The sequence below is a fragment of the Vagococcus intermedius genome (assembly GCF_029144185.1).
In the GTDB taxonomy this organism is placed as follows: Bacteria; Bacillota; Bacilli; order Lactobacillales; family Vagococcaceae; genus Vagococcus_D; species Vagococcus_D intermedius.
On the sequence record NZ_CP110232.1, the window covers coordinates 1,268,771 to 1,384,113 of the forward strand.

Here is a 115,343-nt window from a genome sequence, read left to right on the forward strand (position 1 = left end):
TCAAAAGTCCCGTAAGTATCGACACGATCAGAATATTTTTTGACACGTTGGCCATCAAATAAACTTGTTGTGCCTTTATCTCCGGTTTTTGTATAAATCGCCATAATATCACGTCCTTATTTGTTAAAACGATCGATAATGCCGACGATGGAACAATCAACCACATCACGTTCGCTAGGGTTATCTCGGTTTGTTTTTCTTGCGCCGGCACCTTTAACTAGTAGAACAAATTCACCAATGCCCGCACCAACGGTATCAGCTGCAACTTCTTCATAACGAATTGGGTCACATTCACTGTTAACTTGTTGTACAATCATTAGCTTTCGTCCAACTAACGAGGAATCTTTTTGACTCGCTTCGATACTTCCGACTACTCGCCCCATATACATGTCTCATCGATCCTTTCTACAATCCCTATCCCTCTTTTTTGTACTTGAAAACTTGCTTCATCTGTTAGCTTTTGTTTGCTAGTCTTAACTAAAATACTTGATTCAAAAAGTGTTAAGATTTCTTCTCTTTTTATAATGGCAGTTGTTAAGGCTATTACTTTTCGATTGTCAATTTCTAGCATAATCGGCCACGCTGTTAGCATCTTCCAAGGAACAAATAATAAAGTTTGATGATTGATTTTAAAAGAAAATGTCACCTGATAGGATAGTCCTGTTAGAATCCAAGCTACCCAAGGATTATCTTTCTTAAAATAAAATAAGTCATGAATCAATGATACTGGGACTTGTTCTAAAACTACCTGCTGATTATCAAAAAATAGCGTTGTTTCAGGTGCTTTTTTCTCAGTAAAATTCTCTTGGCAAGAAAGTGTTACTTGACTCGTTTGCCTTTGAGCTAACTTTTGGGTAATTAGTTTGATTAGTTCTGTTTCATTCATCTAACTCCCCCTGATCATACATGGCAATTCCTAAAGGCGTTACAAATTGTGGAAAGTGAGGACCAACTACTGGGCGTTTCATGACTTTAGTAAATGTAGGGATAAAATCAGTGAAATTGGTTGCCCCACCTACCAAAAGAACTGGGTCCTCCTCTTTAGCTACCACGTATTGTTTAGAAATACTTGCCATTTTTTCAGCAACTGGACGAATCACACCGAAGATTTCTTTTTCATTCGGTGCTTCCCGCTTAAGAAGTTCCGCCTCATCTACCGTGATACCTTTAGCACCAGCTAGGACAAGTGACATATGAAAGCCGCCAGTTGGTTCATCAAAAACTGATAATTGTTGGCCATCTTGGAAGTTACTAATCCCAGTTGTACCACCCCCAACATCGATGACACTGCCGTCATCTAGATGTAAAAATTTAGCTGCTGCCGTTGGTTCATCCACAATTGCTTGCGGAATAAAACCGGCATCACCGATAACGTTGGCGACTATTTTTTGACTATTTTCACCTGTTCCAGGTGGAATCGCTCCGCTTGCGCTTAGCAACTCTACTCCTAAAACTTCTTCAGCTTGCGCTTTTAGTTTCTTTAAAATTTGAACAGATTCAATGTAATTCACCACAATACCATCACGAACGACATCAGCATATTGGAAATTACCATAGATAGGATTATCTTCATGATCTAAAACAGCCAAAACGATGGAGGATGTTCCTAAATCGACTCCGACTTTTAGTTTTTCACCTTCAGACACTTTCCGCGCCGCTTGATTTTTTTTGACGAGCTGTGCAAATTCATCTAATAGTTGATTACTTACATTTAGATCCATGATGACACTCCCTATTCTTTAATTAACCGACCGACTGTTCCTTTACCGACATTGGCCGCATTAGCTTCATCCGTATCGATATGCATTTCTAAAACAAATTTTGGATCAGGACGAACAATGACATCGTCAAAAATTGTTTTACGTTCTTCAGAAGCTATTTCAACTTTTACAACATCACCTTTTTTGACACCAAAGTTTTCTGCATCGCGATCACTCATGTGGATATGACGTTTAGCTGCAATAGCTCCTTGAATTTGAACTTCACCATCTTTTGTTTTAACTGTAACAGTTGGCGTACCAGCTAAATCACCTGACATTCTAATTGGGACATTAACACCAATTTGACGGGCTTCAGTTTTAGCTAACTCTACTTGTGAATGAGCACGACATGGACCTAAAATCCGAACTCGCTCAATATCACCTTTAGGGCCTTGGATCGTTACAGTTTGATTTGAAGCAAATTCACCGGGTTGTTTAAGCGGTACTTTTACTGTCATTTCTTGACCTGGGAATAAAACATCAAAATCTGCTTGACTCAAATGTATATGGTGGTTAGATACACCAATTGGGATCTTTGGTTGACTTTCTTCGGCAATGATTTTACGAATCAGTTGTCTTAGTTCTTCTTCATTCATATTATTCATCCTAACGAATTCACTTATTTTTTAATACTTATTTTGTTGTTGGTAAAATTGTTTCAACATCTGTATGAGGGCGAGGGATGACGTAAGCAGCATACACTTCGCCAACGCTTTCAGCTGCACTAGTGCCAGCATCAACAGCCGCTTTAACGGCACCAACATCACCACGTACCATAACAGTTACTAAACCTGAACCAATTTTTTCTGTGCCAACAAGTGTCACGTTAGCCGCTTTAACCATTGCGTCCGCAGCTTCAATTGCGCCAACTAATCCTTTAGTTTCGATCATTCCTAATGCGTTATTCATAATAAATTCCTCCAATAAGATAGTTTTTTAAGTAAACGTATCGTTTTATTTGTACACAGTTCGTTTGATAACTTTGTTGCTATACCCCGCTATTTAACTAAAAGAGTTTAACTTTAACGCAGACGAGCTGTTTAAAAATAACCTTTACGATTTCTTAGGTTTTTTCTTTGTATTTGGTGCTTTTACCGCTTTTTTAACGGGTTCTGGTTTAGAAGTAGTCACTTTTTTAGTTATTCCAGGATCTACTTCTTTCTTAATACTTTCAGTTGCGACAACTTTATTAGTATCTGATTTTACTGTTTCAACTTTTTTAGGTGGAACAGCTTCTTTAGGTGCTACCGATTTTGCTGTCTCTGTTTTTTTTTCAACAGTTGGTTGGACTGTGACAGATTCTTTTTGTTCAACTAAAATGGCTTCTAACCCCTCTGCCACTCTTGGGATAACTAATGAAGCAACATATTTATCACTCATTTTTGCTGAGGCTACCCCTGATTCAACCGCTGCATTAACTGCCCCGACATCACCAATTACCTTCACAGCTAACCAACCTGACCCTTTGGCTTTTTCAATATCAAGAATTTCAACATTAGCTGTTTTAGCCATAACATCAGAAATATTAACCGCGCAGCCAAAACCGATTACTTCAATAATTCCTAAGGCTTTATTCATATTAATCACACTTCCTTCAACGTCTTAAAAGGAATTCCTTTTACAAGACGAGCGGCATTTGCCCCTAATTTCATTAATTCTTCTGGTTCAGTGCCGATTTGAAATAACGGCTCATCCTCAGGTAAGTTTTTATAATGTAACATTGCTTGATGGTCATCTAACACGATACCAACAGATAAAGGCGAACGAACAGCTAAGTCATAAGCCGCTGTTACCATGGTTGATTTGTTACAAGTCACAATTTCAAACGGCACTTCTTCCTCTTCAATTCCATATAAAATAGCATTGATAGGCGCTGTATCACTTAATTTTGCAAGATAAATCGTCGGATTCACACTCATCTTCTTACGCCCCTTTCACTTCTTTGGCATAAGACAATATTAATCCTGTTGCGACCGCATTTCTTGGTCCTTCTACGCCACGAATATTACCGCGACCAGCGACTAAATTGTAATGCGATAAGGCATCGGTCACTAGTTGTGGCACTTCAAAATCAAGTGCTGACCCTCCAACAATCACGACAAAAGGAATGTCTCGAATACTTCCGGTCGGACTGACATGAGCTAGTGCACGTAACGCATTCGTCACAAATACCCGTTTTTTGGCTGTTTGTCTAATCAATTTAATTTGCTCGATACTCAAATCACCCGGTACCGGCACATAGCCAGTTGGCGTAATCACAACTACCTTGGCAAAAATAGTTGCTGGTAAGGCTTTGTCAAAGAATTCAACAGTGCCATCTTCATGCCGAATATAGAAAAGACTATCGACCTTAGCAAGTGGATATTTTTTGATATCTTCAGCTAAATAATGGTCATTTAACCCTAATTCTGAATCGATAATCATCGTGACCATATCACCAGCACCTGCTAAGTGAATGGCTGTAATTTTATCATGTTTATCAATAATTGAGGCATCCGTTGAGCCTGCCCCCAAATCGAGAATCGCTAGTGGTTGACTAGTCCCAGCTGTTGTTAATGCGCCTAATACTGCAGCTTCAGCTTCAGCACCACCAATTTCAACAGTGATTCCAAATTTGCTATAAATTTCGTCGGCAATCATCGACATCTGCAGATGGTCTGACTTCACCATTGAAGCGATTCCTACTGCCTGTTCTAATGAAAATTCACCAGCGAGGCCACCTTTAACATCTAATGGAACAAACGTATCGATTGCTAACAAATCTTGAATAAAAATTTCGCTGAGTTGTTTTTCAGTTAAACCGGCCATTGTTTGGCGAACACGCTCTAACATGCCACCGATATTAGTCCCAGGCTCACCTGAAACATTAGCGATTGCTTTGAAACTTGACACAACTTTCATGATTTTTTCAGCACCTTGTGAAATTCCTACTTTTTCAGTTCGTCCGTCACCATTGACTAATAAACTTCCTGCAGGGATCACACGTGCTTTCACATCACCTTGTGGTGTTTTGATAACAACTGCTGAACGGTTACCAATTAAAGCTCTTGAAACTGGTACAATATTTTTCGTTTCATCAGGATTTAAACCAAAGACTGTCGCAACACCATATGGATTGGACAATTCTGAAATAACCTGACCTTTACCAGCGACTTCCACCGCTGCTAACATGTTTTGTGGCACTTTATCAATAAAAGCAACCTCATCAACGATTGGAATTTTTTTCTCCAAGCGATTATGAATCAAGACACCATCGTCTCGTTGCAAGATCGCTGCTGTTATCTTAAATCCTGTTTGCATGTACAAATTGATTAATTTAGCGGCATCATCAAAATCGATTTCTTTTGGAATAATGACAATATAAGGCGTTTCCTTATCTGTCTTACTATACAAATCTGTTAAAAGAACGGTTTTCCCAATTCCTAAGCCCTCGCCACCTGGTGTTTTTGGATCATGCCCAATCATCGTTGATTCGGTAATGATCGTTTCTGTAATTGTTTCCATGGCCACATCGCCGATTACAGGTGTCGCTTCATTGATTCTAATCAGGTGAATGTCAGATGGACTAAGATTAGTCTTGTTTAATAGGGTTGTAATGGCTTGTTCAATCCCAATTAAATTGCGTTTTGTTCCTTTAATACCAGTGGTCGCAGCGATGGCAGAATCAATAAATTCTACCTCACCTTGATCACTTACATTTGCTAAGGCTACTTCAGTTGAGGAATTACCAATGTCAACACCAATCACTTTTTTCATAGTGATCCTCCTCTACTTAGTTATCACCTTTTAGTTTTTTACGTTGTTCATAAAATTCGGCCGCTTCTCTTACAAATTCCGCAGTGATAGTTGCGTTGTATTGTGTTTCTAATTCTTTGGCTAACTCTTCCAAATCTTGTTTACTTGAACGATAGGGTCTTAATTGACCATACATCTCTAATAAACGTTCATCGGGGATCGCTGTTAATTCTGCAGCACGTTGGAAATTTTGTTGAATCGCGCCTCGACCTGAATCTTCCGCAATTTGACCTTGATATTTCAAAGTTTCACGAGTAATACGCAAATCTTGACTGCTAACATTGCCTGATAACACCTCAGATAATGTGATTTCTTCCAATGATTTACCACTTGGTGATTTGATTGTATCGTTATGTTTTTCATATAGTGGATAATCTTCACGTGACATCACTTTGGTATCAGTTGTTTGGGTAACTGAACCAATTGAAGTTGACGTTGCTGAAGTTTCTCCCATTTTAGTCATAATATTTTTAATTAAATCATCTAATTCTGCCATTTTTGCCACCCCTTAATCTTTCGTAAAATCGACTTGAATTTCTTCAGCCTGTTTACCAATGACCACGTATTTTGTTTCTTTGATATGCATTAATGCTGATTTTGCTTGATATGCAACACGTGACATTTGATCACTCACAGTTGGAACAGGATCTGGGGATTCACCTTTTGCATATTTTGCAGCATTTTTACCAATTGCTCGATAAGTGTCAAGCGTTAGCGTTGGTGCTTGAGGGAATAATTCTAAATTTGACAACGGTTCTAAATCTCTTTGGTGGATAATACTTGTACCTTTAGATTGGATCGCAATTGCGACACCAGATCCTGATAAATGATCGCCTTCAACCCCAGCAAATGACACATCGGCTGTACGATACACTTTGATGATACGAGCTTTCAATCCTTCTTCTTCGATCCCAGCCACTGTTTGGCGTAAAATTTCTTTGTGAGGGATATTTAATAAGTTACTAGTCATTGCTTCGGCAAAACCTGGCGCAACTGCAATAATAACTTCATCTTTTGATGTACCTGCTTGAGCGGGACCAACATGTTTGAACCAAGCCACGTCTTTAATTGGCGTTGGCACATTTTTTGCAGCGGGGATTGTATCAGCAGAAATGATCGTCGTTGATTCATTTCTCATTGTTTCTTGGAACGTTACTGGTTGATCATCCATTGGCATTTCTTTTAAGACATCTTGAATAATGGCACGTAGTAACTGTTCATTAATAGTAGTTTCAGACATTTTTATTTCCTCCCTTTAACTAAATTGAACGAGGGTCCATGGCCATTGGGATATCTTTAATACGTTCCCATTGTTCGCCTTCGACGCGATAGCCTGTTCCAGGTCCCATATAATCATTGCAGTCATTGACAGCTGAAATAACGTGCCAATTTTCATCAAACATTGCTGAGGTTTGTAAGAAATCACCAGCAATACGTTGTTTTAATAAATTCAAGACTTCTTGTGCGACATCTTGGAAGCCGCCTTCAGCAAGTGCTTTAACAACATCAACCCCTGTTAATTTACGATCAAGAATTTCTTGTGCCGCTTTCATATCTTCAACTAAATTACGATCCGGCATATCTTTAGAACCATGAGCATAAGTTGCTGCTTCAACTTCTTCATCTGTAATTTTTGGTAGACCCAACCCTTCAAATACTGCTTGAATAGCACGAGCTGCTTTATTCCGAATTTTGATTGTCTCTTCTTCAGTAACTGGGTAAACACCACCATCTACTTTCAAATCACGTTGGAAAACATTATAGTCATCAAAATCTTCAGCATCTGTATTTGAACCAGCAAACATATTGTCATAGTTTGGTACTGATGAATAGCCTGATGAAATGTAGTCTGTTCCTGGTAAGAATTGCATCATTAGACGTTCTGTACGACGCATATCTGAGTGTGAGAATGCTTGGTCGTTAGCAGAAGCTACTTCTAGGTCCATCATTGTACAAATTAAGTTTTCAGCTAACACACCACGTATACCAGAAGGGACACTACCTGGTATACCAATACAGCTAACACCTCCATTTTGTAACCCCTGTACCCCACTTGCTTTAGTAATGAAAATACAACGAGCTTCTAAATAAAGCATTGATTTACCTTCGGCATAACCCATCATAACTTCTGAACCTGAACCTGAAGTAAAGCGCATTTTCAATCCGCGTGAGGCATAACATGACGCTAAGAACCCTTTAGACCACGGTGTATCATCACCATCAGTAAATACAGGATCAGTCCCATAAACTGAAATTGTTTCCGCATAAGCAGTAAAACCGCGCATTCCTAAATCAAGTTCTAAAGCTTCTTCAACTGAACATTGCGTTAAAACACCCGGACGTCCAACTTGTGATCCAACCATAATCGAAATGGCATTTAGAGGGGCATAACGTGCCACCGCAACCGTTGTTTCTTGTTCTGCAAAGCCACGCAACGCTCCTTCTGCTGCATCTGCTGCAATTTGAACTGGATTATCACGTAAATTAGTAACATGTGATTGAGTTGCTGGACGACGACGTGGACGCATTTTTTGCATTGCCATCATCATTTCAACAACGTTCATTTGACTCACTACTTCAACTGTTTTAGCTGGCGTCATTGAAGTTGTCAAATCAATGATTTCTTCACGTGAGACATTGGGATCACATAACATTCTTGCTAGTAAGACCGAATCCATAGCTAACACTTTTTCAGCGTTATCTTTATCAATCCCATGAGAGGCAATATAGTTATCAATCAAGTCAAAATCTTCACGTTTTTTACCATCTAATTCAGTAATGATGCCGTTTTCAATTTTAATACTAGGTTTAGGATCATTTGGACTTTCCATTGCGATAAATCCTTCATCGATCCACTCTTTAACAAATCCATCTTCGTGGATTGGGCGTTTTTCTAATGCTTCAAAACGTTTTGAACGTTTCATAAGTTATTCCTCCTGACTATTGTATGTATGAAGGGAAAGCACTTGTTGGTTCACTACCTAAAGTGTGTAATAAGTCTTTACCCGCTTCTCTTGCTGCGATAACAGCTTGTTTAACAGCTCCTGAATCACCTTTAATATGAATGGTTACTTCATTTGAATATTTTTGTCCATTATTTGGAGAAGCATATGAAATAACTTCAACGTTAGCTGCTTTGACTGCTTTATCTGCCATCACAACACCTAAAGCAGCTGGAGCACCAGCAATTAAACCGTATGATTTGCCAACTTCTGCACCAAACGCTTCTTCTAAGGCATAACTTGCTCTTGCTGAATATTGTAATTCGATATGACCTGCTTCATTGTCGTAAACATCGCCAAATGTGCGCTCAGTTTCTTTTAAGGTCACTTCTACAGCACGGCGAACATCTGAAACATCTTCACCACCAAAAATAATTAAGACACCATGTCCTGCGCCACCTTTAGTATCACGTGGTAATTCCACACTTACGATTTCTGTATTAGTCGCTTTAACAGCATCATCGGCTGCCGTGATTTGAGGACCAGCCCCAGTTCTTGCACCAACAATGCCGATTGAACGGTAATTTTTCTTTAGTTTCATTGCTTCACTTAAACGTGTATCAACATTAGCAATAACCAGTCCGATTGTATCGCCAATTTCTGTTGTTCCTACAAACTCTGTTAGTGAACTCATTTTTTTATCCATCGATGTTTCCTCCTTTGTATCAGCTATTACGTCATTAGGTACTGAAGGTGATGATGTTGCCATCAGACGTTCCATAATTTTTTTTACTACTTCTTCATCTGCTGCCATTATTATTTACCACTTTGACTTGGTAAAATTTTTTCAACATCTGTATGAGGTCTCGGAATAACATAATGAGAAAGAACTTCACCGATTGATTCTGCTGCGGCTACACCCGCATCAACTGCTGCCTTAACAGCACCAACGTCACCACGTACCATAACAGTGATAAGTCCTTGGCCGATTTTTTCTTGACCTACTAATGTAACGTTCGCTGCTTTTACCATTGCATCAGCTGCATCAATTGATGCAATTAAACCACGAGTTTCAATTAAGCCTAAAGCTTCTTGTTGCATAGCAATTCCTCCTGAATAAGTAAGTTATGTATTTCTCTTGCATCCCTAGAATACAAAAAAAAACTATGACATTTTAGCCATAGCTTTTTTGTCATAGTTTTTTTTATCCCTGTTTTCAGACTATTTTGTTATCGTTTTCTTTAACTGTTTGTTTTTTAAACACAAATAAACCTATTTTATAGGCAGTTTGCACATCTTTTATTTTTTTAGTATACTTATTGAAATAAGGTAGATATTTGTTATCGCTAAACAAATTTTTTAATAAGGAATGTGACTATATGGAAGATCATTTAGAATTTATTGAGCCTAACCAAAAGATTTTAGACAAATTATTAAGCGAATTTACTGAAGCAACTGGATTGGCAACGATTTTAGTCGATACCCAAGGGATTGAGCTGACACCTGGCTATGGTTTCTCACCCTTTTGCCAACTAATGAGAAATAATGAGGATACACGAAAATTATGTCAACATTGCGATATGTTCGGTGGTCGCAGTTCTATAAAAAATAAACAAACAACCCCTTACGTTTGCCATGCAGGATTAGTAGATTTTTCTTACCCTGTCACAATTGACAACCAATTAATTGGGTTTATTCTTTGCGGACAAACGCGTATTGAAGTAGCGCATCCTTTCCAAGAGATTATCAACGAAAAAACAGATTGGAAAAACGATCCTTTATTTGTCGAAGTCTATGAATCTATGCCTCTCACCACTCCTGAAAAAATCAAAGCCGGCAGTGAATTACTAACGATTATTATCAATTACTATCTGGCTGATATTATGAACACCTCACTTAAGGCTAATGTTGAATCTGCCACAAATTTACCAAATTTCACTCAAACAGAACCTTCTATCAAAAAAGTTAAGCCGACTCAACCGAAAACGTCTTTAGAAATTGTTCGGAATATCGAACGCTTTGAACAGCGTTTACCACAAATTGAACGACCGGAGATTAGCACAGCTATTAAGTATATCAACGACCATCTTAACGAGGTCATTACTCTCGATGAAGTTGCTGATTACGTCCACCTTTCTGGCTATTATTTTAGTAAATTATTTAAAAAAGAAGTTGGCATCACATTTATTGACTATATTAATGAGAAAAAAATTAGCCGTGCGATGATTCTATTGCAAGATTCAACTTGGTCTATTGACAGTATTGCCCATAGTCTTGGTTACTCTCAATCAAGTTATTTTAGTAAGTTATTTAAAAAAACCACTAAAATGTCGCCACGTGACTATCGCCAAATCATTCAAAAAGAAAAAGAAGCGTTCCGAGTATAATCGGAACGCTTCTTTTTTAGTCTTTTAAATAGACACTAAAAAAACGCCCGACTTTTTTACTCCCGAAAAAGTCCTGGCTGAAGTATCCTGACTTTGCTTCATCCGCCACAAATCCTTCCAACTTACGCCGTGGTTATTTGCTTTGTCCACAATACAGTTGCGGGTACAGTATCAGATTTTCACTGATTTCCTTCAAACATATTATTCAATTAATAAGATTCTCTAAAATAAAGTAACCTTAAATTTTCTGCTAATTGTTGACTAAATAGCTGAGGGTCTTCTTCAAGTAAATCAGCTAGTAAAAGATGTACTTCATTGGGTAAACGATCAGCTAGACTACTAATCCGACTAATGACAATCACTGGTAACTCGTAAGTGGCAAGTAGCTGCCTTAAATGTGTGTTACGATCTAAAATAATAAAATAATTAATAGCGCCTAGGTGCTCACTGATATCTAAATAGTCTATCAAAGCCTCCAACTCATCTTCCACTCTCACTTGTTTGAAAAAGTTAAAGCAAGCAAAAGCCAAGCCATTTCCAGCACTCAGATGTTCGGGTTCTGGTGACACCTTTTTAAGAAGCTTATCTATTTCATTGACACAACTTGCTGTTTGTTTATCAAGTAGTTTAGCTATAGCAAAACTTGCGCCTGTCAATTCTTGATTTCTAATAGCCAAACCATGTTCACCGAAAAGTGGCCCAAAAGTTTTTGTGTCACTCCATATTTCATAATCACACTGTAACCATTTAGAGTCTAATTTTTCATAAGAAAAACTTGCTATTTGTCCTATTTTACCACCTGTTATGTTGATTTGTCTACCATTATCTGCATAAAATATCACACCCAGAGACTCTAACATGCCTAAACCTAAGTCAGTTGCAATATTTTCGACATTTAAAAAGACAATATGTTCCGTGTTATTTTTAACTACCTTTTTTAGTAGCTCACCTAATCCGTGACTCGTACTCATAAGTGGTGCTCGTGCTAACGGTGGCACAGTCTTAGCACCTAAAACTGAGCCAACATCAATAAAAACTGTTTTTTTATCAGTATCGTAGCCGTACAAGGCATCAACTGAAAATTTTAATGGGCCTTCTACCCTGGTAGAACGAAGTGACTGATTATGATAGTCCATCAACACTTGTAAATGACGTTCAAAATCTACCTCTGGTAACTGAAGGACTTCAGTATCTTTTGAAACGGCTTTCAAATCTAGTCGCATTTGTTCGATTAATTGATTATTGTCTCCTTGGTCTTCAACTAACGGGCTAACAGAATATACTTCTCGCATCTTTTTTTCCCCCTAACTATGTCCTCCCCCTTATTTTAACAAATTTATCACAGGCTGATATGCACTTTTTTGTTTACTTTCATAACTATTTTGTTATATCTTTCACATAACTATTTTAACGACTTACGTCCGTGTGACAACAGCTGAAACAGAGAAGCCTAAAATTTTATTTAAACCGTCCAATACTGTATCTAAAGCTGACTCGATCGAACTCATATCTCCCATCAAAACAACGGAACCAGAAAAACGATCTACAAATCCTATGTCAACGTTACTACTTTTAGTTGCCAAATCGACAGCTATAATTGACGCTTCGCTAGGAGTGATTGTTAAAATACCTAAAGAACTATGTTGATTAGCTGGTAGCCCTAATTTTTCAAAAATTTCTGGTGTTGGACTAGCAATAATATGTGCTAATGTGACTTGTTTTCCGGGAACATACTCTTGAATCATGCGTTGTGTTTCTTCCATTATTTTCACCTATCTCTGAAATTAATTTTTAATTTAGTTGATAAGTTAAGGCTACGCTTTCAGATAACCTATGTCAATCGATAACAAAATTGTCATGATTAGCATAAAATAAAAAAAGCGACTCAGTAAAAAATACTAAGTCAATTTTTTATCAAAACCCTATTAAACTTACTTTTTTCTATCATCTATCACATACTTCATAAGATGAAAATAGCTTTATTATCATTTAATTCAACAAAATTATCACATTATTTATTAAGGAGGGTCATCACTTTTGTAGTTAATAACCTACGACTTAGTCCAACAGTCATTACAAATATCGCGATTGCTCCACCAACGATAGTAGCTAATGTTTGAGTTAACTCAAATGTAATTATAACTGGCGTAAAAGAACTGATAACTTGAACTACTAAAACTACCAGAAAAGAATAAATAGCAACTAGGATTGCTAAAAATAAATAATGGCTCTTACCATTTTTTTATTAAAATCCAGTGCTTGCAATATGCCGCTAAAACGATAACGTGCTGACTTGTTCCTTAATTACTAAAACAACCACTGTAAAAACACAAATAAATAAGATTAATAAACTAATTAATTGAAATAGCTTAGTTATTTTATTAAAAGAGGAAGTCAATCGCGCCACTTCTTTATCAGCCATTTCACTAATTATTCCTTTATATCTCCTTTACTAGTCATTACTAGTCATCAGACTGTTACTTGCTTTTATCACCTTAGCCTATTATCTTTTAAGTTATTTGACAAGTCTTAAAAATTGAAAGTTATGTGAAAAAATAAATTGAAATTTCTTTGTTAATCTAGTCTCTACATTGGTAATGGCAACTTTCTAAAAATCAGACCTTAAATAAGTTTCAGTAAATTTCCAAGTTAAAAACATTGATTTAACCCCATTTTATGGTAGTATGGTTAAAAATAGATTAGAAAGAAGTGTCTGTCCTATGAGTAAAACTCAAATCCCCCCTCATTATCACTCAAGTTTAAGTATTTATGAAACCCAAACCGCCATTGGTTTTATCAAACGATGTTTTGAAGAAGCCATGATTGGTAGTTTAAAATTAAAACGAGTTTCAGCTCCTCTTTTTGTTAATTCCCAATCAGGATTGAATGATAACCTAAGTGGGGTTGAACGACCAGTCCAATTTGATGTCCCTTCCCTAAACACTGATGGTGAAGTTGTTCACTCACTGGCTAAATGGAAGCGAGTAGCTTTAAAACAATATGATTTTCATCCTGGAAATGGACTCTATGCCGATATGAACGCGATTCGTCGTGACGAAACCTTGGATAACTTACATTCGATTTACGTCGATCAATGGGATTGGGAACGTGTTATCACTAAAGAGCAACGAACTCTCGATTATCTTAAAGAAGTCGTTCAAAGTTTGGTGAATGCAATGGCCGAAACGGCTAGTCGCTTACACACCAAATATCCTAGTATTACAACTAAAATTGAGACAGATATTGCGTTTATTACCAGTCAGGAATTAGAAAATCGTTATCCTGATTTAAACAGCAAAGAACGTGAACATGCCTTTGTTAAAGAACATCCAACAACCTTTATTTTGCAAATTGGCGATAAATTAACAAGTGGCTCTCCTCATGATCACCGTGCCCCTGACTATGATGATTGGGCTTTAAATGGGGATTTGTTATTTTGGCATGAGCCACTAAACTGTGCCATGGAACTATCAAGTATGGGGATTCGTGTGGACGAGCACTCGCTCTTAAAACAGTTAGAAAAAGCCAATGCAATGGAACGGCTGGATTTTAAATTTCATCAACAAGTTGCTAAGAATAAACTCCCTTTAACGATCGGTGGAGGAATCGGTCAAAGTCGTATGTGCATGCTTTTATTAGAAAAAGCACATATCGGTGAAGTTCAAGTCTCTCTTTGGGACGAGGAAACAATTGAGGCTTGTAAGAATAATATTTTCTTATTATAAAATAATAAAAAGACACTGCGCCTTTATTAGTAGCAGTGTCTTTTTATTACAAGCCTAATAATCATCCATCTCATCAAAATCTTCTTGATATTGACCTTCATCATAACGATCTTCATCAAAATTGTGATCGTACTCTTCTTCATCAAGACCAAGCAACTCTAAGTCAGATTCTTCTTCATCATGCTCTTCCTCATTCTCTTCATCTAACTCTGTGTTAGCTTTTTCGAAAGGTTGGATATATTTTAAATATTCAGATTGGATTTCACCTGACGTCTTCATATTTTGTGGCGTACTTTTAAGCGCCTCTTCTTCTGACATCCCTTCTACTTGTATTTTATAAAGAGTCGGCGTCATACCATAAGTATTTAAAAAGTCAGTCAAAGTAGAGGGATCCCTATTAATACTATCTTGAGAAGAATTACTCTCTTCTGATGATTCCAACTGTTGAGCATGAAATTTATCTTGCGCTTCTTGCTCTCTCTTAGCACCCTCAGCTAATTCTTCAGGAGTCGCTTGATAATAGATGGATTGTGGGTCAAGTGTTCTGGGATCAGCGGATACTGACTCTTGAGAGTCAGTCCCCTCTTCTGTTTCCCTTGCAGTTTCCTGAATAACTGTTTCTTTTTGAGGTTCTTCTTTCTCATTATCATTCGTTTTAATACCTTTTGATTTTGACTTAACCTCTGAATCCATTCTCACGTCACTACTATCTTTAGTATTTTTATTTTCTTTCATTTTATCATCAGTTGTTTTTTTCTTAACTCCTGAAGACTCTGAACTGATCGTCTTTTCCACTACCGAATCAAGGGACTGACGACAGCCACCTAAAGCTAGTGTTGTCATTAACAAACTAATAACTGCTAACTTTTTCATTGTCAACACTCCTTTTTATAAAACATTTATACCCTCATTGTATCGTAACCATTAAAAAAAGACTACTTAATTGTAGTCTTTAACCATCACCTCTTACAGAACTTATTGATGATTCAATTTCTTATTGGTAAAAAACAGAATAAGCTAATGAGACTCAAATTGTTTTATGTACCAGTCATTATATATTTTTAGAATAATTGGCAAGACAATATAGCCTGTTAACATGGAACCTATCGCATAAAAATTGAGATGGCTGTTACCTGTATCTGAAATAAGAGAGAACTGTCCCTGCCAATCAAATTTTAGTAATAAAAACAACGATGTTATAAAAGCTAACACAGGAATAACCACATCCGTCAGATAATTTTTACTGACGTTTTGGAGAATAGCTTGTTTACTTTTCCCATGATAAAAACTCACAACTGCCATTGGTACTACTAAAAACTGAATAAAGCGAGACACCGAACTAATAACCATAATACCTTTCATGTCATATTGGAAACTCATTGGGATTAAAATAGCTAAAATAGCGGTAATGATAAAAGCAAAGAGTGGCACACCTTTAGCATTTTTAGCTGCAAACTTACGCGGTAACTGTCCTTCTGAGGCAATTGCTTCGAAAACACGGGGCGTCCCAAAAGAAGCCGCAATATTAATTCCAAACATGGAGACCAAGGCACCGTACGTTATAATATTTTTAATCAAAGGATTGTCAAAAACGGCTGCTAAAACTACCACTTCTTTTGAGACTACAATCGCACTTGGATTTATCATTAAGCCAATACCAATAATTCCAATATAAATAATTGCAATTATAATAATAGCTAAGGGGATTGCTCGTGGTAAATTTTTTTCAGGATTTTCCATCTCTGAGGCTGCACTCGCTAAACTTTCAAACCCTGTAAAAGCATAAAATGCTGCCATGATAGCACCCGTCATCGTGGTTAAATTCATCTTGATAGCTACCATAGTGTCAACTTCTGCTAAATGATTTTGACCTGTTTTCATAAAAATAACAAACCCTGCTAGAATCGCTACAACTAATGCTAAGACTTTCCCAATAGTAGAAATATTACTGAATAGTTTCAAAACATACGTCCCGGCTAAATTAATTCCTAATAATATTGCCATTAAAATAATAAAACCAAGCGTGACCTGTGAGGTACTGATATCGGTTGGACCATTAAGGATATTAACACTTGTTTTAACCACTGCTGTAGCCATGACACCCCAAGCAATCGAAGCAGCTACAAAACGAGTAATCCCTACATAAAAACCAACATTGTCACCAAAAGCTGCCTTGCTATATGCATAAGCTGCCCCATTTGTATTAACATATTTAGAAGCTGAGGCAAAGGTCACTGCTAAAATAATCGCAAAGAAAGCTGCAATCATATAAACCAGTGGTGTATAACTACCTGCTTTTAAAACAACTTCTTGCGGTGTTAAAAAGATCCCCGTCCCAATAATCGAATTTATGCCTAATAGAACAATGGACCAAAAACCAAACTTAACTGTCTTAGCCATCTAGCCAACCTCCTGTTGTTTCTTTTCCCTAACCGACTGAATAAATGACTTAAACAACGTTCGCATGTTAGGGGAAGTCGCTTGCATCATTTCAGGATGCCACTGGACTCCTACTTCCCAAAAATAGGTACTATTTTCAATACACTCAATCACACCATCAGCCGTTTTAGCCGTTACTTGAAAAGGCGTTCCAACATTTTTAATAACCTGATGATGAAATGAATTAATTTTAATTTGTGGTTGTTTTAAACTATTAAATAATTTGCTTTCTGGTAAAATTTCTAGCGTCTGAGTTGCTAAATCTGACCGATGACCTTGATTATGTTTTAAAATAGTTGTACTGCTGGGTATATTAGATAAATCTTGATATAAGTCGCCACCATGATAGACATTTAATAACTGACAGCCTCGACAAATACCTAAAATACCTAGCTCGTTTTTTTCCGCTTCTGCTATCAATAATAACTCAAACTGATCACGTTCTGGAAAGATATCTCCTGTGTCTTGTGATACTTCTTCACCATAATTCAAAGGTGACACATCATGCCCACCGGATAATATTAACCCATCTAACATCGCAACTTGTGCTTTAGTGACAGCTACATCCTCATTAAAAGGAAGCATTAAAGGGACGCCTCCAGCCGAAATAACAGAAGCTATGTAGTCATTGTTAACATATGAGCGTTTATAACCAGGAAACATTCCACCTTCATCAATAATTAAACTACCAGATATACCAATAATCGGTTTTATTTCCAACATAATGACCCCCTATTAAATATTAATCAATAGAAGCAAACAATAACAATACTTGTTTGCCTAGGATAAACAAAAAGAGGGAGAGGACAATAATGTCCCCTCCCTCTGACATAGCTACTCTAAATCATCGCCAAATAAACCGCTAAACAAAGAAAACGTTTACAATTTATCTGATTAGTGTTAGCATTAACTATGGCACTGCTTAGTCATTGGGGACTAATCTTAACTCTCTAGTTGTTGTCGCATCTAGAGAGTGTCATATTTTGTGTTTGCTTCTATCTGACGCCATTATAGGGATAATAAAGGCGAACAGTCAAGGATTATTTTCTTTTAAAAAGTTATAAATAACGCTATTAATCCTATTTTTTTGTGTAGTGACTATCACTACACTTTGTTTAATAACTAAAAAAAATTATTTTCTTAATAATTAATTATTAAGAATAAAAACGTTCTAAAAAGAAAGGAATCCCCCTCTTTTTAGAACGTTTTCTTTATACTAGACTAACCCATTATTTTTAATAACATTTTGATACCAAGTGAATGATTTTTTCTTGGTACGAGCCATCGTTCCTTCACCTAGATCATCTAAATCACCATAAATAAATCCATAACGTTTACTCATTTCACCAGTTGAAGCACTTACTAGATCAATACAACCCCAGGGTGTATAGGCAAACAAGTCTACTCCATCTTCATTAATTGCTTTTGACATTTCGACTAGGTGTTTTTCTAAATAAGCAATGCGATAATCATCATTAATAGTTCCATCTTTTTCTACTTTATCAATCGCTCCTAAGCCATTTTCAGAAATATATAACGGTACCTCATAACGTTGATATAAGTCATTTAAGGCAATTCGTAAGCCAACTGGATCAATCTCCCATCCCCATTCACTTGCTTCTAAGAAAGGATTTTTCGCCCCGCCAAAAAAATTACCTGCAGTTTTTTCTTTTTCTTCGGTACTTACCGTAGCTGACATATAATAACTAAATGATAAATAATCAACCGGATGATTTTTTAATAGCTCTAACTCTCCTTTGGCGATATGTAACTGAATACCATTTTGCTCAAAATACTTGGTAGCATAAGTTGGGTACTCACCACGAACTTGAACATCATTACAAAAATAATTAAACATTCTATTTTGTAAATCTTTGGTCATAACAGTTTTCGGATTACAATCGTAAGCATACATTGTTGCATAAATACTCATACAACCGATCTTAAGTTCTGAATCTAGTTCATGAGCAATCTTTGTGGCTAAGGAACTTGCCACAAATTGATTGTGTAGCGCTTGAAAATTATTTTCAGCCGATTCATTACGCATTGCTACACTGAAGAACGAACCAAAAACGCCTGTATTAATTTCATTAAAAGTCATCCAATATTTTACTTTTTTATGAAAACGAGTCAGAATAGTGCGAGCATAACGCTCAAATAGACCAATTAATTCACGATTTTTCCATCCACCATAGTTTTTGACAAGGTTTAAAGGCGTTTCATAATGAGACATGGTAATAGTTGGTTCTATCCCATGTTTCAATAATTCATCGATTACCTCTTCATAAAATTTTAATCCAGCTTCATTTGGTTGTATCTCATCACCGTTAGGGAAAATACGTGCCCACGAAATTGACATTCTAAACGTTTTAAATCCCATCTCAGCAAATAAAGCGATGTCTTCTTTATAACGATGATAAAAATCAATCCCAACATGATTAGGGTATGTATAGGTATCATAATCAATTGTCAGTGCTGATTCACCCGTCATAAGTAACTTCATACGTTGCTTTCCGCCAGGAGAAACGTCTGCAATGGTCAAACCTTTTCCATCTTCATCATGTGCTCCTTCAAGTTGATTGGCAGCTGTTGCTCCCCCCCATAAAAATTCTTTTGGAAATACTGCTTGTTTTGTCATCCTGTACACTCCTTATATTTTTGATATAGTTTTAGTTGATATAGCTAAACTAGTTGCTCTTTTTCTAAGAAATTAGCCAAAGCACCTAATAAGTTTGCTTGGTTTCCTAGTTTTGACTGTCTAATTTGAGGCTTAATAAGTGGTATTGGAAACTTACTAACTTCTTCTACCAGTTTTGCTTCAAGTGCGTCAATCAAGATAGTTTGCTGACTAACACCTCCACCAATAACGATTACCTCTGGATCTAACATCGTTTGAATATTAAAAAGTTGCTGACTAATTTTTTTAGTATAGTCATCGAATAATTTAAGAGCTAACTCATTGCCTTCTTTGATTTTTTCAAAAAACTGTTCACCTGTAATGGGCTGATCACAACCACTTAGTTCTTGATAGTTTTTTATAAGCACTCTCACACTGCCTTGCATAGCAAAAAAATCATGGTAAGCACTTGTCATTGGATTCGTCCTAATAAAAGAAAATTCACCGGCTGATAAATTAGCACCTTTAACTAATTGGTTATTGATGATAATTCCACCACCAACACCTGTTCCAAATACTAAGACTACACCATTTTCAATCCCTTGTAATTCACCAAACTGCTTTTCACCAATTGCTGAACACTTGCCATCATTTTCAATATGGAGAGGAATACCTGGTAAGCGATCACGAAATAATTGGCGGATATTAATATCCTCTAAATAAGTCAAGGCCCCACCGTGGACGATATGCCCTGTTTCAGAATCTAATAAACCTGGCATACTAATGGCCACACCGCTAATATTAGTGGCTCGCTCACTTGCTAACGTTTGAACTTTACTCAACAAACCTGATAAGCTATCTGGTGTTGGACAAGAGGCAACTTTTTCTAACTTGCCTTTTTCATCACTTTGAGCATATTTGATAGCTGTCCCACCAATATCAATACATAAATAATTTGCCATTCTACTTCTCCTTTACTTGCTAATTACAATCCTTTAATATACTAATTAAAGGAGTTGATTGTTATTTTTACCATTGATGAACTTATTAAACTTAGTGAGCTTGATGCTGAAATTGCCCAATATGTTATAAAAAATACCGAACAAGTTGCTTATATGCGCATTCGTGAATTAGCAAAAGCGACGCACGTCTCTCCTTCAAGCATCGTTCGTTTTGTGAAACATATCGGCTTTGAAAGCTATCCGGAGTTTCGTCTACATGTTAGAAATCATTTAGAAGAAACCAAAACGATTATTGACACCACTACTTATACGCAAACATTTGTTACAAATAATAGTTTAACACCCAATTTTGAACAAGCCTTATCGAATTTAACCACAAAGATTCGTCAAGCTGATTTGATTCATTGTATAGGAATGGGCGCTTCTGGAGCAGTTGCAGAATACGCTTCCAAACATCTTGCAACTTTAGGATATCATAGTTTTGTTACCAAAGGTACCTATTTTCCTTACGCCATGCTAGACCAACACCCAGTTAATAATATAACGGAATTATGCTTATTTTTTTCTGTCTCTGGACATACCATTGAACTAATTCAAATGGCTGAAAAACTCAAAAACCAATCTAATATTACAACTGCCTGTATTACATCTAAACAAACCAGCAACTTAGCAAAACAGTGTGATTTAACTGTCCCATATGATACGTCATACGATCGAATTCATTATCATGCTGACCTATCATCCCAGTTACCCGTTATCTTTATTATTGAAACTATCATAAAAAATTTAATTAGCACTCAAGCTAAAGATAACTAATAACGAACATAAGATAATTTAAAAATTAAACAATTTTAGCTTCTTGTTCTTCTTTAACAGCTTGTTTATCCGCCACTCTAAAGAAGGGTAACCATAAAACAAAATTAATAACTAAGGAAACAGCAAAAATCACTAAATATTTCCAGCCCCCTTGTAAGCCCATTAAGATAGGTGCTGGTGTCGTCCAAGGGAGGGAAATCAAAGGATTCAACTCAGTAAAATTCAGAATATTGACTAATAGCCAAGTAGCTCCGCCCATTAGTATCGGCGATAGAATCATTGGTAAGAAAAAGACTGGATTTAACATTAAGGGCGTCCCAAAAACTAACGGTTCATTAACATTAAAAATACTTGGTGGCCCTGCTAATTTTAAGAGCTGTCTGTACCTTTCGCTCTTGGCCGTAAACATTGATAGTACTAAACCATACGTACTTCCCTGACCACCAAAACCATTCCCACAAACAAAGGCCACGACCATTGCTGTCAAGTAAGGGAGTGGTAAGCCATCACGATAGGCATTCATATTAGCTAAACTATTCGCCATCAAAACAGGCATCACGACACCGTAGATCATGTTAGGATGAATACCGAAGAACCATAATAAATTCGCAATTGTAAAAATTGCAATGATCGCAATCGGAGATGCTGTTATGCTTTGAAGCGGCGCTTGAATTAAAGCAAAAACAAAAGTGAAGATACTTTCAAATGGCGTATAGCTAAAAGCTACTCGAATAACAAAAAAGACGGTAAAGATAATACCAGATAAAATCGCTGGACTTAAAGATTTTGACACATTTGTCGGAACAGAGTCTGGCATTTTAATTGTGATATTCTTTTCATTCAAATAACAATACATTTTAGCTGTTAAAAAACCTACCAGAATGGCAACTAAAAGTCCCGTCCCCCCTGTATATAAAGATTGGTATGCTTCAACACTTTGCATCTCTGTTATCGTTGCCGAACCTGGAAATTCTGTCACAGCCTTTTCTAAGGCAGGCACTTCCAAACGTTGAGGCATGACAATAAAGAAACTAGCTATCGCTAAAAGTCCAGCAGACAGTGGGTTATATTTTTCATTCTTAGCATAAATATAGGCAAAATTAAATGCCACAAAAATTGAAATCAAATTAATCGTCCCGCCTAAAACTGCATCGAAATGTGGTTTTAGACCACTATTTTCTAAAAAGTTAATCCAAGCTGGAATTGGGAAATTACCCAAAATCATTAAAAAGGCTGCACCTAACGTGACAGGTGTCACTCGCATAAAAGCTTCTGATAAAGCGCTGAAAAATTTATTTTGATTCATCCAGTTGGCGATTGGTCCGATGTATTTTCCTAAAAAATCTTCTAATTTTTTCATGAAATAAAAACTCCTCTTTACTTATGATTATGTAGTGTCTGACCATTTGAGTTGATAACGTTTTGATACCAATAAAAACTTGCTTTTTTATAACGAGTTAACTCTTTTTCCTCAACTTCATTGCGATCAATATAAACAAAACCATAGCGCTTTTGATAGCCATTTAACCAGCTAAGCAAGTCAGTAAAACTCCAAGTGCAATATCCTAGCACTTCGACGCCATCACTGATTGCCTCTTGGACTGCTAAACAATGATTGTTCAAATAAGCAATTCGATTCTCATCGTGCACTTCATTGTTCTCTTCTAACGTATCAAAATCACCTAAGCCATTTTCGGTAATAATAATCGGTAAATCGTAACGACTAGATATACGGCGGAGACATACTCTTAAACCAGTTGGATCAATTGTCCAATCCCAGTTAGTTGTCTCTAAGTGAGGATTAGCCACCATTTTATACATACCTGGCATCCCCTGTTCTTTCGTTTTTCCTTTTTCACCACTATAATTTGCCTCACCTGACATGCTAACACCATCTAAAGGATTAGCGGCGACGGTCATTGATTGATAATAATTAACTCCCATAAAATCTGGCGTACTATGAGCTAATAGTGCCATATCTCCCTCTTCAATTATCGGGGCAATCCCTGCTTTTTCTAAGGCTCTAAACGCCACTTTTGGATAACGACCATATCGGTAAATATCCATCCAAAAATAGGCAAAAGAATCATTAACATTTTCTGTTGCAATCACGTTCTCAGGTAAACAATCAAGAGCATAGGCTGGTGCATAAGCAAAACTTGGTCCAATCATTCCTTGATAATTGCCCTCTTTAAATAACTTAGTAACCGAAGCATTTGCTAAATTAACAATATGATTCGCTGCATACATTCTCTTAGGATCATTCACTGCTGGTGGATGTGACGCTAACATATAACCATGCATGATAAAAACATTTTGTTCATTAATAGACACCCAGTACTTCATTCTGTCTGAAAAATTATCAAATAAAATTTTGGCATAATCTGTAAAATCTTTGATAATCTCACGGGATTCCCATCCGCCATACAAGTCTTGCAAATTTTGTGGTAAGTCCCAATGATAAATAGTAACCATTGGTTCAATCCCGTACCTCAGTAACTCATCAATCAAGTTACTATAGAAATCCAAGCCTTTTTGATTGATCTCACCACGACCTTCAGGTAAAATTCGTGACCAAGCAATTGAAAAACGATAGGTTTTTAAGCCCTGTTCTGCCATCAACGCGACATCTTCTTTATAACGATGATAATGGTCAACTGCTACTTCACCATTGCTCCCTTTAAATGTTTTTCCTGGTAGTTTAACAAAATCATCCCAAACTGATTTCCCTTTTCCATCTTGTTGATAAGCACCTTCAACTTGATAAGCTGCTGAAGCTGATCCCCATAAGAAGTCTTTGGGAAAATCAGTTAATTCTTTATGATACATAGCTAATTCCTCCTATAATTTTTATTGTTAATAACTATCATAAACTAGAACGTTATTTTTTGTAAGCGTTTCAAGAATGTAGAAAAAAAAACCTACTTGGTACAAAGTGTACCAAATAAGCTTTTTCTTCGAACTTATTATTTTCCCTCAATGACACTATTTTTTAACGGTCTATTATTTTTAAAATTCAATAAATTAGTTCGAGCCAATTCAACATAAAAATCAATCGTAGCTGGTAATTCAAATCCACCAGCAACATGAGGCGTAATCAAAATATTCGATAAGTCCCAAGCACGATGTCCATCAGGAAGCGGCTCAGGTTCTGTGACATCTAGTATTGCACTAAAGCTTGGTGTAGCTTCTAAGTGGTTACAAAGGGCTTCTAGATCAACGACTGTTCCACGGGCCATATTTACTAAAATGGCATCTGACTTCATTTTTTTTAATAAATTTTCATCAATTAGATGATAATTGCTTGTCATAGCTGGGACACATAAAATTAAGACATCAATATCAGCTAACTTATCTGAAAAATTATCAATTGAACGAACTTCTGACACAAAAGGAAAGTCCTTCGTATCATTTTTATAAAAGCCAACAATCTCACTACCTAGTGCTGAAAAACGTTCGGCAATATTTTGTCCCAAATCACCTAGGCCTAAAATCCCCACTTTAGAACCATAGATTGATTTTATTTTTCCTTCTTTTTTCCACGTTCCTGCTAATTGGTTTTGATAATATAAATTTAGCTTACGCATCATCATCATAGTCGTTTCCAGAGTATGTTCAGCTACTGTCAAGCCATAAGTCCCACGTGCATTGGTTAAACTTGTTTTTTCTGGTAGAACCCCTAGCGGACTATAAAGTTCATAACCAGCACTACAAAGTTGAACCCATTTTAAATTTTTTAGTTTATCCCCGAGTTTTTCAGGAGGTAAATTCCCCCAAATAACGGTTGCTTGTTCAATATCAGCTGGTGTGACAGTTTTTTGAGTCCGAAATAAAAAATTATCTTTTGGAAACTGCTGAGTTAAGCTTTCCTCTCTTGCTAGTGTTAAGTCATCTAAAACTAAAATTGTTTCACTCATTTTCTACACTCCTATTCTAATAAACAACTACATTACTTATTCTATAATCTCACGATATTAGGACATAAGCAACTGAATAAACTTTTGTTTTGGGAACAGATTACGCTATTAAGAAATAAAACCTGCCACAAAACAAAAAAATAGGACATTATCTGATAATCTGTTATATAATAATGATAATAACATTAAAGGAGATGATTTTTTGACATACGATGCTGAAGAAACGCTATATGGATTAAATCAAGCAGGTCAAAGTAGGGACACTTTCGCTAGTTTTTTACAACAGTTTATAACTGATAATACTATTAATCCTGGAGATAGTTTAGTAGAAATCTTTGAAGAATACATTACTGAAAGGGATGTTTACGATTATACTGATGAAGAGTTAGCTGAGATGTATGACAACTTTGACTCTTCCACAGATAATGTTGCAAGCAGTGGCTTAACACTGACATTAGCAGAAGACAATGGCCTACATTTAAATCATTACTCAAGTGAACTCTGAAAGAAACAGGAGGACAAAGAGACAACAACTTTTGCTGCCTTTGATGAGTTTTATCACTTTTTAAAAGCTAAAAATTTATTTCAACCTAATGCTCCCTCAGCTGAAATAAATTTCCGAGATTTATTCTAAGTCAGAAGTATATTTGTCTTTTTTTCACAATATTCAAAAAAACTATGTGATTATAAGTCAATACTTTATTAGGTTCGCTATGAAATTAAAATAAAAATTGACAAACGTCGTTAGATAACATAGGATGATTGTCAGTTTTTATTACTATATAATAATCATTGACAGCTCCATTTTATTTTTTGATTAATTTTTAGAAACTGACCTATTCCAATTAGATTATCTGATACATTACTATCACATGTTTTATTTGTGAACAAAAAGATATAACGAAAAGCGCTTGTCTTTTGAAATAATATCGTCTATCATGAAGGCACATTCAAATAGTTTAATTATTTGCAGGGGGACGTTAGTCGTTGAGAAGGTAAAACCTGACCCTTAGAACCTGTTGGTTGATACCAGCGTAGGGAGCAGATGTCACTTTGTCATACACTAAATCCCTGACATTTAAGACATTCTTCCTAAGAGAAGAATGTCTTTTTTTTATTGATAAAGGAGGAAATAGTGATGAAGAAAGTTTTAAGTATTGCTGGTTCAGATTGTAGTGGAGGTGCTGGCATCCAAGCAGATTTAAAAACATTTTCAGCACATGGCGTTTACGGAATGTCTGTCATCACATCTGTCGTAGCTGAAAATACGGTTCGTGTTATCTCTTATCAAGATATGACACCTGCTATCATTACCGAACAAATTAACGCAATTTTTGAAGATATTACACCTAATGCTATTAAAATAGGCATGCTTTCCTGTGTTCCCACAATGATAGCCGTTACAAAAAGTTTGCAGAAATGGCAGCCAAAAAATGTGGTATTAGACCCTGTTATGTTTGCTAAAAATGGGATGGCTTTGATGGAGCCTTCAGCGATTGATACTTTGATTCAACAAGTCCTCCCCTTAGCAACCTTAGTGACACCCAATATTCCTGAGGCTGAAAAGATATCAGGAAAAACTATTCGCTCCACCTCAGATATGGAAGAGGCGTGTCGTTTAATCTATCACACGTGTGCTTGTGCTGTTTTACTAAAAGGCGGCCACAAAGATGGAGATGCAACCGATATTTTATTTGATGGTAAACAATTTTATTATTATACAAGTAAACGAATAGAAACTAAAAATACTCATGGGACAGGCTGTACCTTTTCTGCAGCTATTGCTTCACAACTAGCCTTAGGTTTGCCACTAAACTTAGCAGTAGCTGAAGCTAAAAATTATATAACTTTAGCAATCCAACACTCATTAGCGATTGGCTCTGGCCATGGTCCTACTCATCATTTTTATGATCTCTATCGCAATGGATTAGCGGAGGACAAAAATGACTAATAGCTATTTATTACTAGAAGTCAAGCAAACTTTAACCAATGTTCGGCTTCATCACCCTCTTGTGCATCATATTACCAACTATGTGACGGCTAATGATTGTGCTAATATCACCTTAGCGATAGGCGCTTCACCTATTATGGCTGACGAGAAAATAGAAGTAGCTGATATTACCACATTATCACAAGCATTAGTCATCAACATTGGGACACTCAATCAAAATAGTGCCGCTGCCATGTTGCTAGCTAGTAAAAAAGCCAACGACTTAGGAATCCCAATTATTTTAGACCCTGTAGGGGCTGGTATTTCTAGTTTTCGTAACCAAACTTTAACTAGTCTACTACACGACATCCACTTTACTGTCATTAGAGGGAATTTATCAGAGATTAGCTACTTAGCGGGTTACAAGACACAGCCTAAAGGCGTTGATGCTACAAGCGACGACTGCATCTCTCAGCTAGACAAGCAAGAAATCGCTAGCTTACTTGCTAAGCGCTATCGGTGTGTTGTAGTCATTACAGGAAAAGTCGATGTTGTATCAGATGGATCTAAAACTTACTTGATAAAAAATGGGATTTCTGAGCTACAAAACATTACTGGTACGGGATGTATGCTTAGTTCCCTAGTTGCTAGCTGTTGTGGCGGTATGCCACAACAGCCATTGATAGCCACTTTAACCGCACTGCTGATTATGGGGGTTTGTGGAGAGCTAGCGGCTGAAAAACAGACAGGTCAAGGTTCGGCAAGTTTAAAAATACAGCTAATAGATAACGTGAATACCTTGTCCTATACTACTTTAAAGGAGCGTGGTCAAATTGAACAAACAATGCCTTGACTATCGTCTTTACCTGGTAACTGATAGAACTCTCATGTCACAATCGAGTTTAATTGACACGATCTCTCAAGCAATAGATGGGGGTATCACTATGTTACAATTGCGTGAAAAAAAACTAAGCTCACAAGCTTTTTTAGAAGAAGCGTTGGCCGTAAAAACGCTCGCCAAAGACAGACATATTCCTCTTATTATCAATGACCGAGTTGATATCGCCCTAGCTTGTCAAGCTGACGGCGTACATATTGGACAAAATGATTTGCCTTTACCTGTCGTCCGAAGTTTAATCGGAGCTGATAAAATTATTGGCGTATCTGTCCAAACCTTAGATCAAGCGATTATAGCAGAAAAACAAGGAGCTGACTATTTGGGCGTGGGTGCCATGTTTCCAACTAAAACAAAAGAAGAAGCGATTATCGTCGATCACGAGACTCTCGCCAAAATTTGTCAAAATGTCTCCCTCCCGATCATCTTAATCGGAGGGATGACACAACAAACTATTCCACTTTTCCAACACGAAAGAATTAATGGCTTTGCCATTGTTTCCGAGATTATGACAGCTACCGAAACATGTCATGTCACACAAAAATATCGACAGTTAATTGACCAACAACTATTAAATAAAAGAGGTGCAACATGTCCTTTTCTAGATCATTAAAAAACAAAGCGCAGACAATTTGGGAAGCCGGTTATCACCATCCCTTCGTTCAAGAGTTAGGACAAGGGACATTAAAAAAAGAACGATTTCAATTTTACTTAAAACAAGATTATCTTTATTTACTTGACTATACTAAAGTTTATGCTCTTGGTGCTGTCAAATGCAAAGACGAAGAACTCTTACAACGATTCGTTGAAATTCAACACAGTATTCTGACAACTGAATTAGCTCTCCATCGTCAGTACATGAAGCAGTTTGATATTGATTTTAACGAACTAAAAACAACACCCACCTCTTTGTTTAATCGCACTTACACTGCCAATATGCTCGCAGTTGGGCAGACTGGTGATTTAGCTGAAATTTTAGCTACTATTCTTCCCTGTGCTTGGACTTATTATGACTACGCTATGGGGTTAAAAGAAAAGTATGCCGATCAACTTGAAGAAAATTTCTATAAATCTTGGATTGAAATGTACGCTAATGCTGATTTTTTAGAGTCATTTTCTTGGTTTTTTGATACCCTTGATACTTTGGTGGAAAATAAATCTGTTATCGAAAAACAACGAATTGAGGCTATTTTTACAGCAAGTGTTGAATTTGAATACCTTTTTTGGGAAATGTCTTACCAACAAAATTTAGGAATTTTGCATAAATAGAAAGTAGGCTGACTTTAACTTCAAGTCAGCCTACTTTCACCCATAATAATTGATATTATTACGACTCACAATAGGTGTTTATCAACTTCCCTAAGACGTTCTGAGCCTCTTGATCTTTAGATTTTATTAGGTTTTCTTTTTCAGGTACTTCAACCAAGTTATCCTTTATTTTTTTTTTAAAACCACTGGTCGGCGTTAACTGTTCACCCGTTATTTTTACTAACTCATACACTATGCCGTTATCTCCTAATATATATTTACTGGCGGGCATAGTTTCATCCATATTTACCTCATAATCTACTTTCAAATCCCGATAATCAATTTCGGGATCATGACCAATTTGTCCATTAAGTGCTGTATAAAATACAACCCCCCCCATTGCATGTAACGGAAAATCATCCCATTTAGATTCATCGTTCTTGCTTACTAAAATTTTACCATCAGGAGTCTGGCCAAACCAATCTCCTATACTATGCTCTTCAGGTGAAAAAAAGATTGGCGTGACAGCTTGTTTGCTTTCTTCAGCACGAGTCACTGCCCAGTCATAAAATTTATCCGAGATAATTTTTTGTGCATTATCACTCAGATTTGTTTTGGCTTTACAATTTTTTTCAACTAATTTAGTTGGATAAGTCATACTCCCCACTAAACTAGTACTTCCTATAAAAATGAATAGCGTAAGTATAGCGAATGTTATCGTAGTTTTTTTCATATAAAAACTCCTTGGTTACTATTTGGTAGGTATCTCTTAACTCTCTTTATCTTACTACAAGACCCTATCCACCCGAACTTCATATATTAACGAAAAAACAACTTTTAGAAAACAGATACGTTTAGTATGTCATTAGTTAGCCAACAAAAAAAGTTATCTTCTACCTTAGTTAGTAGAAGATAACTTTTAAATATCTGATTAAATACCTTTTTTACAACGTTTAATATTTTTTACCATTTGATGGACTGTGCCATTAACTTCTTTAACTTTTTGATAAGCATTATGATCCAATTCCAACACGCTTTTGATCATCTCCCGAACTTCTAAAACATCCGTTAGATTGTAATTTTTTTCGTAAACACCAACATCAATCGATTCTAAGACGCGTTCAAAATGTTCGGCACTCATTTTAAAGCGAATTTCTATCTCATCTTTGACATAATTAGGATAACTCTCATCTACCTTCAGATAACGTGCAGAAGTTCCTAGCATTTCAGTATAGTGTTCAGCTAAAGAATCTGATTTGTCTTCATTTGAACGACGTCGTGCTTGCTTACGATCATAAAAAATACCCATTGCCCATAAGATAACACCTGCATAAACTGCAATTGATAAATCACGCAAGTACTCCCCCGATGTGAAAAACTTTTCCAACGTAAACATACTCTTCCCCCCTAAGATAATAATCATGTCCGCTATTTTTAAGATTACTTGCTATTTAATCAAATAGCTCTAGTTAATCAGTCACTTCAGCAATCAATTCTTTTAGTTTGCTTTGAGCTGCTTGGTCTTCAGAAATAATAAAGTGTTCCTTACTTGGTATCTCACTAATAGTTCCTAAATCATCACATTCTATAAACCCTTCACCTGCTCCTAATAACTCTCCTGCTGGCTTTTTGTACTCATAGACTATCCCATTATCACCTAAAATATATTTACTTGAGGGGAACTCTGGGTCTAAATTTCTAGAATAACCCTCTGCAATCGAACTAGATAAAATTTTTTCATCATGTCCTGTAGTCCCATCTAGAGCAGTAAAGAATAACAGACCTCCAAGTGCTTCGATAGGAAAACTTTCTTTTCCAGGATTCCCTTCATTTTGAACTAATATTTTTCCATCAGGTGTTTGACCGAACCAATCACCACTTCCACCTGATCCATGGTTAAAAAATAACGGACTACTTGCCATATTGCCTATTTTTGCTCGCTCAGTTGCCCAATCATAAAATCTTTGATTAATTTTTTCTTTTTCATGAGCAGAAAAAGAATGCCTCTCTGGGTTTGAAGTCTTAGACTGCTCGATACTTTTTTCTCTGCCATTACCCATTACAATTGCTTCAAAATTTTTCTTTAATTCATAATTTTCTGTCTCATTAAAATAGATTAAATTTTCATCATTTCCTTGATTTTGTGAGGTTATCAGAATCGTTGGCTTCCCATCTTTCAGAGTAAATAGATAAAGATGAGCACCTTTTGGTGAATGAGACTCTATATCTGAAAAAATGGCGACTATGTTATACCCATCAAAACTTTCGCCATCTTTTGATAAGGTGACATCTATTGGGTTATTTTTAAAAGCAAAATTATTTTTAACAATATCTTGAGGGTAGTGATAACCATAATAATTAATGGTTTCTCCTAAAGGATACGCTTCTTGATAATCTTGTCCCATTTCGTCCCCCCACTGTCTCATGTAATCAGCTAATTTTTGTGATTTATGAGAATCCCAAAGTGGTCTGTGGGCGTACTTTTCTTTTTTTAAGTCTCTGTTCCGTTGAGAGTCAACATGTTTTGACGGGGTATGGTTTCTCTTGGATTTCTCATGTTTCAGACTATTTCTATGGTCCTTTTCAGGTTTCATTTCAGAAGACTGGTCTTCACTTTTTGGCGCTACCTGTTGAGATGTTTCTTCCACATACTCTTCTTTTTTACCACAGCCTATTAGAAAGAAAACACTTAATAAAATTAACCACTTTTTTTTCATGCTTTTTTATCCTCCCTTAGTTTTCATTTTTTACTAGCAAGCCAATTCAGCTAAATAATCTATCGCCCCCTATCTAAAAAACAAGAAAACGTTTAGATTAACTTAACGTTTTCTTGCTGGTGCTGTTGTTTTAAATAACTTTACGGGATTAAGTAAATAGCTCGACTCGATCACTTGTTAAAATTAGTCTTGTTTTAATAAAGCTACAATTTCATCGCGTTTGCTTGATAGTAAGCTTACGGTTTGATTTAATTCAGCTGCATACTCTGCGTTATGACTCGCTTCAGTTGCTTTTATTTCTGTTTCTAGTGATTCAATCGCTGTTTCAATTTCTTGTAGTTCAATTTGCAATTCTTTTTTTAACATAGTGGACTCCTCCTGTGTCTATCATGCCTAATTTAACTTTAAATCAGTGCTAGACGTTTTAATCTCATCTTTAGTTTACCATAAAAGTCGATTTTTTTGCTGTAAAAACTGTCAATAATAAAAAAGAAACGCTCTAAAGCGTTTCTTTTTTATTTTGGGTTAAATTAATGGAAAAAAATCAGAGTCTGTTTTATTATTATTTTTACATATGAATTTATTATTGTTACCAATCTAGCCGTTTAAACTGACAACTGTAGCTTTAACTAAACTTAGTAATGTGCCTAACATGTAAAGTTGTTCCTCATCCATCTCTAAATAATTAGTAGAATAAGCTTTTGTTAACTCAAATCGCAAGTCACTATTTTTATTACTTTCACGCGTTTATGAAATTATTTTCTTGATTTCGTATTTTTTTTAATTTTAAAACTTCCTTTGTTTGTTCCAAAATTTCTGATTTTTTCTCATAAATGGCAAGTTCCTTTTCCACATTTTCAATACTTTCTTTTTTTATGCGTTGGTAAACATTATTATCGTTATTAAGAGTAGTATAGTTGCCATAGGGAGACCACTCGTGTCTATTTAAAAAGTTTTGTATCAAAAATAACGATTATTTAACAATATCTTAAGGCTAACTCTGAAAGTTGACCTTGTTATTTTTTCGGAGTATAGTAGCATTAATTATTTGCAAGCGATTTGTTAGTAAGTACGTCATAACGACGCTTGTTTTGAAAGGATGTTTTTAAATGACAATTAATCCTCAAGCAAAAAAAGCTATTAACACTGCTTGTGTAGCTGCAGCAGGTGTTTGTGCCTCACCCATTCCTTTTTCTGATTCGGCTCTTTTGATTCCTATTCAAACAACCATGATTGCCGCAATTTATAAAGCCAATGACCAACAAATTTCTGAAGGGCTGATTACTGGTGCTTTAAAAGCAACGGCTACAGCGGCAATTGGTAAAGGTGTCGCAGGTAACTTACTAAAATTCATACCTGGCGTTGGCACAGTTGTAGGGACAGCAATTAATGCTAGTGTAGCAGTTGGTTTTACCAAATTACTTGGTAATGAAATTGCCAAAGCCTTAGAAAATCAATCATCTGAACGTAGTATTGATTTGATGGAAATGTTACATCTTATTAGTAAAAATTTCAAACCCAAAGCCTAATTTAAAAGACATTCTTCCTAAGTAGGAAGAGTGCCTTTTTTCTTTTTTATAAATCAAACTACTCCTTGAGACTGATTACTTTTTCAATACCTATGTTATACTAAGGTTAATTAAAAGTTATTTAAAGGAGGATTACTATGAAAACACCTACTAAATTTTTGACAGGTCTTATCACAGGTTTATCCGTTCTACTGTTAGCTGGTTGTCAAGGTAATACAAATGAAGATAAAGTGAAAAATGAAGATAACACTAAAACAACTGCTAAAGAAGATAAAGAAAAACAAGTTGCCACTTTGCCTCAAACAAATTTAGAAGACGTTATTAATCTATATGAAAAAAATTATCCTGATTCGGATATCAGCTCCATTCAAATAGAAAAAACACGAAATGACTGGGAAGTTGAAGTTGAAGGTTTAGATGATTCGAAAGAGTATAGTTTAAAACTTTTAGATAGTTCTGATAAAATCATCAATCAGAAAGAAGAAAAGCTTGATCAAAATGAAGCTAATGGCGTCAAACGTGACACTGATAAGTTAAATTTATCTGAACTAGCTTCTCTTAAAGAAGTGACTAAACATGCCCAATCAGAAGTGCCTGATGGGCAACTTGATGAAATGGAATTAAGTCAAGACCTAGGAATTAACCACTGGTCTTTAAAAATATTAGACGGCCGCAAAGAAGTTGAAGTGAAAATTGATGCCCAAACTAATAAAGTCATTTCAGTTGAACAGGATGATTAAATCTTCCTAGACTTATTAAATTTTATCAAGAATAAGATCTGTATCAAAATAACTACCTATTAAAAATTAATCTTGAAATCTCTTTCTTTACAGTCTTTTAATTGTTATAATTTGTAACAATTAAAGGAGTGACAAACATGCAACTAAGTATTATTGCAAGTAGTTATTTAACCTATTCTTCCCACATATACCCAGATATACAAAAGACCGATTTGTGGACGGATTATGATACCACTATTGCTGAAGAATTTGCCAAAGGTCAAGCTATCTATGTCGTCTATGATTGTTACGAAAAAGATACGCTCCGCCTTTCTCTTTGTAAAAGAAGTGAGACACCTACTGCGAATGCTGATTTTGATTTACTAACTCGACACTATCGAATTTTCTCAGTCGCTGAGTCTGTCTTAAATACTTGGCATGAGATTTTAACTCTAGAGCATAGCAATGTATTAGCACGAGCTTATAAATTTGATGTCGTAAATTATAATAAAGATGGTGCACGACAAATTGAGATAAGTATTTAATAACTGAAAAAGCTTGATTCCATTCACTAAGATAGAATCAAGCTTTTTTATTTTTTATGTGAAAGGTATGTTTTGGTAAGATGTTTAGTTAAAGAGAGTCTAACCTTGTCCAACTCTTTTTTATAAGCCAGTGAGTCATTTTTAGGTGATTGATCATTGACAAATCGTCCCTTATTTTGAACTCCCCAAAATTTAGCTGTATCATCGTCAAATACTTTAAATGCTTTCATATAATTATCCCACATTTTATCATCTTGGCCTAATCCGTCACCGACATAGCCTTGACCACCACCTAAATAGCCAGCATTCATAATAGTAAAGATATCTTTATCAGTTAGTAAACCTTCTAACCCTTTATCACTGTCTCTATAGGCAAAATTTTTAGAAAAGACACGTTCCATATACCCTTTAATCAAAGGTGTTGGTGAATCATACCAGTTAGGATAAACAAAAATAATATGTTGGGCTTTTTTTACATAAGCTTGTTCAAGCTTGACATCTTCTGGAATCTCACCACTACCATCTTTGGCATGATAAAAAGTAGCTAAAGTCATAATGGGATCGAATTTTAATTGGTACAAATCACGTTTTTCAACTTCAAATTGATGTGATTCAAAAAAAGCCATTGCAGTATTTCCTAAATCATTTGTAATACTCTCTTCTCGAGGGTCTGCCATTATAAATAAAACTTTTTCTTTTTTAGTATTGCTAGTAAAGCCCTTCGGTTCATAAGTTTGTTTGAGTGAATCAGGAACAACGGTTGCAGAAGTAATCACATCCTCCCTTTGTGACGTATCAGAGGTTACCTTTTTTCTTTTTTGCTTATTTTTACTCTCACTTCTCTTATTTTGTTGATCTTTGGTTAGTAATTTTTCAGATTTCTGTGTCTTATTGACTTCTGCCAATGCCTCATTGTGTAAATGAGCATAACTAAGTAAACAGCACAGTACTATCGTCAATAACCAGCTCTTTTTATGCATCGTGTTATAGGCCTCCTTTCTTTACATTACGTTAATTGTCTCATAAATACAGCTTAAAAATAAGGCATTTTCAATTAGATAACATCACCTTATACAAGCTTTTACAAAAAGTTCAACAATGTAACGCTACATAAAGATTCTAGAAATACCCTGTCCAATTTAATAACAAAAAAGTTTAAGACTAGCCCTAGAGATTGGCCAATCTTAAACTTTTTTATTTAGTAGTTTATTTAAACCTACACCTACCACCTTCACAATATTGACTCTCTGTATTAACACTTAATAACTCTTCAAATTGAGGGTTGGGGTGTTCTTCTTCCCAAACTTGTTGTAAAGCACCACTGAAAGTTGCTAAAGGCTGAGCCCCTTTAATGACATATTTATCATTAATAACCATAAATGGCACACTATTAATCCCCAGTTTACCAGCTGCTTCTTCTTCTAAACAAACCTCTCGTACAAACGCGTCTGGATTATTTAACACAGTCTTTAACTCTGCTTCCTCTAAGCCTATACTTGTTCCAATCTCTACTAAAACATCCAAATCACTAAGCACTTTCCCTTCAGTGAAGTAAGCTTGAAATAGTTTCTCAACAAGCTCTGCTTCAAGCCCTTTTATTGCAGCGTATTTGGCTAATCTATGAGCATTACGAGTGTTAGTTGGTTTCATCTTATCAAAATCAAAATCCAAACTAACCCCACTTGCTTGTTCAGCAATTTGTTGATTCATAGCTGCTGCTTCTTCTACACTGACATCATATTTTTGAGCAAGCGCTTCTGTAATCCCTATCCCCGTATAATTACTAGCCGTTGGATCTAATTCAAAACTTTTAAATGAGACAGTTATGTCATCTTTGTATGGAAACAGATTAATTGCCTTCTGTAATCGGCGTTCACCTATGTAACAGAATGGACAGGCAAAATCTGACCAAATATCAATTTTCATACTAGCACCTCTTTATTTTTATAAACTTACCTTAAAGATAGTTTAGCTCACTTTATAAAAATGTCGTAATTAAATGCTTGTTCTAAAACAGACAAGCATGTAATGATGATAAATACCCATCAGGTGCTAGTTAAAAATGTTTGTTATCATCTTTATCGACCAGAAACTTCACTTGAAGAGCGTTCCTAAAATGTACTTAAAAAACAAAGCATGCTTTATTTTTTATAAATAAAACGATAATAAATTCCCAAACCAATACTTCCTACAATTAATAATGCCAAAGCAACGATTGAAACCTTTTCAGATAAAAAGATGGAAACCAACATCATTAAACCACTTATTACAAATAAATAGCCTGTTTTACGATTATATATTTTTTTTATTTCGACATCGGCAATGCCATCTCCTAAATGATAGCCTGGTTGAGGAGTTGTTAAATACGTACTACTTAATTTGGGTAAATAGTTACCGATTACTACGACGATAAGCCCAATTAAAAATATCACAATTTTTCTAATATCTAGGTCTTTTCCTAATCCTACTGCTAAGGTCACGCCATAGACTACTATACTTATGATTGGTATAACCCACTTAACAAGAGTCTCGAATTTAGGCTGCGGCATGTTACTATTTTTTTTACGGTCATTAACAACACATGAAAAAATTTGTATGCCACCTAACAATAATGGTAAAACGAATAAGGCAACATTTTTACTAGCAAACCCATCTGGTGTGTTATTAATTCCAAAATGAATCGCCATTTTAGCAGGTAGGTCTTCGTAATAAAACACTCCTAAAATAATGGGTGATAGGGTCACCAAAGTTGTAAAATACATGATTTTTTTATCTGATTTTGTCATATTATTTTCCTCCTAAACTTTGAATCCAAACTAAAACGTCTTCAAAGACTGATAAGTTTAATTCATAGTAAATAAAATTTTTCTCTTTACGTTTCTCTATCAACTCTGCCTTCTGTAACAAAGACAAGTGATAAGAGACTGTGGCATTGGTTAAATCTATCTTATCCGCAATATCACCTGCTGACATTGCTCCTTTTTTTAACATTTCTAAAATTTGACGCCTAATTGGATCTGAAATAGCTTTTAATGTTTCTGACATCCCCATTTTACAATCTCCTATCTATTTAGATTTTTTTCTAATTAGAATTATATCTAAATAGATTGTATAGCGTAACCAAACAAAAAGCAACACCTATTTAGAAAAAAATCTAAATAGGTGTTGCTTTAACTTTTTAAAAACCAACTGCGCCATATTGCCTCATGATGCTTGATGATTGTTTCAGCCGATGCTAACTTATTACGTGAAGTTGTGTGCAAATTAGGTTTCATATAACAGTAATAGCCATTTCCATGGGCAAAACGAATAGCTGTATCCATACAATACTCTGTTTGTGCCCCGCAAAATTCAATCGATTTAACGTTGAGATGCCTTAATATATCCGGTAATATTGTATGATAAAAAGCATTAGCTGTCTTTTTACTAACATAATAGTCAACTGAATCGTTGTTCAAACCAGCTAACAATTCCCATAAAGAGGAACCATTTACTAAGCGTTCATCTTCATGTTGAATAAAAATAATAGGTCTCTTTACCGAACGGTATAAAGCGATTCGCTGATTTACTTCATATACAATGCGTTCTAGTTCATGTAAGGGGGCTTCTACTGTATCAAGACCTACTTGTAAATCAATGACTAACAAACAATCTGCTAACATAGTTACACCTCTCAAATTTACGACTTATATGTCACTGCTACTATATCTGATTTTTGAAAAAATGACCTACTGCTTAGATCAGATCTTCTTGAAAATCACTTAATATCTCAATATTTTGCGAAATACTTATAAAAGCTTCTAATTCACTCTTTTCTAAGATCCCCCTTAATGTATCCATTTCAAATTGTGTCATTACCATGATAATAATACCTCTTTCTTGTTTTGTATACGCTCCTTGCGCATGATAAATGATTGTAATTCCTCGAGTTAATTTTTCTTGAATTTTTTTAACAATTTCATCTGGATATGGTGTTATAATCATAACTTGAACTTTTTGATACTTTGTATAGATAATATCTGTTGTTTTAGAAGCAACTAAAATTGATAAAATACTATAAAACATATGTGGCCAGCCAAATATATAACCTGATATAATAACTATTGTGCCATTAATAATTAAAGAAATATTGCCAATACTTCTACCTGTTAATTGTCTAATACTTAATAATATAATATCTAAACCACCTGTTGATAACCCATGTTTTAAAGCTAACCCTAAGGAAAAGCCACTGATTGCCCCACCAAAAATAGCACATATGATAGGATCAGATATTAAAATAACTTTAGGTGTTAATTCAATTGCAATTGACACAAATGTCACACCTGTTATTGTATAAAATAAAAATTTTCTATTGATTAAAAACCATCCTAGTATAAGTAACGGAACATTTAAACTCCAATAAACCAATCCTAAGGAAACATGCCCTGTAGTATGTTGCGTAATTAATGTTGTGATGATTTGTGATATTCCTGTTATACCACCTGCATAAATATTACCGTTTTGTAAAAATATGTTTAAAGCCATTGAATACAAAAAAGCATAAAGTAATAAGATAAAAATATTCATCACAAATTTTTGTACTAGTTCTCTTTCTTTAGCTACTGTCCATTTCATTAAACCACTAACCCCTTCTGTTCCTATTGAAAAAATAATAGGCTACAAAGACCAATTTTTCAGAAATGGTTTTTGTAGCCTTATTTTTTAAATTATTAATGATACTTTCTTTTCAACTTCTCTTAACAACTCACCATTTTTCAATAAATCTGTCGCTTTTTCTAATTCATTGAACATTTGAATATCTTGATCATTTTCAATAAATTTAACAGAATGTCGAAATGTCTCATAAGCAGCCTTACTGCCTACTCCAAGTGTGCCTTTATCTAGTATAAAATCAATTGCCTGACACGCTGCCATAATTTCAGTAGCAACAATTCGTGTTGAGTTATCTAAAATGTCTCTCGCTTTTCTAGCTGCAATTGTCCCCATACTTACAAAATCTTCTTGATTTTCACAGGAAGGTATTGAGTCTACACTTGCTGGATGTGCTAAAATTTTATTTTCAGATACTAATGATGCAGCTGCATATTGCGTGATCATAAATCCAGAATTTAAACCAGGATGCTTAACTAAAAATGATGGTAGGCCACTTAAATTAGTATTAATTAAACGCTCAATTCGACGCTCTGAAACATTTCCAATTTCAGCCGAGCCTATCCCTAAAAAGTCAAAGGGTTGGGCTAATGGCTCTCCATGAAAATTACCTCCAGAAATAACTTTACCAGATCTCATAACCAGCGGATTATCTGTTACAGAATTCAATTCAATTTCAACTTTTTCTTTCACATAAGCCACGGTATCTTTACTAGCACCATGTATTTGTGGGATGCAACGTAAAGTATACGCATCTTGTACTCTTTCAGCTGTTGCAGCAGTAGTTAGGGTACTTTGTTGTAGCAACGACCGAATATTTTTAGCCGTATCTAATTGTCCTTTTTGTGGTCGGATTAGATGGATTTCTTCACTAAATGCATCTATTATTCCATTATGAACTTCTAAAGAAAGGGCACCTGCAATATCAGATAGTTTTAGTAAGACACCTGCATCATATGTAGCTAAAGCACCGATTGCAGTTAATACTGTCGTACCATTAATCAAAGCCAAACCTTCTTTTGCAGCTAAATTAATAATAGAAATATTGGCTTTATCCATAGCTTCTTCTCCGTCCATTAACTCGCCTTCATAATAAGCTTGACCTAAGCCTAACATTGGAAGAACCATGTGAGATAACGGTGCTAAATCACCAGATGCACCTAGGGACCCTTTTTCTGGAATATATGGTATAAGATTTTTATTCAACATTTCCACTAGTGTATTAATTGTAGTTAAACGAATGCCAGAATAGCCTTTGAGCAATGAATTAATTCTAATTAACATGATTGCTCTTACTTCGTCTTCTTTAAAGTTATTGCCAAAACCACAAGAGTGCGTTCTAATTAAATTTTCTTGTAATCTCTGTGCCTCATCTTCTGGAATACTAACTTTGACCAAAGAACCAAAACCTGTATTAACACCATATGTGATTTCTTTATTTTTAACAATAGTGTCAATTATTTTTCTAGAATCATGAACTGCTTGAATAGCTTCCTCAGAAATAGTCACTTCATCAAAATTTCTTGCTACACTGATAACATCACTCAAGGTCAAACTATTGCCATCTAATATCACTGTCTTAGTCATTTTTTTCCCTCCTAATTAGTTAATGTTTATTTAATATGAAATAAAAGATACTAGCCACAATAATACCAATAACACCTGCTAATAAACTTATTGTACTGGCACCAAATGCAAGCATCCAAATACTTACCAAAATAGCAATAATCGGGATAAGTGGCCCAAAAGGTAATTTAAAGGTCAAATTAGTATTCGGATTTTTCTTTCTTAAAAAGATCACTGCTAAAGCTGATGGAATATATTGAATAAATCTAAAAACAACACTTAATTCTGCCAATTGCTCAAAACTACCACTTAGTAATAATAAAGAAGTCAGTACACCAGAAACAGCTATCGCAATAATAGGTGCTCCCTTATTATTTTTTTTAGAAATAATGGTTGGTAACAACCCTTCATCTGAAATTGCAGCACCATATCTCGGAATCATCATAGAATCACCTACATTTAATCCTAATATCGAAATCAATGCCCCAATAGAAATGACCCATTTCCCAAATGGTCCAATCATCTCTGCAAAAGCATCTTGGACCGGCGCATCTGTCTCTAGAATACCAACGCCAAGCATCGCTATAGTTCCTGCTATAATCACAAAGTATAAGATTGAAACAATACTTATTGAACCTATAATAGCTTTAGGAACATTTTTTTTAGCGTTTCTCATCTCACCGGCAACAATTGGAAGGGCTTCAAATCCAATAAAGGCATAAAAAACTGTTAGAGATGTTCCAGCCATGGCTTTAGAAACAGTCATACCTGGGCTTAGTTGCAAGAATGGTGTAAAATTCCCTTTGGAAATGCCATGTTTAATAAAGAATAAACTACAACATGTAAAAGCTACAATGGGTATTAATTTTGCGATAGTGATACTAATTGTAAATATTTTAGATGTTTTTATACCCAAACTATTGATGATTGACAATGCTATCACTAAACAAATACTTATGATAGTGTTTTTACCTTCTAATGTCGGAAACGCGACAATTAACAATTTTGAAAAACCCGCTGCCATAGCCGACCATGATATTAAGGTCACGAACCAACCTAAGAGGCCTACATTAAATCCTACGAAATCGCCAAAGGCCGCTTTAGAATATTGAAATGCGCCGCCGTTCTTATTAAAATAACCGGATACCTCAGCAAAACAAACTGCTAATAATAAAATCAAAATTGCATCAAAAACCATCGCTAACAATGAGGCAGGTCCTAGATCTCTATAAATTGTTTGAGGTAATAAAAAAATACCAGAACCAATTACTGCATTTATTCCATAAAGGGTGGCACCATTTAAACTGAATTTTACGTCTTCATTTTGAATACTTGACTCTTCAATTTCAGCTTTTATACTCATAATTATCTCCTTATAATTTATTTATAGGCAATAAAACTATTACAATCTAAGATCTCTCCTTTCACTAACAAGGTTTTTGATTACATTCACTAATCATTGGTTTTTAGATAATTCAGATAAAATTAATAGGCTGTTAGCATGAATACTAAAATAGTTTATAGTCATTCCTATTTCTAAAACAACTGTATCTCCTGAATAAATCATTAAATCCTCTACCGATTTATTTTTATAGTTGATTGTAATCTTAGAGCTTTTGATTGCGTATATTAGATGTATACTATCCTTATCCGTAATTATCTTTACGTCACTATTTTTAATAACTACCATTTTGGCATTAATTTCTTTTTTATATATCAAATTAATATCCTGACACAAACCATAACTTCTAGTTTCAATATCGCCTGAAAAAAAGTAGGCTTCTAAAGGTTTCAAATGGATTTTTTTAGCTTTAGATGTCTCAGGATGATCTAAGACTAATGGCTTATCCAAACTCATAATAATCCGGTTATAGCCTGCTAATTTAGTAAAGTCACTATTTTTTTTTGAAATACTTGCTGTTGATAATCTGAAATCAAAGGATTGATTGTTAGAAGGATCATTTTCTACCGGTGAACGGTATAACTCTGTTGTTATACCGCCGGTCCATTCCGTTGACACATATTCTTCTTTAACAATGTATTTTTTTTCAACGTATCTGTTCATTTTAAAATAATCCTGTAATATCCCCATCTTCATTCACATCAATACCTTCTGATGCAGGATGCTTAGGTAAACCAGGCATTGTCATGACACTGCCTGTCAAAGCGACAATGAAGCCTGCTCCGGCTGATATTTTTAGACTGGCAATATTAATATCAAAATCTTTTGGAGCACCGATTAAACTTACTTGATCTGAGAATGAGAATTGTGTTTTTGCCATACAAATTGGATAGTTACTAAATCCTAGTCTATTTAGCTCATTTAATTCTTTATAAGCTTTCTTACTAAAGGTAACACCATTTCCACCATAAACCTTTTGAACAACTTTAGTTAGCTTATCTTCAATGCTATCTGTTAGGTCATAAACGTAGCTAAAATCATTCGTCTGATTAGCCAATCTGACCACGCTTTCTGCCAACGCTACACTACCATCCGCTCCTTTTTCCCAAGCTTCCGATAAAACCACTTCTGTTTGATTACTCAGACAGTATTCTTTGACTAACTCTAACTCTTCAGCAGTATCTGTTTCAAATTTGTTAAGAGCAACAACAACCGGTAACCCATAAACTTCTTTAATCGTTACTAAATGTTGTTTTAAATTAGGTAAGCCTTCAAGAATTGCGTCTTTATTAACTTTATTTAATTCCTTTTTAGATACGCCACCATGCATTTTTAAAGCACGGATTGTTGCAACAAGGACAACGGCATCTGGCTGGATATCCGCCATACGACACTTAATATCAATAAATTTTTCTGCACCTAAGTCAGAACCAAAACCAGCTTCGGTAATCGCAAAATCAGCATACTTCATTGCTAACTTCGTTGCTAGTATACTGTTACAACCATGTGCAATATTGGCAAATGGGCCACCATGAATAAGAGCTGGTGTATGATTTAATGTTTGAACTAAATTAGGATTAATCGCTTCTTTTAATAAAGCTGTCAAAGCACCTTCTGCCTTTAGATCACCAGCAGTAACCGGATCCCCTGAACTATTATAGCCAATAATTATCTGCCTTAACTTATCTTTTAATTCAACAATGTTATTAGACAAACACAGTATTGCCATTATTTCTGAAGCGACAGTTATATCGTATCCATCTTCTCTTGTTACACCATTTACTTTTCCTTGTAGACCACTGACAATATGACGTAATTGTCGATCGTTCATATCTACGACTCTTTTCCATGTGATTTTTTGACTATCAATGTTTAATATATTTCCATGATGAATATGATTGTCAATCAAGGCAGCAAGCAAGTTATTTGCAACACCTATGGCATGAAAATCACCTGTAAAATGTAAATTGATTTCTTCCATTGGGACAACTTGGGCATAACCACCACCGGTTGCGCCACCTTTCATGCCAAAGACAGGTCCTAAAGAGGGCTCTCTTAAAGCCAGCATTGCTCGCTTACCTATTTTAGCTAACCCATCAGCCAAGCCAACAGAAGTTGTTGTTTTTCCTTCACCAGCAGGTGTGGGGCTAATTGCAGTAACTAGTATTAACTTACCATTTTTTTTATTGGACATCTTTTTTAATTCATGACTGTTAATCTTAGCTTTGTATTTTCCATACAATTCGTAACTATCCTCTTGAAGTTCCATTTTTTCTGCTATATTTTTAATAGGTAGCATCGTTGTTTCAGTTGCTATCTCGATATCCGTCGGTATTTTCATTTTAATGCTCACTCCTTTTTATTTAATAATTGTCAAAACATCTTGATAAATACTATCTGCTAGAACTGTGCCTTTTTGGACTAAGCTAGCCCCTTGTTCCTCATGTTTTTTGATAAACTCTTCATCTTTAATACCTGATAAATTGATTAGCACATTTAACCAAGCTCCCTGTAAGCCTGATTTTAAATTCAAAGCAGCAACACCCAAATCGCTAATTGCATTACTGTTAGTTTTTCCAACCATTAATTGTATTAGTTCTAATCCTTTTAAGATTGACTCCATCATGATAAAAGGTGATAAAGCTGCCCCTTTTAAAGCTACTTGCATCGCTTCTTTACGTGCTTCTTTTTCCTCATTTGATTCTTTTGGCATTGAAAAAACTGAGGAAACAGCATTAAATGCTAGCGTATCTTCATCAATTGCCTTTAATAATTTATCTTGTATGTCAATTATTTGGGGTAAGATAGAATTTATTAAATCATGATGTTCAACATATTTTTTTTTACCAATAGTTAATTCCGCAACCATTCGTGATAAAGCAACACCCATATCTGCAGCTAAAGCAGAAGCGGAACCACCTCCAGGTGCAGGTTCACTTGATGATAAAACGCTTACAAAGTCGGTTAATGTCAAGTCGATTAATTTCATGTTAATATCACCTTTCTTAATTTAATAAATAATTTTCTAAAACTTGTTTATTATAATCGAAGTCTTCTATTTGTAAATAATATTCTGCAGTATCAATTAAAGCTTTTGCAGGTGCTAATCCAATCAATTCACTTCCAATAATATTGACACCATAACGTTGTGCCTCAAAACGAATCGTTTCAAAGGCCCGATATAACGGAGTACCCTCAAAATTAACCATGTTCATTGAAACTTGAGCAATGTTACGATCTTCTAACATGACCCCAATTCCTTTACAGTATTTAAATCCACCATTAGATCCTCTAACAATACGTGCAATTTTATTGGCAATAGTTATATCATCAGTATCTAAATTAACATTAAATGCAACTAAAGGCATCCTAGCACCTATTGCAGTGACACCAGCAGTTGGATGGATTTTTCTATCTCCAAAATCAGGCTGCCACTCATCTAAAAGTAATTTTTCTGGCATTTTTTCAATTTGGCCTTTTCTGATTTTAGCTAAATTTTTACGATTTGCTGCCGTCGCAGACTCTTCATATAAAAATATTGGAATGTTTAACTCCGTATTAACTCGTTTAGCTAATTCTTTAGAAATCAAGACACATTCTTCTGATGTAATACCTTTGATTGGTACAAAAGGAACCACGTCAGTTGCCCCCATTCTAGGGTGTTCACCAATTTGTTTGGTTACATCAATATGGTCAGTTGCATATTTCATCATTTGAAAAATTACTTCTGAAATAATTTCGCTATCCCCCACCAATGTGAAAACACTCCTATTGTGATTTGCATCGGAAGAATAATCTAATAATGTCACATTAGGCATACTTTTTGCGATTTCAACCAGATTATTGATAATTTCTAAATCTTGTCCTTCACTAAAATTAGGAATACATTCTACTAATTTAACCATTTTTATCATCCTTTTTTATTAACTTATTTTTTTAACTTTTCAAGTTTTTTCTTAAGCAATACACTTTTTTATTTTCAATCATTTTATAAATCGTTCATCAGCAACAACTATTCCTTTTTTTAAATAAAATGAATCAGTGTTGCATGTTACTTAAGGCACGTCTCTAATACTGTCAGAAACTTACACGTTCTATTCCTTTAATCTCAATATTAGTATTTCACAACTTAAATCCCCCCTTTTTTATTACTTATCTCACAATCAATCTATCACTCCTAAAATACAGTGTCAAACTCCCGAAAAGGCATTAAATAAACGTTTTAAAGCATTTTCAATCAAGATAAATTGTTATATTTTATAACATTTTTTAACTTATTTGACACTTATTCGACACGTATCCTTTCTTAAAATCATTAATTTCCAAAAATATTATGAGTAGTGTCCTCTCTAATTTTTAAGAGAAAATACCATAAAAAAATTAACAGGTTAATTCATAACTATAGTTGTTCTTTTATTCAAGTATTTTGACGATTTTTAGATGGTAATTGTCAAAAAAAATTCTTATCAAATTCTAATATTACATACTAAAAAAACAAACAGATTGACATCATGTTTGTCTTTTTAGTGGCTAAATTAACTTTTTTAATAAATCTATTTCTAATCTATTTCGATTATTATTCAAATTTTTTAATGCTTTCTCATAATAAAAACATTCATCTTTTTCCAAAGTGCCTCCCAATGTGAGATCTTTTTGGTTATCAACAATCAAATAATGTTTGATTATTGCCTTAGCAAAATTGAGAATCCCATTCTCTTCATAAAGAAATCGATCCGCATACTTTTGAGAACTTATTAAATAGACTTCTACAGCGTCATAATCTCTTTCATACACTTTAATCAGTGCCATATAAACATCTAGCTGAGTTCTTTTCCATATAGAAGAACATGTTTCATAGATATCATAGGCTTTATTAAAATAATTAGAGGCTTCTTCATAGTCTTCTTTAGCAAATAATATAATTCCCATATTAATATAAAATACAGAAATACTAGAATAGGCGACTTTGCCATCACATAAATCAATTGCTTTCTGCTGTAGTGTAATTGCTTGATCGTATTTTTTTTGAATATTTTTTATTTCAGCTAAGTAATCATAGGCTGCAGCAATATTTAACGTATACTTGCGGGTGATTGCTGTTGTCAATGTAAAAAGACTGATAGAATCGTTTAGACAATTTTCTGCTAAGACAAACTTACCCGTCATCAAATAATAAAGTCCCTTCAACCTCATCAAAATACCTATTAATTCATGGTTATTATTTGCTGTTGCTTCGGCTAAGGCTAATTCAATATATTTATACATCTCACTTACGTTATCAATCTGAATATTATAATAGATTAATTGTTTATAAGCTTCCAATAAAAATTCTTTTTTATTCCACTCATTTGATGTTTTAATAACATAAGTTAGACATTTTAAAGCTTCATCATACTTTCCATTCCTAATAAAAAATCGCCCTTCTAAAACAGCTAATCTAATCGTCAATAAATCGTATTCCCGTTCCTCCTCCTCAGATTTATAAGTCCCTTGTAACTCATTTAATTGTAATCTTATTTCAATAAATTCTTCTGCCGGAAGATCTTTATTAATGATAACATCTTGTTCATAAATTGGATTGGCAGGAAATAAATCAGTATAAAAATTAAAATAGCTCTGTAAATATTTTAATTTATAATCAATAGCTTTTAGGCCCATTTTCGCTTCTCTAAAATGAGAAGCAATCATTGAAAGAATAAAACAATCATTTTTATCGCTAATATTATTTTTTTCTAAACACTTTGCAATCAACCCGTGAGTTTTTATTCTTTTGCCATTTCGTTGCTTTTTATAAAAATACTCACTAAAACGATTATGCACAAAAGAAATTGAAACTTCACTAGCAATGACTTCCTCTACTAAAATACTTTGTTTAATTAAAGGATCAATTACTTGGACTAATTTATCTATGGGAATATCCATTAATTCGGATAACAACGAAATAGCTACGCTATTGTAAAAATATGATATTTTTTCACAAAGACTGTTTTCAATAGTTGTTAAATGAGTAAAACGATTTTCTAAAATATCTGTCATCTTAATGTTCATTACATCTAAATCAGCATCACTTCGGATAAGATTTAAATATTCTTTTAAAAATAAAAAATTACCCTCTGTTAAAAAAAATAATTGATCTATTTCTGATGGTTTTAATTGCCTATCATGATTCGTTTGAGTAATAAAAGCTGTCATTTCTATTTTACTCAATGTCTTTAAATTTAATTCCGTTACTAAATTATTTTGTCTTAACATCGATACCAGATTCGTATTACTGATAAATGTATCATTTCTTAAAGTTAAAATAAACATTACTTTTTTTTTCAAATGAAACATCACACTCATCAGTAGCTGACAACTTAAATGATCTAACCACTGAATATTTTGAAAAATAACTATTATTTTATTTGATTCAGCATATTTAGTAAGAGTGTCTACAATGATTTGAGATAATACATTAATATCAATATTATTTTCTGACCAAATCACTCGATTATCATTCTCTCCGAAGCTGGTCATATCTGGGAAAAATTGTCTCATAATCGTATTCCAATAGTCATGATCAAAAAAATTATATTGATTTATTAATTCACCTAATTCTAATAAAATTTTTTTCCATGCTCTTAAATTAAATTGTTGCTCTATTTCATAACATTGCGTTTCTAATATATAAAAACGCTGTTGATTATTATCAAGAACTCTATTTAATAAGCTTTTTTTCCCAACACCTTCCTCACCTACTATCAAAATAGAGTCATACCTTTTTTGATAATAAAATGAATTTAAATTACTTTCTAATTTTTTTATTTCATCTAATCTTCCAAAAAAAGTATCTTTAAATCTATTTTCTTTTTTCTTTAACTGATTGTTTATAATCATTAATGATGTCTCAAACAACTGACGGATATAACTACTTGGTTTTGTTCCAAGTTCATTATTCAAGATGTCCGCTAAAGTATAATAAACCTTTAGGACTTTTTCATGTCGATGGATTTTTTGATAATATACCATTAACAGTTCATAATGACGTTCATCATAATTATCAATATCAATCAGTCGTTCTACATTTTTTTCTATATTTAGATAATTTCCTTGATTAATATCTATTTTTATTTTTTTATAACACCCATTAACAAACTCTTTTTCAAAAAATTGACGCATTTTAACTACCCATAATTCAAACTCCTCTGAACCTTTTAAAAAAAATCCTTTTAAAAAATAATCTTTATACACTGTTACATATTTTAATGAGTCCTCTTTAAACAACTCAACATCGCTTATAATTGTTAACTCATCATTTAAAACCAAAATTAGTTTGTTGGGGGATTGAATATACTCATTTCCTAATAATTTATTAGCTTGGTAAATAGTGTTTCTAAGATTTTTTTTTGCATTTTTCTCAGACATATTAGGCCATAAAAGATTAGCTATTTCATCTCGACTGACTGTTTTATTGACAAATAAATAATAAAGTAAACCATTTATTTTAGAAAATGCAAAAAAAATTGGTTTACCATTTAAATATATTTGTGGATTTCCAAAAAGTTGACCATAAACTGTATTTTTCAATATAATTCCAACTTCCTGTTAGTTATTTTAATAAAATACTGTCAATAAACTCTTGTTTTTTATTAGCTCGACTGAACAGTGTTATTGACATTGCTTCAAACTACTCTCACTCCGTTATGTACTACCCTCTTTCCTTCTTTAAAAACATCTGACACTAAATTAGTTGCAAAAAAATACATAGCATAGTCAATGTTAGGTGCATCAAAAATAACAATATCGGCTGGAGAACCTACTTCAAAATCACCTAAGGTACCACCTCTATTAATTGAATAAGCCGCATTAATTGTTACGGCATTAAAAACTTCGATCGGTGTCAACTTCATATTAAAACAACCTAGTTGCATAATAAACTGCAAATTTGCTGTTGGGCAACTTCCAGGATTGCTATCAGTCGATAAGGTGATCGCCATACCCTCGCGTAACATTTCTCTAGCTGGTGCATAGTTTTTTTCCATCAAACTAAACGTTGTTCCAGGTAATAAATTTCCTATAATTTCTTTTTCACTTAATTGTTTAATCCCCAATTCGGTTATTTTCATTAAATGTTCAGCGCTTGTTACATGTAATGCCGATGCGACATCAACACCACCAATGGTTTTTATTTCATCTGTATGGATTTTTAATTTAAAATTTAATTTTTTAGCCGCTTCTAATAAACGATAGGATTGTTCTGCAGAAAACACCCCATATTCACAAAAAATATCGCAAAATTCTGCTAAATTTTTTGATTTTACTTTAGGTAACATTTCTAAAATAATAAAATCAATAAAGTCATCTGAACGATCTTTAAATTCTGGTGGAACAGCGTGAGCTGCCATAAATGTTGACACAATATTAATAGGATGATTTTCATTTAAAGCCTTTACAACTTCTAATTGACGCGATTCTGTTTCCCAATTTAAACCATAACCACTTTTGGCTTCAATTGATGTAACACCGTGTAATAACATTTTATCTAATAGTTGTTTTGATTTTTGATATAACTCTTCAAAACTAGCTTTTCTAGTTGCTTTAACCGTACTCAATATTCCTCCACCAGATTTTAAAATATCCAAATAATCAACATTATTTAACTTCTTGGAAAATTCATTTTCTCGACTACCGCCATAAACTAAATGAGTATGACAATCTATCAAACCAGGTGTCGCAAGTTTATTGTCACCTTCAATAACTTGTGTCAATTCGTTTATTAAAGAATCATTAGGTTTTCCACTAGCTATTTTCAAAATTTTTCCATCTTTTATGGCAATGTAACCATTTGTAATTAAATTTACTTGAGACATCTCACTGCCTCGTAAAGGTCTCTCAATAGCATTGGGAACAAAAATTTGACTCAAATTTTGAATAACTGTATCTGCAAACATTCCAATCTCCTCTTTTCCATATTAGTTTTCTAATTATAGCTAATTTTGTATCTAAGTTTCGTCTAAAAAATTCAAAGACAACCTTTTAAAATTAAAATGAGTTTTATGATTTTATAGACTTTAATTTGACCAAGTTCTGTAAAAATAAGGAAGAATTAGTTTAAAAATAGAATTAATCACATAGGAGGCTATACAAATGATTACAAATAAACAAATTGAGAATGCTATGACCATTACGCTACCCAATGAATTACCTGATATGCCTAAATTTGATGATACTGTTAGACGTGCACCAGACCGTGGCTACCGTTTATCTTCTGACCAAACAAAACTTGCATTAAAAAATGCACTACGTTATGTCCCTGAACAATACCATGAACAGATGTTACCTGAATTTCTACAAGAATTAAAAGAACGTGGGCGGATTTATGGTTATAGATGGTATCCTAAACACCCCATTGAAGGAAAAGCGATTGAGGATTATGACGGAACCTGCGTTGCTACAAAAGCACTACAAGTGATGATTGATAACAATCTCAATATTGATGTGGCACTTTATCCTTATGAACTTGTCACATATGGTGAAACCGGACAAGTTTGTGCTAACTGGATGCAGTATCACCTAATTAAAAGTTATCTAAAAAAAATGACGGATCAACAAACCTTAGTAATTGAATCCGGTCACCCAGTTGGGTTGTTTAAGTCTAAAAAAAGTGCTCCTAGAGTCATCATCACCAATGGGTTACTTGTGGGTGAATATGATAATATTGACGACTGGGAAATCGGTGAACAGCTAGGTGTCACAAACTATGGCCAAATGACAGCTGGTGGGTGGATGTATATTGGACCACAAGGTATTGTCCACGGAACTTTCAATACCCTCTTAAATGCAGGTCGTCTAAAACTTGGTCTAGCAGCTGAAGATGATTTAACCGGAAAATTATTTGTCACCTCTGGACTAGGTGGTATGAGTGGGGCACAAGGAAAAGCTGGTGAGATTGCCAATGCTGTTACGATTGTATCTGAAGTGGATATGTCTCGTATCAACACACGTTTACAACAAGGTTGGATTAGTAATCTGGCAAACACCCCTGAATCAGCTGTTAAATTAGCTAATACCTATTTGGATGCTAAAAAAGGAACCTCTATCGCTTATCACGGAAATATCGTAGATCTTTTAGAGTATATGGAGAAACAAAATATTTCTATCGATTTATTATCGGATCAAACATCTTGTCACAATGTTTATGACGGTGGCTATTGTCCTGTGGATATGAGTTTTGAAGAAAGAACTACTCTATTAAGTCAAAATAAAACTGCGTTTAAAGAATCAGTTGATAGTACATTGAAACGACACTTTAATGTCATTAAAAAATTAACAGCTAAGGGAACCTATTTTTTTGATTATGGCAATTCATTTATGAAAGCTATTTATGATAGTGGTATTAAAGAAATTTCCAAAAATGGGATTGATGATAAAGACGGATTTATCTGGCCTTCTTATGTTGAAGATATTATGGGACCAATGTTATTCGATTATGGTTACGGTCCCTTCAGATGGGTGTGTTTGAGTCATAAACATTCTGATTTGATTAAAACTGATCAAGCTGCTATGGAAGTAATTGATCCTACCCGTCGTTATCAAGACTTGGATAACTATAATTGGATTAAGGATGCTGAAAAAAATCAATTAGTAGTAGGAACTGAAGCAAGAATTCTTTATCAAGATGCTAGTGGTCGTGAAAAAATCGCATTAAAATTTAATGAGCTTGTTCGCTCTGGTGAAATTGGACCCATTATGTTAGGACGAGATCATCACGACGTTTCTGGTACAGATTCTCCATTCAGAGAAACCGCTAACATTAAAGACGGTAGTAATATTACTGCTGATATGGCTACTCAATGTTTTGCCGGTAACGCAGCCCGTGGTATGACTTTGGTAACCCTTCATAATGGCGGTGGTGTTGGAATAGGAAAAGCAATAAATGGCGGATTTGGTCTAGTTTTAGATGGTAGTAGTGAGTGTGATGACATTATAAAATCTGCTATTTCTTGGGATACTATGGGAGGTGTTGCGAGAAGAAGTTGGGCTAGAAATGATAATGCTATCTTAACAGCTATTGAGTTTAATAATAGTCATAAAGATTTTGATCACATTACCCTTCCTTATTTAGTAGATGACACCCTGTTTAGCAATATAGTTGATTAATCACAGTCAATATAGTTAATCTTAATAAAATTATAGCATGACAACTAAAAAGAAATCTTGCTTAATTTCAGTTATAGTAAATCTGATTTTTTACAATACTTAAAAAATAAAAAAATTCCTGGGTGACGTTTCTCCAGGAATTTTTTCTTTTTTATATGATATAAATTTATTGATTTTCCATGTTAGTAACATGGAATTTAAAATGCTCTTCCATAAAACTAGCAATGGTAAAGTAACTGTGATCGTAACCGACAACTTTTTGGTAATTAATATTTTGCTTATTTTCCTTAGCTGTAGCTAAAAAAGAATATTCTTGTAACTGATTCTCATAAAAATTATCTTCTGATCCTTGTGTGATTAAAATAGGTAATTTATGTTGAAAAGGTTTTGTAATTAAATTGGTTGCATCCCACTGTTCCCAAGAGCTTTTATCTTTTCCCAAATAATGAGTAAACGCTTTTTGACCCCAAGGCACTTGTGAAGGTGACAGTATTGGAGCGAAAGCTGAGATAGCTGAAAAACGAGTTGGATTTTTAAGTCCTACCATCAACGCACCATGTCCACCCATTGAATGACCCATAATGCTTTCGTTGCCAGATAAATTAGGAATTAGATCGGAGACTATCTTTGGTAATTCTTCGGTTAAATAACTATACATTTGATAATTTTTTTGCCAAGGTTCCTCTGTAGCATTGACATAAAAACTAGCACCTTGTCCCAAATCCCAATCTGGGCTATCAGGTATTTCTATCCCTCTAGGAGAGGTATCAGGTATAATCACAGCAACTTCATGGGCTGCAGCATACTTTTGAAAGCCACTTTTTTGTGTGAAGTTATCATCTGTGCAGGTTAACCCTGACAACCACCAAATTAATGAATAGTCCTTCTTCGTCACTAAAGTTGGCAAGTATAAACTAAATGTCATCTCACAAGCTAAAACTTCTGACTGATGACGATATTTTAGCATCTCTCCTTCAAAAGAGTAATGACGTTCGATTACTTCTGCTATCATATTAATCACGCTCCATATGTTAGAATAGTCCGAATTGATTCACCTTTATGTAATAAATCAAATGCTTTATTGATATCTGTAAAATCAAGTTGGTGAGTAATAAATGATTCTAGATCAATATCGCCAGCCATGTAGGCATCAACCATACCAGGTAGCTCAGTGCGACCTTTCACTCCACCAAAAGCAGACCCGCGCCAAACACGACCTGTTACTAGTTGGAATGGACGAGTGTTAATTTCTTTCCCTGCTCCAGCTACGCCAATAATAATACTTTCACCCCAGCCTTTATGACAAGCTTCTAATGCAGAACGCATAACATCTACATTACCAATGCATTCAAAACTATAATCGACGCCACCGTCTGTCATCTCAACAATTACTTCTTGAATAGGTTGTGACTGTTCTTTGGGGTTAATAAAGTCTGTTGCTCCCATTTTTTCAGCAAGTTCGCGTTTCGATGGGTCGACGTCAATGGCAATAATTCGTTTTGCTTTCGCTTTTTCTAGCCCTTGAATAACAGCTAACCCAATTGCACCTAAACCAAAGACTGCAGCAACAGCATTTTCTTCTACTTTAGCAGTGTTTTTAACAGCTCCTAATCCTGTTGTCACACCGCAACCAAATAAACAAACTTTATCGAGTGGGGCTTTTTTATCAATTTTTACTAAACTTATTTCATTGACGACTGTGTATTCGCTAAAAGTACTTGTTCCCATATAATGATAAATTGGCTCTCCCTGATAAGAAAAACGCGTTGTTCCATCAGGCATCAATCCCTTTCCTTGAGTTTCGCGAACAGCGCTACACAAGTTAGTTTTACCCGATAAACAGAATTTACATTTCCCACATTCGGCAGTATATAGAGGAATCACATGATCTCCAGGCTGAACAGATGTTACGCCCTCTCCTACTGAGACAACAACCCCGCCACCTTCATGTCCTAAAACGGCTGGGAAAATTCCTTCTGGGTCTTCTCCAGATAAGGTAAAGGCATCTGTATGACAAACTGAAGTATATAACATTTTGACCAATACTTCGTTAGTCTTTGGTTCTTCAACATCTATTTCAACGATTTTCAGTGGCTCATTTGGCCCAAAGGCCACGGCTGCTTTACTTTTCATTATGATTCCCTCTTTCTTTTGTGTTAATTATTTTCAACACCCTTATTGTAGTGTATAATACATAAAAATGTAATACTGATATTTTTGTCACTATAGTTTTTTAAGAATAAGTTGAGAATATGTTAACTTAATAGGAGGTTTTAATGTTGGTAATTTATAAAGAAAAAGAGTTTTATACAAATAAAGACTTAGCACTATCAATTATTGGGGGGCGTTGGAAGATTGCCCTAGTTTGGGCACTCCTACATAATAGTCCTCTGCGATTAAATCAATTCCAAAAACTGTTTCCTGATATCAATCAGCGCACCTTAATTAGGCAACTAAGAGAACTAGAGGAAGATTATATTATTAAACGAACCGTTTACCCTGTTGTGCCACCTAAAGTAGAGTATCAGCTTACTGAGATAGGCTTAAGTTTAGAACCTGTAGTCAACTCAATTTGTCAATGGGGCGATGAATTTCATGCTTTTTTAGAAAAATAAATGACTCTCGAGTATAAGGACATAAAGTTTACTTTTATTTCATAAAAGATTAAGTAATAATTAAATATCCATCATGTAAAAAATGTGTTAACTTAGATAAGTTATAATAGAATAATAAACTTATATTTAAGGAGTATTTTATGCTAATTAATTTATCTAAGTATCGCAGTCAATTATATGGCTTTTCGGCTTTATTTATTGTTTTTTTTCACTCACAAGTCATGTTTACGATTAAGGGATTTCATATTATTAAACAATTTGGTTCTCTAGGAGTAGATGTTTTTTTATTGTTATCAGGTATGAGTTTATACTTTTCTTTTTCTAAAGATAGTAATTTAAAACATTTTTTTCAAAAACGAATAAGTACGATTATTATTCCTTTAGGGATAGTCAATTTAATTTATTACCAGCTGGTCCCTAATGGATCTGGCTTTATCATGTATCTAAAAAATGTTATCGGGCTATTTCATTCTGAAAAATTGACCTTAAATTCTTGGTTTAGTCTAACGATTATTATCCTTTATTTACTCTACCCTCTCATTCATAAATTTTTAGAAAGTTCTTCAGAAATCAAACGGCTCGTTAAGTTTGGCATTATTTTTAGCCTGTGGTGGCTGTTCCAATTAACTAAATTTTATTTTGTGACACCTGAATTTGCTAGTCATACTAATTTAGCCTTTGCTAGGTTCCCTATTTTTTTAATAGGATGTTACTTAGGACCTTATATTTTAAATAGAACGCCTTTCTTTGGACTAAAAATAAATAAACACGCTAGTATTGGCATCACACTACTATTATTTATCTCATCATGCTCCTTATTGATACCTTATATCCAAGTTGATAATAAATACCAATTGATTCCTACCTTTATTTCTATTAGTGTCGTCATGACTGGAACCTTACTACTAAGTTGGTTATTAAACTTGATGTCCAAAGCAAAATCAAGTCATTTAATCATGCTAGTTAGCAAATCATTGACACTGTTTGGTGGCTTATCTTTTGAAATCTATTTATTATTTGAAAAAAATCAAACATTATTCGAGTCAGTCGCCCCTGTAGACCCACATAATCTTGCTAAAACTTGCTTTTTATTTACTTTAACACTTATTGAAGCCATACTTTTAAAAAAAGTAGTCACTTATATCAAACAAAATTATGATCTGACTAAACCATAATAGTAGGACAAAAAAATAACCTAACCGAATAAAAAAGACGGTTAGGTTATTTTTTTAGCCTGTAACATTGTTTTGTGGCTGCCCATTTAAAAATGACTCCACATTTTCGATAGCGATAGTGAGTAAACGTCTACGTGTTTCGACTGGTGCCCAAGCAATATGAGGGGTTAAGTAACAATTTTTTGCTTTTAATAAAGGATTATTACTTAAGATAGGTTCTTGGGATACGACATCTGCTCCCATTGCACCCATCTTATCTTCATTTAAAGCGTTAGCTACTGCTTTCTCATCCAATAGTCCTCCACGAGATGTATTAATCAAGATCACGCCATCTTTCATTTGAGCGATAGCCTCATCATTAATCATCTTGGTTGTTTCTGGAAATTGAGGAACATGTAAACTAATAATATCGGATTGCTGATATAACTGATTTAAGGAGACTTGTCTAAATGAAGGGTCTAGTGCTTTTTTCGGACGATGGTTATAGTAAATGACTTTCATCTGAAAAGCTTTAGCAATCACAGCAGTAGCTTGTGCAATTCGTCCATAACCGATCAAACCTATTGTTTTACCAGCCAACTCCATTAATGGCATTTTCCAATAAGTAAAATCTTGACTTATTTCCCACTCTCCATTTGCTACTGATTGGTTATGACAACCAACTTGACTTGTTATTTCTAATAATAAAGCGATGGTAAACTGAGCGACTGCATCTGTTCCATAACTTGGAATATTAGTCACGATCACATTCTGTTCTTTAGCTTTCTCAATATCTACGACATTGTAACCAGTCGCTAATACTCCAATATACTTTAAATTAGGACACGCTACGATAATATCTTTTGTAATAGGAACTTTATTTGTGAAAACTAACTCAGCATCTCCTATACGTTCACAGATTAACTCAGGTTGTGTAATGTCTGTTCGATCATAGACAATTACTTCCCCATATTTCTGTAACTCATCCCAGCTAAGATCCCCAGGATTTAAACCATATCCATCTAAAATAACCAGTTTCATTTTACTATCCCCTTTCAGTTACTAATAGCTAAGTATACCTTATCTAACCTAGATTTTAGCACGTTTTGTTTGCTGATGACTATAACGTAATAAAAAAAGGATAGTTATTAACTATCCTTTTTTTTATAATTTTTCCCAAGGACCGCCAGCACTTGGCACATTTCCTTTTGTCCACCATTGAGCTTCGTAGGTCGTTCCTTGGTAGACAACAGTATCTTTAGCATTGTAAGTTTTTTCTTTTTGCCAAGTATCCTGACCATTACTGATTTCTTCTTTTAAGGTCTTAACAGTATGTTTAGCTGATAAAGTAGATTCATTACCTGAATCATCTACTGCTGAAATTTGATAATCATATGACGTATCACTTGCTAATGTTGTTTCCGTTAGCGTTAATGTTTTCGGAGAAGCTATTTTAACACCATTGCGATAAACATTATAAAATTGAACCTTTTTATTATCTTTAGACGCTTCCCATGATAAAGTTACACTTGTTGTTGTCACGTTAGAACTTTTAAGGCCCTTCGGTGTTGTTGGTGCTTCTTTATCCTTAGTTGCTAATGTCTTTCCACTCACTTCTAAGCTTTTTTCAGATTCTGTTCCATCTTTATAAAGTGTTGAAACTTGATAAGAATACGTTGTTTCTGCTTTTAATAATTTATCAGAAAATGTTGTATTTTTAATTGTTTGAATTTTTTGATTATCTCGATAAATAACATAGCCTTGAATATCTTGTTGCTCTTTAGGTTCAGTAAAACTTAAGGTCATACTATCTTCTTTAATGTTAGTTAAAGTTAAGCTAGTAGGTGCTTGCTTATCAGTTTCTTTTTCAGAACGGTATTGATCAATATAGTCTATCATTTCGGGATGGAAAAATAACCCAGTGTTAGAATAAGCATCCTCACCAGCTGCATGCATTCCGATTACTTCATTTTTTGTATTTAAAATAGGAGAGCCTGACGAACCACCAACTGTATCATTAGAGTATGTCAAAACTTTTTGTTTTGTTGTGACAATTTGGCCTGAACTTTTCCACATTGTTTCACCTTTATCTCCAGGATAGCCAGCTAATAGTACTTGTTGACCAGTTTGTCCTCCTTGATAGTTCATTTTTGAAGGAACAACCATTGTATCAATACTTTGCCCTAGCGCGTTATTATCTAATTCTAAAACGGCATAATCATTTTCTACTCGGTAACTATTATCTAGATAGGTACTCGGAATATGAATGGCTTTTACTTTAAATGAACCAAAAGGATTATTTTTTGAACTACCATTTACTCCACGACCAGGATATATCTTCATTTTTTCTGGTTGATTAGCATCATATGCTTTGTTAGCAACATGCCCATTTGTTAAAACTAAACCGTCACCAATATAAAAACCGCTGGCGATATAACCTTGTCCATCTTCAATAAAGACGACACTTTGATACGGTGTCTGATTCGTATTGGTTACTAGTTGACGGTCATCACTTCCAATTATTGCACGTGAGCCTATTTTAGGCGTGTTCTCTGTTACTTCAGTTGCTTCAGCTGTGATTTGTGTGACTAAACAACCAGACAATAGTGTCGTTGCTATTAATAATTTAGATAATTTCATTAAATACTCTCCTTTTTCAATCAACTCTTAGTTTAGTTCTAAAAATGATTATATACGAAAAAACCAATTATTTTTTATCAAAAAAAAACAAGCCTAATAAAAAATATGAGTAAGACTTTTATTTTTTATTAGAACCAATATCCCTAGTAAACTAATTCACTTAGAGAATAATTGCTGATTTTCATTTTTTATCAATTACCTTTTTATTCACTATACTCATAAAAATTTTCAATACTACATATAAAAGAACAAATAAGCTAACAAAGACATCATTAATTCCTTAAACTTTGCCAAATTACGCTCAGATAAACTAATTCTCTATCGTTCTTTAAACTCTCAAATACTATCAATATAACACTTACTAACTTTCAACTAGCCATTTAGAAAACAAAGGCATCAAGCTGGTACCAATTTAAACAACCGCGCACTTACTCTACCATCATTATTTCAGCATGTGTGGTTGGTCCCTAATAAATACTTTAGCAGGAGCGGCTCTGTCTAATGTTTATCTAGCCAAAAATAAGGCTGCCGTGATATGATAATAAATAAACTAGTTATATATAGGAGGACGAGATAATAGATACTATATTACAAGAAGCTTACGCGATTCAAGATGTCAATTTTTTAAATGAAAACCACATCATTGCTTTATTAATAGCTCACTTAAAAAAAAATAATTATCAAATTAATCACTATGCCACAACTAGACAAACGGGCTATGATATTATCGCCGAACAAGCCGAACAATTAGATAAAAAATTGATTATTGAAGCCAAAGGAGCGACTTCTTCTAAAAGTGAAAGCAATCGTGCTGGTAGTTCTTTCTCAACTAATCAAGTTAAAAGTCATGTTGCAGCGGCTATCTTAAAAGCGATGGAGACAATGACAGAGCAAGAAGGCTGTCTCATTGCTTTAGCATTCCCAGATAACCAAGTACATCGTCAACGTCTAGAAAAATCACGCGTTGCTTTACAAAAACTAGAACTAATAGTCTACCTGGTCTCTACCGATGGGATAGAGTTATTCTAATAAATAACTAAAAAAACAGAAAGACTTATAAAGTCCTCCTGTTTTTTTTTAGTTATAAATCTATCCTTTTGTATAAATAATAATCAATAACCTAATGACTACTACGCAACTACTATGATTTTCGCGCCCTATTTCTTGTTAGCAATCCTCTTTTTATTGATTTTCTAATTAATTTTTTCTAATTAATTATGGTACCATGAACCATCAATATATGTACTATTAGCATTACTTACAGTCCTAGCTTGAATCGTTACTTTTTGACCTCTTGGAATATTATTAGGTAGACGAGTTGAACCTATCGTTAATCTTACCCAGGGACCTGTTAATTGAGGCGTGCCTGGTGAATACGCTCTTAATAAAACAGGTTCGCCAGAACGATTGCTATTAATTGTAACATCTAAAGCCTTAGATGATTCTAATTTTGTTCTAGGATTTGGATCAATACTCCGCTCAGTTGAATTAATGTACTTATTTGCAAAATATCCTACGTCAAAAGGTGTTGCTTTTAATGTACTATCAGTTAGTAGACTAATACCATTCTCAGAAGAAAGTGCCTCAACTTGTTCACTTGCACTTGCACTCATTCCTGTCATCGCTACAGTCGAGATAATCATGCCACATACTAAACCTAATACTGCCGTCTTCATACTTAAAATCATCCTCTCTTAGTGAAAATTTTTTTTGTTTCTTGTTGCAACTAAACTATCACATGACTCCTCTTTTTTGTAAACATATTTTCCATTTATTTTAAATGATGATTATTTTTGTCGAATCAAATTCTCATACAACCTAAATTAATAATGAGTTATTAGTATTTTAAAAAGATACATAGATTACACTTAGTTGAAATAAAAGAAAATAACCAATAAATATATATTAGAAATTATTTGCTTAAAATATTTCAAAAAAAACAATGTCGGATCCTTATTTTAAATTTATTAACTCTAAATTGGCTATAAAAAAAGCAGAAAATAATAACCTCTCATTACAAGAAGATATACTTTCCGCTTTAAGCTCTTTATTCTAACTTGAACATGCCTTTTGAATATTGCTCCCCTGTTACCATGTCATAATTAATCACAATATAATCATTGACTAATTCTTGTTCTTTTTTACTCAAATTATCAATTGGGGTCGAAATCCCCTCTTTAAAAACGGAATGACTATTGATTGAACTAATATTAGCTTCCATCAATTTTTTTTGTAACAATTGATAAGGTGTGATTTTTTTATTCAAGCTAACTAATAATTTAGTGAATAAAAAATCGGGGGACGTATTTAGTACGCTATCATTCACTTTTTTACCATTCGAAAAAATAAAATAAGGTGTTTCGTAACTTTGATCACCAGTTAATATTTTATCAGAGAACGACGGTCCATGATCGCCAAAGAAAAGAATATTAGTATTGACCTTAGTATCCATCTCGGATACCTTGTCTATAAATTTCTTTGTAGCAACATCTGTATCACTAATTAATTGTTGGTATAGATTAAACTGTTTTTGTATCCCCTCGTCAACATCAACTTTGATCGGGTCAATAGTTAAATTCATACTATCTTTATACGAGTAAGGACTGTGATTTTGCATACTTAAAGAGACGATACTTTGAGGCTCTTTTGTTTCTTGCAACTCTGAAATGATTTCATTATAAAATTTTTCATCAGATATGCGGAGCATATAATCGGGTTGATTTGACCTCAATGGTTCTATCTTAACAAAATCCTCATTCAGAGTTTGTTGATAATTTTCATAAACAGTTTTTCTATTATAAAGGTTTAACGTATACGGATGAATAATTTTCTTGGTTGTGTAATTGGTATCTGCTGTTATATTTTTAAGACCTTTTTTGACATAAAAATCATGATATGGCGTTATCGTATTGTCAACCAACAAGTCTAGTGAGATACCCGTTCGAACCGAAAATTCTATATTGGCGGTCCCACCACCAATCGAAGTTGAACGCATCTTGCCACCATTCAGCCCAGCTAAACTATGGATAGTTGGTAATAATTTATCCTCTTTATCAAAAGGTGTCGTTTCGATCAAGCTTTCACTTAAAATAATCACGGTATTATCTTTTTCATGTGGTTCTTTGTCACGATTATAAGCATCAACTGAATACTTACTAACAATCTCTTTAGTATTTTTTTTGGAATAATTCTCTACTTTTTCTTGTACTTCCATATTAGTATTAAGGAGATTGACTATAACACCCGTACTTTTGATGTTTTTTAAGGGATTGTGTACCCAGCCTACTCTTTCAAGTGGGTAGGCTTTTAAATTAAACATTTGGAAAAATACCACGGCAATAATCAGCGAGACTACTCGATAATGATAACTAAATTTAAAATCTTTTCTAAAGATAATAATGGCTAAGATAATGGCCAATACAAAGCCAATTAATAACTTAATATCTAGATATTGAATTAAAAGCGAAATATTTTTAAGTTCTGTTATTTGGGAAAAAGAGATAATCTCATTTCTTTCTGTGACGTAGGTCTTATTGACATACCCTAGTAAGAAAAGTGCCGAGCCACCTATTAATAACGATGAGATAAAACGACCTGTAATCGCTAAGATGAGATAGATAAAAGCCATTCCAGGAAAAATATAGAATAAATAATTTTTTCCAAGAGAAGAGTTTATCCCTACTAACTCTTCAGGGCTATAGACGCTTGTTTCAATCAATAACGTTAGTTTATAACTAATTGCTAAAGTAATAATCATATACAGTAAAAATATTGAGAGCTGTTTTAAGATTTTTTTTTGTTTTGAATTCATAGATACTATATTTCAATCCTTCTTGTTAATATTATAATTACATATATACAATAACACAAAGTTTATTTGATAACTATAAAAAAAGAACTTTCATTCTAAATAAAAGGACCTTTTATTTAATTAACATATGAAACTATTAAAAACATTCAATTTATTCTGCATTAATTAAAAATAACAAGTACAATATCTCAATTATTTACCTAAGTTTATTTTTAATATCTAATTTGTTATTTTAAAGCAAAAAAGCCTCGAATAACGGGGCTTTTTATGAGTCACACTCTCTCTTTAGTTCAATCCATTTGATATAATGTCTAATCTAACATATAATTAACACATAAAAGAGTGTTATTTTATAAATAGAGTACTCTTTTCGAAGCCATCTTAGATGGGTTCAAACTTAATTTTTTATTTTAACCAATCAACTCTGCAAAGTTAATGATTGGTTATTTTTTATTTTATTAAAAGAATAACCCTACTATTGATGCTGTTAATAATGATGCCATTGTCGCTCCCAATAACAGCTTCATTGAATACTTAGCAACTGTTTTTCCCTGTGTTTTATCAATGGCTGATATTGATCCAGAAATAATCCCTACTGTACCAAAATTAGCGAAACTAACTAAATAAGTTGAAATTATTGCTGCACCTTTAGGTGTAAGTGAATTAACGATTTCTCCTAAATTCCCCATTGCTACAAATTCATTTGTGATTAATTTAGTGGCCATAATACCACCAACTTTTACCATATCTTGACTAGGTACACCTATTATATATAGCTACCGGAGAAAAAGCCCATCCTAAAATCTCTGTAAAAGTAATATGAAATAAATAATCAAATGAATTATTTAAAAATGTAACTAATGCTACAAATCCTATTAACATGGCAGCAACAGTTACAGCCAGATGAAAGCCGTCTAAAATATAACTACCAAGCATTTGAAAGAAAGGTTCCTTCTCTATATTTTCATTTGCAGCTGCCTCAATAACTATCTCATCTTTGGGATCATAAGGGTTAACAACACATGAAATTATGAGAGCTGAAAAAATATTTAAAAATACTGCAACAACTACAAATTTCCCTTCGACCATTTCCATATAAGAAGCTAACATCGCAGCACTTACAGCAGACATGGCTGATGCACAAATTGTGTATAATTGTTTAGCACTTAATTTTGGAATTTGTTCCTTTATAGTAATAAAAACTTCCGGTTGGCCAAGAACAGCTGTGGAAACTGAAAAGTAACTTTCCAATTCCCCCATTCCTGTAATTTTACTTATTCCTTTACCTACCCATTTAATCACAAAGGGTAGGACTTTAATATAATTTAAAATACCAACTAAAGCAGAGATAAAAACAATTGGCATTAAAACATTGAAGAAAAAGACTGAGCCTCCTGGAACAAACTCGAAGCCTCCAAAAACAAAATTGGTTCCTCCAGAAGCTTGATTCATAAGCCAGCTAAAGAATCCTGAAATACCAGCCAGTACTTTAATCCCACCTGAAGTATGCAAACAAACATATGAAATAATTAACTGTAATCCCACCATCCTAGCCATCTGCTTGTATCTAATATTCTTTCTGTCAGAACTGATTAAATAACCTAAAGCGAATATAAATAATAAAGCGATTATTCCTTTAATAATACTCATTCTTTATCACACCTTTTATAGTTTTTTCAATAATTCTACTGCAGCCTCTAAATCTACTTTTCTCGGTGTATTTCCTGCAAAACGTTCTTCTACAATATCCTTTGCATTGGTTAACAACTCATTTTTATCTATTTGTAACTCACTAAAAGGAGCCATACCTAAAATATTATCTCTAAAGTCGCGGTATCTATTTGACGTAATTGACGCAATTTCTTCCACAGAGGCATTCTCTGGGAATGTAGCACCTAAAATGTAACCAATCTCTTTAATTTTCTTAGGAAGTACGGGAGCAACATGCTCTAAAGCTCCTGGCAAGGCATAAGCACACGCCATACCATGAGGGATTTTATATTTAGATCCTAAAATGTGAGCCGTTGAATGTCCAATATGAGTCCCACAGTTATTCAACATCCATCCACCTAAAGCAGCAGCAACCATCATACGTTCTCTCGCTTCACGATTAGAGCCATCCTCCACAGCTAGAGGTAAGTATTTAGCAACTAAAAACATTATTTTTTCACAAATAGCATCTGTCACTGGACTTGATAAGTTAGAAGTATATCCTTCAGCTGCATGTGAAAATGTATCTAAACCTGTTGCAATCGTCATGTTTTTAGGTAATGACATCAATAATTCTGGATTAAGAATGGCATATTCACTTACTGAATTATCAGCTAAAACCGCAAGCTTTGTATTTGTTTTTAGATCTGTAACTATCAAAGCATTTGACAGTTCACTACCTGTCCCAGACGTCGTTGGAACTGAAATCAATCCTGGACACTCTTTTATTTCACCCTCAAATGTGACATAGTCTTTAATTTTCCCACCATTATGTTTAACAATATTAATACCACGTGCTACATCAATCGAGCTTCCACCACCTATTGCTATAATTGAATCACACTGTTGTTTATTACAAATAACTGCACCTTCATCAACCAAATTTGTTGGCGGATCCGATACGATTTTATCATAGACAATAAAATCGATTCCTTCATTAGTAAGATCTTCCTTTAATTTATTAACGATGGGTGTACTATTTAAAAATGAATCCATCACAATTAAGGGTTTCTTATATGACGCCTCTTTCAAAACTTGTAAAATACTTTTTGATAAATCATCTGTTACGGTTACTTTCACTTTTTGTTCTAGTTTAAAATTCAAAAATTCCGCCTCCTAGTCTGTTACTTTCCCATAAATATATTTTTCAAAATACTGACTCAAAAACTGAATAGCAGGACCTGTTGTAAGCGCTGTTAATATGGTGATTACACCAAACTTACCGCCTAATAAAACACCTACTAAAATTAACACGATATCCATCACAATTTTTGATTTCCTAATACTCCAACTGGCCCGATCTCTAATAGTTAACATGATACCATTAAAAGGATCTACCCCAATATCACTTGCCACAAACAAACTGATTCCAATATAATACAAACTAATTCCAATAAAACCACCTAAATAACGGTGAAAGGTAACGTCGTTATTGAATAATAGTGGATAAATATGACTTCCTATAGATATAAATAAACCATAAGGAATCAAATATAAAAGTGTGCCAATATTCAAATATCTTTTACCAAAAATAAATAAAATAATAATTAACACAATGTTCATATAATTAGAAACAGTCCCTAACTGAGATTGCTCAAGGCTTAGAAATGATCTAAGCCCATCATAGACAATCCCAACAGGGTCGTTACCAAATAGTGTATTATTATTAAAAGCTACACCAATACATACCAGAAAAATACCAATAAGTGACACACCTAATTTTTTAAGGGTAATATTGTCAAAATTAAATAGTTTCAAAAATTATAAACCAACTTCTTTAGCTGCTTTATCAGCTCTGTCGCAGAATAATTTAACTTTTTCGATATCTTTTTCCATATGTCCACCATCATACTTAATACTTGTTTTACTTAAAGAATCCACCCCAAAAGGTTTAATTTGGCGAATACATTCTTCAACATTATCTGCGCCTAAGCCTCCAGCAATAATAACAGGAATATCAACACTTCTTACGATTTCAGCATCAATAGCCCAATCATGTGTTTCACCACTAGCGCCAATCCCTGTATCCTCAGCTAATCCCGAGTCGGTTAATAAATAGTCAGAAAATTCTGCATATTTTTTAGCTCTATCTACAGCTCCTGGACCATCAACTAATACTGCTTGCATTAATTCAATACCTGGACACGCTTCTTTTAATTCTTTAGCAAATCCAGCATCCGCTGTATAATCCATACCCGCGATATGAAGAATATCTGGCTTAACTCTTTTAGCAATATCAATCATTTCTTTCGTTTCTTTATTCAGCATAATAGCAACTGTTTTTACACCGCGTCGTTTTGCCTCGTCGAAAATTTTATCCACTAAATCATGTTCGACTCGATGAGCTGGAACGCCACCATTTTGCATAGGTACCAAGCCAATATGATCCGCTCCAGCATCCATAGTTTGTACACTTTCCTCATAAGTAATTAAAGAATAAATTTGTTTAATCATAATAGTCATATCTCCCTTTATATTTAATATTTTATACGTTGACAATAAATTGTTGCGCTCGCTTAACTACATTCGTAACATTCATATGTTCAGAAACTGCATCGATACTTTCTACAGTAATACTAGCTGCCGCTTGGGTTAATTGTGCTACTTCGGTTAAGCTCAAGGTTTCTCCATAAAAGAATCTTGCCCATGCAATCGTAGCCATACTACAATCGCCTGCACCATTGCAACTAACAACATTACTTTTTAAAATTGGAATAATGTTAGCTTCATTTTGATTGGCACAGATAATACCATGCTCACCTAATGAGATAAATACATTTTTAACTCCTAGCTCAACTAATTCTTTGGCTGCTTTTTTTCCTGTCTCTTCATCTATTACTTTTATACCAGTAAATAGTTCCGCCTCAATTTCATTTGGTTTAAATGTATCAATTTTATTTAACACATTATTAAACCTTTTTGCTTTTGCAACCGATACTGGATCAACAAAAATAGGTACCTCGACATTATGAGCTAACCACTCTATCGACTCTTGTTCTAAGTTTCCATCAATCACACATAATTCTGAACTATTTATAAAATCAATTCTTTTTTCAAAAAATTCTGGTGTCATATATTTAATAATATTCATATCATTGACACCTGAAACCATATCTCCATCTCCATCTGTCACATACAGGTAAGTTGAGCTTGCTTTTCCTTTTATTTTTTCAGCATAGGTTAAATCAATACCTTTTTTTTCACAGTTTTTACTTAAGATTTGTCCAAATTCGTCATCACCATAAACTGTAACTAAATATGTAGGTACCTCCAACTTGACCATATTTTGAGCAATATTTTGTCCGACTCCGCCATCTGTTAATGTGATTCTGCCAATATTAGAATCGTGTTCACGATATAGATGTCCAGAAATTCCAGCTATATCCATATTCAACCCACCTAAAACGACAGCATATTTTTGATTTGCCATTTTAAACACCTCCTTGTTTTAGCAACAACCATAGTATACAAATAAAACGTTGCCATTTCAACACTTATTTAAAAAACAAACATTTGTTTACTTAATTTGATTTTGAACGTTTTTTAACCTATAATTAATTTATAAAAATAAGAGGTGATAATATGACTGAAAGAGAGCGTGAAATACTTTCTTTAATACTAAATAATCCAATGATTTCACAAAATGAAATTGCAGATTTACTTGGGATTTCAAGATCAGGTGTCGCTGCTCATATATTTAATTTAACTAAAAAAGGTTATATCGAAGGTAGAGGTTATATCATTAAAGAATCTGACTTCGTGTCTATTATAGGCGGAATAAACATGGATATATTAGGAATTTCTTTAGATAGTTTAATACTAAACAATTCTAATCCGGGAAAAATATCTTTTGCTTTAGGTGGCGCGGGTAGAAATATTTCGCTCGGTTTAACAAAATTAAATGTGCCTAATTATTTCATTTCAGTTCATGGTGATGATTTAAATGGCGATAAATTCAAACAAGATTCACAAAAAAATGGGATGAATATCCAATATGTAAAAGAACTTCCGAATGAGCGTACATCAACATATCTTTATATAGATGATCAAAAAGGGAATCGAGCAGTCGGCATTGACGACATGGATATCTACGAAAAAATCAATTCAGAATTTTTAAAAGATAAGATTGATATTATTAATAACTCCAGATACTGTATTATTGATACTAATTTGACAACCGAAGCTATTGACTGGATTTACGAACACTGTAAAGTTCCGATATTCGTTAAAACGGTGTCAGAAAACAAAAATTATAAGTTGCTGAGTCAACTAAATAAGGTCAACACTTTAATAACAACACCAAATGAGTTAAAAGGGATCATAAGAGTCCTTACAGATTCTGAACTTAGTTTAAATAAGTCCCTTGATTTATTACTCAATAATGGTGTTGGTAATATCCTTGTCTATTCGCCAGATGATGGCTTGTACTTTAAAAATAACGAAGAACTTTTTCATATTCATAAAAAAAGTGACAAGGCTATCAATAAAACAGGAGCCAGTGCTTCTCTTACATCTGCCCTTGTTTGGGCTCTTACAAAAAATTTCACTTGGAAAGATAGTCTTCACTATGCCTACGCTGCAGCTGCGATCAGCATAGAGAGTCCTTTTCCCATCAGTGAAGATCTATCAACAGATACCTTGGTAACAACACATACCCTCCTATTTGGTTAAAAAAATAAAAGCACCACTTTACCTTTTCGTAAAGTGGTGCTTTTATTTATCCTATATTCTTTAAAGCATCGAATATCATTTTCCAAAATTTCTCATGATCTAAATCAACGGCTACTTGTGTATGACAATTTTCTGGAATAGGGTATCTAAAATCAGTTACCGTCATTCCTTTTGTTAAACTACCATACAACTCAATATCAACTGGAACAGATTTTGTTGTCATTACTGTCGGATCGATAAGGTATGCTATCGTACATGGATCATGCACTGGAGGGGAATCAAACCCTTGACTTTTTTTATACATTATTCCAAAAAATTCTAATAATTCATCTACAAATTTTGCAGGAATCGTATCAATCTCTTTAATTTTATCACGTACCTCAGGTGTAGCAAGTGCTTGATGTGTTAAATCTAGCCCCACCATTGTGACTTTCCAAGGTGCATTAAATACGATATGAGCGGCTTCTGGATCTATGATAATATTAAATTCCGCTACAGCACTCCAATTTCCAGTATGATAACCACCACCCATTAGCACGACTTCCTGAACTCTATCAATAATTTTAGGCTCTTTTCTGATAGCCATTGCAATATTTGTTAGACCACCTGTCGGACAAAGCGTCACTGTCCCTGCCGGCTCATTCATAACCGTCTCTATAATAAGGTCTACTGCATGCTTATCACACATCTCCACAACAGGTTTTGGAAGCTCAGGACCATCTAAACCTGAATCACCATGAATACTTTCGGCAACTTCAATTTCTTTTACTAAAGGACGTTCACAACCAGCTGCAATAGGAACATCTATCATCTTGATCATAGTACTTACTGACCTTGCGTTGTATGTCACTTTTTCTAACGTTTGGTTCCCTACAACAGTTGTCACTGCTAAAAGTTCTATTTCCGGATTCCCATGAGCTAAAATCATAGCAATCGCATCATCGTGCCCCGGATCACAATCTAAAATAATTTTTCTTACCATTCAAATGACCTCTTTCTATAATTGTTTGCGTTTACAAAAATGATTATACACTACAAAACTAAACAAATCTATAATTATATAAATATAAGTTTATATAATTGTGGAATGTATTTTGCTATTTACTAAATGCATTCTATATTTGAGATGCTTTCTCAATAAAATCAGTCTCATAATTTTTATATTGTAAAAAAAAGCCCTGATTTATCAGGGCTTTTTTAATCAATAATTTATTTAAAAGCTAGCTGTTATCATCTAAAAAGATTTCTTATACAAAAGATGCTCTTTTAAAATTGATTCATCTGCTACATTAGGGTGATCAAATTTACTAATATATTCCATCCCTATTCTTTTCATAACTTGTTCTGAGGGTTTGTTGACAGTTGCTGTGAAACTATAAATCACCTCAGCACCTAATTTTTCACTTGCGTATTCAAGAACTCTGTTCGCGCCTTCCACTGCATACCCTTTATGCCAATACTCTTTTAATAATCGCCAACCTATTTCGATTTCCCCTTCTATGTTAGAGTCAAAATTAATTTTCAGCAGCCCCATTATACCAATCATTTCACTCGTCTCTTTTATTTCCACCGCCCACAAAGAATAACCATTTTCCTCATCATGCTTTTTTATTTTTTGAATGAAATTTTTTGACTCATCCTCTGTTAAAGTTGATGGGAAATAAGCCATCACTTCTGGGTCACTGTTCATTTGATTGATAGTAGGTAAATCGTCTTGTTCAATGTTTCTAAAACCTAATCTAAACGATTCAAATATATAATTTTTCATAAAGCACCACCTTATTTTTAATAGTAAATAATCCACTATTTCTATTTATCATATAAATTTCAACTTTATAATAACATAAAATCAAATTTAAATATTTTTGGCTAAGAAGATTAAATTATTAAAATTTGAGTTCATATGAGACAAAAAGAAAAAGCCCTAATTTCTCAGGACTTTTTGCGCTATATAGATAGTTAAGACTATTTACGACGCATTTCTTTGATACGAGCAGCTTTACCGTGTAATTCGCGGATGTAGTAAAGTTTAGCACGACGCACTTTACCTTGACGGATTACTTCGATTTCAGCAACACGTGGTGTGTGGATTGGGAAAATACGTTCAACACCAACACCACCAGAAATTTTACGAACTGTATAAGTTTCGCTAATTCCAGCACCTTGACGTTTGATTACGATACCTTCAAATAATTGGATACGTTCACGAGTACCCTCAACAACTTTAGCGTGAACACGGACAGTATCTCCTGAGCGGAAATCTGGGATATCACTACGTAATTGTTCTTTTGTAATTGCTTCGATTAATGGATTCATTTTATCTTTCTCCTTATTCCAAACATTCTATATGGATTTATGTGACCACAGCGGAATGTCGTAATAGTTGAGCACTTTTGCACTCAAAAAATGGTTTACAATAGCTTAGAACCAATGTAAAGTTTTAATTCTTGACATCCACCTAACCGAATTCAAACATAATACACCAAAGATAAATGTAGCAATTTGCATATTAATAAAATAGGTTAAAACAGCTAATACAAGATAGAAAATGCTATAGGTGATATGTGAGTTATTCTTCTTCATTTTAAGACTTCCTCAATTTTTTTTGGGAATTAAATGAATATTGGCAATACAAAATAATAAAATAGTAAAAATCATAAAAGCAATTAAGCGAATTAAGACATTAGACATGTCAAAGCTTGTTGTAGTCCAATTATTTGCCAGCTCCGTTCTAAAAGAGTTAAAAGGAACAAAATCTGATATTTTTTTCATTACTCCGGTAAAATCAAAGCCACCTATTGTACCTGTAAAAATCGCAATTCCAAAATATGCTACCATAGCAATCCCTTGAACAGCATTGAATCCTTTAAAAAACCACGCAATAGTGAATGCTAAAAAATAAAAGGAAATAGTTAATATTAACATCCCGCAAATCATTAAAACTACCGCGGCTATACTAGGAACCGGCAAAGGAAGAACAATTTGTAGCACCAGAAAATAGATGATACAAATCCCACTGACTAAGAAAAGGATCGAAATAAATTTTGCAATCATTTGTTTCAGCTTCGTATAACCAAATAAAGAAAATCGTGTAGAGATTCCATCTTCAATATCTTTAGCAAAAGCTATCGTAAAAGGCAACATAACTAAGCCCAAAGGTATCATCGGTAGACATATTGAAAAAATTGTCTCTGAAAGTACTTTATTTCGCCCTGCATCATTGGAAGCATGATAACCACCAATAGCTAAAACTAATGGTAATAACCCTCCGACGATCATTCCTATACTGTATCCAAATGTATTTTTCAATTCAAATTTGATATAATGTTTCATCTTAATTCTCCTAACACTTTTTACTTTGACTAATAGCATTCAAATAAATAAGTTCAATATTGTCATTTGAAATGGAGAATTTTTTACCTAAGCTAGCTAACTCTTTAATCCCTTCTTGTTCTTCCATTTTATTGGCAAAAGAGAAAGCCTGCTTCCCTTTGTCACTGACAATTTGGATTCCTGTTGGAAGAGCAAGCTTCTCTTCGTCTCCTTCAACAATAACTGTTGAGTAACCAATATATTTTTTAAATAACTCCCCAGTTCCCCCAAAATCGACTAAGCAACCTTTATCAATAATTAGTAATTTATTGGCCAATTTTTCAATTTCATCGAAATAATGTGTTACTAATAATAGTGTGGCATCTTTTCCTGAATACCACTCTTGAATTTTTTCCATTAATCTACTACGTGCTTCAAAATCCAAACCTGCTGTCATTTCATCAAAACAAGTCAGAGGTGCATCCTGATATAAAACCATTATTAGTGTTAATCTTTGCTTTTGTCCCCCAGATAATTGTGTTACTTTTTTCTTTAGCATACTTTGAAAACTAAAAAATTCAATTAACCCCCTTAACTTTTCATCTTTTTTTAGTTTGGTTTTCAGTAACCCTTCCATAATCGTTTGGCAAGTTAAAATATTTGGATATGGATTTTCTTGCAGATGAACAGCTATACTTTTTGGCTTTTCTATCTGTCCCATATAAGCTACTTGATTCGTAAGAGCTTTTATCAATGTTGATTTCCCCGCACCATTAGCACCTATAATGCCAATAATTTCATTTTCTTTAATATTTATTTCACCATGAATATTCAATGCAGTAAAATCCTTATACTTAACTTGAAGATTTTTAATTTTTAACATCGTTTTTCCCCTATCATATCTAGTACATTATGATTTGTCTCTCTTGATTTTTTTCAAATAGTTGTTTAAATCTCTGGCAATTAATTTATTCTGAAAGATTATGACAATGTATGTAACAAAATAGACAACTGCTATACTTAAAATTAAATTAGCGAGACTTTGGACACTATAATTTGCAATATACAAAATACAGACAAAAAGAGTTGTTGCAGTATAATGAATCAATAAAGAAAGCAAAAAGCTAATTTTTTCAACCTCAAAAATGCTGGTCGTAACTCCTGCAAATATAGAAATCAAAAAAACCATTGTGATCGTTTTATTGGTCACAGTCGTTGAACCATTGAAATAAATAAGAGCTAAATAAATAAATGAGCCTATACCTAAACCTGATGATATTTTTGCACGCCATTCCATTTTCGTATCCTCCATTATTTTCTTTAGAACTTTTTAGGTGGCAAACAACTAGTTAAGTATCATGGAGCAACTAAATGCATACTACCTCACTTTGTACTATGAGTACATATTCAAATACACAAGCGGTCATTTCAAATACACAAGCGGTCTAATTACTAATATTTTGTAATGTTTTTTTTACATTCGCTACATAACGTCTGCTGACAATCAATTTTTCATTTCCTACTATTTCCAAAGTCAAATTCCCATTTTTTTGTGCAATAAAAGCCTTGATATACAAAGAATTTGCAACTGTACTCTTCGAGATTTGCACAAATTCATTCGGCAAGATTTTACTAAAATTTGAAAGAGAATCCTTTGTTATTAGTGTGCTATTTTTTGTATATAAAAATATTCGTCTCTCCAAATACTCTATATATAGAATATCCGAAATTTTTAGTTGAATAAATTCCTCTGAATCAATGTTTTGTGCAACAATCGTGTAATTACTTTCCTCTAAGAAGCTGATTGCTTTTTCTATTGAAGGTGTCACTTCAAAAATGTTAAATATTGCTGATTCCTTAATATCTAGTTTTTCTAAAATTTTATTGATCACAATTTTCATTATTAGGTCATTCCTTTCTATAGTGCACTTAAGTTAAAGCTTTAAGGGGAGAAACATAGTTTCTATCAGTATAAAATAAAACAAAAATATTTTCTCTAGCTTTTTATCACAAAAAATAATATAACAACGTTTCAAACACTCGAGGATATTATTGGTGGAAAATGGAAACCATCAATTATTTGTTTTCTCGTTCAAGGTACAAAAAAAACTAGTGAACTTCAACGATGCATCGCCAAAATCACTCAAAAAGTTCTGATTCAACAACTAAGAGAATTAGAAAAAGATGGGATAGTCAATCGCACTGTATTTAATCAACTACCACCTAAAGTAGAATACAGTATAACAGAATATTGTCTTACTCTAAATTCTATCATTGATAGGATGTGCGCTTGGGGAAAAGATAATATCGCATTCATAAAAAAACAAGGTGAAGATATTGAACTTATTGAGAAAAACTATCATTTTAAATAATTAGTTTTTTATAGACTATTAACTTATTTTATTTATTCTTCGAAAAAAAGAGCAAGATTTTTAGATTCAAAATCTTGCTCTAGTGTCATGATTCAAGTAAACGATAATTCACTTGCTACTACTATTTAATTTTCTAAATTCGATCATAGACAAGCTTTTTTCTGAATATAATCGGACATTTTCGTTCTTTAAGCTTGTTAGCAATTCAAAGTCTGTTACAAACCGTTTAGAGCCAATTAATACCATTAATTCTAAATCATTTTTTCTTTCCAAATCATTCGATGATCTTCTACTGTCATCAGCTACTCACCCTTTCATTTGTAAAAAGTACTTTGGCTTGTCCATCTTACACATGCACCAGCTGTACAGGCTTTTCTCTGTATTTGGTAGACTCATCCTCTAACCTACTAAATAGAGGCATCGTTTTGGTATTTTAGGAATTCTTTTTGTCGTCAATTTTCCCTATGATTTCCACCTATTTTTAGACAAAAAGAAAAAGCCCTGATTTCTCAGGACTTTTTGCGCTATATAGATAGTTAAGACTATTTACGACGCATTTCTTTGATACGAGCAGCTTTACCGTGTAATTCGCGGATGTAGTAAAGTTTAGCACGACGCACTTTACCTTGACGGATTACTTCGATTTCAGCAACACGTGGAGTGTGGATTGGGAAAGTACGTTCAACACCAACACCACCAGAAATTTTACGAACTGTATAAGTTTCGCTAATTCCAGCACCTTGACGTTTGATTACGATACCTTCAAATAATTGGATACGTTCACGAGTACCCTCAACAACTTTAGCGTGAACACGGACAGTATCTCCTGGGCGGAAATCTGGGATATCACTACGTAATTGTTCTTTTGTAATTGCTTCGATTAATGGATTCATTTTATCTTTCTCCTTATTCCAAACATTCTATATGGATTTATGTGACCACAGCGGAATGTCGTAATAGTTGAGCACTTTTGCACTCAAAAAATAGTTTACCATAGCTTAGAACCGATGTAAAGTTTTAATTCTTGACATCCACTATTTTTAGCTATTATTTTTCAATGATTCTTCTTGTTTCACCTCAGCTAAAAGCTTAAGCATTTCTTTAGTCATCTCTACTTGATCTAACATTTCAGGTCGTCGTTGATAAGTTCGGCGTAGGGATTCTTTCAATTGCCACTCAGCAATTAGTTTATGATTACCATTACGTAAGACCTCAGGGACTTCCATCCCATTGTAATCAGCTGGACGGGTGTACTGAGGATGCTCTAATAAACCAGTTGAATGAGAATCGGTTATCGCAGACTGTTCGTTTCCTAAGACATCAGGTAACAAACGAACAGTCGCATCAATCATCACCATCGCCCCCAACTCACCACCAGTTAACACATAGTCCCCAAGCGAAACCTCATCTGTAACCACACTACGAATCCGTTCATCATAGCCTTCATAATGACCACAGATAAAGACAAGATGTTCCTCTTTTGAAAATTCTTCTGCCATTTTTTGATCAAATTTTTTACCAGCAGGGTCTAACAAAATCACTCGTTTTGTAGTTTCAGGTGTCTCACGTGTAATCTGTTTCATCGCACCATCTATTGGCTGGACTTTTAATAACATACCAGCCCCCCCACCATAAGGGTAATCATCTACGTTTTGATGTTTATTATCAGAAAAGTCGCGAAAGTTCATAACATTAACATTTAATAACTCTTTTTCGATTGCCTTACCTAAGATAGATTCAGTTAACGGCCCCTCAAACATTCTTGGAAAAAGCGTCAAGACATCAATTCGCATCGTCAATTAGTCCTTCAGGAATTTCAACGATGACTTGTCCGTTTTCTAAGTCTATCTCTTTAACGACTGATTCGATATATGGAATCAATACATCTTTAGCTCCTTGACGTTGAATGACCCACACATCATTTGCCCCTGGTGATAATATTTCTTTAATTTTACCAAGTTCTGAGCCATTCTCTTCTATAACCTTTAATCCGATAATTTCATGGTAGTAAAATTCATTTTCAGGTAATTCTTGTAATTCTGTTGCAGCAATCTTTAAAATGCCATCGCGATATTTTTCGATATCATTAATACTTGGGTGTCCCTCAAAACTCACAATATCAAAATTTTTATGTTTACGGTGTGACTTAATCGTTAAGGTAATCGGTGCTTTTTTATCTTGGAATAGATGTAATACTTGACCTTTTTTGTAACGTTCTTCTGCAAAGTCAGTTTTTGAAATAACACGGACTTCCCCTTTTAGACCTTGGGTATTGACAATCTTTCCAACATTATAAAATTCTATCATAATCTTCTCCTCTGATTCATATAAATTCTGTTCATATTGTATCATTACAAGACTAATTTTACCATAGTTCTTATGGCTTTAACTCACGCTAGTAGACCTAGGCGACCTCGATTGATTGCCTTCTTTGGCTAAGCCTTGATTGTTTAAAATAAAAAAAAGCCTCGGAGGCCATGGCAACCGAGAACTTCTTATTTTCCATCTAATATGTTTAAACGAACCTTTTTAGTTCCTTCTAGACGTACACTATAAACAAGCGTTCTAATAGCTTTCGCTACGCGACCTTGCTTACCAATAATACGACCAATATCGTCAGGATGTACGCTAAGATTGTACTCCATGAAGTCATCAGACTCCACGATAGCCAACTCAACATGATCGGGATGACTGACTAATGGACTAACAATGGTTAAAACCAATTCTTTCACATCTGTCATTTTTCAACCCACCTTATTTTTTAGCGAATTTAGCTTCATGATGTTTTTTCATAACGCCTTCAGTTGAAAGGATGTTACGAACAGTATCTGAAGGTTGAGCACCTTTTGATAACCAATCTAAAACTAAGTCTTCTTTTAAAGAAACTTCAGCAGGATCTTTTAAAGGGTTGTATGTACCAACTGTTTCGATGAAACGTCCATCACGAGGAGAACGAGAATCTGCTACAACAATACGGTAGAACGGGCTTTTTTTAGAACCCATGCGTTTTAAACGAATTTTAACTGACATTTTTAAATACACCTCCATTAACTTATTACATACGTTAGTTTACCAGTTTTTTAAAAGCTTGTAAAGTGTTTTTTCTTTACACCTTTATTTTTTTTGCCTTTTTTTATTGAAAAGCTGTTATTAAGGGATTTATAAACTTATTTCAACCATTTTTTTATTAGAAAAATACGGTTATTTTAATGAAAAAAGCCAAGATTAATTAAAAATCTTGGCTTTTTTGTTATTTATTTTTTCTTTTTACGCGCTTTTTTCTTTTTACCTTTAGTATGTTGTTTCATCATTTTGTTCATTGCCATCTTACCCATCTTACCTTTGATACCAGTTCCAAACATTTGATCCATACCTGCAGGCATCTTGCCTTTAGTTAGTTGTTGCATCATCTTACGTGATTCGTTAAATTGCTTAATCATACGGTTAACTTCAACAACACTGTTACCAGACCCTGCTGCGATTCTACGTCGGCGACTAGGGTTTAATAGATCAGGATTTTCACGCTCGGCTGGTGTCATTGAATAGACAATCGCTTTCTTGCGTTCGACATCTTTTGGATCAACCTTAACTTGATCAATCCCTGGCATATTACTCATACCTGGAATCATTTTCAATAGATCTTCAATCGGGCCCATCCCCATTACTTGATCTAGTTGTTCGATAAAGTCATTAAAATCAAACGTATTTTCTTTCATTTTTGTGGCTAATTCTTCGGCTTTTTTCTCATCGTAATCTTGTTGAGCTTTTTCAATTAGGGTTAGCATATCCCCCATACCTAAGATACGACTAGACATTCTATCTGGATGGAAGACTTCAATATCCGTTAACTTTTCGCCAGTTCCGACAAATTTAATCGGTTTACCTGTCACTGCTCTGATTGAAAGTGCCGCACCCCCACGAGAGTCACCATCTAATTTGGTCACAACGACCCCTGTAATATCTAATTGTTCATTAAAGCTATCCGCTACCGTAACGGCATCTTGTCCGGTCATACCATCAACCACTAACAGAATTTCATCTGGATTGGCTAATTCTTTAATATCTTTTAACTCACCCATCAAATGTTCATCAATATGTAAACGACCGGCCGTGTCAATAAAGACGTAGTCATTTTTATTAGCATATGCCTGTTCTAGACCTTGGCGAACAATTTCAACTGGACTAACATCCGTTCCCAATTCAAAGACAGGTGCATCAATTTGTTGTCCTAATACTTTTAATTGTTCAATTGCTGCTGGACGATAGACATCACCTGCGATTAATAAAGGTCTGGCGTTCTCTGTTTTTTGTAAATGCTGAGCTAACTTCCCAACAAATGTTGTTTTACCTGCCCCTTGTAACCCTGACATCATGATGATTGTCGGAATTTTTGGTGATTTATTTATTCCTACCATCTCTGTTCCTAAGGTTGCAGTTAACTCTTCGTCAACAATTTTAACAATTTGTTGTGCCGGTGTTAAACTTTCTAAAACCTCAATCCCTACCGCACGATCACTAACGCGTTTCGTAAAGTCTTTAACAACCTTAAAGTTAACATCGGCCTCTAATAACGCTAGACGAATCTCACGCATCATTTCTTTTACATCTGCCTCGGTTACTTTTCCTTTACGACGTAATTTGCTCATCGCATTCTGTAAGCGATCAGTTAAACTTTCAAATGCCATATTTTCTCTTCCCCTATTCTTCTATCTCTTGAATCGCTGTCATTAAGTCACGCAACTCTTGATCTTCTGGATATTTTTCAGTAATATGTTGATTCATTTTTTTTAAAAGGTCTTGACGAACAATAAAATTAGAATACATATGCAATTTTCGTTCATAATTTTCTAAAATTTTCTCTGTTCGTTTAATATTATCATAAACTGCTTGGCGACTAACCTCATACTCTTCTGATATTTCACTCAGTGAAAAATCATCAGCGTAATACAGTTCAATATAATTCATTTGTTTTTCAGTTAACAAAGTGGAGTAGAATTCAAATAACGCATTCATGCGATTTGTTTTTTCTATAGCCAATCTAATCCCTCCTTCGTTTTAGATATGGAAAGTCACTTATCTTTCTCTTATCAAAATTACCTAATACAGATAAGTCCCATCAAGTAATATATTATATCATACTTTTAACTATTTTTAATAGCCTTTCCAAATAAGACTAGTAATTAACTTTTAGCTATGGTATACTTCATTCATGCGATAAGCCGACCCGAACTCTATTTAAGAGTTCCCCTCTATCGGTAACACTTTGTGGAAGGTGTGATAGAGGCTAAAAAGAGCAGCTAACTTTTAGTTAGCTGCTCTTTTTTTATTTGGTTAAGTTCATATCTGACTTGTTTGCCAATTCGCTCAATTGTATAGAGTGCTGGTAGTTGTGACGTAATATTCGCTTCACCATACTGTTCTTTATTTATATAATAAGCAAGATTAACATCTGACAATTTAGCTATCGTCGAATTAGAGCTGTTGGTAATCGAGATAATTTTAACATTTTTACTTTTCATCTGATGAATCGTCCGAATGAGTTCCTGATTTTCACCATCTACTGACAAGATCACCAAACAAGACTTATGAGTCAATGTTTCAGATAAATACCCCAAAGGATGATTCATCAAATCCTCAATATGTAATGACAATAAAAATAAGGATGAAAAATACATCGCGCCATACTGAGCCATCACTTTAGATGCCCCTACCCCTAAAAAAATCACCATTTCTGCTTCTTTAACAATCTCAACACCTTGGTTAATTCCATCTTGATAAGTTGCTTGAGTCGTCCGTTGTAAAAAATCGATATAAGTTGATTCATCCGCCCTATCAACCAAAATAGTATCTTGAGTGTCGTGAAATAACCGCAACTTCACCCTAAACTCTGCAAACCCTGCACAATTAAATTTACGGCAAAAACGTAAGATGGTAGTGGTACTATAGTGAACCACCTCAGCTAATTCTCTCACCCGCATATAGATAACGCTTTCAATATTAGCGGAAATATAATTATAAATATCAAACTCTGTATCTGTTAATTCAACTTCGTGTTCCAAAAATAACATTTTATCATCCCCTTGAATATTCATCATAATATTATCATGTAACGACTTGTTACACAATAGTAACAAGTTCCTTCCCATAAAATAATTGCCATCTTTTTGAAATCGCTATCAAAAATCCTCTAAAAGATTATAATGAATTATGTTAAGGGAGACTTAGCACAGAAAAATATATGGGGGTTTAACTATGCAAGGACTTATGAATTGGTTAGAAAAGTACATTATACCGGTTGCAACTAAAATAGGAAATCAAAAGCATTTAATTGCTTTAAGGGATGCTTTTATTGGGACAATGCCTGCAACAATGGCAGGCTCGATTGCTGTACTATTGAATGCTTTTTTACGAGATTTTCCAACTAACTGGGGATGGACAGGTGTTGTTAAAGCAATGGAGCCGATTGTAGCAGTTAACGGCTTTATCTATACCGGAAGCTTAGCAATTGTTGCTGTTATTTTTTCAATTAGTTTAGGCTATAATTTGGCCAAAGCTTATCATGTCGATCCATTGGCTGGAGCAGTTGTATCAATCGCGGCTTTTATTATGGGATTAACACAAACCGCTGAAACTAGCCTAACACTTAGTCAAAAATTACCGGCTAATGTTATTTCTTTAATTGAAGAAGCTGGTGGAACAGTCACAGATGGCACAACTATTGGCGCAAAAGCTTGGGGATTCTTTAACTTTGGGACTCACATGGGTGGTTCCGGGCTATTTACAGCCATTATTTTTGGTTTCATTTCAGTTATTATCTTTTCAAAATTAATGAAAGCAAATATTACGATCAAAATGCCTGATTCAGTCCCACCTGCTGTTTCAAAAGCATTCGCTGCTATTATTCCAGCTTGTGTGGCTTTATATACAGCCGGCATCATCAATTATGGCTTTGCTACCCTTACAGGGATGCCAATGATCGATTGGATTACTGATACGATTCAACAACCATTATTACATCTATCTCAAGGGTTTGGTTCAGTTGTCTTAGTCGTCTTCTTAATTCACTTATTATGGTTCTTCGGAATACATGGTGATAACGTCATGGCACCTGTCTTATCAACCATTTGGGGAAATGCTATGAATCAAAATATGAATGCCTTTCAAAGTGGTGCTGAAATTCCTTACAAATGGGTATCAGGAACGTTCAATGCCTTTGTTTGGCCTGGTGGATCTGGTGCTACTTTAATGTTAGTGGCAGCAATCTTGGTCTTTTCAAAACGTGCTGATCAATTGACCGTTGCTAAATTAAGTTTAGCTCCTGGCTTGTTCAACATCAATGAACCTGTTATGTTCGGGATGCCAATCGTTTTAAATCCACTTTATATGATTCCTGTAATTTTAGTACCTTGTGTGACAGCGGGGATTACTTATTTCGCTACTATGACGGATCTAGTTAAACCAGTAGTGGTAAGTGTTATTTGGGTAATGCCACCTATTATTAATGGATTCTTAGCTACCGGGGGTGATTGGCATTCGATTATCCTATCCATTGTTAATTTATTTGTTGGTTTCTTATTATGGACACCGTTTGTCTTAGCTGCTAATAAAATGAATTTAGAAGAAAATAATTAGAAAAATGACTGATCCGTTACAAAATGGATCAGTCATTTTTCATTTAGTTTAATTTGGTTAATAATTTTTGGATCATTTCATGGGCTTCTTTTGCAATCGCAAAATCAGTTTCGACCATTCTTGGTAGGGGCAAGCGAGCCTGTCCAATCTTTAATCCATCTAAACTTAAAATATACTTCATGACATCATATAAATTGCCTTGGCAAGATACCATTTTGAAGATAATCTTATTGATGTCATTTTGTAAGTCTAAAGCCTCTCTCATTTGACTATGACGAATGTATCGGTCCAATGTCAGATAAGCTTGAGGCATAACGCCGTATGTCCCACCGATTCCTGCATCAGCTCCCATCGAACGACCACCTAAGAACTGTTCATCTGGCCCATTAAAAATTATTAATTCTTTGTTACTTTCTAATTTAAAAGTATTAATATCTAAAACCGGCATAGAAGAATTTTTGACACCAATCACTTGTTCGTGTGCCAACATCTTATTCAGTAACGTCACAGAAAGAGCATAACCCGTTGTTTGTGGAATATTATAAATAATAAAATCAAGATCTGTTGCTTCAACCATACTTGTCCAATAATTTTCAATAGCATCCTCAGGCAAAACAAAATAGATTGGTGGAATAGCTGCAAGCGCGTCAACTCCAAGGTTTTCTGCATGTTTTGCCAACTCAAGACTATCACGTGTTGAAGGCGCTGCTATGTGAGCGATAATTGTCATCTTACCACCGACGGCTTTCATTACATTTTCTAAGACTATCTTACGTTCATTGACCGTTTGATAGATACATTCTCCTGAACTTCCCCCCACGTATAACCCTTTGACTCCAACTTCAAGGTAGTGAGTTGCCAACATTTGAATCCGCTCAGGACTAACCTCCCCTTCTTCATCGTAACATGCGTAAAAAGCTGGAATAATGCCTTTATATTTTTCTAAGTCTCTCATTTTTATTACTCCTTTTATATATCAATTTTAGATAACATTTTCGTCACTTCCACCTGTAATAACATCAATCGTTCTATCCATCTTCAGGCTGTAATCGGGATTTTCTAAAAGTAAGGTTGTCATAATATCTATTAAGTACATCATCGAAAACTGAGAGTTTATAAAACGCTTACTTTTGACAAATGTATTATGGTAGCTAACTAATGAACAGTCACTTACCTTGGCCAAAGAACTCTGGCTAAAGCTCGTTAACGTCACGATTTTAGCCCCTGCTTTTTTAGCAAGACAAATTGATTCAAGAACTTCAGCCGTTTCTCCTGAAGTTGAGATGCCAATAACTAAGTCTGTTTGTGTGACGATTGAACTACTAATGATCATAAAATGTGGATCCGTTATTGCGGTAACATTTAACCCCATTCTTAACAAGCGATGAGTTAATTCTGTCGCGGTAAACCCAGAACTCCCAACACCAAAGATTAAGATGCGATCGGCTGATGTTAGCCAAGATACCACTTCTTCAATCTCACTTTTTTTAGTCATTTTCCGAGTGTTTTCAATGGCTTTAAGATAAAAATTATAAACCATGTCCGCACTTTCTGTTGTTTCTTCTTGCACTTTATTGTGTTGACTCGAAGCGTTGATCTTAATTTTTAAATCAACAAAACTCTCACAGTCAATTTTTTTTACAAAGCGAGTGATTGTCGCTGGAGAGGATTCAGTTAGACGTGCTAACTCTGAAGTATTAATATTTTTCATGGTGTCACTATTGCGTAGTAAATATGTGGCAATTTGTTTTTCTTTTTCTGAAAATTGTGGGAATTGCGCTTGAATATCTTCTAAAATACTCACTTTTTCACCTACTGTATCTGTTGTTTATTAAAGTGGTATAAAGCCCCCAACATTCCCGCATCATTTTTGTTTTCCGCAAATTCAATACGAGTTTTATTAAAAATAGGACTAATCAACTGGGCTGTTACACTTTCTTTAATTTTAACATGTAACGTCCCTTTTTGTGACATTATTCCCCCTCCTAAGACGATTATTTCTGGATTAAACAAATAAATCAACATCACCAATCCGGTACTTAACTGTGTAATAAACTCATCAATCGCCTGTTGACAGAATCTATTTCCTTTTTGTGCTAAATCAAATATTTCTTTCCCATTTTCATATTGTTTAATGTCATCTAATTCATTGGCTCTTTTTATAAGTGCGCTTGTCGAAGCTGAATTTTGAAAATAGTCACCTGCTACTGGCAAATACCCAATTTCACCTGCTGTAAAACCGACCCCTTTAACAAGTTGATTATTTAATAAGATTGCCCCACCTACACCTGTTCCAATCGTCAAACAAACAGCCGATTGACAGCCTTTGGCTGCACCCTTCCAAGATTCTGCTAAACACGCAGCATTCACATCATTTTCAACTTCACAAGGAAGGCCAAACATTCCTTCTAAGTTTTTTTTCAATTCAGTCCCTGTATAATTAGGAATGGTGTAACCAGAGTAAATAACCGTTCCTGTTTGACTATTAATCACACCCGCACTGGCAATGGCTATCCCAATGACTTGCTCTTCCCTTAAAATGATACCAGTCATTTCTATGACTATTTCTAAGATACTTTGTTCCTCAGACCTTGTTGGCCGTGAGGGATAACTTCTAACTTTCTGACCATTTTGTTCATATACAGCTGCTTTAATCCCAGTTCCTCCTATATCAAAACACAATACCCTAGACATTTATTCACCTACTTTTTAGTTTTAAATTAATCTACTTATTGTTTAAAATAGCTCAGGTCATAAACGCTTATTCCTATTTTTAAAAAATAAGCCGTCAACCCTACTGTTAACGGCTTATTTACTGGTAATCTTTTAATTTAAAATAACAGATTTTTTAGTATTTTCATCAATAATACGATTACCATTTTCAGCAAATGAATTCAAAGCCTCTTGAGCCGTTTTTTCTCCCGTATAGACAGCTTGTAATTCTGGGAAAAAGGCATTTCTAAGCTCTACATAGCCTGGGGTATTGTTTGAGAAGTTAATAATATTTTCAGAGTTATCTTGATAGGCTTTAAGATATGGCATATCCTCTGCAAATTCTGTTGCAACAGAATCACGTACAGGTAAAGCGTTCTTAGATGCTTTAACTAGTTCTTTGTCAGTCGAATAGAATTTAACAAAATCTTTAGCCGCTTTGATACGAGCCTCATCTCCTGAGTCAAAAACAACGGAGCTAGTGACATAAGTAAATGAGACAGGTTGGTCTTTTCCTGGAATATTAGCTAGACGCATATCAAAAGGAGCTACTTTTCCACTAGCCATATCTGATTTTATACCATTAAATAAGACACTATTAGTGAAGTTAATCGCTGTTTGTTTATTTTGGAACATTGCATTGACGTCATTACTTGATAATGTTTCCACCCCTTTAGTTGTCAAGCCATCTTTTCGCATGTCATCTAAAAATTCTAAGGCTTTGACGCCAGTTTCATCATTCACATTGATTTTCCCATCTTTATCAAAGAATTGGTTACCAAACATTCTTAAATAAGACATGTTCCAAGTATCTCCCTGATTATTTTTAGCAAATAAGCCGAAAGGAGCAACCTCTTGATTAGTTTCTTTTAATTTTTTACTAATCACTTTTAAATCATCTGAAGACCAATTCGCAATCTCATATTCTGGTGCCATATACTTTTCCAAACCGGCTTCTTTGAACATCTCAGCATTGTATGACAAGGTTCCTGGGTTATGGGCAAATGGATAAAAATAAGTTTTGTCATTTATTTGGACGTTTTCCCAAATAGATTTTGGGATATCTTTTTGAGATTTTTCATCAATAATATCATCAAGCGGTGCTAATACTCCCATATGAGCGTATTCACTTAAAGCAAAGCTAGAATCAAAAAACATATCAGGCAACTCTTTAGTTTGGACAGCAACACTTAACTTGTCGGCACGCTGTTCGCCAGGAATTACTTGTACGTTAACATGAACATTAGGATTTTTTTCTTCATAACGTTTTGCCGCTTCCTTAAAGAAACTATCATAGTCAGCTTTTTCTTCCTTATCGTCAAGAACGCCTTTCCACTGAGGTGTTAGCCACATCTCTAATGTAATAGCCTCTTGATCTTTTCCTGTAGCCGATTTTTTATTTTCTCCTTTGCCACACGCACCTAATAATAAAACAGATGTTGTTAACGCTAAGGCACTCATCATTACTTTATTTCTTCTCTTCATCTTCCAACACTCTCCCATTTTGTTATTTATTCTTTCACAGCTCCCGCTGCAATTCCTTTAGTAAAATATTTTTGGAACATAATAAATATAAGAATCATTGGCATAGCTGCGACAGCCGCCCCGGCTACCTTTAATCCCATATTAGGATTAATCTCTTGCATTAGCCCAGCTACCCCTACTGTTAACGTATTCATTTCCTTACTTCTAGCCATCAATAACTGCCATAAATAATCATTCCAAAACGTCACAAAATTTAAAATAAATAAAGCGCCAATCCCTGGTTTGGCAATCGGTAACATCAGTTTCCAAAAAATCGTCCATTCAGAAGCACCATCTAATTTAGCTGATTCACGAATAGAATTAGGGATCGATTCAAAGAATGATTTCAACATAAAAACACCGAAGCAAGTTGCCAAATTAGGAATAATCAAGGCTTGATACGTATCCACCCAATCAAAAGCTACAACTAACTTAAACAATGGCACAATAAAGGTTTCTTTGGGAATCATTAAAGAACCGATGAATAAAGCAAATAAAATATTTTTCCCTTTAAAGTGCAACTTGGCAAAGGCATAGGCTGCCAAAGCTGAAAATATAACGCTTAAAGTGGTGGTGACGAAAGAGACAAAGAAACTATTAAATGTCCAACGAAGAGCCGGTTGATTATTAAATAATTCTTTATAATTGTCTAAATACATCGTCTTAGGTAAAATATCTGGTGGCATTTTATAAATATCTGTTGAGGGTTTAAGTGAGTTTGTAATCAACCAAAATAAAGGTAATAAGCTACAAATTGCTAAAATCGTAACTAAAATAGTAATAACTAAATCCATCTTTTCCATGCGTGCTAATCGTTTAAAAAGCTTCATAATTCCCCCTCCTACCTTTCTTTGCCAAATGCTTTAAATTGTGGCACTGATAATAATAAGGCAATCACAAACATAATGACTCCCACAGCTGCTGCAACTCCAGTATTATTGTAAACAAAAGCATTTTGATATAAATAATACATCATCGTGACAGAAGCATTGTTAGGTCCGCCTCCGGTTAGTAACTGGATAACTACGAATATTTTTAACACTGCAATAATATTAATGACAGTCAAATATAAGGTAGTTGGTCGAACTAAAGGAATCAATATTTTATGGATGCGTTGCCATCTTGTAGCACCATCAATTTGGGCTGCTTCAAAATAATCTTCAGGAATCCCAATCATCGATGCTATATAGAGAATAATTGACTGTCCCACATTTCCGACGAAGGTTACAAAAATAATCACTGGCATCACCCAGGTCTTACTTCCTAACAAATTGACATTTTCAGCTCCCATATTGCCCAGTAAATACGAAATTAAGCCGTTAGCTGGATTTAACAAAAAATTCCATATCATACTCATGACCACCATTGAAACCATCACTGGCAAATAAAAACTCCCGCGAATAAAAGAAATATATTTCGCACTTTTATCATATACGGCTGTAGCAACAAATAACCCAAAAATAATTGTTAGAAAAACAATCGCAATCACAAAAATGACAGTATTTAAAATTGATTTTAAAAAAACTGGATCTGCCATCAATTGCTTATAATTGTCCAAGCCTATAAATTGCTCACCGTGATAAGAGGCTCTAAAAAAACTCATTCTAAACCCTTCAAAAACTGGATAAATTATAAATACTAAAAATAAGAGTAGCTGTGGCGCAATAAACAAGTAACCCGAATATGGATTTTCAATGCCTCTAAACTTCTTTTTACTCTTTTTATTTTCCAAGGTATCTCACTCCTTATGTCTTAAGCTTCTTCCTGCAATGCGTTAACAAATCGTTTAGCAATTTCTTGTGGTCTAGTAATCGCTCCGCCACTTACAATACAATGACAACCTAAAGCTAACGCTTCTTTTGCTTTTTCTGGTGTATCTATCTTTCCTTCAGCAATAACTGGAACAGTCGCCGTTTTTAATACTTCTTTCATTTGTTCAAAATCGTTCTTGGCAATATTTTCACCTTTGGTTTCTTCAGTATAGCCATATAATGTGGTGCCTATAAAATCAAATCCTAGCGAGTTAGCATAGCTTATATCTTTTAATGTAGCAGTATCTGCCATCAGCAATGTTTCTGGATATTCTTCACGGATTATTTTAACAATTTCTTCCAATTTTTCATCCTTTGGCCGGCGGCGTTGTGTGCCATCCATTGCAATAATTGGGACGCCAGTAGCAGCTATTTGCCTAACTTCTTTAAGTGTAGGCGTAATAAATACATCTGATTCCTCATAGACTGATTTGATAATGCCAATTACAGGTAATTCAACTGTATCCATGATTGCCTGTACATCTACTACTGAGTTAGCCCTTATACCAACTGCTCCAGCTTCCTTAGCTGCTCGAGCCATTCGTGCCATAATAAAGGAGCTATGTAACGGCTCGTTTTCTAAAGCTTGGCAAGAGACAACTAAACCACCTTTTAGTTGCTTACTAATATCTTCTTTCTTCACCATCTTTTTCCCTCCAAATAAATTTTTTAACTGCGAGCCAATCTGCCAATTCAAATAAATTTTTGATGCAACTAAGTCTAATCTTATGATAATAATTTCATCAAGCATTTAATGATAGCGCTTCCAAAATTAAGTTTAATCTATAAAAATAATTTTTACAAGTGTATTATCGTGAAATTTTTTTCCTCCGAATCTTTTAAAATCTGTCTAGTCCTATGACAAAATAAATGTATATTTTACTTTTGTAGGCGTTTCAAGGTTATAGACTACTTTTTTTATTTAAAAACTTTTTTTATTTTGATCATTTTTTTTATTTGCTATCACTTTTCACCTGAAAAAGATACGAATAATGAACTAGTTTCCAGGTCTTTTAAGCCAAAATAAAAAAACGTCACACAGGACGTTTTTAAATTAAACTATTGAGTTTTTCTTGCAGACGATTAAAATACAATCCCATATGATAACCGTCAACTAGTCGATGATTAGCTTCTAAACTGATTGGCATCATTAACCCACCTTGTTTTTCAATGTATTGGCCAAAAGTTACCTTTGGAATGGAGTCATCTTTGTCGATATAAAACTGGTTTTGATACCCTGTAAAATTGATCCAAGGTATCATCGAATAATGAATTAACTGATCCAAAGGATAGTTAATTTCTGGAAAATACACCGCTTGGTTTTGTGACAACTCTTTGGCTGACTCACAAAAGTCAAATAAGTCATCACCTCTCAGTAAGGTGACTCCTCTATATAAATTATCACCTGGGGTCATATCGGTAAATGATGGAATCAACCTATCGTAAAGAACAACCTCTTGATTCTGTATTTTATATCTAAAGTTTTCAATGCTATCCAATATTTCAGTTGATAAATAGACCAAACTGTAATAAAAAGAACACTTATTTTTATTACTAAAGCTCTTCAACGCTGAGACATCTATTTCTGTGGTAATTGTATACAACGGTACGTCTCGTTGACTATGCACTTTAAAATGCTCTAATCTATCCCATTCTGTTAAATTAATCTTTTCCATCATTATCCCACCTTTTACTTAATCAGACGTTCTAGTGTATTATAACAAATTTCCGAGCCTTTTTGAAACCACTTACAGTGATAAAATAAAAGGGAAGCTAGCCTTTTTTACGTGAGCTATGTTTTTTTTTGATTGCAAACTTCCTAAGTAATGAGGCTATTTTTTTTATATCTGAATTTAAACATTTTTCATCTACGTAGTAAACACTAACGGTTTGACTTATCTCAGTTAAGACATAATCTGTGATAACTAAATCCACTTGATCCCACAATTGATTTTTTTGAATATCATAGATTGGGATATAATTAACTTTGTCTATATTCAAGGCTAATGCTACCTTATTTTGGTAATACTCTTCTTGAATTGCCCCATGCTGAGACATAAAGGTGACAATCAATTCCTGTTTAATATTTTTTTGTTCATAAACTTTATATAACACATATAATTTTTTAAATAACACTTCTTTATTATCGAAATAATAAGCAGCATAATTTTTGTCTTTTAAGCTCGCTTCTAATAATGCAATTTTTTCTAAAAACATCGGTGAAATAAGTTCTTGATTATTTATCAGTTTATTTTTAACTTCACTGTATTCGATTTCTGGGTATGTTCCCAATAATTGAAGGGGCATAAACACATCCAAATAATCTGTAAAACGAAATAATTCTTCTTCGTTCCCTTGAAAAATATGATAAGCCAAGTTACCAAGATAATACATTTCTGTACTGTACTCTTTAGCGTACCTAATTCTTCTTTTAGCCGATTTATCTGTAATATAGCTGATTGGGAAAAAATTAAGCATCTGCAACAGCATTAGTCTGTCTTTCTTTTTTAAACTGATACCTAGGCGCTTTTCTAAAATGGCAAAAGCTTGATTTAATCGCTCTTTATCAATTATTACCGGCTTTTCATTGTCATAATACCAGTCGTCACTGATGTTAACACTTGAAATAACCGACAAATGTATCGCGATAAATAAACAATAAAAATATTCAACTACAGGTGGTAAGTATATCTCAAACTCTAAATTGACACGCCTAACAAAGTCTAAAATAGCTAAACGATCAAACTTTTCAAAAAACCATTCATCTGAAATAACCGCATGATCTTTCAGTAACTCAAAATAGAAATATCTGATATTCCATTTTTCTCCTTCTAAGCGCCAAATACCATCCTTGTTGTCCAAAATAATATTTTTTTCTTCCAAATACTGAGAGACTTGTCTAATATTGCGATAAACAACTGATGAGCTATAATACTTCATTTTAGCCCAATCTTCAATCTTGGCGATCTTCCCCAATAAAATATCACATAAAAATTGCATAATAAAAGTTTCTCTGCTAACAAGTGCCTTAACCTGTTCCTTATCTAGATGATGCATCTCAGATAATCTTACTCCTGCCACATCTACTTCAATCATTGAGTATGTTTGAATCAACTGATTAGTTTCAACAATAGCCCGATCTAAAGTCGGTCTAGAACACATAATGATTGTCGAAATTTCCTTTTTCGACAACGGTTGGTCTGCCTCGATTAATAGATTTAACAGTTCGTAGGCACGTTGTAGTGGTTTTTTAACTTGATATATCATTTTCTCATCCCCTAATCCATAATTCCCTAAGAAAATTAATCCTTTTACGAACAAACTTGTTAATATTTAGTAATCTTATCATAGATCAACTATAAAAATACGGATATTTCAATTAAATAACATCGTAAAATATCAAAAAAAACAAAGAAGTTATAAAACCTCTTTGTTTTTACAGTTTTTTTCGATTCAAACTCAAAGAATTAAGCAACACACTAACCGAACTAAACGCCATCGCTCCACCTGCAACAATCGGATTTAATAAACCTAGTGCTGCAAAAGGAATACCAATTGTATTATAGACAAATGCCCAAAATAAATTTTGTTTAATTTTAACCATCGTCAAATGAGAGAGAGTTGTCATTTTAGAAAGATGCATCAAATCACCCGTCATAAGAGTCACATCTGCTGTCTCCATGGCAATATCTGTCCCTGTTCCCATCGCTATTCCAACATCTGCTAAGGCTAAAGCTGGGGCATCATTAATACCATCTCCGACCATTCCGACAAAATTACCTGATTCTTGCAATTTTTTGACATAAGCTGCCTTATCTTCCGGTAAAACTTCTGCAAGAATATGACTTGCTTCTAGTCCAGCCTTCATGCCGATATAATTGGCAGTATGTCGGTTATCTCCTGTTAACATATAAACTGTTATCTGTTGTTTAGTCAATGCTCTAATGGCTTCTGCTGAACTTTCTTTTAACTCATCCGCCACTGCAATCAGTCCTAATACCTCAGTATCGTTTGCTAAATACATAACTGTTTTTCCCATTTTTTCTAACTCGTTAATAGTAAAATCAGCAATAGTCAGTGGGATATTTTTAGTTTGTAATAAACGTCTTGTGCCAACAAAATAGTCTGTTCCATCAACGCTACCTTTAATACCCGCCCCAACTAGTGCTTCAAAATGAGTGACTTCTTTATCTTTTATCAAACCACTATCACTAGCGTAGCTCACGATTGCTTTTGCTAAGGGGTGTTCTGATAACCTCTCTAAAGATAATAAGATACTTAAAGCCTCAGCCTCACTATAATTAGAACTTATCATCTGAAAATCCGTCACACTAGGTTTACCTTTAGTCAATGTCCCTGTCTTATCAATCACAATCGCATCAATTTTAGAAGCTCTTTCTAAAGCCTCGCCACCTTTAATTAATATCCCATTTTTAGCACCTAGACCTGTACCAACCATAATCGCTGTTGGTGTCGCTAAGCCTAATGCACATGGACAAGCGATTACTAGTACAGATACACTATGAATTAATGCTGTTTCCCAATCACCTAAAATCACTCCGCTAATGACTAACGTTGCCAAAGCCAACACGAGAACAATTGGCACAAAAATAGCAGATATTTTATCAGCAATTGCTTGAATAGGGGCTTTACTTCCTTGAGCCTCCTCTACCATTTTAATAATTCTTGACAAAGCTGTTTCTGAACCAATTTGAGTCGCTTTAATCGTAATTGTCCCATTAGTATTAATCGTTCCGCCATAAACATTATCTGATATTTTTTTCTCCACAGGTAGACTTTCACCTGTTAACATACTTTCATCAATCGTTGTTTTTCCCGCGATTATTTCACCATCTACTGGAATTTGTTCCCCTGGTCTGACTAGTACATGATCCTCTAACACAACCTCTTCTATCGTAATAATTCTAGGTTCACCATCACGAATCACTGTTGCAATTTTAGCTTGTAACGCCATCAACTGTTTAATAGCTCCGCTTGTTTTATTTTTAGCTTGATGTTCCAAATACTTACCTAATAAAATGAGCGTAATAATGACAGCACTACTTTCAAAGTATAAATCATGACTATGAGAGTTAAAAAAACCATTATAGACACTTAATAAGTAAGCTGAGGTTGTTCCCATCGCAACCAATACATCCATATTAGGGGCTTTTGTTTTTATTGCATGATAGGCCCCTTTATAAAATCGTGCACCAATCCAAAACTGAACAGGTGTTGCTAATAGTAATTGTACCCATGGCTGATGTAAAAAACGAACAATCGGATTATCAAATCCTAACATCATTAAAATCATCCCAATCACCATTGGTAAACTTAATAAGGTGCTGATGATTAAATCTTGCTTCATTTTACTAATTGTTTCAGCTTTTTCTTTTTCTATTTCTTTCTTATGAGCATCATCATAACGAATAGCACCGTATCCAATCGTTTCAATACTTGTTATTAATTTTTCTAAATCTGTTGTACGAGTATCATACTCCACTGTCGCGCGCTCAGTTGCTAAGTTAACAGTTGCATGCTTGACACCTTTTTGAGCAATTAATTCTTTTTCAACTCGACCTGAACAATTGGCACATGTCATACCAGTGATGGCTAAAGTATCTACTTTAGTCAAATGCACCATTTGTTCTTTACTAGTTGCTTCGTTTTTCATTTAAATCACCTCAGTCTGAAATCCAAGACCCTCAATCGCTGAAGTTATAGCCGTTAAGGACTGTTGAGAATCATCAAATTTCACCTTTGCTTTTCCTTTTTTTAAATTAATTTTAATCTTAGTGACACCCGCTAGTTCCCCAACTGTTTTTTCAATAGAAGCCACGCAATGTTGACATGACATGCCTGTAATTAGTAATTCTTTTTTCATTTTATTTTCCAACTTTCTGTCTATTTAATATGAATTAATCCCTATGTTGATGTTCTGAACAGTCGCATTGCCCTGGTATACAGTTACAAGCAATTGTTTTAACCGCTGTTTTTTCTTTTTTATCTACCGCAGTCAAAATTAATGCTAAATCTGTCTGGGTTAAGTCAGCTTCTTCGATAAGTTCGGCTATCGTTTTCCCGACTTTTTTAGCACATATCTTTGAAAATAATTGTTCAGTAGCGCTGCGCATCGTCTGCTCTTCACTAACTAAAGGTTGATAAATAAATTTATTTCCTTCTAGTTCCGTTAAAAGAATTTGTTTTTTTACTAAACGACTTAATAATGTTTTTATAGTTGCCGGCTTCCAATCCATGCTAGTAGATAAGATACTAATAATCTCTGGACTTGTTGTCTTCCCTTTTGCCCATATAACACGCATAACTTCCCACTCTGCTTCGCTTATTTTCAATGTTTTTGATTCTGTCATTAGATTCCCTTCTCCTTTTATGTCTACAGATGTAATCATCCGATGACTAAACTATAACACTTTACGTCTACATCTGTCAACGTTTGGATTTTAGCAAAAAAAACGTTTTGATGATTATTATCATTTTTATAAACCTAACTGCTCAAATTGCCATCGACTATTTATTAAGCTCCAGCTCTTTTAATTAAGTAAATAGTAAAAAACCCAAAGCTATATGTTGGTTAGCTTTGGGCTTTTTAATAAGATTAAACATTCTTAGTCATTTTAAATGTTGTTCAAAAAAATCAGCAATGGTATTCATTAAATCGATGGTCACTAAATGACCTTCCCCTTGGCCAGTTAGAAAAATAACATTTTTGGCATAAGGCTCATGTTCAATTTTATGATAAAAGTCAGCCACTTGATTAAATGGAATTTTAGGGTCTTCTGTCCCATGCCAAAAAAGTATTGGTCTCTGAGCCATTTTTTCTGGTTGTAAAGACAAATCAAATTGAGGCAACCAAGAATGAATAAGGGCTAAGTCATCCGGGACATTATAGTTCATTTTTTTAGCATTTTTGCGGATTAAACTAGCATAGTTGGTTGGCTGGGGCGTCCCCATAATACTTGCTATAGCAGTTATTTCTGGATGTTGAGTAACTAAAGCAGCACTCGTCATCCCCCCCATAGAATACCCCCCTACTCCAATTAAGTCATTTTTTATTAGTTGTCTTTCCTCAAAGTATTTTTTTATAACATTAAATTCAATTAAATTATACTGAATTGTTGAATAAAATGTAACAGATGGGACACTTGATTTTTCACCTATTTTCCGTTGACCATGGTGCATGCCATCAGGTAATACTGCCCTAAGTCCCTTATCGGCTAACCTCCTAGCTTGAGTCAATAATAATTCTTTGTTCGTTTGCCAACCATGGTAAAAAATGACCAAAGGTAATGCTTCATTCATTTTTTCAGTACTGACTACTTCTAAAACAGGGATATCATGTATCATGCGTTCTCTAATTTGAATCTTCATCATTAACACCGCCATTGTTATTTTTAACTAATGAAACTATCATAGGACTTTTAGTTAGAACTGACAATTAATCTGTTTATAACTTATAACGTAAAAAACTTCTGATAAATTTAATTATCAGAAGTTTTTTACTCAACTATTTAATACTTATTTTATGGGTAAATGCGGTGTAACAGGCGTGGGAATGGACTAGCTTCACGGACATGCTCAATCCCAGAAATCCATGTCACAGTACGTTCTAAACCAAGACCAAAACCAGAGTGAGGAACAGCACCATATTTTTGTAAATCTAAATACCAAGCGTAGTCTGCTTCATCTAGACCATCTTTTTCAATTTCGTTTAACATATAATCATAACCAATCGCACGTTCACTACCACCAATAATTTCACCATAACCTTCTGGTGCAATTAAGTCAGCACGAATAACAACGTCATCACGATCTGGGTGTGGTTTCATGTAGAATGGACTCATTGATTTTGGATAGTTTAAGATAAAGACGGGTTTGCTATAATGGTTCGCAATAAACGTTTCATGCGGTGAGCCAAAATCATCCCCCCAAGTAATATCTTCAAATCCATTTTGCTGTAATAATTCAACAGCTTCATCATACGAGATACGTGGATATGGCAACTCAGTATATGTTTTTAATAACTCTTTATCACGACCTAAAACGTCTAAGGCATAATCGCAGTTATCTAAGCAAGCTTGAACCATAAATGCCACATATTGTTCTTGAATTTCTAAGCTTTCCTCTTGATGACAAAAAGCCATTTCTGGTTCAACCATCCAAAATTCAGTTAAATGACGGCGTGTTTTTGATTTTTCCGCACGGAAAGTCGGACCAAATGAGAACACTTTACCAAATGCCATCGCTGCAGCTTCTGAATAGAGTTGACCTGTTTGTGATAGGTAAGCTTCTTGACCAAAATAATCAGTACTGAATAATTCAGTTGTTCCTTCTGGCGCTGAACTTGTTAAGATTGGTGGATCTATTTTGATAAAGCCTTTTGTATTAAAGAATTCATAAGTTGCACGAATCATTTCGTTACGAATTTGCATAATCGCATGTTGTTTCGTTGAGCGTAACCATAAATGACGATGATCCATCAAGAAATCAGTTCCATGCTCTTTTGGTGTAATCGGATAGTCTTTACTTTCACCGACTACTTCAATATCAGATACACCAATTTCAAAACCAAATTTTGAACGAGTATCTTCACGGATTTCTCCTGTAATAATAACTGATGATTCTTGATTTAATGACTTAGCTGTTTCAAAAATTTCTTCCGAAACTTCAGCTTTAACGACAACACCTTGGAAGTAAGCTGAACCGTCACGTAGTTGTAAGAAAGCAATCTTACCACTTGAACGTTTATTCGCAATCCACGCCCCGATTTTTACTGTTTCGCCAACGTGTTTTTTTGAATCAATAATGCGAATTGTTTCCATGTATATCTCCCCATTCTATAATAAATATTTAAACTGACCCTTGCTTAATGGCAATAAACTCTTCTAAGCGAGCTATTGCTTGCTGTAAAGTTTCTAAATCACTAGCATAACTTAACCGAATATGTTCCGGTGCCCCGAATCCTGCACCACTAACTACGGCCACCTGTGCCTCTGTTAATAAATCATCAACAAATTGATCGATTGCTGTATAACCACACAAGCGCATCGTCTCAGCTACATTAGGAAATAGATAAAAGGCTCCTTCTGGCTTGTCTAACACAACACCAGGTAAAGCACTAACTTTTGGATAAATTACATTTAAACGTTGTTCAAATGCTTGACGCATCTCCTCGACACAGCTTTGATCGCCTCTTAGCGCTTCTAAAGCAGCGTATTGACTAACTGCTGAACAATTACTTGTTGATTGTGAGGCGATTTTAATAATAGCTTGAATAATTGCCTCATCACCTAAGACATAACCTATTCGCCAACCTGTCATTGCATAGCTTTTTGAAACGCCATTGATAATAACGGTTTGTTTACGAATCGCTTCAGAAATTGTAGCCATAGGAGTAAACGTATGTCCATTATAGACTAATTTACCGTAAATATCATCTGCTATAATTAAAATATTATGGGAAACGGCCCAATTTCCAATTTTTTCTAATTCGTCTGGCGAATAAATTGCCCCAGTTGGATTAGAGGGACTAGTTAAAATCAAAGCTTTTGTCTGAGCGGTTCGTGCTTTTTCTAATTGATCAACAGTGACTTTAAATTTTGCCTCATGAGTCGCTGTTACAAAAACTGGTTTCCCCTCAGCTAGCTTTACTTGTTCACCATAGCTCACCCAATACGGAGTAGGAATAATAACCTCATCTCCTGCATTAATAATAGCTTGGAATAATGCATATAAAGCAAATTTTGCGCCATCTGTTACAGCAACTTCAGTTATGTCGTAGGAAAGGCCATAATCAAGACGTATACGCTCAATAACCGCCTGTCTTAATTCGATAATCCCAGCAGCAGGTGTATAAAAGCTTGCCTCACCGCTTTCAATTGATTTAATAGCAGCCTTACGAATAGTTTCAGGCGTCATATAATCAGGTTCTCCCAAAGTTAGGTTTAAAATATCAAACCCTTCGGTCTTTAACTTTTTGGCTTTAGCAGCTGCTGCTAATGTTGCAGATGGTTCTAATCGTTGTGCTCTATGTGACAATGTCATAGTCTCTCACTCCTCTAAGTTATTTTGAACCTTTGTAAACCTTCTGTTATAATCTATCACTTTCAATTATTCACTCTTTTAATTCTAGATTCCTCTTAAGGAATCTTCAATCTCACCTGTTTTAAAGTCGACTAAATAATATTCTAAGCGCTTATCATTGCTTTGACCAACTACTTCCCAAGTCGGTTTATCTTTAACCATTCCTAAATTAATTTTAGTGATACGGTCAGGATTTTCTTCATTGATCACTTTTTTTAACACTTTATCACGATCAACCCCTGCATCTTGATCCAAGATTGTGACTTTTTCACCTGATCTCGGAATAATAACATAAATATCATTTTTACTCGAATCTTTACCCGCTACTGTAAAATAACTTTCTTTTCGATTAAACCAATAAAAGAAATCCACTTCTTTTAAGTCAGAATATTTTCGAGCTAAGCCCACTGCTTCTTTTTTTGCTCTAGCCATTGGGCGATTTGCTTTTATAAAGAAAAAGATTGAGGTGAAAATAAAAGTTGCTAAAACAAAACTAGCAATAATTGGTAGTTTTTTCTTCATATCGGACTCCTTTCTAAATTAGTTCATATTTCAATATTATATCAAATTTTTCAAGTGTTGTGACCCTTTAAGACTATAACTTTAAAGAAATTCTTTGATATCTTGGCAAATTGTGCTGAGATTTTCCTCGATTAAGGGTAGATTAGCCGGTAAGGCTTTAATAAAGCGGCTACCATACTTGGCTTGTATCAAACGATAATCCAAGACAAGCATTACCCCCTTGTCCTCTTCTGAACGAATCAAACGCCCAAAGCCTTGTCTCAACCTTAAAATAGCTTTAGGCAGTGCATATTTATAAAAAGAATCGATTCCCTGACTCTGTAAATATTGATACTTTTCTTTAATAAAAGGCCTATCTGGTGAATCAAAAGGCAAACGTGTCACGATAATCATTTCGAGACTATCTCCTGGTAGATCAACCCCTTCCCAAAATGAATCAGTACCTAATAAAACGCCTTGTTTCAAATGGGTGAAACGTTTGGTTATTTTTTCTCTAGAACCTGACAAACCTTGCGCTAAAACTTCAACGCCCTCACTCATTAGCGGTTGATTAATTTCGTGATAGACTTTCGCTAACATGTCATGAGAGGTAAACAAAACTAATAGCGATCGATTTTGTTGCTCAGATAGCTCACGAATAGTTTGACTAATAAATTCAATATGTTCTTGGGAACCTAATTCTCGGATTTCTCCGACTTCTTTTGGAATATATAGACGAGCTTGCTGACTATAATCATAACTTGCAGGAACTGATTTAACTGGCAAGTAATCGATTCCTAAAGCTCTACCTAAAAATTGGCTGTCTTTTCCAACCGCAATAGTCCCTCCTGTATAAATAATTTTCTTATAACGAGGGTACCATCGACTATTTCCAACAACTGACTGTGAAAAATCACTATAGTAAGCTGTTAATTGGTGGCTTTTTTCGGAAATAACCAACCAACGAACAATCCCTGTCTCTTCTTTTTCAATAAAATTTTTGACAAATTGATAAAACTGAGGGAGTGCTGTCAGTTCATCTAACCAATAGGTAATCATACGTTTCTCACTTATAGTCCATCTATCTAAGGCGGCCAAATAACTTTTCTCTAGCTCTTTTGCTAATTGAGTGGCTTCAAGTAGTAGTAAAATCAGTTGGTTGCTATGAGCAGCAGTATAAACTGGCAGCTCATGCAGCATACTATCAGTGATCATGACTTCTTCTTCCGTTTTATAACCTCGATCAATTAACAAACCTTCGATGACATCTTCTTTTAATTCTTCAATCACATGGCTTAATTCCGTTAAGACATAACGCAACGACTTTTCAGTCTTAGCACAATTAGATTCTAACCATGCTGGAGTTTCTACAACAGAACCAAGTTCTTCATTGGCTAAATAAGCGATTTTTTTAGCAAGCTCATAACTGGTTAATTTAAAGGATGATGCTTTTTGTGCAATATCTGGCAAATGATGTGCTTCATCAATTAACAAGAAGTCACTACTAGGTAAAATAAACTCATCACGATCATTTTCATGGCATAAAAAAGCATGATTTACGACAATGACATTTGACTGCGCCATCTTTTGTTGTAAATATCGCCAAAAATCAACCTTATAATAAGGTGAACTTTTTGAAAGATAGGCCAGACCACGATGACGAACTTCTTTAAAAAATGGATGGTTCAGGCTAATTAAGTTAAGCTCATCCAAATCACCTGTCTCCGTTTCTGTCAACCAAACTAGGACACGCATCTGATAGAGTGCATATTGTTTTTGCTGAGAGGGAGATCTCAAGGTACTTGAAAAACGTTCTAGATCAATAAAGTGGCGATGACTTTTTACTAATGTTGCCATTAGACTACCTGGTCTTATCTTATTAACAAGTGGGATTGCTTGTTCAATCAGTTGATTTTCTAGTAATACGGAAACCGTACTAATAATAACAGGATTAGTTGGTGTAGCAAGATAGCTCAGCGGCAACAAGTAACCAAATGTTTTGCCGCTGCCTGTTGGAGCTTCAATAGCAAGATTTTTTCGTTCAAAATTATCTTGTGCCTCACCTTGAGATACTTCTGTCGTAAAGAAACGATGGACAAGATTCATCATTTTACCTTGATTACTACGATAATTTAAGAAATCTTGATATAATTGTTCCTTTTCTTTTTTAGTTTCTGGATAGTCATCTTGGCACACCTCAGCATCCGTAATCAAAAGATTACTTAATGTTGTTAGTTGTTTTTTTAGAGCTATCCCTTGAATAATTTGAATATCTGTAGCTAAGGGGGCGATTTTTTCTTGCATCGCTCTAGCTAGCATTTTTAAATAATTAGCTGTATCCATTCCACAAGGACCTGCCAACTCTACAATTTTTTCGATTGTTACTAAAGGTAAAGTTACTATTTTTTGTTCAATTAAGATTAGTAATTCAGCCGTTACCTCAGCGTCACTATCAGCTTGATGTGGCCGATCATGGCTAAAGCCGTATTGTTCTGCTAAATCCCCTAAGCGAAAGCTCGGGGATTTGGGTAGGAATATCTGAGCTAGTTCGACAGTGTCTATTCCTTCAATCGTTAAATGTTGTTGTCCACATCTCACTAACTCGTGACTAAGGAATTGGTAGTCAAAATAAATATTATGGGCTACAAAGACACACTCTTTGAGTAAATCATATATTTCTTCAGCCTTATCTTCAAAATAAGGTGCCTCAGTAACTTGTTCGTTTGTAATACCAGTTAAACTTGTAATATGCTTTGTAATGGTCTGTTTTGGATTAATATCCGTAGCAAAGCGTGAGATAATTTGATTGTTTTTAACGAAAACACAACCAATTTGAATAATGCGATCAGTTTTGGGATTCGTCCCGGTAGTTTCTAAATCAACGACCGCATAAGTTTGATCTTTTTGCATAATATCTCCTACTTTCTACTACTCAAAATTAATAACAAATCAAATTATACCTATTTTTACAATAAATTTCACCCTCTAGTCCAATTTACTTTAATCTAACTGATATTTTTACTGTTGTATCGTCTATAATATAACAATAATCCATTTGCTCAAAAGGGTTTTAAATTCACTAAAAACTATTTATTTGTTATACTTAAGCTATAAAAAGGAGGTAATAATTATGCTACATCGCTATGAACGGATTTTGGTTGCTAATGATGGCTCTAAGAACTCCCAAATTGCTTTTGACCACGCTGTTGCTACTGCTATTCGAAATGATGCTAAGTTGTATATTTTACGAGTAGTGGATACTCGAATTGACCCCTTTGCGCCTTATATTATTGAAGGTTCTATGGAAAAAGAACTGGAAAAAGCTCGTGTTGAACTAAGTGAGCTCGTCATAAAAGCGAACAACTTAGGTGTCAAAGAAGCTATTCCACTATTGGAAGAAGGCGCTGCTCGAACTATTATCGCCACACAAATACCTGATCAAGAAGAGATTGACCTTTTAATCATCGGAGCAACAGGAAAAACAGGCTTAGATAAATTAATGATTGGTTCAACTACAAATTATGTTGTGAACCACGCTAAATGTCCTGTTCTTGTTATTCGACCTGATATGACTTAATAAAAAAACACTGAGACTAAAGTCTCAGTGTTTTTGTTTTTTAAAAATTAGTCCACTCGTCATCATTGTTTGCAACTACTACAGGACTTGCATAACGATCTTTTGAAATATCTCGATAAAAAGCTGCCTTAGTTGCATTCATATAAGGGTTTAACACAAAATACCCCAGCCCTAATGTTAGCCAACAAAGAAACTGCCAACCTAAGAAACTTAAGTCAATATAAAATAAACGTCCTTTGTTTCCTTTCATCAACGACCGGCTCTCACTAATATAATTTAAAGCCGATGTTCCTTGAGCGTTGGTATGTTCTGATAAGTCTTTATAGATATAAAAAGATTGTGAATAAGAATATCTTTTTATAATCCCTGGTACAATAAATAATAGTGACCATAGGTAAATAAATACGGCATTTAAAATTTGAATCAATAATAGTGGGACAAAATCTTTACCGTTAAACATTCGAAATTGGTCAGCCATTGGATTAATCTTTCGGCTAGGATTTCTTAATAACTCAACAAAAGTAAAGGAAATGCCAATTGTCATAAAACTAATAATGATTGGTAGTAATGTTTTACTAAAAAAACCACCTGGCGATGTGCTTATATTTGTACTAACATCGCTGATAAGAGTATCATCTGATTTTCCTAAATTATTATTTCTTTCATAACTATCCCCGCGCTGTTCTTGTTTAATCGTGCTGTCTAAAGATGTATCTGTATCCACCGACATTAAAAACATTGAAAATAGCGATAACCCTATAATGGCAATCCCTATAATCCATGCAGATAACATACTAAGCAACGATGGGACTAAATTTAGTAAAATAGCCTCTTTCCAACGGCCTCGTAAAGCAGCTTTTGCTTCACCCTTTAACTGACTACTTGTTTTATTCATACAATTCCTCCCTTATTTTTTCTTAATTATTTTAACATACTCTCAAAAATAAAAAAAATACTATCTGTGATGATATTCAAGGAACATGGGTAATTTCCCACCTGCTATCTTTTGTGCTTGATAAATCCCTTTTGAACCGGAAAATAAATAGCTAACAATACTGCTGATAAATAAATAACTGGCCAATTCACTACCAAACAATTCAATCCCCATAATAAAACAAGCGATTGGCGTGTTTGTTGCCCCTGAAAAAACACCAATAAAACCCAAAGCAGCTAAAAAACCTGCGGGAATCCCCAATATATCACCTAAATGACTTCCAAGTGTCGCGCCAATTTCAAATAAAGGGGTAACTTCACCACCTTGAAAGCCTGCACCAAGAGATAGTACCGTAAAAATTAACTTGTTAAGAAAATCAAAAGGTCTAACTTCACCTGAGAAAGCGTCGGTAAGTAGCGGAAGACTTAGTCCTAGATAACGATTAGTTCCATAAATCAAGCTCAAAAGTACGACTACCGCTGCCCCAAATCCAATCCGATAGATAGCATTAGGTATTAGGCGAGCATAACAGTTTTTTAAATACCTAATACTCGCGCTAAACAAGCGGGCAACTAACCCAAAACAACTTGCACAAAATATGATTTTTCCTATTAAATACAAATTTTGTTTAGGTACTTCTGTGATAACATAGTGACTATGACTAATACTGAAACAGGTAGTAACTGCATTTGCAATAAATGCGGATAACATACTTGGTCCAAGCCCGTAACTTTTAACTTGACCAACCATTAATACTTCTAAGGCAAAAATCCCACCTGCCAAAGGGGTACCAAAAACACTGCTAAAGCCTGCACTAATCCCACAAATTAAAGCTAATTGACGTTCCTTATTAGTTAAGTGCCACCACTTTCCAATATATTCTGCTACAACACCTCCCATTTGAACTGCAGTTCCCTCACGACCGACTGAACCACCAAAAAGATGGGTAGTAATTGTCCCAAACAAAGTAAGTGGTAACATTTTCCAGGGAATATTTTCCGTACTACCATTTGCAGCTGCTATGATAAGGTTGTTACCTTTAGCTGAATTGTCACCATATCGTTGGTATAACCACATAAAAAACATGCCAATTATAGGCAAACCATAAATGAGCCAGTTATTTTTTAACCGGATCAATGTCACCACTTCTAAAGATTTTAAGAAAAAAGCTGACAGACAGCCCATTGTAATTCCAACTAAACTTGAAATTACGAACCATTTTAGAATCACTAACGTTGACACACCTAATTTTTTATTCACCTTAATGCCTCCCTTAGCCTCTAATCCTTGCGAAAAAACACCTGCTATCCTCTTCTCTGAGCATGGTAATCCTCTCAGGGAGGAGGCTAGCAGGTATTTTTAATTGTTATTATAGCCGGCTCTACTTGAAAGAATTATCCTCACCGACTACTCTATTAACCTTAGTTCCAACTAGCTGAACACTTATAAGTAATAAAAAACTAACAGACTGATTGTCATGAACTTACTCTTTTAAGCAACAATCTCGCGCAACATTTCTATTATCACTTCTGGACTTTCTTTAATCACCCGATCAGCAATTTTACTCACTTCTTGACTATTACCTACACAAATGCCATAGTTAGCTCTTTCCAACATTTTTATGTCATTGCGATCATTCCCAAATGCCACATAGTCAGACTCCCCCAATAAACGTTCAATTGCGCTCGCTTTGTTGACGCCTTTTCTTGTTACATCCAAACAACGTTCGCTAGGATAGATATTACAATCAACCGTTAAGGAACTAAAATCAGCTAAAACTTCTTGCTCGTTCAGATAATTGCTTACCAATATTTTCACTGGATTTGTTACGGCGGTAATCGGTAAATTCTTTGCCTGTTTATGACTATCTAAGCGCTGTCTTAGCGTCATTAACGTCTCACCAACACATGAATAATTCCACTGTTCATCAAAGAGATAATCCAGTTTTTTTTGATAAACATACTCTCTAATATAACTAAAATCAGCCTTATCAATTGTTTGAAACCATTGAGGTTTAAGCTCAGAATATAGCATTGCACCATTGCTTCCAATCAGATGACAGTCTTGTAAACTTTTTGGTAATAAAGGTAACATATCTCGCACTGGACGAGCTGAGGCAAAAATTAGTTGATGTTGTGCTGAATGATGTAGATACTCAGTCATAAAATCAGTTAATTTTTTGTCAATTGTTTGACCATCAAAACAAACAGTCCCATCCATATCAAATACAAAGTTCATCCTAATCACTCCTTAATACTATTAGGATAGTATATCATTTTTGTTGTTTTATTCAACCACCTTGCTGACTCATTCACTTTATTAATAAAATAAAAAGAGCAGCGTAAGCTACTCCTAAAAAAAACTAATCTAATTGAAATAAAGCACTACATCGTTTCTTATTTTAAGAGTTGATAGACTTCTTTAGACAATACTGCAATGGGCTCTTTTCCAATATAATTTTTAGTCATAACAGATATTACATAAGGTTCCTTTGCATACACAATGGCAACATCATGAGTAAGTTCACCTAAATCACCAATTTTATGTCCCACTTTAACAGGTAAATACTTAGGAATTCTTTCTTGATCATAGACTGTATGTTGCAAGTACTTTTCAGCATTGCCGCCTTGTTTATAGATAGCTTCAATCAAGCGAGCATTTTCTTGTGACGTAACACTAAAGGGACTATCCCACCGTCTGCCAATAACTTTACTAATATCTTTTCTCATTGCTTCACTATATTTATCCGCCCCATAATAAGCAATAAAATTAGCTCCCTGATTATCAGAATATTTAATCGTCCACTGCAAAATTTTATCTAGCGAGTGATATGAGCCCCAAGGTTGGTTTTGTAAGATACCTGCCCCCCATGGCATATAGGACAATGGCATATTATTAATACGTGGATTATTCTCAAAGGCCTGTTGTGGATTTACTCTCCCTTGATTAATCATCTTTTGTGTATAATAAATGGCTGGTAATTTACCTGTACTAGCTGCTGTAAACCGTTTGTCAGCTCCCATCTTGGCCACTTGTCCTGACTCTAATGATTTAACATAAATACCATAATGAGGGGAACTGTACTTGGCATTTAGCAACTGTTGGACTTTTTGAATTTTATCTTGCTCAATTTTAAATGCACTTTTTGAAAGCCAAGATCCTGAAGGCAATTCAAAATAAATCCCATTTCTAGTTTGAGCTTGTCTTGTTATGTGATAAGTTTGTCCAACTGTTGCTTTACTGTTAGCTCGACCTTGTGACCGATAATCAAAATAATTGTAGGGCTGACTCCAAGCATAAACCTCCCCTTTTACTAATTTAGCTTTATAATTAATTGTTTTATATTGAGGTTTATCTAACTTACGAAAAGCACTTCTACTGATCCAAATATTTGGTGATAATTCATAGTAAACACCATTACTAGTGCTAGCTTGACGTCTTACTTTATAATCGACCGCACTATTTACAACATTTCCAGCTTTTCCTACTGCCTTAGAACCATAATACTTATAAGGTTGATTCCATACATAAACATCCTGTTTCTCTAGGCGAACATCTTGTTGAATTGTTTTATAAGCAGGCACCGCTAATTTTTCAAAAGCACTTCTCGTTACCCAGACATTTGGTTTTACTTCATAATAAACACCATTGGTTGTTTTTGCTTGTTTCTTAACGTGGTAATCAGTAGTTCCTTTTAGTACTGTATTGGTTTTTCCTAGGCTTTTGTATCCTTTATAGCGGTAAGGTTTACTCCAAGCATAGATAGGTTTATTCTTCACTCTCACATCTAAATTTACAGTCTCATAATCTTGACTATCAAGTGTGTGAAAAGCACTGGCTACTATCCAAACATCTTTTTTTAACTCATAATATAAACCATTGCTAGTCTCTGCTACTCGTTTAATAGAATAATTAGCTCCTACCTTACCATTGACACCAGATTTTCCTAACGAACGATACCCGACATAACGATAAGGTTGTGTCCAGGTATTAACTTTGCCATTGTCTAGTCTGGCAATAAAATCGACTTTTTCATATTTAGGTGGGTCATATTTAGTAAATGCACCTTTGGTGACCCACAAATTGGTTTTCACTTCATAATAAATCCCATTTGACGTTTTTGCTTGACGCTTTATTTTATAATCTTCCCCCACATCTAAAGTCTCTTTGACCTTACCTAAAGAACGATAATCCTTATAACGATAAGGTTGTGTCCAAGCATAAACGTCACCATTTTTTAGCTTCACATCACTATCAATTAGCTCAAATTTAGGTTGATCCAGTCGATTAAATGCGCCTCTTGTCACCCAAACATTTGGTTTCACTTCATAATAAATCCCATTACTAGTTACAGCTTGCTTTGTCACACTATAATCTTTATTCTTATCTACGACTGTTTTTGCTTTACCTAATGAATAATAATCTTTGTAGCGGTAAGGTTTCGACCAAGCATAGACATCACCTTTATTTAATCTAACATCCTGGTTAATCATTTGGTAGTTTTGTTTATTTAATAAGGAGAAAGCACTTTTACTTACCCAAACATCCTTAGATACTTCATAATACAACCCATTATCCGTCTTTGCTTGTCTCGTTATGGTATAATCCTTCCCAACATTTAAGATATTTTCAGCTTTCCCTAATGATTTATAACCGTCATAATGATAAGGTTTTGACCAAGCATACACATGCCCTTTTTCTAACCTGACATCTATTTGAACCGTTTCTATCTCATTATCACGACTAACTAATTGCTTTGATCTATTTTTTAGGTTTTTATCCTTAGTTTCATTGAACTCCAATGCTTTATCTTTAGAATCAATTGTTTTATCTTTGAATTTAGTCGACTCTTCGCTTGTTTCTGCTTCTTGATCCGTTACATCATTTTTAGATTCAGTCGACCCTTCACTTGTTTCTGCTTCTTGATCTGTCGCATCATTTTTAGATTTGGTCGACCCGTCACTTGTTTCTGCTTCTTGATCTGTCGCATCATTTTTAGATTTGGTCGACTCTTTGCTTGTTTCTGCTTCTTGATCTGTCGCATCATTTTTAGATTCGGTCGACCCGTCACTTGTTTCTGCTTCTTGATCCGTTACATCATTTTTAGATTTGGTCGACCCGTCACTTGTTTCTGCTTCTTGGTCTGTTGCATCATTTTTAGATTCAGTTGACCCGTCACTTGTTTCTGCTTCTTGATCTGTTGCATCATTTTCAGATTCAGTTGACCCGTCACTTGTTTCTGCTTCTTGATCTGTTGCATCATTTTCAGATTCAGTTGACCCGTCACTTGTTTCTGCTTCTTGATCTGTTACGTGCTTTTCTAATTTAGGTTTAGCATCTTGGGTGATGTCATTTAATTTCAACTCTATTTGTTTTAAACTAACCTTGACTTGCGTTTCATCTAATTTGGCAGACTTAATTAAATTATCTAGCGCTTCCAATTTTTGACTATCTAACTCTTCTTGCTTTCGTTCTTTTGCTACTTCAATGACTAATTGATAGAAATCCTCTAGTTGCTGTTGATAGATTTTTTCATATTCCAATGACTCTTTTTTTAAATTCTGATCTAAAATTTCTTCAGGATTGGTCATACTATCCCGTTCATTTAATAACTCCCACATCGCCTTGGCAGTTTCAACCGACTTCCATTCACTCTGAATAGTCGTGTTATCTGAAATACCTTTAAATTCACTATTAATAACACTTTCTTGCCAATCAGTTGCATAAACTATTGAACTTGTTGTGCCAATTAATAGGCTAGCTGTTAGAAGTAACACCCCTATTTTTTTCAATCAATACGCCTCCTTAAGATTCCTATACATTATAAATCATACCAAAAAAATCCCCCTTATCCTATACATAAGAGGGATTTTTTTCCATTAAGTTAAATAAAACAGTTAGTTAGATAACTCATATACCTTTGATAGTTCATTAACATAATAGTGACTTGCAATGGAAGACTGACTCGTCGCGACAGCAGATTCTCTCTTACTCTCAACTGCCTCTAAAAATGCCATAATTAAGCCATTAAAGCCTCTTTTAACCAGTGTGCTCTCCCAGTCACCAAAACCAACTTGAGTTATGCATCCTTTTTCATTCTTAGTTAATGCAACCAAGTTGTCAACGGTATAAGTGCCTTCAATTGTTTGTACTTCGAGAGTTTCTGTATGCGCTCCCGCCTCCATATTTATTGAAACAACAGCTGTTGTCGTTACCGTTTCAAAAATGATCATTGCACGTTGTAATTTCCCATCAGGCAATGCTTTTACCCGATAGTCAACGTTAATAATATCATCATCTAACAAATATAAGGTGGTATCAACCATATGAATCATCATATCAAACAAATGAAACTTTACTAGTTGTTTAGGGTGCATACGATTTTTTTGAGCAATAATTTGACGCTTATGCGGGAGTGCTTTTAAGGTTTGGTTTAACGGAGCAAAGCGTCGATTAAACCCTGTCATTAAAATCAAGCCTTTTTCTGATGCTAATTTGTGCAAACTTGTTACCTCTTCACTATCCTCACTCACCGGCTTGTCCACAAAAACATGAATACCTTTATTTAAAAATAATTCAATCAAATGGGCATGAGTAGGTGTGGGGGTATGGATAAAACATGCTTCAATCCCACTATTTAAAAAGGCTTCCCAATCATCATGGTAATGCTCCCAGCCAAACTGATGGGCTAATAAGTTGATTTTATCAGTTTGACGTGAATAAAAGTGCCATTCAACCTGCTCCCTCATATTATTCATAATTGGTAAATAGGCTTTTTGACAGATATTTCCAATTCCAATAACACCAATCTTCATCTAATTCTCCTCCTCTTATCTTCAAACAAAATAGACTAGTAATGATTACTAGTCTATTTATTCTCTCTTTAATTATGATACATGATACGATCTTTAATATCAAAAACAACACGGCTATTGTTAATTGGTACATGTCTTTTCACACGCTTCATGATATCGTGATTGCCATGTTGCAGTTCATCCATTATAAACCATAAGACCGGACCGGAATATGGTGGTGTCGTGAGCGAGCCTATAAAGTGATAATACGTCAATGATTCTGGTAAAAATTCTGCTGGGGTAAAATGCATGTCTTCACCTTCTCTAAATAGCTCTAACATCAAGCGACGTCGTTCTGGACTCTCGATCAAATACTCATCTGCAATACTGTCGTAAACTAACCCAACTACTAAATTAACACCTTCCGCATTTTCGTGAACAAGATGAAATTCAAATTTATGGGCTTGATCGTCAAATAAATGTTCACTAGGAAAATGGACGTGAATATCAACTAACTTAAAGATAACATTTTCTAATTTAACATAACTATTTGTCTCAGTCGGGACAAGGTGATAAGATCCACCAAAAATTTCTTGTGTATACGTTTCTTTTGAATAAAAAAATTCTAAATTCAAGGAGTCATCTTTAATAACCTCTGGAACGTCAGCAAAATCAATCGGTGATTGATAACAAAAGCCATGATCGCCACCTTCGTGTTCTTCTAGTGGTAGAGCTTTAAGTTCTGCTAAGCGTTGGTTGCTCTTTGTATAGATACGTTCAATTGTCATAATTGTCACTCCTCATTCAACTAATTTACCAAGCTATTGGATCTTTTTTCCAGCTTTGTAATAATTCTACATCACAAGAATTAATATAGTCAATTTCTAAGGCTTTCTCAATCATTTCTTCATAGTTCGTTAATGTTGTTAAATGAACACCCGCCTCTTTAAAATTAGCCACTCCTCTAGGCAAGCCGTAGCTGAAAATAGCTGTAACTCCTAGGACAGAAGCCCCTTCTTTTGTTGCAGCATCGACTGCTTCTAAGACACTTCCCCCTGTGGAAATTAAATCCTCAATAATAACCATTTTTTGTTGTGGATTAATACGACCTTCTATTTGATTCCCTTTACCGTGTTTTTTTGCCTGACTACGAATATAAACCATCGGTAACTCCAAGATATCCGCTACCCAAGCCGCGTGTGGAATTCCAGCCGTCGCTGTTCCAGCAATCACTTCAACATCTGGATACTCTTTTTTGATCGTATCAGCTAGACCTGTTGCAATTAATTTTCTGACTTCCGGGTAACTCATTGTCAATCGGTTATCACAATAGATTGGACTTTTAAGCCCACTAGCCCAGGTAAAAGGTTCGGTCGGTTTCAAACTAATAGCTTCTATTTCTAATAATTTCTCGACAATATCTTGGCCTAATTTAGTCATATGTTTTCTCTCCATTCCAGTCATTTTTTATAGTAAGGTAAACGTCATATGGTGTTTTTGAAGAGGTAATAGGTCGACCGACAACAATATAGGTAGCACCTAATTGTTTTGCCACACAAGGCGTAACGACTCTCTTTTGATCACCTAATTGACTGCCTTTAGGCCTAATACCCGGTGTGACACAAATGAACTTTTCACTATCTAGATATTTCTTAATCTGTTCCGCTTCTAAAGCAGAACAGACAACACCAGCCAAACCATTTCTATACGCTAAATCAGCATAGTGACGGACACTTGTTAGTAGACTTTCTGAGACGAGTTGTTCTTTTTGAATCATCTCTTCAGTACTTGACGTTAGTTGGGTCACAGCAAGTAGTAAAGGCACCTGTTCCGTTGACTTAGTTCCCTTTTCTAAGCCCCTCAAGGCTGCTCTCATCATTTTTTGTCCACCTGATGCGTGAACATTCGTCATCGTTACACCTAGACTAGCAATTCCAGTCATGGCTCGTTCTACTGTATTAGGAATATCGTGTAACTTTAAATCTAAAAAAATATCATGACCTAACTCTTTTAACCAGGTAATAATACTAGGTCCTTCTTGATAAAATAATTCCATCCCAACTTTTAGAAATAATTTCTCTTCTTTAGGAAATGTTCCGAGAAAATTAAGGATAGTAGCACGATCAGGAAAATCCAAGGCAATAATTGGTCTAGTAGCTAACATATAAGTTGACGCTCCTTTCGAACTTCTTTGACTAACTGACTCAAGCTACTAATCCCCAATTCATCCATTCTCTGAGGTAAGGCTTTAATTAAATTAGGACAAACATAAGGATCGGTAAAATTAGCTGTGCCAACTGCTACAGCACTCGCTCCTGCTAAGTACATTTCTAAGACATCATCAACTGTACAAACGCCTCCCATCCCAATAATAGGAAGACTAACGGCATGAGAAACTTGATGAATCAAGCGGATTGCTACCGGTTTAATTGCTGGGCCAGATAGGCCACCCGTTTGATTAGCTAAAATAGGTTGTCTTGTTTTTAAATCCAAACGCATCCCTAATAACGTATTTATCATGGTTAGCCCATCTGCTCCACCTGCTTCAATCGCCTTAGCAATTGGAATAATATCTGTCACATTTGGAGATAATTTGACATAAATTGGAACTTGACTGACTTTCTTAACAGCTTCTGTCAATTGATAAGCAATCTCAGGGTCTGTCCCAAAGGCAATTCCTCCCTCTTTAACATTTGGACAGGAGATATTAAGTTCAATCGCTTTAACATTAGGTGCTTGACTTATTTTGTCGCAGACTGTGACATATTCTTCCACAGTTGAACCTGCTACATTAGCAATAATCGGGACATCATATTGTGACAAATAAGATAACTTAGTAGTAAGCACCTCAGATAAACCTGGATTTTGTAAGCCAATCGCATTTAACATCCCGCTAGTTGTTTCTGCTATTCGCGGAGTTGGATTCCCGTATCGAGGTGTTAACGTGGTGGCTTTAATCATAATGGCACCTAACTGATTTAAATCATAATACTTCCCATACTCTTCACCGAAACCAAAACAACCACTAGCTGGCATTATCGGGTTTTTTAACGATAGGCCAGGTAATTCAATCGCTAAGCGTGTCATACAATAACCTCCCCTGTTTTAAAGATAGGCCCTTCATCACAAACCTTCTTACTTTTTTGACCACTTGGATCATCTGCAACATGACAAACACAAGCATAACAAGCACCAATCCCACAGGCCATTCGTTCTTCTAATGATAGATAGGCTCTTGGATGCTCCAAAAACTGTTGATTAATTACTTTTAATAAAGCATTCGGACCACAAGCATAGATAGCATCCGGCGTCACACTTTCTAAATACTCAGGTAGAGCGGCTCCAATATGCCCTTTAATCCCATAAGAACCGTTATCAGTGGTAATGCTGATTGTTCCTAATTTCTTAAATTTGTCTATATAAAATAGTGCGCTTTTATCATGAAATCCTAAGATATGATGAATAATTGCGCCTTTTGACTTCAACTGTTTTGATAGTTCGTATAGCGGCGGTACACCGATTCCGCCACCTACAAGTAAGATATGCTCCTCTTTTTTTACGTCACAGATCTTAAAACCATTACCTAAAGGGCCTAAAACATCTAGTTCTCCTCCGCTAGTTAAGCCACTAAGACGCTTAGTTCCTGTTCCTTCGGTTCGATAAATCACCACACACTCTTTCTTTTGCTGATCAACACTGGCCAAACTAAGTGGTCGACGCATTAATAAATCTTGTTGTGGCACTTTAATATGTAAAAACTGACCTGGAG

Annotated in this window: 115 protein-coding genes, 2 pseudogenes and 2 riboswitches (2 of these 119 running past the window's edge); of the genes and pseudogenes, 19 read left to right on the plus strand and 98 right to left on the minus strand. The window is 34.6% G+C overall.

Annotated elements, in window-relative coordinates:
- The 14 genes from OL234_RS05840 to OL234_RS05905 form a co-directional block, all read right to left on the minus strand.
- Positions 1–104, minus strand: the start of a protein-coding gene (locus OL234_RS05840) for a cob(I)yrinic acid a,c-diamide adenosyltransferase (protein ID WP_275468310.1). 490 nt of this gene lie to the left of the window's left edge; the window shows 104 of its 594 coding nt (coding positions 1–104); the start codon lies at positions 102–104; the stop codon falls past the left edge of the window.
- A 12-nt stretch (positions 105–116) separates the two neighbouring features.
- Positions 117–389: a EutN/CcmL family microcompartment protein gene (locus OL234_RS05845; RefSeq protein ID WP_496198490.1), complete on the minus strand. Its 273-nt coding sequence runs from the start codon at positions 387–389 to the stop codon at positions 117–119.
- Positions 371–886, minus strand: coding sequence for a PduM family microcompartment protein (gene pduM / locus OL234_RS05850; protein ID WP_275468312.1), 516 nt, complete (start codon positions 884–886; stop codon positions 371–373). Before pduM ends, OL234_RS05845 begins: the two co-directional genes overlap by 19 nt.
- The gene (gene eutJ, locus OL234_RS05855; RefSeq protein WP_275468313.1) at positions 879–1,721 is read right to left on the minus strand and encodes an ethanolamine utilization protein EutJ; all 843 of its coding nucleotides are present in this window, start codon (positions 1,719–1,721) and stop codon (positions 879–881) included. The genes pduM and eutJ overlap by 8 nt, the downstream gene beginning before the upstream one ends.
- An 11-nt stretch (positions 1,722–1,732) precedes the next feature.
- On the minus strand, positions 1,733–2,356 hold the full coding sequence (pduL, locus tag OL234_RS05860) for a phosphate propanoyltransferase (protein WP_275470117.1): 624 nt from the start codon (positions 2,354–2,356) through the stop codon (positions 1,733–1,735).
- 37 nt (positions 2,357–2,393) lie between these two features.
- Positions 2,394–2,672 carry a BMC domain-containing protein gene (locus tag OL234_RS05865; protein ID WP_275470118.1) on the minus strand — a complete coding sequence of 93 codons (279 nt, stop codon included), beginning with the start codon at positions 2,670–2,672 and terminating at the stop codon, positions 2,394–2,396.
- Between the two features lie 141 nt (positions 2,673–2,813).
- Positions 2,814–3,338 carry a BMC domain-containing protein gene (locus OL234_RS05870; RefSeq protein WP_275468314.1) on the minus strand — a complete coding sequence of 175 codons (525 nt, stop codon included), beginning with the start codon at positions 3,336–3,338 and terminating at the stop codon, positions 2,814–2,816.
- Positions 3,339–3,343: 5 nt separating this feature from the next.
- Positions 3,344–3,679, minus strand: coding sequence for a glycerol dehydratase reactivase beta/small subunit family protein (locus tag OL234_RS05875; RefSeq protein ID WP_275468315.1), 336 nt, complete (start codon positions 3,677–3,679; stop codon positions 3,344–3,346).
- Between the two features lie 4 nt (positions 3,680–3,683).
- Complete coding sequence (locus OL234_RS05880) at positions 3,684–5,516, minus strand: diol dehydratase reactivase subunit alpha (protein WP_275468316.1); 1,833 nt, start codon at positions 5,514–5,516, stop codon at positions 3,684–3,686.
- A gap of 16 nt (positions 5,517–5,532) precedes the next feature.
- The gene (locus OL234_RS05885; RefSeq protein ID WP_275468317.1) at positions 5,533–6,051 is read right to left on the minus strand and encodes a diol dehydratase small subunit; all 519 of its coding nucleotides are present in this window, start codon (positions 6,049–6,051) and stop codon (positions 5,533–5,535) included.
- 12 nt (positions 6,052–6,063) lie between these two features.
- Positions 6,064–6,795, minus strand: a complete 732-nt coding sequence (locus OL234_RS05890) for a propanediol/glycerol family dehydratase medium subunit (protein ID WP_275468318.1) — start codon at positions 6,793–6,795, stop codon at positions 6,064–6,066.
- A 19-nt stretch (positions 6,796–6,814) separates the two neighbouring features.
- On the minus strand, positions 6,815–8,479 hold the full coding sequence (locus OL234_RS05895) for a propanediol/glycerol family dehydratase large subunit (RefSeq protein WP_275468319.1): 1,665 nt from the start codon (positions 8,477–8,479) through the stop codon (positions 6,815–6,817).
- Between the two features lie 16 nt (positions 8,480–8,495).
- Positions 8,496–9,311 (minus strand): propanediol utilization microcompartment protein PduB, encoded by an 816-nt coding sequence (gene pduB, locus OL234_RS05900; protein WP_275468320.1) that lies wholly within the window; start codon positions 9,309–9,311, stop codon positions 8,496–8,498.
- Between the two features lie 2 nt (positions 9,312–9,313).
- The gene (locus OL234_RS05905) at positions 9,314–9,598 is read right to left on the minus strand and encodes a BMC domain-containing protein (RefSeq protein WP_275468321.1); all 285 of its coding nucleotides are present in this window, start codon (positions 9,596–9,598) and stop codon (positions 9,314–9,316) included.
- 278 nt (positions 9,599–9,876) lie between these two features.
- Here OL234_RS05905 and OL234_RS05910 point away from each other — a divergent pair, with 278 nt between their 5' ends.
- Positions 9,877–10,884, plus strand: coding sequence for a PocR ligand-binding domain-containing protein (locus OL234_RS05910; protein WP_275468322.1), 1,008 nt, complete (start codon positions 9,877–9,879; stop codon positions 10,882–10,884).
- A gap of 58 nt (positions 10,885–10,942) precedes the next feature.
- Positions 10,943–11,140: riboswitch (cobalamin riboswitch) on the minus strand.
- A gap of 178 nt (positions 11,141–11,318) precedes the next feature.
- Here the strand turns inward: OL234_RS05910 and OL234_RS05915 are convergent.
- Both OL234_RS05915 and OL234_RS05920 read right to left on the minus strand, forming a co-directional pair.
- A pseudogene (locus tag OL234_RS05915) lies at positions 11,319–12,176 on the minus strand (glycerate kinase); the annotation flags it as partial.
- Between the two features lie 123 nt (positions 12,177–12,299).
- Positions 12,300–12,647: a BMC domain-containing protein gene (locus OL234_RS05920; protein ID WP_275468324.1), complete on the minus strand. Its 348-nt coding sequence runs from the start codon at positions 12,645–12,647 to the stop codon at positions 12,300–12,302.
- Between the two features lie 957 nt (positions 12,648–13,604).
- Between OL234_RS05920 and asnA the strand changes: the two genes are divergently transcribed.
- Positions 13,605–14,609, plus strand: a complete 1,005-nt coding sequence (asnA, locus tag OL234_RS05925; protein WP_275468325.1) for an aspartate--ammonia ligase — start codon at positions 13,605–13,607, stop codon at positions 14,607–14,609.
- 54 nt (positions 14,610–14,663) lie between these two features.
- On the opposite strand, the gene OL234_RS05930 is transcribed toward asnA, so the two are convergent.
- The 5 genes from OL234_RS05930 to OL234_RS05950 form a co-directional block, all read right to left on the minus strand.
- On the minus strand, positions 14,664–15,482 hold the full coding sequence (locus OL234_RS05930) for a hypothetical protein (RefSeq protein ID WP_275468326.1): 819 nt from the start codon (positions 15,480–15,482) through the stop codon (positions 14,664–14,666).
- A gap of 144 nt (positions 15,483–15,626) precedes the next feature.
- Positions 15,627–17,009, minus strand: coding sequence for an APC family permease (locus OL234_RS05935; protein ID WP_275468327.1), 1,383 nt, complete (start codon positions 17,007–17,009; stop codon positions 15,627–15,629).
- Positions 17,010–17,762: a gamma-glutamyl-gamma-aminobutyrate hydrolase family protein gene (locus OL234_RS05940; protein WP_437184435.1), complete on the minus strand. Its 753-nt coding sequence runs from the start codon at positions 17,760–17,762 to the stop codon at positions 17,010–17,012. It abuts the gene before it with no gap.
- 502 nt (positions 17,763–18,264) lie between these two features.
- Complete coding sequence (locus OL234_RS05945) at positions 18,265–19,686, minus strand: glycoside hydrolase family 1 protein (RefSeq protein WP_275468329.1); 1,422 nt, start codon at positions 19,684–19,686, stop codon at positions 18,265–18,267.
- A gap of 44 nt (positions 19,687–19,730) precedes the next feature.
- Positions 19,731–20,627 (minus strand): ROK family protein, encoded by an 897-nt coding sequence (locus tag OL234_RS05950; RefSeq protein ID WP_275468330.1) that lies wholly within the window; start codon positions 20,625–20,627, stop codon positions 19,731–19,733.
- A 54-nt stretch (positions 20,628–20,681) separates the two neighbouring features.
- Here OL234_RS05950 and OL234_RS05955 point away from each other — a divergent pair, with 54 nt between their 5' ends.
- Positions 20,682–21,443: a MurR/RpiR family transcriptional regulator gene (locus OL234_RS05955; RefSeq protein ID WP_275468331.1), complete on the plus strand. Its 762-nt coding sequence runs from the start codon at positions 20,682–20,684 to the stop codon at positions 21,441–21,443.
- 25 nt (positions 21,444–21,468) lie between these two features.
- Here OL234_RS05955 and OL234_RS05960 read toward each other — a convergent pair whose 3' ends face one another.
- From OL234_RS05960 to OL234_RS05970, 3 genes are all read right to left on the minus strand, one after another.
- Positions 21,469–22,803: a PTS sugar transporter subunit IIC gene (locus OL234_RS05960; protein ID WP_275468332.1), complete on the minus strand. Its 1,335-nt coding sequence runs from the start codon at positions 22,801–22,803 to the stop codon at positions 21,469–21,471.
- Positions 22,804–22,820: 17 nt separating this feature from the next.
- Positions 22,821–24,272, minus strand: coding sequence for a glycoside hydrolase family 1 protein (locus OL234_RS05965; RefSeq protein ID WP_275468333.1), 1,452 nt, complete (start codon positions 24,270–24,272; stop codon positions 22,821–22,823).
- A gap of 137 nt (positions 24,273–24,409) precedes the next feature.
- Positions 24,410–25,360, minus strand: coding sequence for a D-2-hydroxyacid dehydrogenase (locus OL234_RS05970; protein ID WP_275468334.1), 951 nt, complete (start codon positions 25,358–25,360; stop codon positions 24,410–24,412).
- Between the two features lie 202 nt (positions 25,361–25,562).
- On the opposite strand from OL234_RS05970, the gene OL234_RS05975 reads away from it, so the two are divergent.
- The 5 genes from OL234_RS05975 to tenA all read left to right on the plus strand — a co-directional run bounded on the left by OL234_RS05975 (position 25,563) and on the right by tenA (position 29,454).
- Positions 25,563–25,865, plus strand: coding sequence for a hypothetical protein (locus OL234_RS05975; protein WP_275468335.1), 303 nt, complete (start codon positions 25,563–25,565; stop codon positions 25,863–25,865).
- A gap of 456 nt (positions 25,866–26,321) precedes the next feature.
- Positions 26,322–26,418, plus strand: a riboswitch (TPP riboswitch).
- 80 nt (positions 26,419–26,498) lie between these two features.
- Positions 26,499–27,311, plus strand: a complete 813-nt coding sequence (gene thiD, locus OL234_RS05980) for a bifunctional hydroxymethylpyrimidine kinase/phosphomethylpyrimidine kinase (RefSeq protein ID WP_275468336.1) — start codon at positions 26,499–26,501, stop codon at positions 27,309–27,311.
- Positions 27,304–28,143, plus strand: coding sequence for a hydroxyethylthiazole kinase (thiM, locus tag OL234_RS05985; protein WP_275468337.1), 840 nt, complete (start codon positions 27,304–27,306; stop codon positions 28,141–28,143). Before thiD ends, thiM begins: the two co-directional genes overlap by 8 nt.
- Positions 28,115–28,798 carry a thiamine phosphate synthase gene (gene thiE, locus OL234_RS05990; RefSeq protein ID WP_275468338.1) on the plus strand — a complete coding sequence of 228 codons (684 nt, stop codon included), beginning with the start codon at positions 28,115–28,117 and terminating at the stop codon, positions 28,796–28,798. Before thiM ends, thiE begins: the two co-directional genes overlap by 29 nt.
- Positions 28,777–29,454 carry a thiaminase II gene (gene tenA, locus OL234_RS05995; RefSeq protein ID WP_275468339.1) on the plus strand — a complete coding sequence of 226 codons (678 nt, stop codon included), beginning with the start codon at positions 28,777–28,779 and terminating at the stop codon, positions 29,452–29,454. Before thiE ends, tenA begins: the two co-directional genes overlap by 22 nt.
- A gap of 58 nt (positions 29,455–29,512) precedes the next feature.
- Here the strand turns inward: tenA and OL234_RS06000 are convergent, their stop codons facing one another.
- From OL234_RS06000 to OL234_RS06020, 5 genes are all read right to left on the minus strand, one after another.
- Entirely contained in the window at positions 29,513–30,166 is a 654-nt protein-coding gene (locus OL234_RS06000; RefSeq protein WP_275468340.1) for a hypothetical protein, read from the minus strand.
- Positions 30,167–30,364: 198 nt separating this feature from the next.
- Complete coding sequence (locus tag OL234_RS06005; RefSeq protein ID WP_275468341.1) at positions 30,365–30,829, minus strand: hypothetical protein; 465 nt, start codon at positions 30,827–30,829, stop codon at positions 30,365–30,367.
- A 73-nt stretch (positions 30,830–30,902) separates the two neighbouring features.
- On the minus strand, positions 30,903–32,150 hold the full coding sequence (locus OL234_RS06010) for a DUF4767 domain-containing protein (protein ID WP_275468342.1): 1,248 nt from the start codon (positions 32,148–32,150) through the stop codon (positions 30,903–30,905).
- Between the two features lie 183 nt (positions 32,151–32,333).
- Positions 32,334–32,516 (minus strand): hypothetical protein, encoded by a 183-nt coding sequence (locus OL234_RS06015; RefSeq protein ID WP_275468343.1) that lies wholly within the window; start codon positions 32,514–32,516, stop codon positions 32,334–32,336.
- Positions 32,517–32,747: 231 nt separating this feature from the next.
- Positions 32,748–32,870 carry a hypothetical protein gene (locus OL234_RS06020; RefSeq protein WP_275468344.1) on the minus strand — a complete coding sequence of 41 codons (123 nt, stop codon included), beginning with the start codon at positions 32,868–32,870 and terminating at the stop codon, positions 32,748–32,750.
- 389 nt (positions 32,871–33,259) lie between these two features.
- Here OL234_RS06020 and OL234_RS06025 point away from each other — a divergent pair, with 389 nt between their 5' ends.
- From OL234_RS06025 to OL234_RS06035, 3 genes are all read left to right on the plus strand, one after another.
- Positions 33,260–33,679 carry a GTPase gene (locus OL234_RS06025; RefSeq protein WP_275468345.1) on the plus strand — a complete coding sequence of 140 codons (420 nt, stop codon included), beginning with the start codon at positions 33,260–33,262 and terminating at the stop codon, positions 33,677–33,679.
- Between the two features lie 137 nt (positions 33,680–33,816).
- Positions 33,817–34,419 carry a PepSY domain-containing protein gene (locus tag OL234_RS06030; protein ID WP_275468346.1) on the plus strand — a complete coding sequence of 201 codons (603 nt, stop codon included), beginning with the start codon at positions 33,817–33,819 and terminating at the stop codon, positions 34,417–34,419.
- A gap of 137 nt (positions 34,420–34,556) precedes the next feature.
- Positions 34,557–34,943 carry a hypothetical protein gene (locus tag OL234_RS06035; RefSeq protein ID WP_275468347.1) on the plus strand — a complete coding sequence of 129 codons (387 nt, stop codon included), beginning with the start codon at positions 34,557–34,559 and terminating at the stop codon, positions 34,941–34,943.
- A 47-nt stretch (positions 34,944–34,990) separates the two neighbouring features.
- Here OL234_RS06035 and OL234_RS06040 read toward each other — a convergent pair whose 3' ends face one another.
- The 14 genes from OL234_RS06040 to hutI all read right to left on the minus strand — a co-directional run bounded on the left by OL234_RS06040 (position 34,991) and on the right by hutI (position 51,494).
- Positions 34,991–35,923 (minus strand): NAD(P)H-dependent oxidoreductase, encoded by a 933-nt coding sequence (locus OL234_RS06040; protein ID WP_275468348.1) that lies wholly within the window; start codon positions 35,921–35,923, stop codon positions 34,991–34,993.
- Between the two features lie 226 nt (positions 35,924–36,149).
- Positions 36,150–36,869, minus strand: coding sequence for a DsbA family oxidoreductase (locus OL234_RS06045; protein ID WP_275468349.1), 720 nt, complete (start codon positions 36,867–36,869; stop codon positions 36,150–36,152).
- Positions 36,870–37,084: 215 nt separating this feature from the next.
- Complete coding sequence (locus OL234_RS06050) at positions 37,085–37,729, minus strand: DUF1648 domain-containing protein (RefSeq protein WP_275468350.1); 645 nt, start codon at positions 37,727–37,729, stop codon at positions 37,085–37,087.
- Position 37,730: 1 nt separating this feature from the next.
- The gene (locus tag OL234_RS06055; protein ID WP_275468351.1) at positions 37,731–37,994 is read right to left on the minus strand and encodes an autorepressor SdpR family transcription factor; all 264 of its coding nucleotides are present in this window, start codon (positions 37,992–37,994) and stop codon (positions 37,731–37,733) included.
- Between the two features lie 119 nt (positions 37,995–38,113).
- On the minus strand, positions 38,114–38,605 hold the full coding sequence (locus OL234_RS06060) for an isochorismatase family protein (protein ID WP_275468352.1): 492 nt from the start codon (positions 38,603–38,605) through the stop codon (positions 38,114–38,116).
- 73 nt (positions 38,606–38,678) lie between these two features.
- On the minus strand, positions 38,679–39,560 hold the full coding sequence (locus tag OL234_RS06065) for a YitT family protein (RefSeq protein ID WP_275468353.1): 882 nt from the start codon (positions 39,558–39,560) through the stop codon (positions 38,679–38,681).
- Positions 39,561–39,647: 87 nt separating this feature from the next.
- Positions 39,648–41,183 carry a histidine ammonia-lyase gene (gene hutH, locus OL234_RS06070; protein WP_275468354.1) on the minus strand — a complete coding sequence of 512 codons (1,536 nt, stop codon included), beginning with the start codon at positions 41,181–41,183 and terminating at the stop codon, positions 39,648–39,650.
- 19 nt (positions 41,184–41,202) lie between these two features.
- Positions 41,203–42,525 carry an APC family permease gene (locus tag OL234_RS06075; protein ID WP_275468355.1) on the minus strand — a complete coding sequence of 441 codons (1,323 nt, stop codon included), beginning with the start codon at positions 42,523–42,525 and terminating at the stop codon, positions 41,203–41,205.
- 93 nt (positions 42,526–42,618) lie between these two features.
- Positions 42,619–43,260: a HutD family protein gene (locus OL234_RS06080; RefSeq protein ID WP_275468356.1), complete on the minus strand. Its 642-nt coding sequence runs from the start codon at positions 43,258–43,260 to the stop codon at positions 42,619–42,621.
- The gene (locus OL234_RS06085; protein WP_275468357.1) at positions 43,229–44,905 is read right to left on the minus strand and encodes a formate--tetrahydrofolate ligase; all 1,677 of its coding nucleotides are present in this window, start codon (positions 44,903–44,905) and stop codon (positions 43,229–43,231) included. The genes OL234_RS06080 and OL234_RS06085 overlap by 32 nt, the downstream gene beginning before the upstream one ends.
- Positions 44,906–44,923: 18 nt before the next feature.
- On the minus strand, positions 44,924–45,553 hold the full coding sequence (locus tag OL234_RS06090) for a cyclodeaminase/cyclohydrolase family protein (protein WP_275468358.1): 630 nt from the start codon (positions 45,551–45,553) through the stop codon (positions 44,924–44,926).
- A gap of 16 nt (positions 45,554–45,569) precedes the next feature.
- A complete protein-coding gene (gene ftcD / locus OL234_RS06095) occupies positions 45,570–46,469 on the minus strand; it encodes a glutamate formimidoyltransferase (RefSeq protein WP_275468359.1) in 900 nt (299 codons plus the stop codon).
- 625 nt (positions 46,470–47,094) lie between these two features.
- Entirely contained in the window at positions 47,095–50,130 is a 3,036-nt protein-coding gene (locus OL234_RS06100) for a tetratricopeptide repeat protein (protein WP_275468360.1), read from the minus strand.
- Positions 50,131–50,225: 95 nt separating this feature from the next.
- Positions 50,226–51,494, minus strand: coding sequence for an imidazolonepropionase (gene hutI, locus OL234_RS06105; protein WP_275468361.1), 1,269 nt, complete (start codon positions 51,492–51,494; stop codon positions 50,226–50,228).
- 190 nt (positions 51,495–51,684) lie between these two features.
- Between hutI and hutU the strand changes: the two genes are divergently transcribed.
- Positions 51,685–53,703, plus strand: coding sequence for a urocanate hydratase (hutU, locus tag OL234_RS06110; protein WP_437184436.1), 2,019 nt, complete (start codon positions 51,685–51,687; stop codon positions 53,701–53,703).
- A gap of 166 nt (positions 53,704–53,869) precedes the next feature.
- On the opposite strand, the gene fghA is transcribed toward hutU, so the two are convergent.
- Positions 53,870–54,715: an S-formylglutathione hydrolase gene (gene fghA / locus OL234_RS06115; RefSeq protein WP_275468363.1), complete on the minus strand. Its 846-nt coding sequence runs from the start codon at positions 54,713–54,715 to the stop codon at positions 53,870–53,872.
- A gap of 5 nt (positions 54,716–54,720) precedes the next feature.
- A complete protein-coding gene (locus tag OL234_RS06120) occupies positions 54,721–55,836 on the minus strand; it encodes an S-(hydroxymethyl)glutathione dehydrogenase/class III alcohol dehydrogenase (protein ID WP_275468364.1) in 1,116 nt (371 codons plus the stop codon).
- Between the two features lie 143 nt (positions 55,837–55,979).
- Here OL234_RS06120 and OL234_RS06125 point away from each other — a divergent pair, with 143 nt between their 5' ends.
- Entirely contained in the window at positions 55,980–56,318 is a 339-nt protein-coding gene (locus OL234_RS06125; protein ID WP_275468365.1) for a winged helix-turn-helix transcriptional regulator, read from the plus strand.
- Between the two features lie 140 nt (positions 56,319–56,458).
- A complete protein-coding gene (locus OL234_RS06130) occupies positions 56,459–57,493 on the plus strand; it encodes an acyltransferase family protein (RefSeq protein ID WP_275468366.1) in 1,035 nt (344 codons plus the stop codon).
- A 54-nt stretch (positions 57,494–57,547) separates the two neighbouring features.
- Here the strand turns inward: OL234_RS06130 and OL234_RS06135 are convergent, their stop codons facing one another.
- Together OL234_RS06135 and OL234_RS06140 are read right to left on the minus strand one after the other, a co-directional pair.
- Entirely contained in the window at positions 57,548–58,513 is a 966-nt protein-coding gene (locus tag OL234_RS06135) for a D-2-hydroxyacid dehydrogenase (protein ID WP_275468367.1), read from the minus strand.
- Positions 58,514–58,636: 123 nt separating this feature from the next.
- Positions 58,637–60,112, minus strand: coding sequence for a fibronectin type III domain-containing protein (locus tag OL234_RS06140; protein WP_275468368.1), 1,476 nt, complete (start codon positions 60,110–60,112; stop codon positions 58,637–58,639).
- 759 nt (positions 60,113–60,871) lie between these two features.
- Between OL234_RS06140 and OL234_RS06145 the strand changes: the two genes are divergently transcribed.
- A complete protein-coding gene (locus OL234_RS06145; RefSeq protein ID WP_275468369.1) occupies positions 60,872–61,141 on the plus strand; it encodes a hypothetical protein in 270 nt (89 codons plus the stop codon).
- 182 nt (positions 61,142–61,323) lie between these two features.
- Here the strand turns inward: OL234_RS06145 and OL234_RS06150 are convergent, their stop codons facing one another.
- The 7 genes and pseudogenes from OL234_RS06150 to OL234_RS06180 form a co-directional block, all read right to left on the minus strand.
- Positions 61,324–61,788: a hypothetical protein gene (locus OL234_RS06150; protein ID WP_275468370.1), complete on the minus strand. Its 465-nt coding sequence runs from the start codon at positions 61,786–61,788 to the stop codon at positions 61,324–61,326.
- Between the two features lie 371 nt (positions 61,789–62,159).
- Positions 62,160–63,923 carry an LTA synthase family protein gene (locus OL234_RS06155; RefSeq protein WP_275468371.1) on the minus strand — a complete coding sequence of 588 codons (1,764 nt, stop codon included), beginning with the start codon at positions 63,921–63,923 and terminating at the stop codon, positions 62,160–62,162.
- A 458-nt stretch (positions 63,924–64,381) separates the two neighbouring features.
- Positions 64,382–65,573, minus strand: a pseudogene (locus OL234_RS06160) (NupC/NupG family nucleoside CNT transporter).
- Between the two features lie 15 nt (positions 65,574–65,588).
- A complete protein-coding gene (locus tag OL234_RS06165; RefSeq protein WP_275468372.1) occupies positions 65,589–66,737 on the minus strand; it encodes an iron-containing alcohol dehydrogenase in 1,149 nt (382 codons plus the stop codon).
- A 12-nt stretch (positions 66,738–66,749) separates the two neighbouring features.
- Positions 66,750–67,391: a YczE/YyaS/YitT family protein gene (locus OL234_RS06170; RefSeq protein WP_275468373.1), complete on the minus strand. Its 642-nt coding sequence runs from the start codon at positions 67,389–67,391 to the stop codon at positions 66,750–66,752.
- Between the two features lie 3 nt (positions 67,392–67,394).
- Entirely contained in the window at positions 67,395–68,087 is a 693-nt protein-coding gene (locus OL234_RS06175; protein WP_275468374.1) for a phosphoribosylanthranilate isomerase, read from the minus strand.
- A 31-nt stretch (positions 68,088–68,118) separates the two neighbouring features.
- A complete protein-coding gene (locus OL234_RS06180) occupies positions 68,119–69,063 on the minus strand; it encodes a carbohydrate kinase family protein (protein WP_275468375.1) in 945 nt (314 codons plus the stop codon).
- A gap of 152 nt (positions 69,064–69,215) precedes the next feature.
- On the opposite strand from OL234_RS06180, the gene OL234_RS06185 reads away from it, so the two are divergent.
- Positions 69,216–70,304 carry a PfkB family carbohydrate kinase gene (locus OL234_RS06185; protein ID WP_275468376.1) on the plus strand — a complete coding sequence of 363 codons (1,089 nt, stop codon included), beginning with the start codon at positions 69,216–69,218 and terminating at the stop codon, positions 70,302–70,304.
- A 46-nt stretch (positions 70,305–70,350) separates the two neighbouring features.
- On the opposite strand, the gene uriH is transcribed toward OL234_RS06185, so the two are convergent.
- From uriH to OL234_RS06225, 8 genes are all read right to left on the minus strand, one after another.
- Positions 70,351–71,286, minus strand: coding sequence for a uridine-preferring nucleoside hydrolase UriH (uriH, locus tag OL234_RS06190; RefSeq protein WP_275468377.1), 936 nt, complete (start codon positions 71,284–71,286; stop codon positions 70,351–70,353).
- Between the two features lie 252 nt (positions 71,287–71,538).
- Positions 71,539–72,072, minus strand: coding sequence for a GNAT family N-acetyltransferase (locus OL234_RS06195; protein ID WP_275468378.1), 534 nt, complete (start codon positions 72,070–72,072; stop codon positions 71,539–71,541).
- 197 nt (positions 72,073–72,269) lie between these two features.
- Entirely contained in the window at positions 72,270–72,620 is a 351-nt protein-coding gene (rplS, locus tag OL234_RS06200) for a 50S ribosomal protein L19 (protein ID WP_275468379.1), read from the minus strand.
- A 105-nt stretch (positions 72,621–72,725) separates the two neighbouring features.
- Positions 72,726–72,887: a hypothetical protein gene (locus OL234_RS06205; RefSeq protein ID WP_275468380.1), complete on the minus strand. Its 162-nt coding sequence runs from the start codon at positions 72,885–72,887 to the stop codon at positions 72,726–72,728.
- Between the two features lie 12 nt (positions 72,888–72,899).
- Positions 72,900–73,637 carry an ABC transporter permease gene (locus OL234_RS06210; protein ID WP_275468381.1) on the minus strand — a complete coding sequence of 246 codons (738 nt, stop codon included), beginning with the start codon at positions 73,635–73,637 and terminating at the stop codon, positions 72,900–72,902.
- 10 nt (positions 73,638–73,647) lie between these two features.
- Entirely contained in the window at positions 73,648–74,499 is an 852-nt protein-coding gene (locus OL234_RS06215) for an ATP-binding cassette domain-containing protein (RefSeq protein ID WP_275468382.1), read from the minus strand.
- A gap of 27 nt (positions 74,500–74,526) precedes the next feature.
- The gene (locus OL234_RS06220; protein WP_275468383.1) at positions 74,527–74,913 is read right to left on the minus strand and encodes a DUF3021 family protein; all 387 of its coding nucleotides are present in this window, start codon (positions 74,911–74,913) and stop codon (positions 74,527–74,529) included.
- Positions 74,914–75,061: 148 nt separating this feature from the next.
- Entirely contained in the window at positions 75,062–75,517 is a 456-nt protein-coding gene (locus OL234_RS06225) for a LytTR family DNA-binding domain-containing protein (protein WP_275468384.1), read from the minus strand.
- Between the two features lie 150 nt (positions 75,518–75,667).
- On the opposite strand from OL234_RS06225, the gene OL234_RS06230 reads away from it, so the two are divergent.
- Entirely contained in the window at positions 75,668–75,988 is a 321-nt protein-coding gene (locus tag OL234_RS06230) for a winged helix-turn-helix transcriptional regulator (RefSeq protein WP_367618562.1), read from the plus strand.
- Positions 75,989–76,096: 108 nt separating this feature from the next.
- Here the strand turns inward: OL234_RS06230 and OL234_RS06235 are convergent, their stop codons facing one another.
- The 9 genes from OL234_RS06235 to OL234_RS06275 form a co-directional block, all read right to left on the minus strand.
- Positions 76,097–76,261, minus strand: coding sequence for a hypothetical protein (locus tag OL234_RS06235; protein WP_275468385.1), 165 nt, complete (start codon positions 76,259–76,261; stop codon positions 76,097–76,099).
- A gap of 269 nt (positions 76,262–76,530) precedes the next feature.
- Positions 76,531–76,881, minus strand: coding sequence for a 50S ribosomal protein L19 (rplS, locus tag OL234_RS06240; protein WP_275468386.1), 351 nt, complete (start codon positions 76,879–76,881; stop codon positions 76,531–76,533).
- Between the two features lie 147 nt (positions 76,882–77,028).
- A complete protein-coding gene (gene trmD, locus OL234_RS06245) occupies positions 77,029–77,781 on the minus strand; it encodes a tRNA (guanosine(37)-N1)-methyltransferase TrmD (RefSeq protein ID WP_275468387.1) in 753 nt (250 codons plus the stop codon).
- Positions 77,771–78,295: a ribosome maturation factor RimM gene (gene rimM, locus OL234_RS06250; protein ID WP_275468388.1), complete on the minus strand. Its 525-nt coding sequence runs from the start codon at positions 78,293–78,295 to the stop codon at positions 77,771–77,773. Before rimM ends, trmD begins: the two co-directional genes overlap by 11 nt.
- A gap of 188 nt (positions 78,296–78,483) precedes the next feature.
- Entirely contained in the window at positions 78,484–78,729 is a 246-nt protein-coding gene (locus OL234_RS06255) for a KH domain-containing protein (protein WP_275468389.1), read from the minus strand.
- Between the two features lie 13 nt (positions 78,730–78,742).
- Positions 78,743–79,018 carry a 30S ribosomal protein S16 gene (gene rpsP / locus OL234_RS06260; protein WP_275468390.1) on the minus strand — a complete coding sequence of 92 codons (276 nt, stop codon included), beginning with the start codon at positions 79,016–79,018 and terminating at the stop codon, positions 78,743–78,745.
- A 224-nt stretch (positions 79,019–79,242) separates the two neighbouring features.
- Positions 79,243–80,673: a signal recognition particle protein gene (gene ffh / locus OL234_RS06265; protein WP_275468391.1), complete on the minus strand. Its 1,431-nt coding sequence runs from the start codon at positions 80,671–80,673 to the stop codon at positions 79,243–79,245.
- A 13-nt stretch (positions 80,674–80,686) separates the two neighbouring features.
- Entirely contained in the window at positions 80,687–81,025 is a 339-nt protein-coding gene (locus tag OL234_RS06270) for a putative DNA-binding protein (RefSeq protein WP_275468392.1), read from the minus strand.
- Positions 81,026–81,285: 260 nt separating this feature from the next.
- Entirely contained in the window at positions 81,286–82,113 is an 828-nt protein-coding gene (locus tag OL234_RS06275) for a MurR/RpiR family transcriptional regulator (protein ID WP_275468393.1), read from the minus strand.
- A 127-nt stretch (positions 82,114–82,240) separates the two neighbouring features.
- Here OL234_RS06275 and OL234_RS06280 point away from each other — a divergent pair, with 127 nt between their 5' ends.
- Positions 82,241–83,620, plus strand: coding sequence for a PTS sugar transporter subunit IIC (locus OL234_RS06280; protein ID WP_275468394.1), 1,380 nt, complete (start codon positions 82,241–82,243; stop codon positions 83,618–83,620).
- Between the two features lie 43 nt (positions 83,621–83,663).
- On the opposite strand, the gene OL234_RS06285 is transcribed toward OL234_RS06280, so the two are convergent.
- From OL234_RS06285 to OL234_RS06365, 17 genes are all read right to left on the minus strand, one after another.
- Positions 83,664–84,575, minus strand: a complete 912-nt coding sequence (locus OL234_RS06285; RefSeq protein WP_275468395.1) for a dihydrodipicolinate synthase family protein — start codon at positions 84,573–84,575, stop codon at positions 83,664–83,666.
- Between the two features lie 27 nt (positions 84,576–84,602).
- Positions 84,603–85,424 (minus strand): MurR/RpiR family transcriptional regulator, encoded by an 822-nt coding sequence (locus OL234_RS06290; protein WP_275468396.1) that lies wholly within the window; start codon positions 85,422–85,424, stop codon positions 84,603–84,605.
- 8 nt (positions 85,425–85,432) lie between these two features.
- Positions 85,433–86,314, minus strand: coding sequence for an ROK family protein (locus OL234_RS06295; protein WP_275468397.1), 882 nt, complete (start codon positions 86,312–86,314; stop codon positions 85,433–85,435).
- A gap of 132 nt (positions 86,315–86,446) precedes the next feature.
- Positions 86,447–87,817, minus strand: a complete 1,371-nt coding sequence (locus tag OL234_RS06300) for an ABC transporter substrate-binding protein (protein ID WP_275468398.1) — start codon at positions 87,815–87,817, stop codon at positions 86,447–86,449.
- Between the two features lie 26 nt (positions 87,818–87,843).
- Entirely contained in the window at positions 87,844–88,686 is an 843-nt protein-coding gene (locus OL234_RS06305) for a carbohydrate ABC transporter permease (RefSeq protein WP_275468399.1), read from the minus strand.
- An 11-nt stretch (positions 88,687–88,697) separates the two neighbouring features.
- Positions 88,698–89,588: a carbohydrate ABC transporter permease gene (locus OL234_RS06310; RefSeq protein ID WP_275468400.1), complete on the minus strand. Its 891-nt coding sequence runs from the start codon at positions 89,586–89,588 to the stop codon at positions 88,698–88,700.
- A gap of 20 nt (positions 89,589–89,608) precedes the next feature.
- Positions 89,609–90,313, minus strand: coding sequence for an N-acetylmannosamine-6-phosphate 2-epimerase (locus tag OL234_RS06315; RefSeq protein WP_275470307.1), 705 nt, complete (start codon positions 90,311–90,313; stop codon positions 89,609–89,611).
- A 403-nt stretch (positions 90,314–90,716) separates the two neighbouring features.
- The gene (locus OL234_RS06320; protein ID WP_275468402.1) at positions 90,717–91,343 is read right to left on the minus strand and encodes a CatA-like O-acetyltransferase; all 627 of its coding nucleotides are present in this window, start codon (positions 91,341–91,343) and stop codon (positions 90,717–90,719) included.
- 97 nt (positions 91,344–91,440) lie between these two features.
- Complete coding sequence (locus tag OL234_RS06325) at positions 91,441–92,934, minus strand: AcpB/EbpR/MafR family transcriptional regulator (RefSeq protein WP_275468403.1); 1,494 nt, start codon at positions 92,932–92,934, stop codon at positions 91,441–91,443.
- 169 nt (positions 92,935–93,103) lie between these two features.
- Positions 93,104–95,311, minus strand: a complete 2,208-nt coding sequence (locus OL234_RS06330) for a heavy metal translocating P-type ATPase (protein ID WP_275470120.1) — start codon at positions 95,309–95,311, stop codon at positions 93,104–93,106.
- A 30-nt stretch (positions 95,312–95,341) separates the two neighbouring features.
- Positions 95,342–95,551, minus strand: coding sequence for a copper chaperone CopZ (gene copZ, locus OL234_RS06335; protein ID WP_275468404.1), 210 nt, complete (start codon positions 95,549–95,551; stop codon positions 95,342–95,344).
- A 34-nt stretch (positions 95,552–95,585) separates the two neighbouring features.
- The gene (locus OL234_RS06340) at positions 95,586–96,038 is read right to left on the minus strand and encodes a CopY/TcrY family copper transport repressor (RefSeq protein WP_275468405.1); all 453 of its coding nucleotides are present in this window, start codon (positions 96,036–96,038) and stop codon (positions 95,586–95,588) included.
- A 259-nt stretch (positions 96,039–96,297) separates the two neighbouring features.
- Positions 96,298–97,056, minus strand: a complete 759-nt coding sequence (locus OL234_RS06345) for an alpha/beta fold hydrolase (RefSeq protein ID WP_275468406.1) — start codon at positions 97,054–97,056, stop codon at positions 96,298–96,300.
- Between the two features lie 152 nt (positions 97,057–97,208).
- A complete protein-coding gene (asnS, locus tag OL234_RS06350; RefSeq protein WP_275468407.1) occupies positions 97,209–98,507 on the minus strand; it encodes an asparagine--tRNA ligase in 1,299 nt (432 codons plus the stop codon).
- Between the two features lie 28 nt (positions 98,508–98,535).
- The gene (locus OL234_RS06355; protein WP_275468408.1) at positions 98,536–99,729 is read right to left on the minus strand and encodes a pyridoxal phosphate-dependent aminotransferase; all 1,194 of its coding nucleotides are present in this window, start codon (positions 99,727–99,729) and stop codon (positions 98,536–98,538) included.
- 84 nt (positions 99,730–99,813) lie between these two features.
- Positions 99,814–100,290 (minus strand): cell wall elongation regulator TseB-like domain-containing protein, encoded by a 477-nt coding sequence (locus tag OL234_RS06360; RefSeq protein WP_275468409.1) that lies wholly within the window; start codon positions 100,288–100,290, stop codon positions 99,814–99,816.
- Between the two features lie 81 nt (positions 100,291–100,371).
- Positions 100,372–103,179, minus strand: a complete 2,808-nt coding sequence (locus OL234_RS06365; protein WP_275468410.1) for a helicase C-terminal domain-containing protein — start codon at positions 103,177–103,179, stop codon at positions 100,372–100,374.
- 220 nt (positions 103,180–103,399) lie between these two features.
- On the opposite strand from OL234_RS06365, the gene OL234_RS06370 reads away from it, so the two are divergent.
- Positions 103,400–103,846, plus strand: a complete 447-nt coding sequence (locus OL234_RS06370) for a universal stress protein (protein WP_275468411.1) — start codon at positions 103,400–103,402, stop codon at positions 103,844–103,846.
- Between the two features lie 40 nt (positions 103,847–103,886).
- Here the strand turns inward: OL234_RS06370 and OL234_RS06375 are convergent, their stop codons facing one another.
- The 10 genes from OL234_RS06375 to OL234_RS06420 form a co-directional block, all read right to left on the minus strand.
- Positions 103,887–104,741 (minus strand): DUF975 family protein, encoded by an 855-nt coding sequence (locus OL234_RS06375; RefSeq protein ID WP_275468412.1) that lies wholly within the window; start codon positions 104,739–104,741, stop codon positions 103,887–103,889.
- Positions 104,742–104,801: 60 nt separating this feature from the next.
- Positions 104,802–106,040 (minus strand): chloride channel protein, encoded by a 1,239-nt coding sequence (locus OL234_RS06380; RefSeq protein ID WP_275468413.1) that lies wholly within the window; start codon positions 106,038–106,040, stop codon positions 104,802–104,804.
- A 231-nt stretch (positions 106,041–106,271) separates the two neighbouring features.
- A complete protein-coding gene (locus tag OL234_RS06385) occupies positions 106,272–107,018 on the minus strand; it encodes an HAD-IIB family hydrolase (RefSeq protein ID WP_275468414.1) in 747 nt (248 codons plus the stop codon).
- 158 nt (positions 107,019–107,176) lie between these two features.
- Entirely contained in the window at positions 107,177–110,572 is a 3,396-nt protein-coding gene (locus OL234_RS06390) for a serine hydrolase (protein WP_275468415.1), read from the minus strand.
- 105 nt (positions 110,573–110,677) lie between these two features.
- Positions 110,678–111,595 (minus strand): Gfo/Idh/MocA family protein, encoded by a 918-nt coding sequence (locus OL234_RS06395; protein WP_275468416.1) that lies wholly within the window; start codon positions 111,593–111,595, stop codon positions 110,678–110,680.
- Positions 111,596–111,663: 68 nt separating this feature from the next.
- Positions 111,664–112,362: a carbonic anhydrase family protein gene (locus OL234_RS06400; RefSeq protein ID WP_275468417.1), complete on the minus strand. Its 699-nt coding sequence runs from the start codon at positions 112,360–112,362 to the stop codon at positions 111,664–111,666.
- 25 nt (positions 112,363–112,387) lie between these two features.
- The gene (gene pyrE / locus OL234_RS06405) at positions 112,388–113,014 is read right to left on the minus strand and encodes an orotate phosphoribosyltransferase (RefSeq protein ID WP_275468418.1); all 627 of its coding nucleotides are present in this window, start codon (positions 113,012–113,014) and stop codon (positions 112,388–112,390) included.
- Entirely contained in the window at positions 113,007–113,738 is a 732-nt protein-coding gene (gene pyrF, locus OL234_RS06410; RefSeq protein ID WP_275468419.1) for an orotidine-5'-phosphate decarboxylase, read from the minus strand. Before pyrF ends, pyrE begins: the two co-directional genes overlap by 8 nt.
- Positions 113,732–114,661 carry a dihydroorotate dehydrogenase gene (locus OL234_RS06415; protein ID WP_275468420.1) on the minus strand — a complete coding sequence of 310 codons (930 nt, stop codon included), beginning with the start codon at positions 114,659–114,661 and terminating at the stop codon, positions 113,732–113,734. Before OL234_RS06415 ends, pyrF begins: the two co-directional genes overlap by 7 nt.
- A protein-coding gene (locus tag OL234_RS06420) for a dihydroorotate dehydrogenase electron transfer subunit (protein WP_275468421.1) crosses the window boundary here: on the minus strand, positions 114,658–115,343 show its 3' portion. Its footprint extends 97 nt past the window's final position; only the last 686 of its 783 coding nucleotides appear in the window; its start codon lies off the right edge, out of view; the stop codon is at positions 114,658–114,660. Before OL234_RS06420 ends, OL234_RS06415 begins: the two co-directional genes overlap by 4 nt.

Bases quoted from the DNA above. Each gene is read 5' to 3' on its own strand.
- OL234_RS05845 (WP_496198490.1), bottom strand. From the start codon at position 389: ATGTATATGGGGCGAGTAGTCGGAAGTATCGAAGCGAGTCAAAAAGAT.
- pduM (WP_275468312.1), bottom strand. From the start codon at position 886: ATGAATGAAACAGAACTAATCAAACTAATTACCCAAAAGTTAGCTCAA.
- eutJ (WP_275468313.1), bottom strand. From the start codon at position 1,721: ATGGATCTAAATGTAAGTAATCAACTATTAGATGAATTTGCACAGCTC.
- pduL (WP_275470117.1), bottom strand. From the start codon at position 2,356: ATGAATGAAGAAGAACTAAGACAACTGATTCGTAAAATCATTGCCGAA.
- OL234_RS05870 (WP_275468314.1), bottom strand. From the start codon at position 3,338: ATGAATAAAGCCTTAGGAATTATTGAAGTAATCGGTTTTGGCTGCGCG.
- OL234_RS05875 (WP_275468315.1), bottom strand. From the start codon at position 3,679: ATGAGTGTGAATCCGACGATTTATCTTGCAAAATTAAGTGATACAGCG.
- OL234_RS05880 (WP_275468316.1), bottom strand. From the start codon at position 5,516: ATGAAAAAAGTGATTGGTGTTGACATTGGTAATTCCTCAACTGAAGTA.
- OL234_RS05885 (WP_275468317.1), bottom strand. From the start codon at position 6,051: ATGGCAGAATTAGATGATTTAATTAAAAATATTATGACTAAAATGGGA.
- OL234_RS05890 (WP_275468318.1), bottom strand. From the start codon at position 6,795: ATGTCTGAAACTACTATTAATGAACAGTTACTACGTGCCATTATTCAA.
- OL234_RS05895 (WP_275468319.1), bottom strand. From the start codon at position 8,479: ATGAAACGTTCAAAACGTTTTGAAGCATTAGAAAAACGCCCAATCCAC.
- pduB (WP_275468320.1), bottom strand. From the start codon at position 9,311: ATGGCAGCAGATGAAGAAGTAGTAAAAAAAATTATGGAACGTCTGATG.
- OL234_RS05905 (WP_275468321.1), bottom strand. From the start codon at position 9,598: ATGCAACAAGAAGCTTTAGGCTTAATTGAAACTCGTGGTTTAATTGCA.
- OL234_RS05910 (WP_275468322.1), top strand. From the start codon at position 9,877: ATGGAAGATCATTTAGAATTTATTGAGCCTAACCAAAAGATTTTAGAC.
- OL234_RS05920 (WP_275468324.1), bottom strand. From the start codon at position 12,647: ATGGAAGAAACACAACGCATGATTCAAGAGTATGTTCCCGGAAAACAA.
- asnA (WP_275468325.1), top strand. From the start codon at position 13,605: ATGAGTAAAACTCAAATCCCCCCTCATTATCACTCAAGTTTAAGTATT.
- OL234_RS05930 (WP_275468326.1), bottom strand. From the start codon at position 15,482: ATGAAAAAGTTAGCAGTTATTAGTTTGTTAATGACAACACTAGCTTTA.
- OL234_RS05935 (WP_275468327.1), bottom strand. From the start codon at position 17,009: ATGGCTAAGACAGTTAAGTTTGGTTTTTGGTCCATTGTTCTATTAGGC.
- OL234_RS05945 (WP_275468329.1), bottom strand. From the start codon at position 19,686: ATGACAAAACAAGCAGTATTTCCAAAAGAATTTTTATGGGGGGGAGCA.
- OL234_RS05950 (WP_275468330.1), bottom strand. From the start codon at position 20,627: ATGGCAAATTATTTATGTATTGATATTGGTGGGACAGCTATCAAATAT.
- OL234_RS05960 (WP_275468332.1), bottom strand. From the start codon at position 22,803: ATGAAAAAATTAGAAGATTTTTTAGGAAAATACATCGGACCAATCGCC.
- OL234_RS05965 (WP_275468333.1), bottom strand. From the start codon at position 24,272: ATGTATCATAAAGAATTAACTGATTTTCCCAAAGACTTCTTATGGGGA.
- OL234_RS05970 (WP_275468334.1), bottom strand. From the start codon at position 25,360: ATGAGTGAAACAATTTTAGTTTTAGATGACTTAACACTAGCAAGAGAG.
- thiD (WP_275468336.1), top strand. From the start codon at position 26,499: ATGAAGAAAGTTTTAAGTATTGCTGGTTCAGATTGTAGTGGAGGTGCT.
- thiM (WP_275468337.1), top strand. From the start codon at position 27,304: ATGACTAATAGCTATTTATTACTAGAAGTCAAGCAAACTTTAACCAAT.
- tenA (WP_275468339.1), top strand. From the start codon at position 28,777: ATGTCCTTTTCTAGATCATTAAAAAACAAAGCGCAGACAATTTGGGAA.
- OL234_RS06000 (WP_275468340.1), bottom strand. From the start codon at position 30,166: ATGAAAAAAACTACGATAACATTCGCTATACTTACGCTATTCATTTTT.
- OL234_RS06005 (WP_275468341.1), bottom strand. From the start codon at position 30,829: ATGTTTACGTTGGAAAAGTTTTTCACATCGGGGGAGTACTTGCGTGAT.
- OL234_RS06010 (WP_275468342.1), bottom strand. From the start codon at position 32,150: ATGAAAAAAAAGTGGTTAATTTTATTAAGTGTTTTCTTTCTAATAGGC.
- OL234_RS06015 (WP_275468343.1), bottom strand. From the start codon at position 32,516: ATGTTAAAAAAAGAATTGCAAATTGAACTACAAGAAATTGAAACAGCG.
- OL234_RS06025 (WP_275468345.1), top strand. From the start codon at position 33,260: ATGACAATTAATCCTCAAGCAAAAAAAGCTATTAACACTGCTTGTGTA.
- OL234_RS06030 (WP_275468346.1), top strand. From the start codon at position 33,817: ATGAAAACACCTACTAAATTTTTGACAGGTCTTATCACAGGTTTATCC.
- OL234_RS06035 (WP_275468347.1), top strand. From the start codon at position 34,557: ATGCAACTAAGTATTATTGCAAGTAGTTATTTAACCTATTCTTCCCAC.
- OL234_RS06040 (WP_275468348.1), bottom strand. From the start codon at position 35,923: ATGCATAAAAAGAGCTGGTTATTGACGATAGTACTGTGCTGTTTACTT.
- OL234_RS06045 (WP_275468349.1), bottom strand. From the start codon at position 36,869: ATGAAAATTGATATTTGGTCAGATTTTGCCTGTCCATTCTGTTACATA.
- OL234_RS06050 (WP_275468350.1), bottom strand. From the start codon at position 37,729: ATGACAAAATCAGATAAAAAAATCATGTATTTTACAACTTTGGTGACC.
- OL234_RS06055 (WP_275468351.1), bottom strand. From the start codon at position 37,994: ATGGGGATGTCAGAAACATTAAAAGCTATTTCAGATCCAATTAGGCGT.
- OL234_RS06060 (WP_275468352.1), bottom strand. From the start codon at position 38,605: ATGTTAGCAGATTGTTTGTTAGTCATTGATTTACAAGTAGGTCTTGAT.
- OL234_RS06065 (WP_275468353.1), bottom strand. From the start codon at position 39,560: ATGAAATGGACAGTAGCTAAAGAAAGAGAACTAGTACAAAAATTTGTG.
- hutH (WP_275468354.1), bottom strand. From the start codon at position 41,183: ATGACTAAGACAGTGATATTAGATGGCAATAGTTTGACCTTGAGTGAT.
- OL234_RS06075 (WP_275468355.1), bottom strand. From the start codon at position 42,525: ATGAGTATAAAAGCTGAAATTGAAGAGTCAAGTATTCAAAATGAAGAC.
- OL234_RS06080 (WP_275468356.1), bottom strand. From the start codon at position 43,260: ATGAAGATGGGGATATTACAGGATTATTTTAAAATGAACAGATACGTT.
- OL234_RS06085 (WP_275468357.1), bottom strand. From the start codon at position 44,905: ATGAAAATACCGACGGATATCGAGATAGCAACTGAAACAACGATGCTA.
- OL234_RS06090 (WP_275468358.1), bottom strand. From the start codon at position 45,553: ATGAAATTAATCGACTTGACATTAACCGACTTTGTAAGCGTTTTATCA.
- ftcD (WP_275468359.1), bottom strand. From the start codon at position 46,469: ATGGTTAAATTAGTAGAATGTATTCCTAATTTTAGTGAAGGACAAGAT.
- hutI (WP_275468361.1), bottom strand. From the start codon at position 51,494: ATGTTTGCAGATACAGTTATTCAAAATTTGAGTCAAATTTTTGTTCCC.
- fghA (WP_275468363.1), bottom strand. From the start codon at position 54,715: ATGATAGCAGAAGTAATCGAACGTCATTACTCTTTTGAAGGAGAGATG.
- OL234_RS06120 (WP_275468364.1), bottom strand. From the start codon at position 55,836: ATGAAAAGTAAAGCAGCCGTGGCCTTTGGGCCAAATGAGCCACTGAAA.
- OL234_RS06125 (WP_275468365.1), top strand. From the start codon at position 55,980: ATGTTGGTAATTTATAAAGAAAAAGAGTTTTATACAAATAAAGACTTA.
- OL234_RS06130 (WP_275468366.1), top strand. From the start codon at position 56,459: ATGCTAATTAATTTATCTAAGTATCGCAGTCAATTATATGGCTTTTCG.
- OL234_RS06135 (WP_275468367.1), bottom strand. From the start codon at position 58,513: ATGAAACTGGTTATTTTAGATGGATATGGTTTAAATCCTGGGGATCTT.
- OL234_RS06140 (WP_275468368.1), bottom strand. From the start codon at position 60,112: ATGAAATTATCTAAATTATTAATAGCAACGACACTATTGTCTGGTTGT.
- OL234_RS06150 (WP_275468370.1), bottom strand. From the start codon at position 61,788: ATGAAGACGGCAGTATTAGGTTTAGTATGTGGCATGATTATCTCGACT.
- OL234_RS06155 (WP_275468371.1), bottom strand. From the start codon at position 63,923: ATGAATTCAAAACAAAAAAAAATCTTAAAACAGCTCTCAATATTTTTA.
- OL234_RS06175 (WP_275468374.1), bottom strand. From the start codon at position 68,087: ATGATTAAACAAATTTATTCTTTAATTACTTATGAGGAAAGTGTACAA.
- OL234_RS06180 (WP_275468375.1), bottom strand. From the start codon at position 69,063: ATGGCAAATCAAAAATATGCTGTCGTTTTAGGTGGGTTGAATATGGAT.
- OL234_RS06185 (WP_275468376.1), top strand. From the start codon at position 69,216: ATGACTGAAAGAGAGCGTGAAATACTTTCTTTAATACTAAATAATCCA.
- uriH (WP_275468377.1), bottom strand. From the start codon at position 71,286: ATGGTAAGAAAAATTATTTTAGATTGTGATCCGGGGCACGATGATGCG.
- OL234_RS06195 (WP_275468378.1), bottom strand. From the start codon at position 72,072: ATGAAAAATTATATATTTGAATCGTTTAGATTAGGTTTTAGAAACATT.
- rplS (WP_275468379.1), bottom strand. From the start codon at position 72,620: ATGAATCCATTAATCGAAGCAATTACAAAAGAACAATTACGTAGTGAT.
- OL234_RS06205 (WP_275468380.1), bottom strand. From the start codon at position 72,887: ATGAAGAAGAATAACTCACATATCACCTATAGCATTTTCTATCTTGTA.
- OL234_RS06210 (WP_275468381.1), bottom strand. From the start codon at position 73,637: ATGAAACATTATATCAAATTTGAATTGAAAAATACATTTGGATACAGT.
- OL234_RS06215 (WP_275468382.1), bottom strand. From the start codon at position 74,499: ATGTTAAAAATTAAAAATCTTCAAGTTAAGTATAAGGATTTTACTGCA.
- OL234_RS06220 (WP_275468383.1), bottom strand. From the start codon at position 74,913: ATGGAATGGCGTGCAAAAATATCATCAGGTTTAGGTATAGGCTCATTT.
- OL234_RS06225 (WP_275468384.1), bottom strand. From the start codon at position 75,517: ATGAAAATTGTGATCAATAAAATTTTAGAAAAACTAGATATTAAGGAA.
- rplS (WP_275468386.1), bottom strand. From the start codon at position 76,881: ATGAATCCATTAATCGAAGCAATTACAAAAGAACAATTACGTAGTGAT.
- trmD (WP_275468387.1), bottom strand. From the start codon at position 77,781: ATGCGAATTGATGTCTTGACGCTTTTTCCAAGAATGTTTGAGGGGCCG.
- rimM (WP_275468388.1), bottom strand. From the start codon at position 78,295: ATGATAGAATTTTATAATGTTGGAAAGATTGTCAATACCCAAGGTCTA.
- OL234_RS06255 (WP_275468389.1), bottom strand. From the start codon at position 78,729: ATGACAGATGTGAAAGAATTGGTTTTAACCATTGTTAGTCCATTAGTC.
- rpsP (WP_275468390.1), bottom strand. From the start codon at position 79,018: ATGTCAGTTAAAATTCGTTTAAAACGCATGGGTTCTAAAAAAAGCCCG.
- ffh (WP_275468391.1), bottom strand. From the start codon at position 80,673: ATGGCATTTGAAAGTTTAACTGATCGCTTACAGAATGCGATGAGCAAA.
- OL234_RS06280 (WP_275468394.1), top strand. From the start codon at position 82,241: ATGCAAGGACTTATGAATTGGTTAGAAAAGTACATTATACCGGTTGCA.
- OL234_RS06285 (WP_275468395.1), bottom strand. From the start codon at position 84,575: ATGAGAGACTTAGAAAAATATAAAGGCATTATTCCAGCTTTTTACGCA.
- OL234_RS06295 (WP_275468397.1), bottom strand. From the start codon at position 86,314: ATGTCTAGGGTATTGTGTTTTGATATAGGAGGAACTGGGATTAAAGCA.
- OL234_RS06300 (WP_275468398.1), bottom strand. From the start codon at position 87,817: ATGAAGAGAAGAAATAAAGTAATGATGAGTGCCTTAGCGTTAACAACA.
- OL234_RS06305 (WP_275468399.1), bottom strand. From the start codon at position 88,686: ATGAAGCTTTTTAAACGATTAGCACGCATGGAAAAGATGGATTTAGTT.
- OL234_RS06315 (WP_275470307.1), bottom strand. From the start codon at position 90,313: ATGGTGAAGAAAGAAGATATTAGTAAGCAACTAAAAGGTGGTTTAGTT.
- OL234_RS06320 (WP_275468402.1), bottom strand. From the start codon at position 91,343: ATGGAAAAGATTAATTTAACAGAATGGGATAGATTAGAGCATTTTAAA.
- OL234_RS06325 (WP_275468403.1), bottom strand. From the start codon at position 92,934: ATGATATATCAAGTTAAAAAACCACTACAACGTGCCTACGAACTGTTA.
- OL234_RS06330 (WP_275470120.1), bottom strand. From the start codon at position 95,311: ATGGTGCATTTGACTAAAGTAGATACTTTAGCCATCACTGGTATGACA.
- copZ (WP_275468404.1), bottom strand. From the start codon at position 95,551: ATGAAAAAAGAATTACTAATTACAGGCATGTCATGTCAACATTGCGTG.
- OL234_RS06340 (WP_275468405.1), bottom strand. From the start codon at position 96,038: ATGACAGAATCAAAAACATTGAAAATAAGCGAAGCAGAGTGGGAAGTT.
- OL234_RS06345 (WP_275468406.1), bottom strand. From the start codon at position 97,056: ATGAAGATTCAAATTAGAGAACGCATGATACATGATATCCCTGTTTTA.
- asnS (WP_275468407.1), bottom strand. From the start codon at position 98,507: ATGGAAACAATTCGCATTATTGATTCAAAAAAACACGTTGGCGAAACA.
- OL234_RS06355 (WP_275468408.1), bottom strand. From the start codon at position 99,729: ATGACATTGTCACATAGAGCACAACGATTAGAACCATCTGCAACATTA.
- OL234_RS06360 (WP_275468409.1), bottom strand. From the start codon at position 100,290: ATGAAGAAAAAACTACCAATTATTGCTAGTTTTGTTTTAGCAACTTTT.
- OL234_RS06365 (WP_275468410.1), bottom strand. From the start codon at position 103,179: ATGCAAAAAGATCAAACTTATGCGGTCGTTGATTTAGAAACTACCGGG.
- OL234_RS06370 (WP_275468411.1), top strand. From the start codon at position 103,400: ATGCTACATCGCTATGAACGGATTTTGGTTGCTAATGATGGCTCTAAG.
- OL234_RS06375 (WP_275468412.1), bottom strand. From the start codon at position 104,741: ATGAATAAAACAAGTAGTCAGTTAAAGGGTGAAGCAAAAGCTGCTTTA.
- OL234_RS06385 (WP_275468414.1), bottom strand. From the start codon at position 107,018: ATGAACTTTGTATTTGATATGGATGGGACTGTTTGTTTTGATGGTCAA.
- OL234_RS06395 (WP_275468416.1), bottom strand. From the start codon at position 111,595: ATGAAGATTGGTGTTATTGGAATTGGAAATATCTGTCAAAAAGCCTAT.
- OL234_RS06400 (WP_275468417.1), bottom strand. From the start codon at position 112,362: ATGACAATTGAACGTATCTATACAAAGAGCAACCAACGCTTAGCAGAA.
- pyrE (WP_275468418.1), bottom strand. From the start codon at position 113,014: ATGACTAAATTAGGCCAAGATATTGTCGAGAAATTATTAGAAATAGAA.
- pyrF (WP_275468419.1), bottom strand. From the start codon at position 113,738: ATGTTAGCTACTAGACCAATTATTGCCTTGGATTTTCCTGATCGTGCT.
- OL234_RS06415 (WP_275468420.1), bottom strand. From the start codon at position 114,661: ATGACACGCTTAGCGATTGAATTACCTGGCCTATCGTTAAAAAACCCG.